Annotated in this window: 88 protein-coding genes (1 of these 88 running past the window's edge); 44 read left to right on the top strand and 44 right to left on the bottom strand. The window is 59.4% G+C overall.

Annotated elements, in window-relative coordinates; translation table 11 throughout:
* Nucleotides 1-1,130, top strand: partial view of an ethanolamine ammonia-lyase subunit EutB gene (locus BGIM_RS0141135; protein ID WP_020475437.1) — the 3' portion only. It extends 271 nt beyond the left edge of the window; 1,130 of the gene's 1,401 nt are visible here — the last part of the coding sequence; its start codon lies off the left edge, out of view; it ends in the stop codon at nt 1,128-1,130.
* Between the two features lie 175 nt (nt 1,131-1,305).
* A complete protein-coding gene (locus tag BGIM_RS0141130; protein WP_020475436.1) occupies nt 1,306-2,601 on the top strand; it encodes a DUF1501 domain-containing protein in 1,296 nt (431 codons plus the stop codon).
* Between the two features lie 79 nt (nt 2,602-2,680).
* On the opposite strand, the gene BGIM_RS0141125 is transcribed toward BGIM_RS0141130, so the two are convergent.
* A complete protein-coding gene (locus BGIM_RS0141125; RefSeq protein WP_020475435.1) occupies nt 2,681-4,003 on the bottom strand; it encodes a DUF1501 domain-containing protein in 1,323 nt (440 codons plus the stop codon).
* A 342-nt stretch (nt 4,004-4,345) separates the two neighbouring features.
* Between BGIM_RS0141125 and BGIM_RS0141115 the strand changes: the two genes are divergently transcribed.
* The 5 genes from BGIM_RS0141115 (at nt 4,346) to BGIM_RS67555 (ending at nt 13,707) form a co-directional block, all read left to right on the top strand.
* Nucleotides 4,346-6,757, top strand: a complete 2,412-nt coding sequence (locus BGIM_RS0141115; RefSeq protein ID WP_157369813.1) for a DUF1549 domain-containing protein — start codon at nt 4,346-4,348, stop codon at nt 6,755-6,757.
* A gap of 50 nt (nt 6,758-6,807) precedes the next feature.
* Complete coding sequence (locus BGIM_RS0141110) at nt 6,808-8,907, top strand: pre-peptidase C-terminal domain-containing protein (protein WP_020475432.1); 2,100 nt, start codon at nt 6,808-6,810, stop codon at nt 8,905-8,907.
* Between the two features lie 216 nt (nt 8,908-9,123).
* Entirely contained in the window at nt 9,124-9,771 is a 648-nt protein-coding gene (locus BGIM_RS0141105; protein ID WP_020475431.1) for a DUF47 domain-containing protein, read from the top strand.
* Nucleotides 9,764-10,798, top strand: a complete 1,035-nt coding sequence (locus BGIM_RS0141100) for an inorganic phosphate transporter (protein ID WP_020475430.1) — start codon at nt 9,764-9,766, stop codon at nt 10,796-10,798. Before BGIM_RS0141105 ends, BGIM_RS0141100 begins: the two co-directional genes overlap by 8 nt.
* 239 nt (nt 10,799-11,037) lie before the next feature.
* On the top strand, nt 11,038-13,707 hold the full coding sequence (locus BGIM_RS67555) for an MGH1-like glycoside hydrolase domain-containing protein (protein WP_020475429.1): 2,670 nt from the start codon (nt 11,038-11,040) through the stop codon (nt 13,705-13,707).
* A 102-nt stretch (nt 13,708-13,809) separates the two neighbouring features.
* On the opposite strand, the gene BGIM_RS0141085 is transcribed toward BGIM_RS67555, so the two are convergent.
* Genes BGIM_RS0141085 through BGIM_RS0141065 form a run of 5 tightly spaced genes read right to left on the bottom strand, consistent with a single transcriptional unit; the run spans nt 13,810 to nt 18,361 of the window.
* A complete protein-coding gene (locus BGIM_RS0141085) occupies nt 13,810-15,063 on the bottom strand; it encodes a flagellar hook protein FlgE (RefSeq protein ID WP_020475427.1) in 1,254 nt (417 codons plus the stop codon).
* Nucleotides 15,064-15,110: 47 nt separating this feature from the next.
* On the bottom strand, nt 15,111-15,476 hold the full coding sequence (locus BGIM_RS0141080; RefSeq protein ID WP_020475426.1) for a flagellar hook assembly protein FlgD: 366 nt from the start codon (nt 15,474-15,476) through the stop codon (nt 15,111-15,113).
* Nucleotides 15,477-15,493: 17 nt separating this feature from the next.
* Nucleotides 15,494-17,311: a flagellar hook-length control protein FliK gene (locus BGIM_RS0141075; RefSeq protein WP_020475425.1), complete on the bottom strand. Its 1,818-nt coding sequence runs from the start codon at nt 17,309-17,311 to the stop codon at nt 15,494-15,496.
* 34 nt (nt 17,312-17,345) lie between these two features.
* A complete protein-coding gene (locus tag BGIM_RS0141070) occupies nt 17,346-17,654 on the bottom strand; it encodes a hypothetical protein (protein WP_020475424.1) in 309 nt (102 codons plus the stop codon).
* Nucleotides 17,651-18,361: a tol-pal system YbgF family protein gene (locus BGIM_RS0141065; protein ID WP_020475423.1), complete on the bottom strand. Its 711-nt coding sequence runs from the start codon at nt 18,359-18,361 to the stop codon at nt 17,651-17,653. The genes BGIM_RS0141070 and BGIM_RS0141065 overlap by 4 nt, the downstream gene beginning before the upstream one ends.
* A gap of 413 nt (nt 18,362-18,774) precedes the next feature.
* Here BGIM_RS0141065 and BGIM_RS0141055 point away from each other — a divergent pair, with 413 nt between their 5' ends.
* The 3 genes from BGIM_RS0141055 (at nt 18,775) to BGIM_RS0141045 (ending at nt 20,808) form a co-directional block, all read left to right on the top strand.
* Entirely contained in the window at nt 18,775-19,176 is a 402-nt protein-coding gene (locus BGIM_RS0141055; RefSeq protein ID WP_020475421.1) for an acyl-CoA thioesterase, read from the top strand.
* A 115-nt stretch (nt 19,177-19,291) separates the two neighbouring features.
* Nucleotides 19,292-19,831, top strand: coding sequence for a MaoC/PaaZ C-terminal domain-containing protein (locus BGIM_RS0141050; protein WP_020475420.1), 540 nt, complete (start codon nt 19,292-19,294; stop codon nt 19,829-19,831).
* Nucleotides 19,832-20,163: 332 nt separating this feature from the next.
* Nucleotides 20,164-20,808, top strand: coding sequence for a hypothetical protein (locus BGIM_RS0141045; RefSeq protein WP_020475419.1), 645 nt, complete (start codon nt 20,164-20,166; stop codon nt 20,806-20,808).
* 147 nt (nt 20,809-20,955) lie between these two features.
* Here BGIM_RS0141045 and BGIM_RS0141040 read toward each other — a convergent pair whose 3' ends face one another.
* On the bottom strand, nt 20,956-22,149 hold the full coding sequence (locus BGIM_RS0141040) for a PP2C family protein-serine/threonine phosphatase (RefSeq protein ID WP_020475418.1): 1,194 nt from the start codon (nt 22,147-22,149) through the stop codon (nt 20,956-20,958).
* A gap of 90 nt (nt 22,150-22,239) precedes the next feature.
* Between BGIM_RS0141040 and BGIM_RS0141035 the strand changes: the two genes are divergently transcribed.
* Nucleotides 22,240-23,862 carry a HEAT repeat domain-containing protein gene (locus tag BGIM_RS0141035; protein WP_020475417.1) on the top strand — a complete coding sequence of 541 codons (1,623 nt, stop codon included), beginning with the start codon at nt 22,240-22,242 and terminating at the stop codon, nt 23,860-23,862.
* Nucleotides 23,863-23,897: 35 nt separating this feature from the next.
* On the opposite strand, the gene BGIM_RS61880 is transcribed toward BGIM_RS0141035, so the two are convergent.
* From BGIM_RS61880 to BGIM_RS0140980, 10 genes are all read right to left on the bottom strand, one after another.
* Nucleotides 23,898-24,482 (bottom strand): histidine phosphatase family protein, encoded by a 585-nt coding sequence (locus tag BGIM_RS61880; RefSeq protein WP_020475416.1) that lies wholly within the window; start codon nt 24,480-24,482, stop codon nt 23,898-23,900.
* Nucleotide 24,483: 1 nt separating this feature from the next.
* Nucleotides 24,484-25,587 carry a Nif3-like dinuclear metal center hexameric protein gene (locus tag BGIM_RS0141025; RefSeq protein ID WP_020475415.1) on the bottom strand — a complete coding sequence of 368 codons (1,104 nt, stop codon included), beginning with the start codon at nt 25,585-25,587 and terminating at the stop codon, nt 24,484-24,486.
* A gap of 10 nt (nt 25,588-25,597) precedes the next feature.
* Nucleotides 25,598-25,828 (bottom strand): hypothetical protein, encoded by a 231-nt coding sequence (locus BGIM_RS0141020; RefSeq protein ID WP_020475414.1) that lies wholly within the window; start codon nt 25,826-25,828, stop codon nt 25,598-25,600.
* Nucleotides 25,829-25,840: 12 nt separating this feature from the next.
* A complete protein-coding gene (locus BGIM_RS0141015) occupies nt 25,841-26,518 on the bottom strand; it encodes a hypothetical protein (RefSeq protein ID WP_020475413.1) in 678 nt (225 codons plus the stop codon).
* A 67-nt stretch (nt 26,519-26,585) separates the two neighbouring features.
* Nucleotides 26,586-27,860, bottom strand: coding sequence for a TIGR03067 domain-containing protein (locus tag BGIM_RS0141010; protein ID WP_020475412.1), 1,275 nt, complete (start codon nt 27,858-27,860; stop codon nt 26,586-26,588).
* A gap of 72 nt (nt 27,861-27,932) precedes the next feature.
* A complete protein-coding gene (locus BGIM_RS0141005) occupies nt 27,933-28,802 on the bottom strand; it encodes a ThuA domain-containing protein (protein WP_020475411.1) in 870 nt (289 codons plus the stop codon).
* An 81-nt stretch (nt 28,803-28,883) separates the two neighbouring features.
* Nucleotides 28,884-30,026, bottom strand: coding sequence for an FtsX-like permease family protein (locus BGIM_RS0141000; RefSeq protein ID WP_020475410.1), 1,143 nt, complete (start codon nt 30,024-30,026; stop codon nt 28,884-28,886).
* Nucleotides 30,023-30,697 (bottom strand): ABC transporter ATP-binding protein, encoded by a 675-nt coding sequence (locus BGIM_RS55170; RefSeq protein WP_020475409.1) that lies wholly within the window; start codon nt 30,695-30,697, stop codon nt 30,023-30,025. Before BGIM_RS55170 ends, BGIM_RS0141000 begins: the two co-directional genes overlap by 4 nt.
* On the bottom strand, nt 30,694-32,373 hold the full coding sequence (locus BGIM_RS0140990) for a hypothetical protein (RefSeq protein ID WP_020475408.1): 1,680 nt from the start codon (nt 32,371-32,373) through the stop codon (nt 30,694-30,696). Before BGIM_RS0140990 ends, BGIM_RS55170 begins: the two co-directional genes overlap by 4 nt.
* A gap of 281 nt (nt 32,374-32,654) precedes the next feature.
* A complete protein-coding gene (locus BGIM_RS0140980; RefSeq protein WP_157369812.1) occupies nt 32,655-35,075 on the bottom strand; it encodes a tetratricopeptide repeat protein in 2,421 nt (806 codons plus the stop codon).
* A gap of 1,198 nt (nt 35,076-36,273) precedes the next feature.
* Here BGIM_RS0140980 and BGIM_RS0140970 point away from each other — a divergent pair.
* From BGIM_RS0140970 to BGIM_RS0140960, 3 genes are all read left to right on the top strand, one after another.
* The gene (locus BGIM_RS0140970) at nt 36,274-37,458 is read left to right on the top strand and encodes a DUF4912 domain-containing protein (protein ID WP_020475405.1); all 1,185 of its coding nucleotides are present in this window, start codon (nt 36,274-36,276) and stop codon (nt 37,456-37,458) included.
* 79 nt (nt 37,459-37,537) lie between these two features.
* Nucleotides 37,538-38,149: a zeta toxin family protein gene (locus tag BGIM_RS0140965; protein ID WP_390568249.1), complete on the top strand. Its 612-nt coding sequence runs from the start codon at nt 37,538-37,540 to the stop codon at nt 38,147-38,149.
* Nucleotides 38,127-38,372: a hypothetical protein gene (locus BGIM_RS0140960; protein ID WP_020475403.1), complete on the top strand. Its 246-nt coding sequence runs from the start codon at nt 38,127-38,129 to the stop codon at nt 38,370-38,372. Before BGIM_RS0140965 ends, BGIM_RS0140960 begins: the two co-directional genes overlap by 23 nt.
* A 26-nt stretch (nt 38,373-38,398) precedes the next feature.
* Here BGIM_RS0140960 and BGIM_RS0140955 read toward each other — a convergent pair whose 3' ends face one another.
* The gene (locus BGIM_RS0140955) at nt 38,399-39,709 is read right to left on the bottom strand and encodes an alkaline phosphatase D family protein (protein WP_020475402.1); all 1,311 of its coding nucleotides are present in this window, start codon (nt 39,707-39,709) and stop codon (nt 38,399-38,401) included.
* Nucleotides 39,710-39,790: 81 nt separating this feature from the next.
* On the opposite strand from BGIM_RS0140955, the gene BGIM_RS0140950 reads away from it, so the two are divergent.
* Both BGIM_RS0140950 and BGIM_RS0140945 read left to right on the top strand, forming a co-directional pair.
* Nucleotides 39,791-40,576 carry an MBL fold metallo-hydrolase gene (locus BGIM_RS0140950; protein WP_020475401.1) on the top strand — a complete coding sequence of 262 codons (786 nt, stop codon included), beginning with the start codon at nt 39,791-39,793 and terminating at the stop codon, nt 40,574-40,576.
* 171 nt (nt 40,577-40,747) lie between these two features.
* On the top strand, nt 40,748-41,461 hold the full coding sequence (locus BGIM_RS0140945) for a hypothetical protein (RefSeq protein ID WP_020475400.1): 714 nt from the start codon (nt 40,748-40,750) through the stop codon (nt 41,459-41,461).
* 7 nt (nt 41,462-41,468) lie between these two features.
* Here the strand turns inward: BGIM_RS0140945 and BGIM_RS0140940 are convergent, their stop codons facing one another.
* The 3 genes from BGIM_RS0140940 to BGIM_RS0140930 all read right to left on the bottom strand — a co-directional run bounded on the left by BGIM_RS0140940 (nt 41,469) and on the right by BGIM_RS0140930 (nt 46,203).
* Nucleotides 41,469-43,604 (bottom strand): protein-disulfide reductase DsbD family protein, encoded by a 2,136-nt coding sequence (locus BGIM_RS0140940; RefSeq protein WP_020475399.1) that lies wholly within the window; start codon nt 43,602-43,604, stop codon nt 41,469-41,471.
* Nucleotides 43,605-43,785: 181 nt separating this feature from the next.
* The gene (locus BGIM_RS0140935; protein WP_157369810.1) at nt 43,786-44,328 is read right to left on the bottom strand and encodes a protein-disulfide reductase DsbD family protein; all 543 of its coding nucleotides are present in this window, start codon (nt 44,326-44,328) and stop codon (nt 43,786-43,788) included.
* A 189-nt stretch (nt 44,329-44,517) separates the two neighbouring features.
* Entirely contained in the window at nt 44,518-46,203 is a 1,686-nt protein-coding gene (locus BGIM_RS0140930) for a thioredoxin-like domain-containing protein (RefSeq protein WP_020475396.1), read from the bottom strand.
* 235 nt (nt 46,204-46,438) lie between these two features.
* Between BGIM_RS0140930 and BGIM_RS0140925 the strand changes: the two genes are divergently transcribed.
* The 10 genes from BGIM_RS0140925 to BGIM_RS0140880 all read left to right on the top strand — a co-directional run bounded on the left by BGIM_RS0140925 (nt 46,439) and on the right by BGIM_RS0140880 (nt 60,571).
* Nucleotides 46,439-47,788: a DUF1501 domain-containing protein gene (locus tag BGIM_RS0140925; protein WP_238537817.1), complete on the top strand. Its 1,350-nt coding sequence runs from the start codon at nt 46,439-46,441 to the stop codon at nt 47,786-47,788.
* A gap of 170 nt (nt 47,789-47,958) precedes the next feature.
* Nucleotides 47,959-52,680 (top strand): glutamate synthase-related protein, encoded by a 4,722-nt coding sequence (locus tag BGIM_RS0140920; RefSeq protein ID WP_020475394.1) that lies wholly within the window; start codon nt 47,959-47,961, stop codon nt 52,678-52,680.
* Nucleotides 52,681-52,860: 180 nt separating this feature from the next.
* Nucleotides 52,861-53,421, top strand: coding sequence for a Uma2 family endonuclease (locus tag BGIM_RS0140915; RefSeq protein WP_020475393.1), 561 nt, complete (start codon nt 52,861-52,863; stop codon nt 53,419-53,421).
* Nucleotides 53,422-53,512: 91 nt separating this feature from the next.
* On the top strand, nt 53,513-54,706 hold the full coding sequence (locus tag BGIM_RS0140910) for a deoxyguanosinetriphosphate triphosphohydrolase (protein WP_020475392.1): 1,194 nt from the start codon (nt 53,513-53,515) through the stop codon (nt 54,704-54,706).
* Nucleotides 54,707-54,782: 76 nt separating this feature from the next.
* Complete coding sequence (locus BGIM_RS0140905; protein WP_020475391.1) at nt 54,783-55,886, top strand: PIN/TRAM domain-containing protein; 1,104 nt, start codon at nt 54,783-54,785, stop codon at nt 55,884-55,886.
* A gap of 13 nt (nt 55,887-55,899) precedes the next feature.
* Nucleotides 55,900-56,655: a tetratricopeptide repeat protein gene (locus BGIM_RS0140900; protein ID WP_020475390.1), complete on the top strand. Its 756-nt coding sequence runs from the start codon at nt 55,900-55,902 to the stop codon at nt 56,653-56,655.
* Nucleotides 56,656-56,840: 185 nt separating this feature from the next.
* Complete coding sequence (locus BGIM_RS0140895; protein ID WP_020475389.1) at nt 56,841-57,272, top strand: hypothetical protein; 432 nt, start codon at nt 56,841-56,843, stop codon at nt 57,270-57,272.
* On the top strand, nt 57,272-57,871 hold the full coding sequence (locus BGIM_RS59200; protein WP_020475388.1) for a hypothetical protein: 600 nt from the start codon (nt 57,272-57,274) through the stop codon (nt 57,869-57,871). Before BGIM_RS0140895 ends, BGIM_RS59200 begins: the two co-directional genes overlap by 1 nt.
* Before the next feature lie 279 nt (nt 57,872-58,150).
* Nucleotides 58,151-59,431 (top strand): PQQ-binding-like beta-propeller repeat protein, encoded by a 1,281-nt coding sequence (locus BGIM_RS0140885; protein WP_020475387.1) that lies wholly within the window; start codon nt 58,151-58,153, stop codon nt 59,429-59,431.
* A 99-nt stretch (nt 59,432-59,530) separates the two neighbouring features.
* Entirely contained in the window at nt 59,531-60,571 is a 1,041-nt protein-coding gene (locus BGIM_RS0140880; RefSeq protein ID WP_157369809.1) for a S49 family peptidase, read from the top strand.
* Nucleotides 60,572-60,582: 11 nt separating this feature from the next.
* On the opposite strand, the gene BGIM_RS0140875 is transcribed toward BGIM_RS0140880, so the two are convergent.
* Together BGIM_RS0140875 and BGIM_RS0140870 are read right to left on the bottom strand one after the other, a co-directional pair.
* Nucleotides 60,583-61,983, bottom strand: coding sequence for a sigma-54-dependent transcriptional regulator (locus tag BGIM_RS0140875; RefSeq protein ID WP_020475385.1), 1,401 nt, complete (start codon nt 61,981-61,983; stop codon nt 60,583-60,585).
* On the bottom strand, nt 61,961-63,487 hold the full coding sequence (locus tag BGIM_RS0140870; protein ID WP_020475384.1) for a sensor histidine kinase: 1,527 nt from the start codon (nt 63,485-63,487) through the stop codon (nt 61,961-61,963). The genes BGIM_RS0140875 and BGIM_RS0140870 overlap by 23 nt, the downstream gene beginning before the upstream one ends.
* A 447-nt stretch (nt 63,488-63,934) precedes the next feature.
* Between BGIM_RS0140870 and BGIM_RS0140860 the strand changes: the two genes are divergently transcribed.
* From BGIM_RS0140860 to BGIM_RS0140825, 7 genes are all read left to right on the top strand, one after another.
* Complete coding sequence (locus tag BGIM_RS0140860; protein WP_020475382.1) at nt 63,935-65,521, top strand: alpha,alpha-trehalose-phosphate synthase (UDP-forming); 1,587 nt, start codon at nt 63,935-63,937, stop codon at nt 65,519-65,521.
* Nucleotides 65,521-66,771 carry a trehalose-phosphatase gene (otsB, locus tag BGIM_RS0140855; protein WP_020475381.1) on the top strand — a complete coding sequence of 417 codons (1,251 nt, stop codon included), beginning with the start codon at nt 65,521-65,523 and terminating at the stop codon, nt 66,769-66,771. Before BGIM_RS0140860 ends, otsB begins: the two co-directional genes overlap by 1 nt.
* A gap of 742 nt (nt 66,772-67,513) precedes the next feature.
* Nucleotides 67,514-69,625 (top strand): molybdopterin oxidoreductase family protein, encoded by a 2,112-nt coding sequence (locus tag BGIM_RS0140845; protein ID WP_020475380.1) that lies wholly within the window; start codon nt 67,514-67,516, stop codon nt 69,623-69,625.
* Nucleotides 69,622-71,061 (top strand): FAD-dependent oxidoreductase, encoded by a 1,440-nt coding sequence (locus BGIM_RS0140840; RefSeq protein WP_020475379.1) that lies wholly within the window; start codon nt 69,622-69,624, stop codon nt 71,059-71,061. The genes BGIM_RS0140845 and BGIM_RS0140840 overlap by 4 nt, the downstream gene beginning before the upstream one ends.
* 5 nt (nt 71,062-71,066) lie before the next feature.
* Nucleotides 71,067-72,377, top strand: a complete 1,311-nt coding sequence (locus BGIM_RS0140835) for an MFS transporter (protein ID WP_020475378.1) — start codon at nt 71,067-71,069, stop codon at nt 72,375-72,377.
* Between the two features lie 61 nt (nt 72,378-72,438).
* Nucleotides 72,439-74,247: a NirA family protein gene (locus BGIM_RS0140830; protein ID WP_020475377.1), complete on the top strand. Its 1,809-nt coding sequence runs from the start codon at nt 72,439-72,441 to the stop codon at nt 74,245-74,247.
* Nucleotides 74,248-74,261: 14 nt separating this feature from the next.
* Nucleotides 74,262-75,875 carry a sulfite reductase subunit alpha gene (locus tag BGIM_RS0140825; RefSeq protein ID WP_020475376.1) on the top strand — a complete coding sequence of 538 codons (1,614 nt, stop codon included), beginning with the start codon at nt 74,262-74,264 and terminating at the stop codon, nt 75,873-75,875.
* Nucleotides 75,876-75,892: 17 nt separating this feature from the next.
* On the opposite strand, the gene BGIM_RS0140820 is transcribed toward BGIM_RS0140825, so the two are convergent.
* Nucleotides 75,893-76,816, bottom strand: a complete 924-nt coding sequence (locus tag BGIM_RS0140820) for a hypothetical protein (protein WP_020475375.1) — start codon at nt 76,814-76,816, stop codon at nt 75,893-75,895.
* Between the two features lie 265 nt (nt 76,817-77,081).
* Here BGIM_RS0140820 and BGIM_RS0140810 point away from each other — a divergent pair, with 265 nt between their 5' ends.
* From BGIM_RS0140810 to BGIM_RS55145, 6 genes are all read left to right on the top strand, one after another.
* Complete coding sequence (locus tag BGIM_RS0140810; RefSeq protein ID WP_020475374.1) at nt 77,082-77,687, top strand: sigma-70 family RNA polymerase sigma factor; 606 nt, start codon at nt 77,082-77,084, stop codon at nt 77,685-77,687.
* Nucleotides 77,684-79,780 (top strand): serine/threonine-protein kinase, encoded by a 2,097-nt coding sequence (locus tag BGIM_RS55160; protein ID WP_020475373.1) that lies wholly within the window; start codon nt 77,684-77,686, stop codon nt 79,778-79,780. The genes BGIM_RS0140810 and BGIM_RS55160 overlap by 4 nt, the downstream gene beginning before the upstream one ends.
* Nucleotides 79,777-80,472, top strand: coding sequence for a dioxygenase family protein (locus BGIM_RS0140800; RefSeq protein WP_020475372.1), 696 nt, complete (start codon nt 79,777-79,779; stop codon nt 80,470-80,472). The genes BGIM_RS55160 and BGIM_RS0140800 overlap by 4 nt, the downstream gene beginning before the upstream one ends.
* A gap of 35 nt (nt 80,473-80,507) precedes the next feature.
* Nucleotides 80,508-80,993 (top strand): EF-hand domain-containing protein, encoded by a 486-nt coding sequence (locus tag BGIM_RS66205; protein WP_020475371.1) that lies wholly within the window; start codon nt 80,508-80,510, stop codon nt 80,991-80,993.
* A 317-nt stretch (nt 80,994-81,310) separates the two neighbouring features.
* Entirely contained in the window at nt 81,311-84,475 is a 3,165-nt protein-coding gene (locus BGIM_RS59190; protein ID WP_020475370.1) for a cellulase family glycosylhydrolase, read from the top strand.
* Nucleotides 84,476-84,687: 212 nt separating this feature from the next.
* A complete protein-coding gene (locus BGIM_RS55145) occupies nt 84,688-85,125 on the top strand; it encodes a hypothetical protein (protein WP_020475369.1) in 438 nt (145 codons plus the stop codon).
* A gap of 110 nt (nt 85,126-85,235) precedes the next feature.
* Here BGIM_RS55145 and BGIM_RS55140 read toward each other — a convergent pair whose 3' ends face one another.
* The 18 genes from BGIM_RS55140 to BGIM_RS0140680 form a co-directional block, all read right to left on the bottom strand.
* Complete coding sequence (locus tag BGIM_RS55140) at nt 85,236-86,153, bottom strand: protein-tyrosine phosphatase family protein (RefSeq protein WP_157369808.1); 918 nt, start codon at nt 86,151-86,153, stop codon at nt 85,236-85,238.
* Nucleotides 86,154-86,369: 216 nt separating this feature from the next.
* Nucleotides 86,370-86,981, bottom strand: a complete 612-nt coding sequence (locus tag BGIM_RS0140770) for a hypothetical protein (protein ID WP_020475367.1) — start codon at nt 86,979-86,981, stop codon at nt 86,370-86,372.
* A 195-nt stretch (nt 86,982-87,176) separates the two neighbouring features.
* Nucleotides 87,177-88,580, bottom strand: a complete 1,404-nt coding sequence (locus tag BGIM_RS0140765) for a sigma-54-dependent transcriptional regulator (RefSeq protein ID WP_020475366.1) — start codon at nt 88,578-88,580, stop codon at nt 87,177-87,179.
* A gap of 135 nt (nt 88,581-88,715) precedes the next feature.
* Nucleotides 88,716-89,330: a hypothetical protein gene (locus BGIM_RS0140760; RefSeq protein ID WP_020475365.1), complete on the bottom strand. Its 615-nt coding sequence runs from the start codon at nt 89,328-89,330 to the stop codon at nt 88,716-88,718.
* A gap of 166 nt (nt 89,331-89,496) precedes the next feature.
* Nucleotides 89,497-92,643 (bottom strand): protein kinase domain-containing protein, encoded by a 3,147-nt coding sequence (locus BGIM_RS59185; protein ID WP_202947387.1) that lies wholly within the window; start codon nt 92,641-92,643, stop codon nt 89,497-89,499.
* A gap of 70 nt (nt 92,644-92,713) precedes the next feature.
* Nucleotides 92,714-93,262, bottom strand: coding sequence for an ECF-type sigma factor (locus tag BGIM_RS0140750; RefSeq protein ID WP_020475363.1), 549 nt, complete (start codon nt 93,260-93,262; stop codon nt 92,714-92,716).
* Between the two features lie 51 nt (nt 93,263-93,313).
* Nucleotides 93,314-94,237 carry a hypothetical protein gene (locus tag BGIM_RS0140745; RefSeq protein ID WP_020475362.1) on the bottom strand — a complete coding sequence of 308 codons (924 nt, stop codon included), beginning with the start codon at nt 94,235-94,237 and terminating at the stop codon, nt 93,314-93,316.
* Nucleotides 94,238-94,243: 6 nt separating this feature from the next.
* Complete coding sequence (locus BGIM_RS0140740) at nt 94,244-95,254, bottom strand: hypothetical protein (protein ID WP_020475361.1); 1,011 nt, start codon at nt 95,252-95,254, stop codon at nt 94,244-94,246.
* Between the two features lie 28 nt (nt 95,255-95,282).
* The gene (locus tag BGIM_RS59180; RefSeq protein ID WP_020475360.1) at nt 95,283-95,735 is read right to left on the bottom strand and encodes a hypothetical protein; all 453 of its coding nucleotides are present in this window, start codon (nt 95,733-95,735) and stop codon (nt 95,283-95,285) included.
* A gap of 46 nt (nt 95,736-95,781) precedes the next feature.
* Nucleotides 95,782-96,837 (bottom strand): DUF1559 domain-containing protein, encoded by a 1,056-nt coding sequence (locus tag BGIM_RS0140730; RefSeq protein WP_029631666.1) that lies wholly within the window; start codon nt 96,835-96,837, stop codon nt 95,782-95,784.
* A gap of 273 nt (nt 96,838-97,110) precedes the next feature.
* On the bottom strand, nt 97,111-97,998 hold the full coding sequence (gene dapA / locus BGIM_RS0140725) for a 4-hydroxy-tetrahydrodipicolinate synthase (protein WP_020475358.1): 888 nt from the start codon (nt 97,996-97,998) through the stop codon (nt 97,111-97,113).
* Nucleotides 97,999-98,266: 268 nt separating this feature from the next.
* Nucleotides 98,267-98,821, bottom strand: coding sequence for an SMI1/KNR4 family protein (locus BGIM_RS59175; protein ID WP_020475356.1), 555 nt, complete (start codon nt 98,819-98,821; stop codon nt 98,267-98,269).
* Between the two features lie 201 nt (nt 98,822-99,022).
* Nucleotides 99,023-99,637 (bottom strand): UbiX family flavin prenyltransferase, encoded by a 615-nt coding sequence (locus BGIM_RS0140710; RefSeq protein ID WP_020475355.1) that lies wholly within the window; start codon nt 99,635-99,637, stop codon nt 99,023-99,025.
* A gap of 31 nt (nt 99,638-99,668) precedes the next feature.
* On the bottom strand, nt 99,669-100,433 hold the full coding sequence (locus BGIM_RS0140705) for a PIG-L deacetylase family protein (RefSeq protein WP_020475354.1): 765 nt from the start codon (nt 100,431-100,433) through the stop codon (nt 99,669-99,671).
* Between the two features lie 48 nt (nt 100,434-100,481).
* Entirely contained in the window at nt 100,482-102,605 is a 2,124-nt protein-coding gene (locus tag BGIM_RS0140700) for a hypothetical protein (protein ID WP_020475353.1), read from the bottom strand.
* Between the two features lie 74 nt (nt 102,606-102,679).
* Nucleotides 102,680-104,656 (bottom strand): ABC transporter permease, encoded by a 1,977-nt coding sequence (locus tag BGIM_RS0140695; RefSeq protein WP_020475352.1) that lies wholly within the window; start codon nt 104,654-104,656, stop codon nt 102,680-102,682.
* Nucleotides 104,657-104,683: 27 nt separating this feature from the next.
* A complete protein-coding gene (locus tag BGIM_RS0140690) occupies nt 104,684-105,667 on the bottom strand; it encodes an ABC transporter ATP-binding protein (protein WP_020475351.1) in 984 nt (327 codons plus the stop codon).
* Between the two features lie 206 nt (nt 105,668-105,873).
* Nucleotides 105,874-107,115, bottom strand: coding sequence for an argininosuccinate synthase (locus tag BGIM_RS0140680; protein WP_020475349.1), 1,242 nt, complete (start codon nt 107,113-107,115; stop codon nt 105,874-105,876).
* Nucleotides 107,116-107,187: 72 nt separating this feature from the next.
* On the opposite strand from BGIM_RS0140680, the gene BGIM_RS55120 reads away from it, so the two are divergent.
* Nucleotides 107,188-107,604, top strand: coding sequence for a M67 family metallopeptidase (locus tag BGIM_RS55120; RefSeq protein ID WP_157369807.1), 417 nt, complete (start codon nt 107,188-107,190; stop codon nt 107,602-107,604).
* 36 nt (nt 107,605-107,640) lie between these two features.
* Here the strand turns inward: BGIM_RS55120 and BGIM_RS55115 are convergent, their stop codons facing one another.
* Nucleotides 107,641-108,597 carry a WD40 repeat domain-containing protein gene (locus tag BGIM_RS55115; RefSeq protein ID WP_020475347.1) on the bottom strand — a complete coding sequence of 319 codons (957 nt, stop codon included), beginning with the start codon at nt 108,595-108,597 and terminating at the stop codon, nt 107,641-107,643.
* A 112-nt stretch (nt 108,598-108,709) separates the two neighbouring features.
* Nucleotides 108,710-109,126 carry a hypothetical protein gene (locus tag BGIM_RS0140665; RefSeq protein WP_157369806.1) on the bottom strand — a complete coding sequence of 139 codons (417 nt, stop codon included), beginning with the start codon at nt 109,124-109,126 and terminating at the stop codon, nt 108,710-108,712.
* A gap of 385 nt (nt 109,127-109,511) precedes the next feature.
* Here BGIM_RS0140665 and BGIM_RS0140655 point away from each other — a divergent pair, with 385 nt between their 5' ends.
* From BGIM_RS0140655 to BGIM_RS59170, 4 genes are all read left to right on the top strand, one after another.
* A complete protein-coding gene (locus BGIM_RS0140655; RefSeq protein ID WP_238537816.1) occupies nt 109,512-111,071 on the top strand; it encodes a TolC family protein in 1,560 nt (519 codons plus the stop codon).
* Between the two features lie 132 nt (nt 111,072-111,203).
* Nucleotides 111,204-112,331 (top strand): redoxin domain-containing protein, encoded by a 1,128-nt coding sequence (locus tag BGIM_RS0140650; RefSeq protein ID WP_020475343.1) that lies wholly within the window; start codon nt 111,204-111,206, stop codon nt 112,329-112,331.
* A gap of 119 nt (nt 112,332-112,450) precedes the next feature.
* The gene (locus BGIM_RS0140645) at nt 112,451-113,017 is read left to right on the top strand and encodes an RNA polymerase sigma factor (protein ID WP_020475342.1); all 567 of its coding nucleotides are present in this window, start codon (nt 112,451-112,453) and stop codon (nt 113,015-113,017) included.
* A gap of 91 nt (nt 113,018-113,108) precedes the next feature.
* Nucleotides 113,109-115,343, top strand: a 2,235-nt coding sequence (locus tag BGIM_RS59170) for a serine/threonine-protein kinase (protein WP_157369822.1), incomplete at its 3' end; no start/stop codon positions are given.

The raw sequence follows: 115,343 nt of genomic DNA, 5'->3' as shown, positions 1-115,343 counted from the left end.
TCACCGTCGGCGAACTCCGGGAGTTTCTGCTCTCGTCCGACGGCCCGACATTGACTTCCTTGTCGCGGGGTATCATCCCCGAGATGGCAGCGGCGGTCGCCAAGCTGATGTCCAACAAGGAACTGGTTTATGTCGCCCGGAAAATCCGGGTGGTGTCCCGTTGTCGCAACACTTTGGGGGAAGAAGGCGTCTTTGCCGTGCGGGTGCAGCCTAATCATCCGACCGATGACGTCACCGGAATTCTCCTCTCGGCCATCGACGGGCTGGCGATGGGATGCGGCGATGCGGTCATCGGCGTGAATCCGGCCACCGAATCCGTGGACCGGGTCGCCGATGTTTTGAGGGCGTTGGACCGGTTGATCGACACGCTCCAGATTCCCACGCAGGCGTGCTGCCTGTCACACATCACCACCCAATTGGCGGCGATGGATCGGGGAGCCCCTGTTGATCTGCTGTTTCAATCGATTGGCGGAACCCAACAGACCAACGAGAGTTTTGGCGTCTCCCTCCCCATGCTCCGCGAGGGGCGGGAACGGACCTTGGAATCCCACAACCAACGGCCGGTTCCGTGGGCGGGCAATCAAGTCATGTACTTTGAGACCGGGCAGGGGAGTTCTCTGTCGGCCGAAGCCCATCACGGTGTCGATCAACTCACGTTGGAAGCCCGCGCCTACGGTGTCGCCCGCACGCTTGATCCGTTCCTCGTCAACACGGTCGTCGGGTTCATCGGGCCGGAATATCTTTTCGATGAACGGCAAATCATCCGGGCCGGACTGGAAGACCACTTCATGGGCAAACTGCTTGGCCTGCCGATGGGGTGCGATGTGTGTTACACCAACCATGCGGAAGCCGACCAAAACTCGGCCGACAATCTCCTCCTGCTCCTCGCGGCCGCCGGTTGCAACTATGTCATGGGAGTGCCGTGCGCGGACGATGTGATGCTGAACTACCAATCCACCAGCTACCACGATGCCGTGCTGACACGCGAGTTGTTTGGCTTGTCCCCGGCGCCGGAATTTGCCCGGTGGTTGCATGAGCAGGGAATTTTCCGCGATGGCCAACTTGCTCCCGCACACGGAGAGCCATCGGCGTTGTTTGGCCGCATGGCCCGGATTCTCGACCAATCATGAGAAACTTGGCGACCGGAATCCCCCATCTTGCCATCCGGCCGATTCTGGAGGGGTTCGAGATGAAATTTTGAAGTTTTTCTGATTGCGTTCGTTCGGAAGTCAGATTAATATCTGAGAACCGCCTAATGTGTGAATACCCACCTGCCGGAACTCCCTACCTCTTCGGGGTCATGTCATGCTCTCCTTCCTTGGCAAACGCCAGACGTTTTGTGACGGTCTTCACCGCCGGAATTTCCTGAAACTCGGAGCCTTCGGCACCGGCCTCACCCTCGCGGACATGCTTCGGCTGCAAGCCACCGCCGCCCCGTCCAATTCGCTTTCCAGCAGCGGCCGGCCCAAATCGGCGATCATGGTCTACCTCCCCGGCGGCCCGTCGCACATGGATATGTACGACCTCAAGCCGGACGCCCCCTCCGAGTTCCGGGGCGAATTCAAACCGATCAACACCAACGTGTCCGGAATCCAGATTTCCGAACACTTCCCGATGCAGGCGAAGATGATGGACAAAATGTCCATTGTCCGCTCCCTCGTGGCCAACGACGAACACAGCGATTCCTATGTGATGACCGGCTTCACCGAGCAGGTCAACCGCGCGGCTGTCCAAGGTCAGCATCCCTCCTTCGGGTCAGTGATGTCGAGGGTGCGGGCCGGCCAGAGCGACATTCCTCCGTTCGTCAGCCTGCGGGGCATGAGCATTGGCTGCGAACCCGGTTTTCTCGGCGTCGCCCACCGGGCCTTCACCTCCGAAGGAACCGGCTTGGATAACCTCCGGCTCCGCAATGGTGCCGCCGCCAAGCTTGACGACCGCAAGAATCTGTTGACATCCTTTGACACGATTCGTCGGGATATCGACAAGGGAACGACGATGGGCGGGATGGACGCCTTCACCGGCCGGGCCTTCGACATGATCTCGACGGGCACGGTTCACAAGGCCCTCGACCTGAAGAACGAAGATCCCCGCGTGTTGGATCGCTACAAGAACGTGGAAATGTTCCTCAAGGCCCGCCGTCTGGTGGAAGCGGGCGTCGGGTGCGTGACCCTCAGCTACGGCGGTTGGGACACCCACTCCGCGAACTTCACGACCCTCAAGAAGCAACTGCCGGAACTCGACCGCGGGATTGCCAACCTGATCCAAGATTTGCATGATCGCGGGATGGAAGATGACGTGGTCACCATCGTTTGGGGCGAATTCGGCCGCACGCCGAAGATCAACTCGTCCGAGGCCGGGCGGGATCACTGGTCCCCGGCCATGTCGGCCTTGGTCGCTGGCGGCGGTCTCAAGATGGGGCAGGTCGTCGGCTCGACGAACGCCCGAGGGGAACACCCCAAGGACCGGCCGTACAAGGTTCCGCAAATGCTGGCGACCCTGTATCAAGCCATCGGCATCGATCCCTCGATGACCTTCCAGAACGGCACCGGCCGGCCGATGTACATCCTCGACAACCGCGATCCGGTGTCTGAACTGCTTTAATCGGCTCTTGATTCGCCAAACGAAAAGGGGCGGGCAATCAATTGATTGCCCGCCCCTTTTTTTCATTCACGGATCAGAATCACATCCACTCGCGGATCACCCGGCCTTCGTTGAGGCGAATCGGCCGACCGTCCGGCGTGTTCGTCATCAAATCCAGCGGGATGCCAAGTTTCGTGTAGATGGTCGCTGCGATGTCTTCGGTGACATATTCATCGTGTGTCGGCCGGCCACCTTCGCCATCGGTGCGGCCCAACACCGAACCGCCGGGGACGCCCGCCCCGGCCATGATTGCAAAGCCCGCCGAGGCCCAGTGGTCGCGGCCTCCGGCCGAATTGACCTTGGGCGTCCGGCCGAAGTCTGTCAGCCAAACCACCAATGTTGTTGAGAGTAGGCCACGATCTTCCAAGTCGCTCAGAAGGGTTGGCAGGCCCCGGTCGATCCGGGGAATGAGGTTGCTTTTCAGCGAGGCGAAGTTGTTCGCGTGGGTGTCCCAGCCGCCGTCGGAGACCGTCACTAATCGCACGCCCGACTCGATCAGACGACGGGCGAGCAAACAGGATTGGCCGAACGGGTTGCGGCCGTATTGGTCCCGGAGTTTGGGGTCTTCCGAACCAATGTCGAACGCCGATTTGGTTTCCGGGGCTGTGATGAGGTCAAGGGCGGCCCGCTGATGTTGATCCATCGCCGAGAACTCGCCGGGTTGGGAGTCGGCTTGATGTTGGAGGGCGTCGATCTTTTTCAACATGCCACGCCGACGTTCAAGCCGGGACGAATCCACCCCGGCCGGTGGTGTGATGTCCCGCACATGAAACTTTTCGATGTTCGGGTTGGCGTGGATTTCAAAGGGGTTGTGTTCCTGGCCCAAATAACCCGATGTCCCGCCACCATTGACCCGATCCACCTGATTGCCAAGTTGCACAAACGGGGGCATCCGGGTTTTGAAACCCTTTTGATGGCTGACCACCGAACCATAAGTCGGATAGATCAAGGCCGGATTGATCGGCCGGCCGGAAAGCACATACTGATCGGCCACGCCGTGCCCGGCGTTGTGCGGGTTCCAGCTACGCAACAGGGCATAACGGCCGAGTTCGCGGCCCATGTTCGGAAGAATCTCGGCGAACTTGACCCCCGGAACGGCCGTGTCGATGACGCCGAATTCGCCGCGAACGCTTTGCGGCGCCTCGGGCTTGGGGTCAAAGGTGTCGTGATGGCTCGTGCCCCCACGAGTCCAGATGACGATGCAATTCACATCGGTTTTGCGGGCTTTTTCTTTGGCTTGGGCCTTGGAGGCGAGCAACCCTGGGAGAGTGACGCCCAGACCGCCGAGCATGCCGACTTTGAGAAGATCACGGCGATGGAGACCGTCACAATCGCGGAACATGGAGGAAAAGTGGCTGAGCATGTGTGCTCTGGGGTAGGAGTGATTCGACCGTTGCCAAGGCGAACATCAGGCGGGAGGGAACTCTTCACGAGTTAGGGAAACTTTAACTGATTGTTTGAGCGAGGGCAATGTAAAAATCAGCGAAACGCGGCACCATGCTTATCGGCATGGCAAACCCCGCCACTTGATGGTTGACCTGCGGGAGAAAGATGCTGTATATTAACCAACTCTCCCGCCGATAGTTTGCCATCCCACCCCGCCGCCCGTTTTCATTCCCGCCCGCCGGAGGTGTTTCACTTGCACCTGCATTTTTGTCCCCGATTTGTATTCCTGACTGCCGTTGGGCTTTGCGCTCTGGTCACCGTGTCGGCACGCGGAGACCAGACTGATTTTTCTGTCTCTCCTGCCACGGTCACCCTCAGCGGGAATGATGCGCGAAGCCAGTTGATTGTGACGGCGGGCGCTGCGGCCAGCAACGACAAATCCCGCGATCTCACCGATCAGGCGGCGTATCAATCCTCGAACCCGGCGATCGTTTCCGTGCAACCCGGCGGCCGATTGTTGGCCGTCGGAAATGGCGCCGCCAGCCTCACGGTTTCCGTGGGGGGTTCCACGCGGTCGATTCCGGTGACGGTGAGCGGTGTTGATCCTGCGGCCAAGGTTGGTTTCAACGAAAGTGTGATGCCGGTGTTGTCCAAGTCCGGGTGCAACGCGGGGGCCTGTCATGCCAGCCAGTACGGCAAAGGGGGATTCAAACTGTCCGTGTTTGGCTTTGCCCCGGATGAGGACCACAAGGCCATCGTCCGGGATCGATTCGCCCGCCGGGCAAACTTGATTAATCCGGCCGAGAGTCTTCTGTTGCTGAAGCCCACGGCCGAGGTCATTCACGAAGGGGGCAAACGGCTGGAGAAGGGATCGGTCGATTATCGAATTCTGGAACGCTGGCTCGCGGGGGGCGCCCCCGGCCCATCCGGCGTGGCCAACCCGGTGACCGATTTGCAAGTTCAACCTCCCCGGCGTGTGGGGGCCAAAGGATACACCCAGCAACTCCGTGTGCTGGCCACTTTCGCGGATGGCAAGACGACGGATGTCACCCATTGGGCCAAATTCGACAGCATGGATGAATCCGTCTTGGCTGTGAATTCGGACGGGTTTGTTCGCACCGTTGGAAAAGGGCAGGGGACGGCGATGGTCCGCTTCGCCGGGCATTCGGCGATTTCCATGTTCATCGTCCCCTATGCCGACACCGTGGATCTCGCGGGGTGGAAAGATAATAACTTCATCGACAAATTAGCCTCGGCCAAGTTCCGGGAGATCGGCATCCCTCCTTCGGGCCTGTGCGACGATGCGACATTCCTTCGCCGGGCCTCGCTGGACGTGATCGGGACTTTGCCGTCGGTCGAGCAAGCCAAGGCGTTTCTGAGTTCGACCGATCCGGACAAGCGGAAGAAGTTGATTGATCTTCTGCTGGGCCTCACGGGTGATCCGAACCTGAATGTGCATGACAACGACTATGCCGCGTACTGGTCGTTGAAGTGGTCCGATCTAATTCGCTCCAATAGCGCTTCCATCGGCGAGCAGGGCATGTGGGCCTTGAACAACTGGCTCAAGGCTTCCTTTCGGGAGAACAAACCGTTTGACCGGATTGTCAAAGAACTGGTCACCGCGAAAGGCTCCACGTTTAGCAACGGCCCGGCGAACTATTTCCGCATCGCCAACAACCCGCAGGATCTGACCGAGTCCACCAGCCAACTGTTTTTGGGAGTGCGTTTGCAATGCGCCAAATGCCACAACCACCCGTATGAGCCGTTCAGCCAGGGCGATTATTACGGGTTCGCGGCCTTCTTTGCCCGCGTGGGGAACAAGCCCAGCCAGGAATTCGGCTTGTTCGGCCAGGAGACGGTCATCATGAACCGGGCGGCCGGTGAAGTTTCACATCCCCGCACTGGGAAGATTCTCCCGCCGACCCCGTTGCGGGGCAAACCCGTCACCGAGGCGACGGACCGCCGACAATCGCTGGCCGAGTGGATCATCGCCAAGGACAACGCCTATTTCGCCCGCAATATCGTCAACCGTATCTTCGCATATCTTCTCGGCCGCGGTTTGGTCGAGCCGATTGACGACATGCGCGGGACCAACCCCGCCAGCAACCCGGAGTTGCTTGACGCCCTTTCTCAAGAATTCATCCGGCTTGGCTACGACCAGAAACAATTGATCCGGCTGATTCTGAACTCCCGGCTGTATCAGCTTGATTCCCAACCGAACGCCGGCAATGCTTCGGATATGAAGTTTCACAGTCATTATCATGTGAAACGGATTCCCGCCGAATCCCTCTTGGATGCGATCGACTCGGCCACGGGCGTGCAGACGAAGTTTGAAAAGGTTCCTCTCGGAACCAAGGCCATCGAACTCCCGGACGCGAAGTACAACAATTACTTCCTCAGTACCTTTGGCAAACCCCGGCGGGAAGCCGTTTGCGAGTGCGAGCGGGTGTCGGAGCCGAATCTGGCCCAGGCGTTGCACACGCTCAACGGTGAAGTCATCGAAGCCAAGATCGCCGACGCCAACGGCCGAATTGCCACGATGCTGACGGCGAAGAAGTCGCCGGATGAAATCTTGTCGGCCCTCTATTTGACGACTCTTTCCCGGCAGCCCGCCAAGGAAGAGATTGCCGCCTGTCAGAAGTTGCTGGCCGAATCCAAAGACCCGAAGCTGTTTTATCAAGACCTGCTTTGGTCTCTGTTGAACTCAAAGCACTTTCAATTTGTTCATTGATTCACGGTTGCGGAATGCGTTGTCTCGGATTCGTTTTCAAGTGAGTCATCATGCGAACATCGTTGAAGACACTGGCCGCCATCGCATTATTGTTGCTTGCCCAAGCCGGGCGGGCTGACACCTTCTTTCCGATGCTGATGAGCATCAAGCCGGTGGCCGTGCAAACCGGCACGACGGCCGAGTGCGAAATTTCCGCCCGATATAACCTCGGCGGCGGCTACAAGGTCTTCATCACCGGCGACGGGGTGACTGGGGAAATCGACCCGCCGAAGATCGATCCCAAGCAACCGCCGGCCAAAGCCGTTGGCGCCTCCAAGTTGAAGGTCCGTTTCAAAGTCACCCCCGAGGCGTTGCCCGGTGTGCGGGAAGTGCGAATCGCCACCCCGCATGGAGTTTCCACGGTCGGCCAGTTGGTCATCGTCAGCGATCCGGTGATTCGGGAAGCCTTGAGCAACGACACCATGAAGACTGCCCAACCGGTGGAACTGCCCGCGACGCTCTGCGGGGCGTTCGAGAAATTGGAGGATGTGGATTTCTACAAGTTCAAAGTGAAGGCGGGGACGGCCCTCACTTTCCACGTTCGTTCCCAGCGATTGCAGGACAAGATTCACGACCTTCAAGAGCATTCTGACCCGATTCTGACGCTCCGAAACGAAGCAGGAACGGTTTTGGCTGTCAATGACAATTACTTCTTCGCCGACCCGTTGTTGCATCACAAGTTCGCCAGTGACGGGGAGTATTATCTCGATATCCGCGATGTCCGTTTCGGGGGGAATGCCGACTGGCAATACAGCATCGAAATCAATGACCGGCCTTTTGTGACCAACGTTCACCCGATGCGGGTGACGCCGGGTGTTCCGACCCGCGTGGAACTGGTCGGCCTCAACCTGCCGGCTGATCCGATGGCCACGGTCAGCTTGCCGAAAGAGACGCCCGAGGGATTGCAGTGGATCACGGTTCCCTTGGGCAAGGGACAACAATCGAACGCCATTCCGGTTGTTGTGAGCCATCTTCCCGCGATTGCGGAGGCCGCCGGTGACAATAACACGTTTGCGAAGGCTCAATCGATTGGGGTTCCGTCGGGAGTTGCCGGACGCATCGAAACCGAGGGGGATGTTGATTGCTACTCCTTCGAGGCAAAGGCCGGTGAAAAGTTCACGTTTCAAGTCATTGCTCGCGATCATCAATCGGCCATCGACCCCTACATGCGAATCTTGAACGACAAAGGGCAATTGCTGGCCGAGAACGACGACTTCCGTGATCGCTTCGTGCATGCCGATTCGTGTCTGGAGGCTTGGGCCGCCCCGGCGAATGGCCGATATGTCATCGAAATCAAGGATGCCCATTCTCGCGGCGGTCCGGCGTTTGTTTACTTCCTGAAAGTCACGAAGGCCGAGCCGTCGTTCCTTCTCGAACTGGACACGGACAAGACGCTGCTCGCCCCCGGAACCGCTTCGGTGATTTTTGTTCGCGTCACTCGGAAGAACGGTTTTGAGGGCGAAGTTCAATTGGCGATTGATGGCCTTCCGGCGGGCGTGACCGCCCAATGCGGCAAAATCCTCGCCGGTGGCCGTGACGGGTGCATCCATGTCAAAGCGGCACCCGACGCGAAAATCGGGGCCTCGAATGTGAGGATCACCGGGACTTCTTCTGTTGCCGAGAAGGACAAACCGGCGGTCAATCTCTCGGCCGTGGCCCGGCCGTTGCAAGAGATTTACATGCCCGGTGGCGGCCGATATCACTATCCGGTCGATACGCATACGCTCTCGGTGAGCGATCCGCTGGACCTGCTCTCCGTCAAACTCAGCGAGAGCAAGATCACCCTCAAGCCGGGGGAATCGAAAAAGATTGAAATCATCATCCAGCGGGCGCCGGGTTTCAAGTCAAACGTCAGCTTGGATGTGGTCTATCAACACTTGGGAGCCATCTATGGCGACAGTCTTCCCGCCGGGGTGACCGTGGACGACAAGGCCAGTCTGACCCTGCTCACCGGCGAGCAATCCAAGGGACACATCACCCTGAAGGCCGCCCCGGACGCCAAGCCGGTTGAGAATCAACAAATCAATGTGATGGCTTTTGTGTCCATCAATTTCGTGATGAAGTTCACCTATTGCGGCGACCCGGTGTTGGTGACTGTCACCAAGCCGTGAGAGTTTGGACTGAGGCATCAGCGGGCCAACGAGGTTGGCCCGCTCGCTTTTCTCTTCCGCTGTCGGCCGATGGCGCTGGCGATGCCGGTCTGTGAATTCCACTTTAATTCTTCATTGACTTGTCCGCATCCTTGCGAATCAGTCACTTGTCGGCCTGAGTCTGTTCTCTAAATTCCTCGGTAGTTCACCGGTTCCGCGTAACCGAGATCCCCTCCCATGATTGTTGACCGGCTCGTCCGTTTCTTGCTTCCCCGGCAGGGGCAGTTTTTCACGTTGTTGGAAGGAATCGGTGACCAGATTTTGGCCGCCGCCGATGTCCTCGCAGAACTCGGCAAGGCGGATGGGCATCCGCAAATCGAGACCATCGCCGTCCGGCTCAAGGAGGTCGAGAAAGCGGCGGATGAATTTGAACGCCGCTTGCACCAACAGCTCGACCGAACCTTCGTGACACCCATCGACCGCGAAGACCTGGCCGCCTTGGCCAAGGCCCTCGACGATGTCGTGGACGGAATGGAACACGCGGCCACATTTGCGGCTCTCTACCAATTCGACCGGCTGACAGAGGCGATGCGCGAGATGGTGCGAATCATCGCCACTTCCGCCAGGGAACTGGCGGGCGCCGTCCCCCTGCTCCGCAAGTTTGGCAATCCGGAAGTCGTCAACGACCGGGCTCACGCCGTTCACACGCTCGAAAGCGAGGCCGATGGCGTTTACCGCAAGGCGGTGGCCGCCCTGTTTACGGACGGGCTGTCACCCGTCGATTTGGTTCGCCAAAAGGACATGCTCACCGCCCTTGAAACCTGCGCGGACGAATGCGAGGACGCAATGGATGCCATCCGTTCGGTGATGGTGAAAAATGGGTAGCGAACTGGTGATCCTTGTGCTGGTGGTCGTCCTGGCCCTGGCCTTCGATTATGTCAACGGTTTTCACGACACCGCCAACGCGGTGGCCACGGTGGTTTCCACGGGCGTGATGCCGCCGAGGACGGCCGTGTTGCTGGCGGCCGTCTGCAATTTTATCGGGGCTTTTATCGGCGACGGTGTCGCCAAGACCATCGGCGGGAACATCGCCGAACCGGCGTCGATCACCCAAGTCGTGGTAATGTCCGCCCTGTTGGGGGCGATCATCTGGAATCTGCTCACGTGGTATTTCGGCATTCCCTCCAGTTCTTCCCACGCGCTGATCGGCGGACTGGTCGGGGCGGTCTGGTGCCATCGGGTGTTCAATAGTGTTCCGGCGGGGACGGCCCTGCGGGAATTAATGACCTCCGAGGGCGTGGTTCTTGCATTGAAGGGCCTCGTTCTTTCCCCTCTCCTTGGTTTGCTCGGCGGGTTCGTTCTGATGATCCTGCTCACATGGCTGGTGCTGCCCCTCAAGGCGATCACGGTGAACAGCGGGTTCCGGGTGTTGCAGCTTGGTTCGGCCGGGTTCATGGCTGTTGCCCACGGATCGAACGACGCCCAGAAGGCGATGGGGATTATCACGATGGCCTTGGTGTCTTACTCGGCCTCGAAGGGCGAAATAATGGAGATGCATGTGCCCTTTTGGGTGGTTGTCTGTTGCGCCACCTCGATGGCTTTGGGCACGGCTGCCGGGGGCGGCCGGATCATGAAGACGATGGGCCACAAGATCATCAAGCTCCGGCCGATCAATGGCTTTGCGGCCGAGACAGCGGCCGCCTGCGTGATTCTCGCCGCCACCAAACTGGACGCCCCGGTCAGCACCACGCACGTCATCTCATCCAGCATCATGGGCGTCGGGGCTTCCCGGCGAGTCTCGGCTGTGCGCTGGGGAGTCGCTCAAAACATGCTGATCGCCTGGGTGCTCACGATTCCGGTCTCGGCCATGTTGGCGGCTGTTATTTGCGCGATCCTGCGTCAAGTTCTCTGACGAGAAGAGAAGAATGTCTCTCGCAAAGACGCAAAGACATCAAGAAGAGAAAAATTGAACATTCGTTCTCTCATGATTTTGCTCGACTGCTTTTCCTTTGCGACTTTGCGAGAGATATTCTTCTCTTCCCCTCCGATCTGCCGTCGCAAATGGCTAAACGGTAAAGCATAACGTATAATCCCCAATCTGACTCATTCAGCACGTTTTCACATGCCAGGACGGCCCGCAACGGAGCCGATATGCCGTTCGACACGCCGGAACACCGCCGACTCGCCGACGATCAATCAGGCCGGGAACACTGGCGTCGCTGGGGGCCGTATCTTTCCGAGCGATCTTGGGGAACCGTTCGCGAAGATTATTCCCCCAACGGCGAGGCATGGGATTTCCTGACGCATGACATGGCCCGCTCCAAGGCGTACCGCTGGGGCGAGGACGGTCTCGCGGGCGTTTCCGACCGTTACCAGATCATCAATCTGGCGTTTGCCTTTTGGAACGGCCAAGACCCGATCCTGAAAGAACGTCTCTTCGGCCTCAGCGGCCGCGAGGGCAATCACGGCGAGGATGTGAAGGAATACTACTTCTACCTCGACGCGACCCCGACCTTTAGTTACGCGAAGTATCTCTACAAGTACCCCCACAAGGCCTATCCGTACCAGCAATTACTGGATGGAAATCGCGGCCGTGGCAAGCTGATCCCCGAGTGGGAGCTGCTCGACACCGGGGTACTGCATGAAGACCGCTATCACGACATCGTGATCGAATTCGCCCGGCTGACTCCGGAGGATATGTGTGTTCGCGTGGAGGTGTTCAACCGGGGGGCGGAGGATGCCCCCATCCATGTGCTGCCTCATTTGTGGTTCCGAAACACCTGGGCGTGGGATGGTGAACCTCACGCCGAACCCCGCATTGATGTTGGCTCCGGGGAATACCCATGTCTGCGGGCCGACGACCGGATGGCGGAACCCCCGGCGAATCTGTTGGGTGCGTATCATGTCGGCGAGCGGTTTTTCTACGGCGAAGCCGGAGGCGTTTCGCTGTTCACGGACAACGAGACCGACGCCCTCAAGTTGTACGGGCCAACGGCCGGCCGGATTCGTCCGTATGTGAAGAATGCTTTTCACCGCCAGATCATCAACAAAGAGAATTGCACGAACCCGGCGGGGTTCGGAACGAAAGCGTGCCTGCATTATGCCGGGGTGAATGTCCCGGCGGGCGGTTCGCGGGTCTTTCGATTTCGATTTTCTCACGGTGCCGTAGCTCATCCCTTTGCGGATTTCGATCAAAACATCGCCACGCGACGGCGCGAGGCCGACGAGTTTTACTCCACCGTTCATCCGCAGGCTGCTTCCGATGACGAAAAGAATGTCCAACGACAGGCCCTCGCCGGGATGATTTGGTCGAAGCAAATCTATCTCTTTGATGTGAGCCTGTGGTTCGGCGGTGATAATCCCGCCGCCCCGCCGCCTCCCGCCCGTCGGGAGATCAGGAACACGCACTGGCTGCATTTGAATTCCATGCGAATCCTGTCGATGCCGGACAAGTGGGAATACCCGTGGTTCGCGGCATGGGATCTTGCTTTCCATTGTGTGCCGCTGGCGTTGGTCGATCCCGAATTCGCCAAGGATCAACTCTGGCTGTTGCTCTTTGAGCAGTTCCAGCACCCGAACGGCCAGATCCCCGCCTACGAGTGGGAGTTTGGCGACTTGAATCCCCCGGTTCATGCGTGGGCGGTCTGGCGGGTGTACAACATGGACCGTCTTCGCTCGGGGAAGGCCGACCGCGTGTTCTTGGAGAAATGCTTCCATAAGTTGTTGATCAATTTCGCGTGGTGGGTCAACAAGGTGGACGTGGAGGGCAACAACGTCTTCGAGGGGGGATTCCTCGGACTGGACAACATCACCCTGATTGACCGCAGCCGCAAGCACACCAACGGAGCCAGGCTCGAACAATCGGACGCCACCGGCTGGATGGGGATGTTCTCCCTGAATCTGATGCGAATTGCCTTGGAACTGGCCAAGGAGAACCGGGCTTATGAGTCGATGGCGACGAAGTTCCTCGAACATTTCGTCACCATCGGGGCGGCCATGCACCATGCCGGCGGCCGGGACTATGAACTATGGAGTGAACGGGACGGCTTCTTTTACGATGTCCTCGTCCACCCGGACGGTTCGTATCAGAAGTTCCGCGTCCGTTCGATGGTGGGGCTGATTCCATTGTTTGCCGTCGAACGATTGGAGGCCGATTGGATCGCCCCGTTTCACGAGTTTCGCGGGAACCTTGAGTGGTATTTGAAGAACCGCGCCGATCTCATCAAGAACTGTCTGACGACGCTGGAAGTGAATGGAAAGACCGTCCATGTGCTGTCGCTGGCCACGCCTTCCCGGCTGAAGCGGATGTTGAAATACGTCTGGGACCCGGAGGAGTTTCGCAGCGAGCACGGCATCCGCAGCCTGTCCAAGTTTCACAAGGATCATCCGTTTGCCGCATGCGACAGCACGGTGGGATACGAACCGGCCGAGTCCCGGAACTATCTGAAGGGGGGAAACTCCAACTGGCGGGGGCCGGTGTGGTTCCCCACGAGTTTCTTGATGATCGAATCGTTGCGGAAGCTCAAAAAAGCTTTCGGCGACGAGTTCGCCATCGCCTGCCCGGACCATCCCGAGGGGCAGGTGACATTGGAAGACATGGCCTCCGGGATCGCCAACCGGATGATTTCGATCTTCACACGCGATGGAAACGGCCAGCGGGCTGTTTATGAGGGGAATCCGAAGTTTCAGAACGATCCGCACTGGCGGGATTTGATCCTGTTCTTCGAGTATTTCCACGGCGACACCGGCGCCGGGCTTGGCGCCAGCCATCAAACCGGCTGGACAGGCTTGGTGGCCTCGTTGATCGACGAATGGCGATGATGACTCTGCGAGCGGGCGGCGCCAAAAGAAAGCCCCGGCGGGAAGACGAAGAGAAACCGTTCTCTGTCTTCCCGCCGGGGCTTTCTTTTGGCCCTTGGGCGATTACCGAATGATGCTCGCCAGTTGATCGAGAACGTCGCTGGCGACGGTGATCGTCTTGGCGTTCACTTGAAAACCACGTTGGGCGATAATCAGCCGGGAAAATTCAACCGCGATGTCCACGTTGGAGTTTTCCAACGATCCGCCTTGAATGGTTCCTCGTCCGCCGGTGCTGGCCGTGCCGATCAACGCTTCGCCGGAGGAAGCCGAAGTGGTGAAGTAGTTCGTGCCGCTTCGGGTGAGGCCGCCGGTGTTGTTGAACGTGCCGATCGCCAGTTGGGCCAGCGGGATCACCCGGCCGTTGCTGAAGATGCCGTTGATTGTTCCGTCCGTGTCCACGGAGACGGTTGTCAGGGTGCCGGAGCTTTTCCCGTCTTGGGTGACGGCCGTGGCGCTGGAAGGATCACCGAATTCGGTGATTCCGGTGGATTGCCCCGGTGTGCCGAGATTCAAATTAACCGATTGTGTTCCGGGAAGACCGGTGAAGGAGGCCACAATCGTGCCGGGAGACTGCAACAATCCGGTGGTGCTGTCGAAGGTCACCGTGGCCGGCGAGAAAGCGACGGTGCCGCCGGTCACCGTGCCGCTGACGGTGTAAGTGTCCGGGGTGGCCGTCTTGGTGAATGTCACGTTTAAGGACCGGCCGGTGCTTTGGTTGTCGAATATCTGAATGGCCGTGCTGTAAGATTGCCCGGTCGTCAGGCCGGTGCTGATGTTTCCTTGGAAATTCACGTTGGCCGTCGGCACCCCCGGAGCGCCGGCCCCGAACGGGATCTTGATGTTGGGATCACCGGCTGTCTGGAATCCAGGCGCCGTTGCCGAGCCATCGCCAACGGTGCCGAATCGTTGAACACGGAAGCCGGTGTTTGGGTCCACCAGAAAACCATTGGCGTCCACGTCGAACGCCCCGGCCCGCGAATAGACCTGTTTGCTGCCGTCGCTGAGCACGAAGAATCCCGATCCTTGGATGCCAAAGTCGAGGGTTCGGCCGGTGGGATTTAAGTTCCCTTGTGAGAAACTGGTGCCAACGGCTCCGATGCTCACGCCGAAGCCAACCTGCGTAGGGTTGACCCCGCCCGTTGTTCCCGAGGGGCCGCTGCCAGCGCTCAGGGTTTGGTACAGCAGATCGCTGAATTGAACTCGTTGGCCCTTGAAGCCCGAGGTGTTCGCGTTCGCCAGATTATTGCCGATCACGTCCAAGGCGGACGAATTGGCCTGCAATCCGGCCGAGCCGGTGAAAAGTGCGTTAAGTGACATTGTGTTGTTCTCCCGTAGGTGTCGTTCTTGTGTTGGTTTGTCGCGTTTCAGGACACGCCGGTGATGCTGCCCAGCCCCACTTTGTCGGTCCCGATCTGGATTGAAATATTGGTGCCATCGGATAGCACGCGATTGACCACTCCGGTCTTCGCGGCCCCCGACGCATCCGTGTACGCCACTGTTTTGCCAATCAGGCTGGAACCCTGGCCGAGTTGCTGAAACTTCAGCATTTCGGAAAAGTTCGCATTCAGGGATTGCAGGCTGGACAATTGGTTGAACTGGGCCAGTTGGCCGATGAAATCCGCATCGCTGACCGGATTGAGCGGATCTTGGTTTTGCAATTGGGCCACGAGTAATTGCAGGAACTGATCCTGAAGACCCGAGGCTGTGGTTGAACTTGCGGCGGCGGCCATGACAGTGTTCCGTTGGGTTAGACCGTGACATCCAGAAGGGAGCCGCGGTTGGGGTTAACGACGGAGGACGATTGGGTGTTGACGGGGGCCGTTTTGGACATCGGCGTCCGGCGGCCCGTTCCTGCAAATTCTTGGGCGTCCGCAGCCTGATCGCCACGGTTTGAGCCCCCCCCGGAACTGAGATTGAACGATTGAAAGTCCAGTCCCGATTGTTGAAGGCGACCTTTCAAGTCGTTCAGTTGGGAGTCGATCATGGTTCGCACGGCAGGGTCGGCGGCCGTGATTTCAGCCCGAAGTTCCCCGTTTTGCGAGTGAACACGGATGTTGATCGTCCCAAGATCGGGCGGGTCGAGCCGCAACCGGATCTCGGTGTTTCCACCGTCCCGAACGACCTGAGCCCGTTCGGCGACGGCATCCGCAATTTGCTTCAGGACCGGCGGTTGTTGATCGGCGGGCGTCGATGATGTCGATGTCGATGAATCGATCAACTTGGTGAAATTACCCCCGGCCACGGCGGCCGAATTATCCGAAGGGGCTTTTGTCTCGTCCCCGCGAAACAGCGAATTCAGATCGGCGATGTCGGTCCGTTCACGGGTGAACTGAGCGGTGGCGCCACCGAGGGTCGTGCTGATTGGGCCAAGTGAATCCAATGTGGAGACGGCATCGGCTGGCCGGTCAATCCCGGTGATGGAGAAAAACGCCCCGGGGTTTGCGTCAGCCGTGCTTGGCTGGACTTGCGGCAACTGAGGCAAACCGGGAGCCAGTGTCGGCAAGCCGATGCTTCGACCGCCGTTAATCAGATCTTGGGTCGTCCCGGTGGTCGTTGATGTCAATTGGACCGTGTTCGGGTTTTGAACCGTGGTGGTCGTTGTCGTCAGGCTGGCCGTCGAAGCCACCGATATGGCGGGCGTCGTGACCGGTTGGGTGACCGTCGAAGTCGTCGTCGGTGTCGTCGCACTTGCCGAATTAGTTGCCGTCGGGAACAGGGTGTTTACCGTCGCGTTCGAGACGGTTGTGTTGACGGCTGGAAACAGCGTCGTGGTTGTTGCGTTGGCTGTCGTCGTGGCTGTTGCGTTGGTTGTGGCTGTTGCGTTGGTCGTGGCTGTCTGTTGGTTCGCCAAATTGGCGGATGTCGTGAGTTGCTGATCGAGGATCGCTGCTGTCTGGCCGGCGGCGATGGCCGACAGGGCGGTTGTGCCGGCGCTATTTGTTGACACAAACGGAGTCGTCACAGCGGGCAGCGGAATATTCAACAATGGTGAAATTAACGCCGAGATCGCCGGATTGGTGGCGGTGTTGTCCGTGAGCAACGACGTGTCGGTCTGGTCATCCGTCGGGAGCGGCACCCCGGTCAGGTCAAGTGTGGCCGTGCTGCTTTGGAGGGCCGACTGGGTGCTTGTCGCCGGGTTGGTCGTTGCGAGCAACAGAATTTGGGGATCTTGCGGGTTGGTTGCGACTGGCGGGGCGGCAACCGTCGGAACCTGCCCTTCCGGGGGAGATCCGGGGAATTGGAAATTCCCATTGAACACCAGTTGCCCGTCGGTGCCGGCGGTGAAGCCAACAATCAGAGATCCGTTGTTGCCAAAAGGGTCGCCAAACCCGGACGATGTTGACTGTTGTTGTTGTTGCTGGGCCACCGGAATCGAAGCGGTTCCGTTTGTGTCAATCGGAACCGTCTGAATCGGCTGGGCCGTTGATGCGACATTGGTGAACAACGACGCAAGCAACGCGGAAAAACCATTCGTGTCCCCGCCCGACGAGGAGGACGAGCCAACCTTGGTCGTCGTCTGGTTCAGACGGGTTTGAGTCGTTGATTGGGCGGGCTGAGAAGTCATGGTGTGTGTCTTGGGGTGTTTCGTCGCATCCTGCTTAGCTTGGGTATGCCTTTAGCATTCTCCTGCCTCGGGCCAAGTGTGCAAGCACTTCAGCCGCCTGACTCATCGACTTTTCACCGATGGCCACCGTCTCATTCAGTTTTTGCATCACGGCCGCCAGCCGGGCTTGCTCTTCCGGCGTCAAGGTCGTTCCAGCCGGCACATTATCCCAGACCGATTGTAATAATTCCAGCAAATCTGTTGCCGGTTTCCCTTCTTTGAACCGTTCAGCAATCTTTTCGAGCAGTTCGTCCGTCTCGGCGAACCTCGCTTCGACACTCAAGCTTGCGGGAGTGGGGTTCATTTGGGCGCCATCGCCTCCCGGCGTTGTTTCAATTGGGCGAGTTGTTTTTCCATGTCTTCCCGCCAGCGGAGGGTGCCCAGTTGCCAGAGGGCGCATTCAGTCACAAATTCGTCGTCCTTGGTGTCGGCAACATCCCGGAAAATCACGGCGGCTTCGGATAGTTTACCGGTTCGTCGCAGGCAACAACCGGTCATGTATTGAATGAAGGCCTTGTCTTCGCGGGCATACAAGGTGAGGTCGATCAATTTGAAGGCCCGCAACGAGGCGGGGTAATCCCCGGATTTGTAAAGATTTTGGGCGAGCAACAGGGCGTCCGTCGCCGCCGAAACCGAGGTTTCGGCGGGAAAGGGAGGCGATTTCGGGTCCGTCGGTGACATCCCCGGTCGCGGGGCGGGTTGGCTGTCTCGAAGCGAAGTCCTCGGCCGCGTATCGAGTCGCTTGATTAACTCTTCAAGTTTTTTCCGCATTTCCCGGCGTTCGGTATCCGCGCTCGTGTCTTCGGGTTCCAATGTTTTGGCAGTCGCTTCACGCTCGGTTTTCAACTCCGTGCGGGCGGTCTTCAATTTATCAAGGGTGTTTTTCTCATCAATAGGAATGGGAAGTACCGCCGGTCCCTTGGTGATGGTTGGGGCCGGAATTTCCGGTCCTTGGGCCAAAACGCAACAACCGACCATAAGAACCACAACACTGGCGAACGTCCGAATCATCCGTTCATCCTCCCGTGCGATATCCTGCCACTTCTGCATTCGTTCATTGAAGATACCGCACCCCGAGCGAATACGTCAACAAAAGGATGATCGCAAGATCAGTTCTTTCTGCCTCAGAGGGGAAGATTTTCGCCCGGAGTGAAAACCGGAGGTTCATTTTGAGGCGTATTTGAGAAAATTGAACAAGAACGAAAAGGAGCGGCAAATAAATCTTCTCCGGCGTGCAGAGAAGATGGCAAGTCCGGGTGGTTGTCCTTCGATCTTTACGGGCCATTGAACATGTGTTCCCCAAAAAGTTGAGAAGATATCTGATCATATTCCTGCCAAATTTCGCGCAGGACGCTCTTCCAACGGCGTTCCGTCCCGAGTATGAAGCGGTTGAAGTGTTGCGGAACCTTTCAACAAGGCGCGAGATGGCCGAACCCTATGTGGCTCTGCAATCGGTGATGATGCCGTCGGACACCAATCCGTACGGGACCATTTTCGGCGGCGTGATTCTCAGCAATCTCGACATGGCCGGAGCCATCGCGGCCGCCCGCGAGGTGCGATTGGCGGGCGGGGAACCGAACCTCAGTTATGTGACGGTTGCCCTCAACCGCGTCGAGTTCAAACAACCGGTCTTTGTGGGAGACGTGGTCCGTTACGAAACCACCGTGACCAAATGGGGCCGGACTTCCATCACCTTGCAAGTCAATGTGATCTCCGACCGGCTCGGGGAGCAAATTCGCGTCACCGAGGCCGAGATCGTCTACGTAGGCATTAACAAAGAACGACAACCGGTGCCGTTGCTTCCGACAAAGACGGCCAATTCGTGAGGGGAAGATCCCGGGCATCACCGGGAATCTTGCCGAAAACGTGGAAGTTCCGCTAAACTTTACATTGAGTTTTTCCCGCCTTCATATTATCCCTCCATCTAAAAATTGAGGCCATATGGCATTTTCCAGTACCCATCTTTATTTTGATGACGTTGAGATTGGCCAGGAATGGGAATCCTCCGGCCGAACAGTCACCGAGGCGGATGTGGTGAACTTTGCCGGTGTTTCCGGCGACTTCAACCCGATCCACATGGATCACGAATACGCCAAGACCACGCCATTCCGCCGGCCCATCGCCCACGGATTGCTTGTGTTTTCAATAGCCAGCGGCCTGGGGGTCACCTGCCCGCCGATGCGGACAATTGCTTTCATGCAAGTGCGCGAGTGGAACTTCCGCGAACCCACCTTCACCGGGGACACAATCAAGCTTCGCAGCCGGGTGTTGGAGAAGTCCATTCGAGGTCGTGGCCGTCGCGGTGAAATCACTTGGTATCGCGGCGTCGTCAATCAGGAAGGCAAGATCGTCCAAGAAGGCTTTCTCATCACGCTGGTCGAAGGCCGGGCCGGGCGACGGACGGCTGAATCAATTGCGGAAAACGGGACGACGGAAGCGAATGGCGTGACCGTGCCGGAAACGCCGGTGACCGTCCGCTGAATTTTTCGGGGAATTCCTCACGAGAACCGTGGCTTTGGCCGCGGTTCTTTCGTTTTCCGACTCATCCCAAACACGAAATTTGGGTGGTTTGGCGAAGGAACTTGAGCGAAAAATCACTCTTTTTGGGGTGGATGGGTTTCCCAAGTTGACATTTCACACAAACCCGCACGGCCCGAACACGGGAATTGGAAGCCGTGCTAGAATGGGGCAGGACCGGTGGATAAGAGCTTCGCGACTTGCTAAATTGACGTTGCCACGTCGATTGGCTCAACGCGACCACCGGACCGGACGATCCCCCGCGACTTCCGACCCAGAAAGGGTAGAGCCATACCGTGTCTACCGCTTCAACTAATCATCTGCGACAGAACAATTATGACGGCTTCCGTCTGACGGACGCCGTGCGGCCCGGCCCGGCCGTGCCGATCATGCCGGTCGAAGGGTTTCGCATCAGCCGCTATCGTGACGCCGAGACGGGCGAATGTTTTCCCGTCATTGGAGCATCGGTTTCTGCGGAGAAACTCTTTGATCTGTTTTTGGATTTGCTCGAACCGCTCGGCGAACGGGTGAATGTGGTGCTGGAAACCAGCCACGACACCACGGGTGATTTCCACGACGACATGCGTCGCGGGGAAATCGACCTGCCGGTGCTTCAGAGCCACTTTTGCGATTTTGAGGATTTGCTGACCAACGACGGTTGCACCGGCGTGGCTGTCATGTCCGCGGCTCGCAAGATTGAAGTACAGATGGACGAACACAAACTGCTGTTCGTCTTTGCCCGGAACTTGAAACCGTTCCGTCGGATTTTGCGAAAGCACGGCATCCCGAAGATCGACGATCTCCGGGTGCTGGCCGAGGCCGAGCATTATCACCACAGCCAACTCCGGCACTTGGACGAGTTCCAGCAACTCGCCACCCGCCTCGGTGCCGCCGACTACGACACGGTGCTGACCGACGAAAGTGATTTGCTTGGATTTTAAGAAGAGCAAGTAAGGCGCTAACCACAAAGGCACAAAGGTCACACAAAGTTTCACAGAGAAGACGAAGAGTTCAATTCTTTTTCGGTCTTCTCTGTGAAACTTTGTGTGACCTTTGTGCCTTTGTGGTTAGCGCCTTTCTTGCTCTTCTTATCTGATTTCCGACACAATCATTGTCGTGTCGTCGCTGTTGCCGTTTTTGGCGCAGAAGTGATTCAACTCGTCTTTAATCCAAGTCACGATGGTCGATGCGGGTTGTTCGGACGACTCCCCCAGACAACTTGACAGTCGTTCCGTTCCAAACGATTCACCCCGGTCGTCCCGCAGGTCCACGATGCCGTCCGTGTAGAACAGGAGGCGGTCGCCGGGGGCCAGAATGATCGATTTGTCCGCGTAGACTTCGTCCGGCATGATGCCAAGCATGAAGCCCCGCGAGGCCAGCGGGTGAATCTTTCCCGATTCCTTGACATGTCGAAGCGGAAACGGATGCCCCGCGTTGGAGTAAGTGAATTGCCGGGTCCGGCGGTTGAAAACGCCGTAGAAGGCTGTCACAAATCGTTCATCCGCGAGGCCGAGCAAGCGGTTGTTCATGGCCGTCAGCACTTCGCCGGGTTTGGAGGTGGTTTTCGCGGCTTCGGTGAAGGCCAGCCAGGTCATGATGGCGACCATCGCCGCCGGGACGCCGTGGCCGCTGGCGTCGGCGATCAGGATGCCCAAGTGTTCGTCGTCCGGGCGGGCAAAGTCGTAATAATCCCCGCCGAGCGGGTCGAGCGGACGGAAGAAGACACTGCACCCGATCTCCGGCCAGTCCGGCGGGGATTGCGGCAACATCAGCTTCTTTTGGAGCTTGGCGGCCGCCTTCATGTAATGGGTGATTTCACTGTCGCGGGCCATCAAACTGTCGTTGGCGTTTCGCAGTTCGGATGTGCGCTCGCCGATCAGTATGTTCAAATGGTTGGCCCGATGGGCGACCAGTTGCCGGGTGGTGAGAATGCCGGCCAGCGAACCGTTTTCCACCACCGGGAGATGCCGCACCCGCAACCGCTCCATGCTGGTGACGGCCTCTTCCCATCCGGCCGAGGGCTGGATGGTGTACGGATAGGGGGACATCCAATCGCGGATGCAGATGTTTTGCCAGTCTGACGGGTGCTGGGTGGATTGCCGGAGAAAATCCCGTTCCGTGAAGATGCCGAGAAGTTTCCCGGCGGTGTCCGCGATGAGGACGGCCCCGACGCGATGCTCCGTCATGAGGGTGATCGCCTCGCGCACCGTGCGATCCGGTTCCAACCGGACGGGCGAGGGATTCATGATCTGCCGGACGGTCAGGTGGGCGGATTCAGCCATCCCGCCGTTTTATCGCTTCCAAGGCGATTGGCCCACCCCGCTTGAACCCAGTAGCATGATCGCACGAACACCACTTGAACCGACGCCATAATGGAAATTCCCCTCTCCAAACTCGTCGCCCTCACTGACGCAAAGCGTTCGTTGGACATCCGCTGTGCGGCCGTCACGATCCTTGGGGAACTGAATGCCCGCGATCCGGAATCCCACACGGCCATCCTAAACGCCCTCGCCTCCGAGGAGGGATCGCTCCGAATCCGGGCCGTGAAAGCCGCCGGGCAACTCAAGGTGGAAAAGGCACTTCCGATCTTGCTGGAACGCATCAATCACGGCGGAACTGAGGCCGAACGCGCGGCCGAGGCGGCGGTCGCCCTCGGGGCAAAGGGGACGCACGCTCTCCAAGAAGTGATGCACAAGGTCGTGCCGGGCGTGCAAAAATACATCGCCGCCGCGCTGGCCGCCGCCGATGTGGACGGGTCGAAAGACGCCTCCGGCATTGACATGCTGATGGAGAAAAACCCTGCCGCCGTGGAGGCCGCCGTGCAAACGCTGGCCGGTCGCATCCCCAAACTGGACACCAAACGAAAGAAGGCCCTTGCGGACGATCTGTTCACGCTGGCAAAAGACAAGAAAGTGAAACTGACTCCTGCCGGGGAATCAGGGATGGTCCGGCTGGCAGCCCTGTTGGAAGACGAGCGGGTTGAGCCTCTGTTGTGGGATCGCACCCAACCGCCGACCCCGCCGGATGTGCGGGCGGCCGCGTTGCAAGCGCTCGGGAAGTTTCTGAAATCGCCGACCAAGGATGAACGAGCGAAGCTCTTTGCCTGCGCCCAAGACTCGCAGTTCCGGGTGGCCGCCCCGGCGATGATGTTGCTTGACAAGATTCCGATGACGGACAAACTCATCCCCGAATGGCTCCCTCTCTTGCAGGCGAACGATCTGGCTGTGCGACGACTGGCCCTCGGCAAACTCGGCGACCGTGACACGTCCGAAGTGACTGCCGCTCTGTTGGACCAAACCGCCCATCCTGACCGGAAATACCGGGATGACGTGTTCGCCAAACTGGCCGCCCTTTCGACGGGCCGCAAAGCATTGGCCAAGCCGTTGAAGGAAGCAGAGACAGCCGATGAGGCATGGACGCTGGCCCGTGTGGTCGCCCCGTTTGCCCGCGGAGACGCAAAGACATGGGGGGACGAACTCTTCAACACTCTCGGCAAGCACTTGGAGGCCAACGACCGCCGGGCCGACGCGTTGATGTTTGTATTGAAGGAGGCGGGAGCCGTTGAATTGCGGGATCGGCTGGAGACCAAGGCGGCCGGTCTCAAGAAGAAGGAAGACTTCGAGAAATCGCACCTTTATTACCGGGCGGCCGCCCGCGACCCCGCCGCCGGTTTCACCATCCGGCTCGGGTTGGCCACCGTCGGACTCAAACTATCCAACAAGGATCTCGATGCTGAAGTCCGCGCCCGCGACCATTGTCTGCACCAGTTCGCGGACCTGATCCGCCAAGACGAACCGGCCATCATTGAAGAGGTCGAGAAAACCAAATGGCTGGAGGCCGAGGAACTGTACTACCTCGGCTTCCACTTCGTCGATCATGCGGGACTGATGGGTGATTTCGGCGCCAAGGTGCTGAGGCATTTGGTGAAACGATATCCGAAGAACAAGCTTTCCGCGAATGCGAAGAACAAATTGAAGAGCAGCGGACAGAAGTGATCGTGGAGAAAACTCCTGATTTGCTTCCGAGGTTTTCACTTCTCCCCGTCGCCAGCCAACAATCCTTGCGGCCGGTCTTGGAAAACCACTTTGCCATCTTCAAAGTCGATTTGCCAGACGCGGTTGAACACTTCGTCCTTCCAGTGTTTGGGGACATCTTTCACACCCAGTTGTTGGGCCAGCTCCGGGATGGTGCCGTGGCCCCAGACGATCAGGATTGTTTTGCCCGCGTATTTGGAATTATGCAGGAGTTCTTTCGCCAATAGCGGGTAATCGTCTTTGTCGAAATGGACGTTCACCGGCATTTTGAATCGCTTGGCGAGCGGGGCGATGGTTTCCGTCGAGCGATGGCTCTTTTTGGTGTTCGAGGCGGCGAACAAAAAATCCGGCATCGGAAACGGGTCGGTTCGGGCGTCGGATTTTTCAAACAGTTTGTGAAGAGCCTCGGCCCGTTCCCGGCCTTTGTCGTTCAGGCCAAACTTCATCGCTTCCTCCGGCGGCTTCTCCGCATGACGGACAATCAGAATCCGTTTGGGGCCGGGGGAATCGGCCGCCGGGGCGCAGCCGCTGACAATGGCGGCGAACAGCAGGGCGAAGAATGGGATCAGTTGGTGTCGCATGTCATACCCACGAGACGGGATCATGTTCACGGGAACTGGCCGTGACGGTCACGTCCGGGAAGTCTTTGGCCAATCTTACGGCAAGGTTTTCAACCGCCGGGCGTTCGGAAGCGTAATGGCCGGGGAGCAACAAGCCAAGCCCTTCGCTCTCGGCGTGCAAATAATCGTGGAATCGCATCTCGCCGGTTAGGAACACGTCGGCTTTCGCCTTGATCGCGTCCTTTAGAAATTCCCCGGCCGCCCCGCAGGCGATGGCCACGCGGCTCACGGTTTTCGTCGGTTCGCCGACCAATTGCACGGCGCCGGTGCGGAGATCGGTTTTGATTTTTCCAGCCAGCAATTCCAAGGACATTTCGGCGGGCAGTTCCCCCAACCGGCCTTCGCCGTTGCTTCCCGGCAACGGCTTCAGCGGGTACACATCGAAAGCGGGTTCCTCGTAGCGGTGGGCTTTACGCATCGCGGCAATCACGGCGTTGACCGCCCGCTCCGGGCAGATCACTTCCAGCCGTTCCTCGGGAACTTCCATTCGCCGGCCTTTTTCGCCGACGGCCGGATTGGTTCCTTCCGTGCCGAAGAACGTCCCCGTGCCGGGCAGGCGAAAACTGCATTCCCGATATTCGCCGATCACCCCGGCCCCGGCTTGGAACATCGCCGCCGAGACGGCCGCCACATCTTCCGTCGGAGTGAAGACGACGATCTTGCACCGGCGTTCCGCGTCGTGGCGGCGAAGCGGTCGCACATTGGTCAGGCCGAGCGTCGCGGCCAGTTGATCGTTGATGCCGCCGGTTGCGTTGTCGAAGGCGGTGTGCGGCGAATACACCGCGATTCCAGCCTTCAGAAGCGGGAGCAACAACCGCCCTTCGGATGAGTCTCCGGAGAGTTTTTTCGTGCCGCGAAACAGGATGGGGTGATGGCTGACAATCAGGTTGGCCAGCCCGTCCACGGCCTCGGCCACCACTTCCGGGGTGACAGTCAGACAAGTGATCGCCCGGTGAACATCGGTTGTTCGTTCGCCGAGCAACAGGCCGACGTTGTCCCAATCGGCCGCCAGCGAGGACGGGGTAAACGCCTCGAAATACCGGCAAAAATCCGCGACGGTGCTCATGAGGGGAAGACTACTTTTTGCGGCCGGGTGAACAGATGATGAACAACACCCCGGCCGAACCGACGAGGGCGAGAAAATACGCGAGGACCGGCGTTTCCTTGCCCGCCTCGGGTTTCGGGTCGTTCGGGTCGATCTTGGTCCCGCGGGTGACTGCATCATCGGCGGGGGGTTGTTGGGCAAGCGCCACTGTCGGGAGGGCGAGGGCCATCCAGAGCATTAGCAATTGAAGAAGGCGGTTCATGGCAGGAGTCCGTTATTTGGCCGGTTTGGAAAAGGCATCCTTCAACGCCTGCACATCCTTCGGCAGTTTCTCTTTCTCTTTTTTCTTCTCGTCCTTCGGCTTTTCTTCCGGGTCGGGCTTGGCCCAGCGAACTTGCGCCCCCTGGATGGCCAGCCCCATCGCGCTGACAAGGCCGATGCCGATGTTCAAGCCGGTCGGATGTTCGCGGGCGAAGGCCACGCTGTCGAACTTCGTGATCTCGCCGAGAAGAATCAGTATCGCATGAGTGGCGACAATCGTCCCCAAAAAACTGGTGAGGGTCATTGTCCAGAGGCGGTAGAACAGGATGCCAACCAACCCTCCGGCGAGGAAAACCAGCCACAACTCCTTCCCTTGCGGGAACAAAGCGCCAACCGCCAGCCAGACAACTGTTCCCGCCGCGAGGAAGGCAAACACACGGGCGAGTTCGAGGGCCAGCAACCCGGCGCTGAGGGCCAGCATGATGCCCATGGCGATCATATTCACGCCGGTGGCTTGCCCCGCCGAGAGGCCGTACAACCCGCCGGTGACGGTGACGCCGACGACAATCCAAAAACGATGGCCGCGCCAGCCAAACAGCCAGAGCGCCAGCCCCACGGCAATGGCCGTGCCGATCACGGCCATTGACAGGCCGCGACCTTCGGTCAGGATTTCAGGAACGATCAGGTTCATCGACGTGACGATAGCGTGATGACAACCGTCCCGCAAGGGAAGACCGGGGGCTTTCCGGGCCCGTCGTTTACTTCCCGGCCGACAGTTGCTCTTTTTCGATTTGGGCGGCCAGACGGGTGGCCTTCATCAAGGCGTTGTCCTGCATCGGAGCCTTTCCGGCCTCGACCAGCGCCTCCAAGTGCTTCTCGTGCAATTTGAGTCGCCGAATGCGGGCGTCGAGCAATTCGATGCGATCTTCGGCCGCCGTCTTCAATTCCCGTTCGGCCAGATAAACAGACTCTTCCAACGCGATCATTTCGGTCAGACGAAGTTGGCCGCTTTCGTAACGATTCATCGCCAGATCGGCAGCCGCCCGCAGAGCCTTCACTCGTTCCAACCGCAGACCTCGCAATTTGGACGCGGGGCCGGGCAGGCCGACGGATTTGCCAATCGCGTGTCGGGTGCCGGGGGGAAGGTCAACATCCTGCCCCTCCAGGTTGAAGAACATCACGAGGCCGCTTTCGCCAGGTTTGTCCGTCTCGTAGTTCGTCGGCCGGGGGTCGTCGGCCCGGTTCGGCAGGCAAAGTCTCCATAGGCCGCGTTCGATGGAATAGAGGCCGTGAAGTGTGTCGCTTACGCGATGGTCGCCGGCCGATTCCGTGATGGTCAGGTCCGCGTGCCGGGGGGAGGTGGTGATGTTTAGTTTCATGTCAGCCTTCCACACGGGCTTGTCGCCGTTCGTCAGTGTCAGGTGATTGCGTTGCACCTTGAGGCGAAATTCCTCTGTGACGGTGGTACGCTGGCCATTGGTTTCCGTGGCGACCAGCACCCAGTTTCCCTCCAGACGGCGATATTCCTCCCCGATGACCCCGTCCGTGTCGGCTAGATCGGGTCGGCGAAGTTTCACGAAGATAAAGGGAGGGCCGGTGTCGGTTGGCTCAAAAGTGGCGGGCCGATCTTCCTCGTTGGTGACGCCGAGGGTCATGCGGAGGCGGTCGCCGTCAAATTTGTAAATGGCCCGGACGAAGCCGGGGGATTTGCCGTCCTCTGATTTGATCTTGGGAAGTTGGAAATTAATTTGTTTCGGCGTGGTGTCGGCCTTCAACTGGAATGTGCCGCCCCGGCCGGGGAAAAGCTGAAATCGGAAGTTGTTGTCCTCAAATGTAAACGACAAATCCACCCAACTGTGGTTCTCCGCGATTTCGTCCCGGCCGTTCACTCGGACGGACTCGATGATCCATGTTCCCCGCAACCGCTCGGCATCCGTCGGCGGGACGGGGACATTGGATTCCTTTTTGCCCTCTTGGGCCAGCGAAACAGTGGCGAGCAAGCCGAGGCCGAAAAGAGAGGCCAGCAATCTCATCGGAAGTCTCCTGAACTCGGAAGATGTGTCATCCGATGAGACGCATGAGACTGTCCGACGGTTCCCGGTGTGTTATTTCTTGGCCGGAGCCGGTGTCAGGTATTTCGGTAGTTCGGCCGGTTCCAGTTTCACCGGCGCCCCCTCTTTCGGAATGGCCACACCGGCGCTCCACAGGATGCCGTTGACGAGAAAGCGGCGATACCCCTCCTCGGCGAAACTCGCATGCAGGTGGGCGCCGGTGAAGGAAAATGTTTTCCCGCCCGTCGGCCGCTCGAAGGCCCAGCCCACAATAGCGTCGTCTCCGAGTTCACCCTTCGCCGGCGTTTTCGGGGAGACGGTTTTCAGCAGCGGTGTCAGGTTCTTGCGTTCCGCCCCAAACGTCAGTTTGTACAGCCAGCCATCGTCGATCTTGAAGGGGGTGACTCCTTGGGTGATCGGATGATTGGTGAACGTGTCGAATGTCGTCACCCAATGCGCCCGCTGAGAGATCCCCTTTTCCCACACGCCACCGGTGAGGGTTCTGCCGCGATCAAGGAAATCCTTCGGGAAGTCCAGCGTCTGATGCAGGAACACCAAGCCAGTGCCCGATTCGGCAAGTTTGGTGATCTCGGCCAGCCGGTTATCCTTCAACAAGGCATGTTTCTCGGCTCCGTCCGAGAGGAAGAGGATGGCTTTCGCCCCCGCCAATGTTTCCGGCTTTTTCGGCCAGTCGAGGGCGATTACCGGGGCCACGCCCGATTGCTTCAACAAATCAGCCAGCACGCGGACAGCGGCGATGTAATCATGCTCGCCCGTCTTGTAAAAGTTCGTCCCCGCGATCAGCACGACCTTGACGGCCTTCGCATCCTTGGGAAGTTCCTCCACGGGAAACGCCGGTTCGGCGGCTTGACCGAGGAGGGGGAACAGCAGCAGTGTTGTGGCGAAAAACAATTGTCGGAACATAGAGAGACCTCGGGAGAAGGTGACGGGTTTAGGATATGGGTGGCGGGCCGATGAAAAGACAGCGAATGACTCGAAGAGTTTTCATCGGCTCATCAATCCCCGAATCGTCGCCGGACCAAATCCGGATGCCAGGAGTGTCAATCCTGCGGCCAGCAACGCGCCGAGAAAAAACACCCCCGCCGCATCGGAGGCGAGGAGCATCCTCACCCGCCAGCGCGAGGCGCCGAGTTGATGGAGGATTTCGATTTCCCGGCGGCGAATCCGAAACGACAAAGCTTGCAACACGCCGAGCAATAGCACGGTCGCCAGCCCGACCAAGGCGAGGGCGGCTAGGGCGAAGGCCCGGATGGTCACCACGGTGTCGAGCAGGCCGGACATCACGCGATCCGGTTCGACGATTTGCAGCGGGTTTTCCGGGGATTGGTATCGACCGATCAGCCGGGTCGCCGATTTTTCGTCGCCCGGCATGACAATCAACGCGGAAACCGGGAAATCATCGCGGTTTCCGTGGAAGTGGAATGTGTTCACGTTCGCGTCCGTCACTTCCATGTATGTCGGCGTTGCCCCCGGCACGGCATGTTCCATGTCCGGGTTCTCGTGGCCGTGACCGATTCCCGCGATCACCCATGTGGTGCGCAGGCTGGTGAAAATCGCGTCATCATCCGGCGTCCCGGATTCGGCCAGCACGCCGGTGACGCGCATTCGCAAGGGCATGACCCCCGCCACGTCGAAGGCTTGTTCCGGGCTGGAAACGACAAAATCGCCCGTCTTGATGCCCCGTCTCGCGGCCACCCGCGAACCGGCCACGCAATCTCCGAGCCGACCCAAACCGTCGCCTTCTTTGAGACGGAGACCGCGAAAAGGGAAATATTCCGGGGCCGTGCCGACGACGGGATCTCGCTGGCTCTTGAAGCGGACATAGAGCGGGATCGGATCACCCAATCCCGATTCTTCGATTCGTTTCACTTCGCCAAACTTCATCGGCGGCAGGGGATCAGAACGGAAGTACAGCGAGTTCAGCGTGAGTTCCAGCGGGCTTCCCCGCGAGCCGATCAAAAGCGGGGTTTTCGCGGCCCGCTCCGTCAGGTGATGTTCCCCCTGCCGGGCGAGCGTCCAAAGGATGCCGGGAACCGCCAGCACGAGCATCACGGCCGTCACTTGCAAGCCGGTTTTCCACGGGTGAAACCGCAAATAAAACCACGCCAGACGAAGAATGGAAATCATGTCCGGACCTCCGCGGGCTTCACGAAGTCCATGAAATCCACGACCTGGTCGAACCGGCCAAGCAAGCCGTGATCGTGCGTGACCGTCACCACCGTTGAGCCAGCCTCTTTCGCCGCTTCCAGCATCGCATCCAAAACGAAGGTTTTGGTGGCCGGGTCGAGATTTCCGGTCGGTTCGTCCGCGAGCAACAACGGCGGCCGGGTGATTAACGCCCGGCAGACGGCCACCCGTTGTTTCTCTCCTTGGGAAAGCGCCGTCACCGGGCGGCGAAGATGTTCCGCAATGCCCATTTTTGCGGCCAGTGAGGCGGCCCGTTCCCGCACCGTTTGGTCAAGCGTCATGCCGGTTCCGACGCGGTAGGGCAGAAGGATGTTTTCCGTTGCGTTCAGGTAATCGAACAAGCCGAAATCTTGAAACACCATGCCGATCTTGTGAAGACGGTTGGCCCTCGATGCGGCATCCGAAAGTTTGCTGGGTTCGATCCCGTTGACCCGCAATGTTCCCGTTTGCGGCCGAAGGATGCCGGCGATGAGCAGGAGCAGGGTGGTCTTCCCCGAACCGCTGGGGCCGATGATCGCCAGCCGTTCCCCGGCGGCGACTTGAAGGTCGTCAATGCTCAGGGAAAAGCCCCCGTGCGGATAGCGGAAACGCAAGCCATTGACGGCAATCACTTGGCTGGCTCCGTGGCCGGGCGTTGGTCGAGGACAGTCAGCGAGGCAATCGTCCAACGGCCTTGGCGGGGGCGTATGCTCATTTCTCCATCCAATTGGGTCAGCCGATTGTGGGTGTGTCCGAGATGGGTGATGGCCACTTCGATGATCCAAGTGACACGGGCCGAATAACCGGGACCGTCCGGCAGCGGGGCCAAGATCGCGGATCGCACATCTACGTTCCGCACACGGGCCTTTCCCAGTTCGCCGGGCGATTCGAGCATCCGACGGATGCCCAGATATGTTTCCCGCAACAACGGCCCGGAGATTGTCTCGGCCAGCGTGTCGTACACATCCTCTTCGTCCCGGCAATCAAAGGCGAGGTACGAGTCGGCCAGCAGTCGATGAACGAGTTGCCGGCCTCCTTGATCGTCCGGCACAGGAGAAATGGTTGGCTTGGGAAACCATCTTCCTCCGAGCACCCATATGGCCATGATTGTGACAACCGCCGCCAATGCCAGCCGGGCGAACAGACGCCGTTGCTTGGATCGAAACGGCGGGCGGCCAGGGCCGATCCACAAATGACTAATAGCCAAAATGGCAAGAAGACTTGGAAACAGCCACGCTCGATCCGGCTTCGGCGGGGACGGCGGAGGCGTGGCCGTCAGAATCAACGCATCAAGTTTCCCCGATGGATTGCCCCACTCCAGCACATTCTCGGCCGACGTCAGCAATTGCGGATTGTCCCCGGCATTCACCCACACGGGAACCTCTTTCAACTTCCCGTTGATAAAGGGGGCTTTCAAGGTCACCGCTGCCGGGCGTGAGGCGACAGGGACGACAAAACCATACCGGCGAAAGGCGGTCTCCGGCGGGATTCCGGCCGGGTTCGCCGTCTCCTCAATGCGGCCAAGTTTTTGTTGCAGCGTCTTCATGGGTTCGGCGGTTGGAGTGACCGCCTTGCCGTCGATTGTCAGTGAGAATTGCGACATGAGCGTTTCGGGCTTGGCGGCGGCCCACGGGGCAACGCCGGGCCGGGCGGACACCTCCATCCGCACGGCTCTTGGCTCCACGGTGAAGTTCATCCACACCGGAAAGTTCCAATAGCGTTGGAACCGCAAACCGCGAAAGCGGGATTTCCACGGGTCTTCCCAATCGAGCCGAAAGCCCGTCGGGAGTTTGAGGTAATCGAAATCGCACACCGGAATGGCCCGATGCCAGACAACCAGGCCGATGGTTGCCGTCGCCCCGTCGTCGGCCTTCGGTGGCTTCATGAAAATGTTGGCGGGCTTTCGTGAAAGCGGGTAGCGAACCTCCACAAAAATAACCGGCTCCCCCGTCCCGTCCGGCGGCAACGGTTCCCCAGTGACAGGTTCCCGCTTCACTCGGTGTCGCGATTCAACGATCACCACCTTGCCGCGAAGTGTTTCCTCGTCGGCTTCGATTGCCCAACCCCGGCTGAAGAAGCGAAGTTGGGCAACGGTTGGATTTTCTTTGACGCCGTCGGTCGTCAGATCCGCGAACACCGGCAGGTCGGCTTTGCCGATCTCCAATTGCAACCTTACTTCACTGTCTGTCACGAAAAGCTGGGCGATGGTCGGCGCGCTGATGGCCTGATTCGGCATGGAAGGATGACCATGCAGATTGTTGACAAGGCAACCGAAGGCGAGGAAGGCCAGACAAGCGATCCGGTTCATCGGCGGCCGACTCCCTCATGTGCGGTCTCAGTTGGACGCCAGCCAACCCCGCGAAATTTTCCGGAATCTGGCGAATCACCTCCCGGCCATGCCCATTTTATTCGCCACATTGCGGATCAGGCTTGGGGAGATTGAATTGTATTTCCCATGACATGGCGACATCGTCAAAGAGTGGGTGAAAATGAAAGCCGATGTGAACTTGGTGAATGACTCGAGGCAAACAGCCCTGCTGTTTGCCTCGATGGCCGGCCGCATGACGACGGTGACACCGTCTCTGCTTCTCAATCGTTCTTCCTGGCCGCGTTTTGTTCCAGCCACTTTTCCCAATAACTGCGTTTGCGGGCGTCCGTTGATCCGTTCAACTCGCTTTCGGGAATTTGGGCAAGCGATTTGGCGAGGTTCTCATACGCCAGTTTGGTGCGGATGATCCATCGTTTTGCCCCGGCGGCGTCTTTTTTCTCGCGGGCGGCATCCGTGCCAAAACAGCAGCAGCGGTGCAAATCCCGCAGGGCTTCCAGTTGCTCGGCCCGGTTCTTGTAACGTTCCGCCATCCGCTCATAGCGGCCGGCGGCATCCTCGAAATCGCCCAGCCATGTCGCACAATCGGCCGCGTAAAACGAGGCTCGCCTGAGCAATTCCGGTTCGGCCATCGGAGCTTTTAGCAGTTTTTCCTCGGCCTGGCAGACGGAATCGGACGCCAGCCTCAACCGTTCATAAAAGCGTTGCGTGGTGGCCTGAATGCGGTCTTCCAGCTTCAGCTGCTCATCCACCTGATACGATGGTTGGCGCCGCGAAATTCTTTCGGCTTTGATCTTCTCCAAGGCGGCTTGGTCGGCGGCCACTTTGCGGCCTTCCGCATGGGCTTGGGCCCGGAAGCATTGGCCAAACTGCAGTCGGCCGCTAATCGCACGGGGACTGTCGGGATAAAGCTCCAGCGCGGCGCGGAGCCGGGCTTCGGCCTTGGCCCAGTCTTGCCGGATCAGCAGACATTCCCCGAGGGCGTACAAGGCTTCTTCGTGGGCGTCTTTGTGTTTCGACGGCAAATCGGGTTGCTCAAGCGCCTCCTCCAGCAGCGGGATAACCGTGTCCCCTTCCTTGTTCGGCGATGTTTCCCATGACAGCACGGCATGCCGCACCCGTGAGAGCGGCCTCGCCGGCCCGGCCCGGCCGGAGGCGTTTTGATACGCGAGCTTGGCCTGTTCCTTGTCCCCGGCCTTCAGATAGATTTCGCCCATCTCAGCCCATGCCTGCCCCGTGCGGTCTTCGGGGTAATCAGAGATGCGGGAAACCAGGTCGCTCAACACGGCCAGGGCCTTGGTGCGGTCCTCCCCCTTCACATGGAACGTGGCGGCTTTGCGGAGCCAGTCGCCACGTTCCGGGGCGTTTTTTTCGAGTTTCGCCAATTCGGCGCAGGCCTCGGCGGCCTGCCGGAAATGCTGGCGGGATTCCTCCAGCCGGGCGGGGTCTTTGGCGGCCTCTTCGCCCCATGTTTCGTTCAGTTCGGCAGCGATCCGATGATGTTTGCCGTTCTCGGCGATGCGGGCGTATGCCTTGTTGGCCCGGTCCGCTAGGGCGAATTCGTTGGCGGCCCGAGTCTTGCGAATCACCTCTTCGCAAGTTCGCCGGGCCTCGGCGATGGGAACCATGTCGCTCGGATAATCAGCCACATTGGTGACGACGCTCATGGATTTTTCGAGGCTGGCGACGACCTGTTCCCGCGGGATGGTCTCATCGTTGATCTGTACTTCGGCTTGTTTCAGGCCGACGAGCTTTCCATATCCGCCGCTGAATTTTTCAGACTCTTTCGCGCGGTCATTGGCTTTGTCCGACTGGTTCAGGCGGGTATAGGCCTCGACCAACTGCGAGAGGGCCTGGCCCCGTTGAGGGTCGGTTGCCCCCTTCATGTCCCGGACTTGTTCCAAATAAACCGCCGCCTGCGCCCAGTTCTCCTCGGCGATAAAATACTTGGCCAGCATGAGCCGGGAGGAGGCGTACACCTCCGGCGGGGCTTCGGGGCCGACCCGTTCCAGCACCTTTCGGGCCTCTTCGCCTTCCCCCAACTTTTCATGGAGTTCGGCCAGTCGCACCCTCGCCTGATTCAGAAGGCGGGCATCGGCCCGCGTCGGGGCGTGCTTGAGATAGTCCCGCCAACTGTTGCGTTCGCTGGCATCATCCGGCGGGGTGATCTTGCGGTAGAGTTCGGCCAGCAGCCGATATCCCTCGGCCGTGTCGTCCCCGGAGCCGACGGTGTTCTTGAGGGCTTCAAGGGTCTTGGCGGCGGGAATGTCCGGTGTGTTCGCCCAAACACGGGCGAGCCGATAGCGGAGTTTCTTGACATCCGGGTCTTGGAGTTTGGTGGTTGCGGGAATGGCTTCCAAGTGATCCTTGGCCAGCCGCCACCACTCGGCCGCTTCGGCGCTGGAGGTGGTGGATTCCGCGAGGGCCACGTAGGCGCTGCCTGTGAAAAAATGCGCGCGGTCGGCGAACTCAGGCGGGACCTCTTGCTTGGGAAGCCGCCGAAGAGCGGCCTGAAGTTGATCGACATCCGGCGGCCAGCGTTCCAATGAGGCCCGCAGGATTTCCAACGCCCGCTGGTAGCGTTCCGTGACGGAGGGCCGGAGTTTGTCTCCGTGATTCCACAGGCCGAACAAGGCGGCCAGCCCGAGCAGAAACGCCGGGAGTTGCCAGAGCGATCTGGGCATGACAGGCGTTGCGAAGGGGGCCGATTCCGTGGCCATTGCGCGGGGCATCCAAAGGTGACGAAAGCCGCCGTTCCGTGCGTCCTGCGCGGAACCATATGGTTGGGTACTCTACGCGGAATCTGCAAAATGTGTCAAGGGCAACCCGGTTCGCGGATGTGCGAATTGAGAGAGGCGGGGAAGCCGCCAGCCGCCGCCGGAAGGGATTAAAACTGAACACATTGGACACACTAAAAAGAAAAGAAAATCGAAAAAGTTATTAACCGCTGTTCGAATTCCATATTCGATTGTTGGATGTCGAAGCTGAAAACGCTCATTTTTGAACCCAGGCAGATGAATTTGGGATTTCATTCCGAATCTTGAGAATAAAGATCTCATTCATAAGTCTGTATTGGTGTCAACAAAATTCCGAAAATGTGAATTGTGAAGAGGCCGCCAAACCGACAAAGAAGCCGGTTTCATTCAAAATTGGTTGCTTGTCGTTGTGCGGAAAACTTGGGAATTGTTGCTGTAAGATTATTTCCAGAAAACAGTTGCGCTCCAGAGCTTGGGGTGGGTTGATCGCCGTCGGATAATAAATCCAGACGGGAAACGATCTGCCTCAAGACGCCGGAGGGAGTGATTTTTTCATTGACAACGGATCAACGAATCTTTATGATTCAATTATTAAAGCGTGCGAAGTCCGTAGTGGCTTGACAGTTACGACGCCACTTTTCACTCGTTTAATCCCGATGTCCGGCCCGCTGCTGGAGTACGGTCGCCAAGGTTGTTCCGTTCGATTTGATTCTCTCCTTTGGGATTGGTTCGGATCGGAAAGAGGGAAAGCCAAGGTTGGATCGCTCGCGGGGACGAAAGACCCGAATTGTTCGGGATCGGGTTGTTGATTACCCTCCGGCAAAATTCGGCCCGCTGGCGACGATTCGCCGTCGGCCTCGAATCCAATTAAGTTGGTTGGAATGCGCGTCGATGATTGCCTCCCCATACCCGCCACTGATTGCCTCGCCGACAACGTGAATTCTGGTTTTCCGGTTCGACTGACATGGCGACTGGCGACAACGAATGCGATGATTGAAAAATTGCCTGGCGTTTGAAAAGTAGACCGTCGGGCGGGAAGTCCGGCGGAATGGTGAAGGGGCAATGGATGCCTTGAATCGGTTCCCCCGACGAGCCAAACCTCGCGGCGGGAACGGAGTGCCGTGCCATGAATATTGACAGTTTGAACAGTGCTTCCCGCAAGGAACTGGCCGACGAGGCCAAAACCCTCGGCATCGAAGGTTTCCATTCGATGAAGAAGGACGATCTCGTGAAAGCCATCCAACGCGCGATGAAAAAGCGGGACAAAGACCGCGAAAAAGCCAAAACCGCCGCCACACCCAAGGCCAAGCCTGTTCCCTCCGTCAACGGCAAACATCCCCCGGTTGCCAAAACTCCGGTGAAGGCCGCCACCCCGCCGGTGCCGCCGAAAGCTCCCGCCGCCAAAGCCAAGCCCGCCGCGCACGAAACCAATGGCGTCCACAAACCCGCCGAGGCGGTCAACCATGCCGTCGGGGTCAACGGCAAGGCTCATCGCAACCTTCAGGGCAACAGCCAAAAAGACCGCATCGTTGTGATTGTCCGCGATCCGTTCTGGCTGCATGTTTATTGGGAACTCACCCATCATTCCGTTCAACGGGCCGAGGCTGCTCTTGGTCAGGACTGGCACGGTTCCAAGCCCATCCTGCGGGTTTATGATGTCACCTCCCAGGACACGACCAGCACGGCCGAGGCCATTGTCCGCGACATCGACATCCACGGCGGTTGCACCAACTGGTACATCGAAGTGAGCCAGCCGCCGAAATCCTATCGCGTGGATATTGGCTACCTGTCCAAGCGCAACCAGTTTTACGTGCTGGGCCGCTCAAACATTGTCACCCCCCCGAAGGCCGGGGTGAGCGACAATATCGACGAAAATTGGGCCGACATCGACGCCAAGCAAGCCGACCGCTTGTACGCGATGTCCAATGGCTTTGAGACACCAGCCTCGGACAAGGAAGCCCTCAAGGAGTTCTTTGAAGAACGCCTTCGCCGCCCGATGAACGCCCCGGCCCTCTCGCCGACGACCACCACCGTCGGCGGCAAAGAACGAAAGTTCTTTTTCTCCATCGACGCCGAGATGATCGTCTTCGGCCGCACAATGCCGGGAACCCGGGTCACCCTCCAAGGCGAACCCGTGAAACTCCGCCCGGACGGCAGTTTCACCATGCGATACAGTTTCCCGGACGGCCGACAGATTCTTCCCTGCGTGGCCGAATCGGCCGACGGCGTTGAGGAACGCAAGATCGTGCTGGCCGTGGAACGGAACACGAAGGAACTCGAACCGCTCATCAACGATGGCGACAATAACTGATCGACCGGATAATTAAGACAAGCAGGAGGGTGGGAAAGTCGTTCGACTTTTCCACCCTCCTGTCGTTTCTGATGATAAAATCTTTTCCATGCCTCCCGAAGAACCTCTCGTCGTGATCCTTGGCGGCATCAACGGAGCCGGAAAAACCACGGCTTCGGAGATGCTTCTCGGCAATAAACGGTCAATGCCATTCGTAAACACGGACGCCATCGCACGCGGGTTGAATGCCTTCGCCCCAGAGCGATCAGCAATTCAAGCGGGGCAGATAATGCTCGCTCGTCTGAATGATCTGGCCGACAAGAAAGCCAGCTTTGCGTTTGAATCCACCCTTTCCGGCCGAACTTATATCTCTTTTTTGCGGAGACTTCAAACAGAGGGGTATCGTGTCGAACTGTGTTATTTCTGGCTGCCCTCGCCAGAGATGTCAATCGAGCGAGTTCGCCTCCGGGTGAAAAGTGGCGGTCATCACATTCCCGCCGAAACGATCCGGCGACGCCATCCCAAAACCATGTCCAATTTCTGGGACGATTATCGGGGTTTGGCCGACCATTGGATGATGTTCGGAAATGCGGGCCGTTGGCCGGAATTGACTGCGTTTGGTTCCCGACAGGAGAAACCAACGGTCATTCAACCTGCGGACTTCCAGCTTTTTCAGGAGTTGATCGCATATGATTCCAAACCTGACAATTGAAGACCGGACCAAGGCCGTTCAGAAGGCGATTCGTCGGGCGGTTCGTGAACATGCCTTGCTCGGGCGATCTGTGCCGACTTGGCGTGACGGCAAAGTCGTTTACATTTCTCCTCGCGAAACCATTGCCAACTTGAAGGAGTTTGAAGTCGAGGATGGACAGATCATCCCCGAATATGCTCCGTTCATTCACGGAGAACAACCGGCGACTCCAAACCTTTCTTGATTTGTCCCGACTGTTGGGGAATGGAATCAGCCTTTCACGATAAACTCGTGTCCCATTCCTTTGGCCATTTTGTCGTCCAAAGTCATCCCCTTCCATTGAACGCGGATTTCCTTCCCATTGTCCCGCACTTGCATCAGACCGAATTGGCCCGCTCCGGGGATCTGCGGGTGGCTGTAAGGCCCCCCCTTGGCTGACGGGCGTTGGTCGAGGGAGGCCGCCTGAAACACCGGGATTGGCATGCCGCCGCCGGTGGCGTAATCGCTGTGCGACCCGTCATCGATGGCCAGCATGTGGGAGTCGCCGCTGAGGATGCACAATCGCCCGGCGAGACCTTCAGCCTTGAAGAAATCGGCCAATTCCCGGCGTTCGGCATCGTAGCCCGCCCAAAAGTCCACGAGGGAGTTCGGCACGCCGATCCACGGGACCGTGTTCACCCACACAATTAGCGGGTGTTTGGTCTTCGCCGCCCGAATTTCGTCCTTGAACCATTTTTTCTGGGCGACCCCGAGCATTGTGTCGCCGGGGATCTTTTCGGATCGGTTGTCTGTGAGAATGAACCGTGCCCGGCCGAGGGTGAACGCCTGACCGATGGGAAAATCCCCGTCGCCAAATGCCAGCGGATAGTGCGGGACGCATTGCTGGTAGGTCAACCGGGCGTCTGTTTTGGCTCTCTTCTGCGCGGGGGTGACGGCCACGCCGTCCGTGTTGTTGCCGAGATAATCGTGATCGTCCCAGATGTAGCCAATCGGGAAATGCCTGTAGAGGTAAGACTGTGTCTCGGAGGCATGGACAAGGGCGTAGGCGTCGCGTCGCAGCGCCGGGGCCTCCAAGGCGATGTTCTCGTAGTGGAAATCTCCCATGTGGATGAACAAATCGGGGTTGTTCCGGGCGATGGTGTCAAACACCGGGGAAGTCGACCCCGTGCGGGCGCAGGAGGCGAACGCCACCTGAAAATCGGCCGCCCCCTCGGGGAAGGTCTGGAAACGACCGACGTTTGCCCATTCTGTCTTGCCGTCCGCCGTGACCTCAAACCCGTAAAAATAAACCGTCTTCGGGGAGAGTTTCGTCACTTCAAAGGTGAGATGGCAGCCGGTGGGTTCGGCGGAGGCTTGTGCAATGCTTTTGGTGGAATCCTTGAAATCTTCTTCTTGGGAAATGATGAGTCTGACCGTTGGCGACGGAAATTTCGTGCGAACCACCACCCGGCACGAAACGGGGGTCATGGCCCCGCACCAAGCGTACATCACCGGGCCAAGGTCGCCGGCCGGGTGGCTGCGGCGAACGGTCAGAGCGAGTGTTCCGGCCGCGGCGGCGGCGATAAACACGCGACGATTCATGAGAACTGTTCCCCGCGGGCAAGTCCCGCTTATCATATCAGGGTGTGCGATGGCCGTCGGTTACTCTTCGGGAATGGAATCATGCTGCGTCGGAAGTACATTTTTCCGAATGTGATCGAGTTCAATTACCAGGCCGGCCGGCGGTTGGGCGTGAACATCTATCTTGTTGAGGACGCCGGGGAATACGTCCTCGTGGATATCGGCTTCGAGGATTCGGTCGATGACATCATCGAACTGATCCGACAGATGGATTTTAGTCTGACGAAGTGCAAAGGCATCATCGCCACGCATGCGGACGCGGACCATATTCAGGGACTGAAACGCGCCCGCGAACGCCTGAAAACCAAGGTGCTGGCCCACCCGTTGAGCGTCTCCCCCATCGAACGGGGCGACGCCGTGATGACTTACGCCTCCATCCCGGCCCAAGGGATCGACATTCCGATGCCGCCGTGCAAGATCGACGAGACGATCAACGAAGGCGACACCATCACCGTTGGCAAACTCAAACTGTCCGTCTGGCACACGCCGGGGCACACGCCGGGGCAGATCGCCCTCAAAATGGGGACCCTGCTGTTCAGCGGGGACAACATTTATCGGGATAGCTGCGTCGGCGTGATCGACGCGCACCACGGATCGAGCCTGCCGGACTTCGTGCGGTCGCTCAAGCGAATCCTCGCCGATGATTCGGAATACCTGCTCCCGAGCCACGGCCCGGTGTTTCGCCGGGACGCCCGCATCATCCAAAAGGCCATCGACCGCCTGAGCGAATACCAGTATATGGCCGACTTCGGCACCTGCGCCGTCGACTGGCCCCTTCTGCACGAATGGGAAGCCGACGTGATCGCCGGCCGAATGCCGAAGTTTTAACGCGAAGAGAAGAATGAAGGAAAGGCGCTAACCACAAAGACGCAAAGGTCACACAAAGTTTCACAAAGAAGACGGAAGAATAATATCTTCACTGGTTTTCTCTGTGAAACTTTGTGTGACCTTTGCGTCTTTGTGGTTAGCGCCTTTTCATTCTTCCTCGCATCAACCCGTATGAATCTCCCTTTTCAAGCCGCCCGTGTCCCACTTGCCGGGTTGTCGGCCCTTGCCGGGTTGCGATCGGTCGGCCATATCACCGTTGTTTCAACGAATCAACATGCGTGGATTCGTTGGGGGCGTCACGGCGAGACGGTGGTTGCCGCATTGCTGGCCGTGCCGGGGGTGGAGTGGTTTGCCACGCGGGACGGGCAATGGTTCCGGTCCGGAGAATTTCTGCCTGCCGGGGATGTGCCGCCGCCGGGGGAGAGTGTCCCGTTCGATCAGGTGTTGCTGCCTGCGAAGTTCACGCCGTTGCCGCCGGGTGTTTCGAGCGGAGAACGGGTTTTGTGTCGGCTGGTCCCCTCGGACATTCCACGGCCGACTTCTGCCTTGCGTTGTCCATTGCCGGCCTTGCGGGATTGGGTGGAAAACGCGACCACGGCCGAACTTCAATCTGTCCGGGCCTGCCTGTGCGATGATCGGGTGTTGTTGATTGGCGAGAAATTGCCGTGGGCCGAACCGGCCGAACGATTCTGGGGCCGGGAAGTGTTGGTTCCGTTGGGATATCGCCCGGAACCGGACTGGAGCGAAGCCGCTTTGCGGGAAACCGCCGGGGTGACCCGCGACGAATTGCTGATTTTAACCGCAGATCACACGGAAATGATTCCCCGACAAGTCTTGGAACCCCTGCGGCGCGCCGCTTGGAGAGCCGTGACCGCCGGGGGATGATCTGTTTTCATTTCTCGGCGAAAGGCTTCTTCAAGAAGTTCCGAAACGCATCAACTTTGCTGATCTTCCCTTCGTCATAGACACCAAACACAGATGTCTTCCCTCCCTGTTCCGGTTTGAGGATCACATAAAGGGGAAGCTGTTCGCCGCCGAACGCCGCCATCTGGAACTTGTTGTTTGCGCTGCCATCCGCATTTTGCCGGGCGAGGTCCACCGGGCCGTCATAAAATCTGGACGGCACCGTGTCCGTGTAAATCTGCACCAATGTGAATTTCTTCAACAGATCCTTGAATTCCTGCTGGCTGAAAATGTTCTCTTCGTTGAGCCGACAGTTGGCGCATGTCTTGCCCGTAAAGTCAATGAACACGAAGCCTCCCTTGCTTCTTGCGTCGTCGAGTGAACGCCTTAAATCACCAGACCACGCGAGTTGTTTGCCATCCCCGGAATCCGTCAGAGATCCAATGCTGGGTTCCGGCAGCAAGAAGGCATCCACCCATGCAAAAACGGTCCCGCCGGGACGATTCTTTTCATTGCCTTTGGAGAACAAACCCGGAAGCAGATAAATACCCAATGCCATCACCCCGATGGCTGTTAACAGACGGAACGGGCCAATATGGTGTTCCCCGGCATCGTGGTCGTGCGGCAGTTTAAACAGCCCGAGCAAATACAACCCTGTGACGATCATCAACACCACCCAGAGGCTAAGCACCAAGTCGTAAGTGAACAGGCTCGGCACATCTGTCAGCCGCAGTTCGGCGGTGCGGTAGAACTTTAACGCGGCCGCCAGTTCCAAGAAACCCATCACGACCTTAATCGTGTTCATCCAACCGCCGCTCTTCGGGAGTTTTTTCAGCAAACTTGGGAACAGGGCCAGCACAAAAAACGGCGAGGCAAACGCGGCAGCGAAAGCCAGCCCGCCGCACATCAGCTGAAATGTTCCGAAGTTTCCGGAGGCCACCATGCCGCTGAAACCGCCGAGGAACGGAGCCACGCAAGTGAAACTCACAAGGGTGAAAGACAGGGCCATGAACACTGTGCCAAGATAGCCCCCCTTGCCTTCACGGTTGGCCGTCAGATTGACGATCCAACTTGGTAGCGTCAGATCGAACAAACCAAACAGACTCAGCGAGAGAACGACGAACAATGTCCCGAGGGCCACGTTCATGTATGGGTCTACGGCCAACCGGCTGAAGAATGACAACAAGGTCATGGCGGCCAGTCCGAGGACGACCACGATTGTCCCCGCGTAAATCAGGGCCTGCGCCAACGGGTTGGTTCCCTGTCGCTCAGATTGTTTGATGAACACGCTGACGGTGATGGGAACCATCGGGAACACGCACGGTGTCAGCAGTGTGACGAATCCCCAACCGGCGGCGGTGAGCAGAAAGACGATAAACCCTGCGTTGTCGAAGGTCGGCGCCGGCAATTGGGCGAGAACTTCTTTCATGTCTTCTGAATAGTTCCGACTGACCGGAACCTTGAGGGAGACGGCTTTGGGTTCTTCGTTTTGTTCAACCTTGGCTGGTTCTTTTTTCGGTTCTGGGGCGATGACGGGACTTGGATTGGCATTGCGGGCCGGGGCGACGACTTTGACGACTGCCTCGCGGTATTTGGGATCGACTTCCACGGCCGGGCCGTCAGCCACTTTGAATGAGGCAACGACCGGCACCACTTTCGGCGGTAAACATTGGTCGGTGTCAGAATTGCAGATCGGAATCCTGAAAAGTTTGAGACGCTGTTCTCGCGTGCCCGGCGCCGCGTTCGGAGACACCACAGCCGTGAAGCTCCAAGTGGCTCCCTCCGGGTAGTACGATAGTGTGCCAGCGGGACCAGGTTTTGTCTTGGCCCCGGCGGGATCATGGACGGGTTCGACAAACAGCAAGTCACCGGGTTCCGGAAGTTGGATAGTGGTCTGGCTGTCTTTTTCTTTCTGATCCGGCTGCATCGACGGGTAGGTGTAATAACCCGGATTGAGTTTCACGGAGAGGATGTATTGGACGGTTTGCCCCGGCTTGGCCTCGGCGGGTTCGATCCGTCCGTCGATGCTCTTCACCGCCTTGGCAAAGGAGATGCCTTGTGCTTGGGCAGAGCCAGAGAACAGTGAGGCGGCCAAACCCACGAGAGCCAACAACATCCGGTTCATCAGGAGGATTCCAGTGGGATTAGCGGCGAGCGATGAAAGGTAATTACGGACTGGCGGCCAAAGTCTTTCAGGCATGAATTGATGCTTGGGGAGCCGGTTCGCGTCAGCGCCCGGAGTTTGGGTTGGAATCAAGCACGGCCCAAACTCCTGGCGCTGACGCGAACCGGTTCCCCAAACAAGGTCACTTCTTCAACGCCTTTTCAATTTCCTTCGCATAAGCCTTGTCAACGGCGACGGCCGGGCCGTCGAGGATTTTCAGCGGGGCTTCCAAGTCAACCATCTTCGGCTGGAAGCAGGTGTCCTTGTCACAAATCAGCACGCGGATTTTCACCTTGCCGCTGGTGGCTCCGGCGGTCGCGGCCGGGGAGACGACCACCTTTTTCAACCAAGTGCCGCCGCCGGGGTAGTACAGCAATTCGCCGTCTTCGTCTTTCTTGGATTTCGCCCCGACCGGGTCCACCAGTTCGCCGACGGCGATGAGGTTCCCTTCGTTGACGAAGGTGAACTTGTTCACGTTAAACCGGTGGGCGGGCGAAGGCTGGACAGCCGGGTAGGAGTGGTAACCATCCCCGAGGGCGATGGTGATTTTGAGCGACACCGTCTGGCCGGGTTTGGCCTCGGCCGGTTCAAAAACAGCCTCGATTTTCTTGATGGCGTCCTTGGGCTGGGCGACGGCCACTGTGGAAACAACCAAGGCCACGGCGAGAGAGAGCAGGGCTTTCATGGGACGGAAACCTTCCATGTTGAAATTCAATTGATTTTGGCCAGCAACGCTTTGTCATGCGGTTGTTTGGCCAAGAGCCCCACTGCGTCAGCGGTGGGGGTGGTTTTTAGACAGTGGCAGCCACCCCCACCGCTGACGCAGTGGGGTTCTTGCTGGCTGTTCAACAAGAGCATGTCGGACTGCCTTTGTTTACTTCTTCGGATCAGCCATCACCATCGGCGTCACGGAATCGACTCCCTTGAGCGGCAACGTGGTGATTTCTTTGCTCTTCAAATCAATCACGCGGATTCGGTGGGCGTTCGTGTCGGCCACGTAGAGTTTGCCCCCGGCGATGGAGAGGCCGCACGGTTCGTTGAGCGGGGCGGCTTCCTTGTCACCTTTGGCCGCTCCGATGAACGTGCTGACGGCCTCCGTTTTCAGGTCAATCGACTTGATCTTCGAGTTGTAGGTGTCGGCCACGAACACCTTGCCATCGTGGTACAACACGCCGATGGCGTGTTGCAGTTTCGCTTCCTTGCCGGTGCCGTCTTCGTCGCCGAAGTCGAACAACCCGGTGCCGACGAGGGTGGTCACGCGGCCCTTGCCGTCCATCGGAACCCTCCGCACGGCGCTGACTTCACAATCCGCGACGTACAGGTTTTTGCCGTCGCTGGTGATGCCGCTCGGTTGGGCGAAGTTGGCGATTTCGTGCGGACCGTCCTTGATGTTTTCCCGGCCATTGCCGGCAAAAGGAGCCAATTTCCCTTCTTTGAGGTCGAGCGTCCAGATTTGGTGATGCCCGGCCATCGCAATGAAGAGGCGGCCGCCGTCGAGGTACAAGTCCCACGGACTGTTCAAGCCGCGTTCGAGGGCCGCGCCGCCTTCACCACGGTCGCGGTCCTGTTCGCCGGTTCCGGCGATGGTTCGCACCTTGCTGGTTTTGAGATTCAATTCACGGATCAGGTGATTTCTGCGGTCAGCCACGTAAAGCACATCCCCGTTCAGGGCCATGCCTTGAGGGTCGTCGAATTGAGCGACGGCGAAATCGCCGTCCTTTCGGCCGGGATTGCCCATGCCGGCCACCGCAATCTTGTTGCCCTTCAGATCGGTGATCACAATCCGGTGATTGGTGCTGTCGGCGATGAACAAACGATCAGTCTTTTCATCGGCCAGCACTTTGCCGGGGAAATACAGGGGGGAGTCGATTTTGTCCCGGAACTTGGCCGTGTCGAACCGCATGGGCTTTTCGTCGAGGGTCTTCTTCTTCTTATGTTCTTCGATGACCTTGCCGATCACCTTGTCGAGGATTTCATATTTCCCCTCGCCGGAGGTTTGGCCCAGGTAGTTCCCTTCGGGGTCGATCAGCACCAGCGTCGGCCACGAATGCACGTCGTAGGTGTTCCAGATCTTCATGTCGGCATCGTTCACCACGGGGTGCTTGAGGTCGTAACGAAGGATGGCCTTGCGGATGGATTCGCTGTTCTTTTCATTGTCGAACTTCGCGGAATGCACGCCGATCACGACGAGTTCCTTTTCGTACTTCTTTTCCAGTTTGGCGAGGTCCGGCATGACGTGGATGCAGTTGATGCAGCACAGTGTCCAGAAGTCCAGCAGGACGACTTTGCCCTTGAGGTCCTTCATGGTGATCGGCTTGCCGGTGTTCAGCCAGGCGACGCCACCATCGAGTTCCGGGGCTTTGGCGAGTTTCTTGGGCGGGGCGTCATCTTCGTCTTTGGGCGGCGGGGCTTTGATCTTGGGGTCACCCTGGGCGATGGCGTCGCCGGGGAACCAACCAGAGAAAGCGAGAATGCCGCCAAAAGCGACGGCCAGCAACAAGGCTCCAAACGCAACGTACCGTCCGGCATGGTGGGAAACCGGATCCGCGGAATTCGACATGATGGAAGGGACTCCGTACCGCAGGGAAGGATTGAACCGTCCAAATATCTTACCCGAGAGCGATGGGGAAAGAAAGTGAAAGCTGAGCGGGGGAGGGCCGAAGAAATTTGGCCCGAGCCATCGCCCGGCCAATTGTGCATGGATTGGCGGGACAATTTGATGTATAAAGGATGAAGTTGGTCCTCCCGCCATGTGGTTCGCTTCGTCACCCGCCGGATTCAACCAAATGACACTCATGTCATCACTTGCCCGTCGTGACTTCTTGACCATCGGGGCCGGGGCCGCCATCCATATGGGGCTGCCGATGTCGTCCGGTGGCCAGACACGGGCGGCCGAGAGTCTTTCGGCGCCAGCCAAATCGCGGTCCGTCATTCTGGTGAACCTGACCGGCGGGATGAGCCACATCGACACGCTGGACATGAAGCCGGACGCCCCGTCCGAGATTCGCGGCGAGTTCAAGCAAGCCCCGACCGCCGTCACCGGCATTCAAATTTGCGAACACCTTCCCCAACTCGCGGCCCGGATGCGGCATTGGGCGCTGGTTCGCTCGCTTTCACACCGTGAGAACAGCCACCTGCCCGGCACCCACCGATTGCTGACCGGCTCGACCATGCCGAACCAGCGTGGAACGGATCTGGACAACGTCCTCTCTCGCCGGGATTGGCCGTGTTATGCCGCCGGGCTCAACCAACTGCGCCCCCGGCACGATGGCATTCCGAACGGCGTCACCCTGCCTCACTCGTTGATCGAGGGACCGCTGACCTGGCCGGGCCAGCACGGGGGCTTCCTCGGGCCGGCCAACGATCCGATGCTGGTCACCCAAGATCCGAATTCACCGAAGTTTCGGATGGAGGCGTTCACCCTCCCGGCCGACACGGACCCCGCCCGCGTGGATCAGCGCAAGACCTTGCTAGAGCAGATACAATCGTCTCGGAAAGGAGATGCCTCCTTCCAAGACCATCAACGCCACGCTTTTGAACTGCTTTCCTCCGGCCGGGTGGCCGGAGCATTCCGGCTTGACCGCGAACCGGAGAAAGTCCGCGACCGTTACGGCCGCAATCAATTCGGGCAATCGCTGTTGCTGGCCCGGCGGTTAGTGCAATCCGGCGTGCCGATCATTCAGGCCAACATGGGGATCGTTCAATCGTGGGACACGCACGGAGATAACTGGGGCAAACTGAAAACCCGCCTGCTGCCTTGGCTGGACCAAGCCCTCGGGGCACTGGTGGATGAACTGGAGGCCGAGGGACTGTTACAAAACACCTTCCTGGCCGTGCTGGGTGAATTTGGCCGGACCCCGAAGGTATCCACTCTGCCCGGCGACCCGAAACCGGGCCGCGATCACTGGGCGGGCGTCTACTCCGGGTTGTTTGCCGGGGCGGGCGTCGTCGGCGGCCGGGTGATCGGCAAGTCAGACCGGATTGGCGCTCATCCGTTGTCGGTGTCCTATACCCCGTTCGATGTGGGGGCGACCATCTATCAAATGCTCGGCGTGGACCCGGCCAGCGAGATCCGCGACCTTCAGAACCGGCCGTCGAGTGTCTGCTCCGGGAAACCGATGAATATCCTGTTTCAGAACGGGTGAGGCCGCCGGTTTGCCTCCATCCCCGGTCACTTCCTGATCCGCCCAGAATCCCCCGCCATCCGCTTGTGGAAGCTTGGGTGAATTGCTAAAACTAGTAATGTTTGCGATCCTCCAGCGTTGGCTGGCGGGTCGATGGGATCTTTTTCAACTCTCCGGAAGGATGTAGGGCGATGAATGAGGGACTGGCGCTGGTTCGCTCCGGGCAACTCCTCTATACGGACGACGTGGGCAAAGATGCCTGCGGAATTGGCGCGGTGGCTTCCAAAGACGGGAAACCCACCTCCGAAGTCGTCAGGAAAGCCGTCATTGCCCTGAAAGCCCTCGAACACCGTGGCGGCGTCTGCGCCGACACCGGGGACGGCGCCGGCCTCACCTGCCAGATTCCGCAGGACTTCTTCAAGGAAGAGGCCAAGCGGCTCAAGTTCGACCAGGCGAAATACCTCAAGCCGGAAGACCGGCTCGTCGTCGGCGTGTTCTTCTTCAACGATCACGAACCCGCCAAGTATGACCTCGCCAAGCAATTAATCCGCGAAGCGTTCTCGGAAGGGCCGGTCCATTGGTTCGGTTGGCGGGAAATCCCCGTCAACGATGCCGCCCTGCCGCCCCGCGCGCTGGAAGTGCGGCCCAAGTCCTTTGAGCAATTGTTGCTGCGCTGCAACGACACAACTGAGGTGGTCGAACTCTTCCTCTACCGCAAGCGGTTGGAACTCCGGCACAAGTTCATCACGGCGGGCCTGAGCGTTTACATGTCGTCGCTCTCCCCGAAGTTGCTGAGCTACAAGGGGCTTCTCACCTCCTTCCAATTCTCGGACTTCTATCCGGACTTGGCGAGAGATGATTTCGAGTCCGGCATCGCCATCTTCCACCGGCGCTACTCGACCAACACTTACCCCAACTGGGCGCTTGGCCAGCCGTTCCGTTACAGTTGTCACAACGGGGAAATCAACACCATCCGGACGAACCGGAACGCCGTCCACGCTTATTCGCGCGGTTTGAACCCGGCGATTCCCGGCGGCGATTTGCTCAGCCCCAAGATGAGCGATTCCGCGAGCCTCGACGAGTGGATCGAGCATGTGATGCTCGAACGGAACTGGAGTCTGTTGCGTTCGATCCGCGTGGCCGTGCCGCCGGTGTGGGACACCGAGGCCGAATTCTGGGGCCGCGACGCGGTTGACCTGTTCAGCTACTGTCGCCGGACTTTCGGCAGCTTGTGCGCGTGGGACGGCCCGGCCGGCCTGATCGCCACCGATGGCCGCGTGGTTGTCGGGGCTGTGGATCGCATGGGGCTTCGCCCGGTTCGCTGGTCGGCTGACAAGCGGGGCTGGCTGTACATCGGCAGCGAATCCGGCGTCTTCGGCGTGGATTCATCCACCATCGTCGCCAGCGGGCAGCTTCAACCCGGCCAGATGATCGCCCTCGACACGCTGACCGGCGAACGCCTCGACCATCACCAGACGATGAAGCGAGTCGTCGACGAAGTGCGGGCCGAACTCGGCAATCTTCATGAAGTGAATCGAAACGAAATCATCGTTCCCGAAGGGTTCGACTTCACGACCCAAATCGATGATCAAGTGGGGGGAATGCTCACCGCCCGCAACTGGTCGCTCGATCACTTGTTGCAGGCCGCCGGTTGGGACTTCGAGCGGGCGGTGTTCGTCAAGGACATGGCGAAGCTCAAGAAGGAACCGCTCGGCTCGATGGGTTACGACCGGGTGCTGACCATCTTCAGCAACCATCACCCCACGCTGTTCAAGTACCTGCAACAAACCTTCGCGGAAGTGACCAATCCCCCCATCGACCCGTACCGCGAAGGGGGAGCGATGTCCATCGCCACCTATCTCGGCCGGCCGGGCGGATTCCGCAACTCGGCCCGCACCGGCACGATTGTCGAAAAGACCGGCCTCCCCGTGCGGCAAATGGAACTGGCCGCCCCGGTGATCTCGGACGCCGTTGTCGAAGAGATTCGCCGCAATGAGGTGTTGGGGTACACCGTCATCGACGCGACGTTCCCGCTGCTGGGGGGCGAGCAAGCTTTGGGCGAAGCACTGCACCGCATCCGCAGCGAGGCCGAGAAGGCCGTTCACGCCGGGTACGCGGTTCTGTGCGTCTCGGACAAAGAAGCCGTCAACCGGGGGATCGTGCCGATCCCGTCGCTGCTCGCGCTCGGGGCGATTCACACCTATCTGTGTTTGCAGGGCTTGCGGGACAAATGCACCCTGATCGTCCAGGCGATGGACGTGCAGGAAGGGCACGACATTTGTTGTCTCGTCGGCTTCGGGGCCGATGCCGTGCATCCTTACCTGATGCTCCGGCTCATCAAGAACGGGCTGACCTTCAAGGATGCCGAGACGAAGCAGGAAATTACCATCTCCCCGCATGAATGCTTGGAGAACCTGTTCGCGGCCTTGGAAGACTCGATCAAGAAGATCATCGCCAAGATGGGCATCACGACCATCGAAGGCTATCGCGGCGCGCAACTCTTCGAGGCGGTCGGTTTCGGCAAGGAAATCATGGCCTTCCTCGGTGAATTCCCCTCCCGTATCGGCGGCTTGAATCTCAAGCAACTCGTCGAAGACGCCGCTTGGCGGGTGGAACAGGCCGAGAAGATGACCGTTCTCGGCCGGAACAAGGACTACATGGCGTTCAACGCCAAGGTCCGCATGGCCCTGCGGGACTCGGTGCGGGAAGCCCACCCCGAACCGGAATCGGGCGGCGGCGAAATCGCCTACACGGCCCCGCCGCAAGAGATTGACACGGAGGCCCCGCAACGGGTCGCCGACAAATGGGGCAAGTTCACGGACATGGTGAACACGCGCCCGCCGACGGTGTTGCGCGACTTGTTCCTCATCAAGAAGACGAACAGCGTCACCCCGATGGAGCAAGTGCAGGACACGCTCGACCTGATCGTGAATCACTTCCGCGGCGCGGCCATGAGCCACGGGGCCCTGACCGGCGCCTCCCACCAAACGCTTGCGGCTGCGTTCAACGAACTCGGCGGCTACAGCAACTCCGGCGAAGGGGGCGAGGCTCGCTTCCGCAACGATGCCCCCGAACGCCCGTGGGGACCGTTCTGGGAAAAGACGCTCGCCGAGCGGGAGGCCCAACCGGAGGTGTACGCCCTCAACGGCGACCTGCGCAAGAGCCGCTTCCGCAGCCGGATTCGACAAGTGGCTTCCGGCCGGTTCGGGGTGGATGCCGAGTATTTGACGAATTCAGATGAAATCCAGATCAAGATGGCCCAAGGCGCCAAGCCCGGCGAAGGCGGGCAATTGATGGGCAAGAAGGTCACCAAGGAGATTGCCGAAATTCGCTTCGGCAAGCCGGGGAACGATCTCATCAGCCCCCCGCCGCACCACGATATTTATTCCATCGAAGATCTGGCTCAACTCATCTATGACTTGAAGGCCGTCAAACCCGGCATGCCTGTAAGCGTTAAACTGGTGGCGGTCGAAAACATCGGCACCATCGCCGTCGGCGTCGCCAAGGCCGGGGCCGACATTATTGAAATCGACGGCATCGACGGCGGCACCGGGGCGGCCATGCTTTCCAGCAAAGAACACGCCGGTCTGCCGAGCGAGATGGGGTTGGCCGAGGCCCATCAAGCGCTGGTCACGAACGGGTTGCGTTCGAGCGTGGTCCTCCGCGTCGGCGGGGGCATCAAGAACGGTGGCGACGTCATCAAGTACGCTTGTTTCGGGGCCGAGCAATTCAGCTTCGGGCAGGCCCTAATGGTCTCTGTCGGGTGCATCGTTTGCAAGAGCTGCCACATCCCGAACTGCCCGACGGGCATCACCGGGACGCAAGGCGAATACAAGGGCCACCCGGAACACACCAAGGCTTATCTGCATCAGGTGGCCGGGGAAGTCCGAGTGTTGCTGTCGCAGATGGGCTTCAAGCACATCCGCGAACTGGCCGGGCGAAGCGACCTGCTCATCAAGAACCCGAAACTGCCGGGCCGGGCGGCACTGGTGGATGTCAGCAAGTTCATCCGGCCGGACATGTCGCTTGATGCGTTGGAAAAGAACTTCCCGCAGACGACAGGCGGCTTGGGCGTGTGCGGCCCGCTGGGCGACAAGACGATGAACGAACGCATCGTCGAGGCGGCGAAGGATGCCGTCGATTCCTGCAAGAACGCGGATTTGGTGTTCCGCATCCGCAACAGCGACCGCTCCGTCGGGGCGACCATCTCCGGGCTGATCGCCCGGACTTACGGCCGGGAGGGGATGCCGAACAACCGCCGGATCAAAGCGAGCTTCGAGGGCGAGGCCGGCCAGAGCTTCGGAGCATGGAACGTCAATTCGCTGGACTTGGAACTCAAGGGCTTCGCCCAGGACGGTGTCGCCAAGGGCATCTCCGGTGGAACCGTCGTCGTGACGCTCGACTACAAGACGAACGATTACGGCGGGGTGATCCAGAGCGTCGCCGGGAACAACGTGGGTTACGGGGCCACCGGCGGGACGATCTTCCTCGGCGGTCAGGCCGGTCACCGACTGGGCATCCGCAACTCCGGGGCGACCATCGTGGCCGAGTCGGTCGGCAAGTACGCCTGCGAATACATGACCCGCGGCCGGGTGGTGATTCTCGGGCCGATTGAAAACGAAGTCGGCTCCGGGATGACCGGCGGCGAAATGATCGTGCTGGACGAAAAGGGGGATCTGGCCCTCAAACTCCACAGCAAGAGCGTGGCGGTGATCGATTGCAACTACGTCGATTACGAATGGATTCACCCGCTGATCATCGCCTATCACGCCCGGACGGAAAGCCGTCAAGCGGCGGCAATCCTTAAGGACTGGACGGAAGTTCGACGCATGCGGAAGCTCCGCAAGGTGCTGCCGCTGGCCGTTGCCCGCAAGATGGAAGACTTCGCGGCCAGCGGGACGAATGCGGGATAATTCGGAATACGGAATCAAAGGCAGCTTTCCGGCCTCAATGATTCCGTATTCACACCGATGGTTCAGACCGCATCCGTCTGGAACTTCAAGCACATCTGACGCTATTGGGCAAGTGTGCTTGATTGTCGGCCCGGCCGTTGTGGTATGATGCCATCGGATCGGTCAGTTTCGAGATTTTCCATGATTATCACGCTTGATGTTCCCAGGGCGACGTTGGCCGATTTGGCGAAAGTCGTCGGCAAAGCCGAACTGGTCAACGGAAGGGTGGTGCGCGCCGTGCCGACCGGATACCGTCCGGGGATTATCGCCACCCGCCTTCTCCGTCGGCTGGCGGATCATGTGGACCGCTTGGGGCGAGGCGAGGCGTTTGGGGACAACGTCGGATTTGCCGTGCCCGAGTTGTCCACAGGCCGGGAGTCGTTTTCCCCGGATGCCGCCTATTATTCGGGACCGCCTCCTGCCAATGAGATGCGATTTGTTCCCGGTCCCCCTGACTTTGCCGCCGAAGTGCGAAGCGAGGGAGACTATGGCCCGTCGGCCGAGGCTGCCCTCGCCGCCAAACGGGTGGAATACTTCGAGGCGGGGACGCTTGTTGTCTGGGATGTCGATCCCGTGGCCGGGGTGGTGCGAAGCTATCATTCCGGCGAGGAAAATCCGACAATATTTGTCGCGGGCGGAGAGGCCGACGCCGAACCAGCAGTGCCCGGTTGGCGGTTGTCCGTGGACTGGCTGATGGCGTAGAAGAATTCGGAATGTGGAATACGGAATCGAAGGCAAGAACCGTAGAATGTGACGCGTCTTTGTTTTTGATTCCGCATTCCGAATTGAGCCGATGAACGACTGGTCACACTTTGAAGAAACCTGGCTTGCCCCCCACGCCATGCGGGGGAGTCAAAGCCGGGGGCGTCAGCACCTTGAGGAGCCACATCCGTTTCGCACCGTTTATCAACGGGATCGGGAGCGGATCGTTCATTGCACGGCCTTTCGCCGGATGTTGGGCAAAACGCAGGTCCATGTCGGGCAGATTAACGACCACCACCGTACCCGGCTGACGCATACGCTGGAAGTCGCCCAGATCAGCCGGACCATCGCCCGGCGGCTCCGTCTCAATGAAGACCTGACGGAAGCCATCGCCCTGTCGCACGACATGGGCCATCCTCCCTTCGGCCACGCCGGGGAGCAGGCGTTAAACGAATGCCTGCGTGATCACGGGGGCTTCGACCACAACCTTTACGGGCTTCGCCGGGTTGATTTGCTGGAAGCCCGCTACCCCGAGTTTCCGGGGTTGAATCTCTCTTGGGAACTGCGGGAAGCCTTCGTCCAGCATTCCAAACGCCACGATGATCTTTCGCTCCGGGAGTTTTGGGAGGTCGGTTCGCCGCTGCTGGAAGCCCAGTTGGTCGATGCGGCCGACAGTTTGGCTTACGACACCCACGACACCGACGATGCCCTCGGCATCGGGCTGATTTCCCTTGCCGATTTGGACGGTGTACGTCTCTGGCGGGAGGTGGCCAAACCGGTGCGGGAGGCGCATCCGGGGCTGAACGCCGACGGAATGCGGACGGCCGTGCTGCGCGATTTGATCGCCCGGCAGGTGCTGGACTTGATCGTCGAAACGGAACGTCGACTGGCCGCCAACCGGATCACGAGTGTGGCCGATGTGCGGGCCTTTCCGGCTCCATTGGTCGGCTTCAGCCCGGAATTGATAGAACGGAAGGTGGAACTGGAACGCTTCCTGCGGGAGCGGGTTTATCGCCATCATCGCGTCGTGCGGATGGCCGAGAAAGGGAAAAGTTTCCTGCGGAGGTTGTTTGAGGAGTTCGTCTTGAAGCCGGACTTGTTGCCGGAGCGGCATTTGAGAAGGTGGACCGGCGCCCCGGAGCGGTCCCGGCGAACTTTCCCGCCGGGGGATGTGTCCGGTGAGGAATCGCTCGAACGGGTGGTGGCCGATTATCTGGCCGGGATGACTGATCGCTTTGCCGGGGAAGAATATGCCCGGCTGTTCCATCCGGCGACAGAATCGTAACATATCCGGACATTATTCCCGCCGCCGACCGTCTGAGATTTCAAGTCCGGTCGCTAGTCCCACACAAAGGTTTGCCATGTTACTCTGGCTGCTTCGCGGTCTTTTTGCCGCCTTTCTTCTCGGACTCGGCATCGCCGCGTTTGACACCTTCGCCGAAAAAGGGAACGACGGCCGCAGCCTTTGGCTCGGTTTCCGGGCGATGCTCGTCGTCTTGGCCGTCGGCGGCGTGGTGTTGTTCACGGACTTGTGGGAGCGCAACAAGCAGATTTCCACCCTGTCGGCCCTCTACTTTGGCCTGCTGCTCGGCCTGCTGCTCGGCTGGCTGTTTTCGATGGCCCTCGAACGTTTTCTCAGTTCGTGGTTCGGCGGGGAGGGGAACGACCCGATCATGGTGATCGCCCGGATGTTTATCACGGTGGTTTGTTGTTACATAACGATTTCAACGCTTTTGCAGACAAAGGACGAATTTCGGTTCATTATCCCTTATGTCGAATTTGCCAAGCAAACCAAGGGAAACAAGCCGCTCATTCTGGACACCAGCGTGATTATCGATGGCCGGATCGCGGATTTGTGCGATACTCGATTGGTTGATTCCAAGTTGATCGTCACGCGGTTCGTGCTGCAGGAACTTCAGTCGATTGCGGACAGCTCCGACAAGCTCAAACGGAACCGGGGCCGTCGCGGGTTGGATATCCTGAAGAAATTGCAGGGCAACTCGAAGATCGAACTGATCATGCACGACGGCAACGTCGCCGAACTGCGAGAACTCAGTGAGAAAGTCCGCGTGGACGAGCGGTTGGTGTTGTTCGCCAAGGCCATCGACGGCCGAGTGGTGACCAACGATTTTAACCTGAACAAGATCGCCCAGCTTCAGGGCGTGGATGTCATCAACCTCAACGAGGTGGCGAACTCCCTGAAGACGGTGGCGCTGCCGGGGGAAATCCTGACCATCAAGCTGGTGAAGCCGGGGGACCAACCCGGCCAGGGCATCGGCTACTTGGAAGACGGCACAATGGTCGTGGTCGAACAGGGACGGGTGAGCATTGGACAGGAGGTCGGCATCACCGTGACCAGCGTGCTGCAAACCCCCGCGGGCCGAATGATCTTCGGGCGCATTGATCCTCAACGTCCTCCGGGGACCGTCCCTCCGACTGCGGAGGCCCGTGCCTTGGACAAATGACAGGAGCCCGGCCGTGTCCCTTCGATGGTTGTTGATCCCGACGCTGCTGGCCGGCGGCGGGACGGCTGTTTATGTGACGGCAGACAACAACGTCACCCCGCCCCCCAAACCGGCGAAGGAAACCACCGACCCGGCCAAGATGTCCGAGGTCGAACTCGTCGAAAACCTGTTGAAAGTACGCAAGGAATACTGGGCCTCTCTCGACAAACTCCGCCAGCACTACGACGGCAACAACGAAATTGAAAAAGAACGCTGGGTGCAGGACGAGATCCGCTCGTTCCACCGGATGATGAAGTATTCCTATCGCCTCGACATCAAGGACGTTCCCCCACCCACCCTTCAGGCCAGCAAAAACATCCCTGAGGCCAACGCCCTGTTCCGCCGGGCGATGGACTTCAAGGGGCGCGGCACCGGCGAAGAATACATCGACAACCAGCGCCGGGCCGAAATCCTGCTGCAAGGCCTCCTCGACCGCCACCCCGAATCGGACAAGATCGCCGAAGCCGCCTACCATCTCGGCGACATCTACGAGGACTACCGCCCGAAGCCGCAATACCTGCGGGCCGCCGCCTACTACGAACGCTCGGTCCAATGGAACAAAGCCGGCGTGACCGACGCCCGCCTCCGCGCCGCCCGCCTCTATGACCGCCAACTCAAGATGTACGACAAAGCCAAGGAATGGTACAAAGCCGTCCTCAGCAACGACACCGACGCCAACCGCGTGGCCGAGGCTGAAAAGCGACTGACGGAGATCAGCACCCGGCGGTGAGGATTATTTTTCGCAAGAGATAGTTTGACCGCTGCTTGGGTCTGGCCCCTTGTCATAGGCAGTCTTCATAACCGCATACGGACGGGCATTTCCGATTCATTTCTTTTGGCCACCCTTGTGCGAAAGCATACCGTTATTTTTCTGATGGTAAGATAACGAGAGATCACGGCGTAAGGAACGGCTTCATGAACCAAGCCGATTTGCGACGACTGACCGATGAGCGGATCAAAGACGCTCACGCACTGTTGGCCGGTGGCCGTTGGGAATTTGCCTATTATTGTGCCGGTTATGCCATCGAGTGCGCCTTAAAATCGAGTCTTCTGGCCCGTATGATTCACACAGGTTGGGTGTTCGAGGAAAAGTGGCGTGCCGAAGAGTGCATGACGCATGAACCGTTTCGGCTAGTGAAACTGGCAGGGCTTGAGGACGAATTCAACGACCGATTGAAGGCGAGCTCGCTATCGGGTGATCAGTTCATTGCCCATTGGTCGGTGGTCAAGGAATGGAAAGTAACCAGTCGATACGAGGCGAAGACTGAAGCCGAGGCCAGGTCTCTTTTGGAAGCCATCACGAACAGCCCGGACGGAGTGTTGCCGTGGATACAGAAATATTGGTGATGGATCGGATAAACATCGGCCGTAGCTTCCTCACGCAACTTGTCCGCGACGGATTTAATGTGAGGGTGGCGTTTTGGGCGAAAACGAAAGAAGAAGGATCATGGTTTTTGTACATCGGGACGGATGTGCCTGATCCGGGCCGGATTGGCGAAGCCTATCGCCGTGTGTACGACAGTCTGACCCGATTCGCGGTTACGTTGGGGTTTAAGCCGGACATTGGATTGTCGGATATCAAACTGGTCAACAGTTCCAATCCGATCGCTCAAATGGCCGTGACTATCCGTGATCGAGCCGCCGGTCGAGTGCCTATTGTTTACTTGAATCTCTCCATCGCTGGTTTGGCCGTTGAAGAAGCGTATTTTTACCCACCGTCGGATCGCATGAAGCCGGATGAGGTTCTTTTGACGGTTGCCAATCTGATGAACCATCGAGACGCGGGAACTGCTTCGCAGGTGAAACTCGCTGATGGCTCAAGTTTGACGGCCATTCCCGTGGGATTAAACGTCCAATCATCCGGCGAGGTTCGCGTGACGCTTATCGACTTCTCGACGCAGAACAAAAGAGAAGTCAGCCTTGCCGACATCACATCTATTGGCTGATCCACGCTCGCACTTTTCCAATCTGCCATCCACTTCATTTCCGGCGCTTGCTGCGGCAAACCTTGCGGGAACGTCATCAGAATCGAATTGCTGTTGCCTCTACAATGCGAGATGGTGAAGTCGATCACGGATGGCCTGCCCAGAATCTTCAAAGCCGCGGCAACGCACCAAGTTAAGTCGGTTTGACATTGGCTTGGAATGAATTCGTTGGCGACGAGGTATGGCTAGGTGTCGGCCTTCGTGGAAGGGCGACGTCTCACTCTCTCGGAGATCCGATTCATGTCATTGATCTGTCCTTGCTTCTCGTTCAGGCTTGGCATCCGGGCTTTGCTGGGGGGCTTCATCGGACTGGCATTATCCGGGTCGGTCTCGCGGGGGGCCGAACCAGCGACTTGGCCGCAGTGGCGGGGGCCGAACCGGGATTGTGCGTCCAGCGGGGCGGCGTTTCCGGACAAACTGGATGGCCTCAAGCAAGCGTGGCGGGTTGAATTGGGGCCGGGCTATTCCGGGCCGGTTGTGCTGGCGGACCGGGTGATCGTCACCGAGACGGTGGATGAGAAGTTTGAAGTCGTCCGGGCGCTGGACCGGGCCACGGGCAAGGAGCTTTGGACCGCCCGTTGGGAGGGGGGCCAGAGCGTCATTGATCTCGGCAAACCCCGCGGCGAATGGATTCGGGCGACACCGGCCTCGGATGGTAAATCGGTTTATGTCGCCGGAATGCGCGACCTGTTGGTTTGCCTTGATGCGAGCGATGGCAAGGAACGCTGGCGGGTCGATTTTGTGAAGGAATTCAACTCCGCGCTTCCCATGTTTGGCATGGTCAGCTCGCCCCAGATTGATGGCGATGCCGTGTACACGCTGGCCGCCACGGGGGTGGTCCGCGTCAACGCCAAGACCGGCAAAGTGGAGTGGCGCACACTGACCGACGGCCCCAAGGAAGAGGGCGGGGCCACGTCGTCCGTGCTGGTCACCAACGTGGCCGGGCGCAAGATGGTGGTGGCGTTGAATCGCAAAACCCTCGCCCTGCTCGATCCCGAAACGGGCAAGATTCTCTGGAAACAGGCGACGCCCGCCTATCGCAACACGACGACTCTGACGCCCGTGATTCTCGGCGAATCGGCCCTCTTCATCAGCATGATCGCTGGCCGGTCGATGCGTTTTGATGTGAGCATCGACGGCGACAAAGTGGCCGCCAAAAGAACGTGGGACGTGTCCCAAGTCTCTTATATGTCCACTCCCGTTCGTGTCGGCGATTATCTCTACGCCCATTTGGAAACCCGCCGTTTCGCCTGCCTCGATCTCAAGACGGGCCGGGCGAAGTGGACCAGCGACCAGTCGTTCGGCGAATACTGGAGCATGGTGGTCCGGGGGGATCGTATTCTGGCGTTGGATCAAAAGGGAACGCTCTATCTGGTGCGAGCGACCCCCGAGAAGTTCGACTTGATCGACCAGCGAAAGATCAGCGACGCGGATACTTGGGCACACTTGGCCGTCTGCGGTGACGAGGTATTTGTGCGCGACTTGAAAGGCATCGTTGTTTATCACTGGAATGGAAAATGAGCGAACCTTGCGTGATCGTAAGCGGAAAATATCGATCTTTCGGCAAGTGACGGCCGATGGTTGCGGGAGGGAGAGGAATCCCACCCGCCGGGAGCCGTCGTGCGATATTTTCAGTTGCTCATGCTGATGCCGTTCGTAGCCGGTTGCGGCCAGGTGTTTCAGGCTCGCGTCGGGCTGGATGTGCCGCCGCTTCGCGTCGGGGTGGACCTGCCGCCCAACAGCAATCAAAGCCCGGTCACCGAGATGCCTCTGGAGGGGTTTGCCGGCGTCGAGAAGGGGCCGAAGGTGGCCGTGATTGATGTCGAAGGCATCTTGCTGAACACAAACTATACCGGACCGTATGCCACGGGCGACAACCCGATTGACGTGTTCAAGGAAAAGCTGGATGCCGCCCGTTCGCCCTCTATTGCGGCGGTGGTTTTACGAATCAACAGTCCGGGCGGATCGGTGACGGCCTCGGAAGTCATGTGGTCGGAATTGTCCCGCTTCAAGCGTGAAACCGGCAAGCCGGTGGTGGCTTGCCTGATGGATCAAGGCTGCGGCGGCGCATATTACATCGCCACGGCGTGCGACAAGATTCTGGCCCATCCGACGACGGTGGTGGGTGGAATTGGCGTCATCCTGAACCTGTACAACTTCCAAGGCACGCTCAATCTTGCCAAGGTGGAAAACCTCTCGATCAAGGCGAAGGACTCCCCCAAGATCGACCTCGATTATCGCCTCGGTGTGTTGAACGAGGACGACAAGGAAATGCTGATCGGCATGGCCGATGATTTGCACTCGCAGTTCAAAAAAGTGGTCAAGTCGAGTCGGCCGGGATTGAAGTCTGAAGCCACTCTTTTTGACGGCCGGGTGTTCCTCGCCGGTCAGGCCAAGGAACGCGGCTTGGTCGATGAAGTCGGCCACCTCCCGGATGCCGTGAACCTCGCCCGGAGCTTGGGCAACTGCCCCGGCACCGGCGTCGTGATGCTGCATCGCACCAACGACCAAGCCCGCACTGCCTACGCGACGACGCCCAACACTCCTCTGCAAGTGGGCCTCTTGGGGGTAAGTGTTCCGTCCGGCGACCGCAACAAATTGCCGACGTTCTTGTATCTGTGGCAACCCGATCCGAGCATGGAACGGCTGGCGGGCAAATAGTCGGATTGCCCTCACCCCGTGTTGCGGCCCAGTTTGTTTCGCAGGGTGGTGCGGGAGAGGCCGAGCAGTTCGCTGGCGTGAACTTGGTTGCCGCCGACGTGCCGCAGGATTTCCTCCAGCACCGCCCGGTCCACCTCGGCCAGTACCTTGCGGTAGATGTCCCCTTCGCCCGCCTCCAACAATCGCCGCGTGAGCGTTCGGACATCGGGTCCGGTCGCCGAATCGGCGTGAATGACGGGAACGCGATCCCCCCGGAAGGCGGCGGGGAGGCATTCGGCCGTCAGCGCCTCGCCGGGCGCCTGGATCACGCCGTATCGAATGACGTTTTGAAGTTCGCGCACGTTGCCCGGCCAGGGATGCGACCGCAGCAATCTCAAGGCCTCCGGGGCCAGCGCCCGAACGGGTTTTTCCAGCTTGCGGGAAGTCAGCCGGACGAAATGCTCGGCCAGCATCGGGATATCCGCCTCGCGTTCCCGCAGCGGCGGCAGGAAAACCGTGACCCCGTTGAGCCGATACAGCAGGTCCTGCCGGAATTTGCCCTCGGCCGCCATCTTTTCAAGGTTCTGGTTCGTGGCCGCGATAATGCGCACGTCGGCCGAAATCGTCTCCCGGCCGCCGACTCGCTCGAAGCGCTGTTCTTGAAGCAGCCGCAGCACCTTGGCTTGCGTCGCGGGGGTCATGTCACCAATTTCATCAAGGAATAACGTGCCGCCGTTCACTTGCTCAAACTTGCCCACCCGCTGCCGGTCGGCGCCGGTGAAGGCGCCTTTCTCATGCCCGAACAGTTCGCTTTCGAGAAGCGCCTCGGGGATGGCCGCGCAGTTGATCGCCAGAAACGCCCGGTCGGCCCGGCGGCTGTGCTGGTAGAGGGCACGGGCAATGAGTTCCTTGCCCGTGCCGCTTTCGCCGAGAATCAGAACCGTCACATCCTGCGGGGCGATCCGGCCGATGGCTTTGTAAACCTCTTGCATCGCCGGGCACTGGCCGACGATGCGGTCGCCGCCGGTGTCCTCGGCGGCCCCCTCAAACACAGCCGGAACGCTTTGGATGCGCCGCAACTCCGCCGCCCGGTCCACCACGTCTCGGATCTGATAGAGATCCACCGGTTTCAGCAGATACTCGAACGCCCCCCGTTTCATCGCCTCGATGGCCGTTTCTGTGGCGGCAAACGCCGTCACGACGATCACCGGCATTTTTTGATCGTGGCGTTTGATCTCGGCCAGCAGTTCCAGCCCCGACTGATCCGGCAATTGAACATCAACAATCACCACATCCGGCGATTGGGTCTTCAACAAGGCCAAGCCCTGTTTGCCTGTGCGGGCCGTCACCACCGACAATTCCTCGGATTCCAGCCCGGCCTGTAGCGAGTAAAGTACATTCGGCTCGTCGTCAATGATGAGCAATTTCGCCATGCGATCCCTCCCCGTTACGATCCGCCCGGACGGCCAGCGACGCGGTCGGTGCCGGCAGCCGGATGGTAAAGACCGCCCCGCCCCCCGGCCGGTTTTCGGCCAGAAGCCGGCCGCCGTGACTTTCAATGATGCGACGGCAGATGGACAATCCCAACCCCAATCCCGATTCTTTGGTGCTGACGAACGGCTCGAAAATCCGTTCGCCGAGTTCCGGTGGTAATCCGGGGCCGGAGTCTCCCACGGCGATCAACACCCCGCCGTCAGCCTCTTGTTCACAGGTGACGATCACTTCGCCTCCGGCGGGCATCGCATCCATCGCATTGATCGCCAGATTGTAAACCACCTGGCGAAGCTGGTTCGGGTCTGCGTCCAGCGAATACCCCGAATGATTCGAGTCCAGTCGAAACCGAACGGCCTGCAATTCGGCCCGGCCGCGCAGGGCGTCCAGAGTCTGTTGAAGCAGGGCAGACGGATCGACCGGGCGTTTGTCCAGTCGCGGCGGACGGGCGAAGTCCAAAAAATCAGCGACGATCTGTTCCAGCCGTACGATCTCGTCCTCCAACACCTCGAAGTCGCGCGGCCGCAGCGCCGGTCCCCCACGCCGGTCGGCGGCGGCCTGCACCAGCAACTTGATCGACATGAGCGGGTTGCGAATTTCGTGGGCGATGCCCGCCGCCATCTGGCCGACCCACGCCAGTTGCTCGGCCCGCAGGGCCTCCCGCTCCGTGCGCCGCAACCGTTGAAGAACGGCCGACACGGATTCGGACACTTGACGAAACGCATCGCCGGGAACGCCCGTCGTCGTCGGGAACTCTTCGCCGTGGGCCGCGAGCGATAACTGCCGTGCGGTGTCCCTCAGATGATCTTCGGTGCGCTGCATGGATCGCCGCAGCGTCACCGCCATCACCCAACCAGCCAGCACGCCGCCAAACGCCCCGCACACGCCAAGCCCGATCATCGCCACGGTGATGCGGTTGGCCAGTTCTTGGTTCTCCGTGCTGGTGCGGGCCAGCACTCCTTCGTTGAGGCGAAGATATTCGTGGGCGGGCTCAAGGATTTCACGCGACAGCACGGTGTCGCTCAGTTCGATGAGCTTGGGATAAAACCCTTCCGGCGGCGGTTTGTTCAACAGTTGTTCGTACTCGGCAAAGAAGTGATCCAGTCCGGCGCGAATCCGTTTGATGAGCGCCTGTTCCGGCAACGTGGTCGCCAGGTCGCTGGCGTCCCCAAGGGCGTCCCGGACCCTTTCGCGCAACCGGGCGATGGGTTCCAGATGTTTTTTATCGCCGGTGATCAGATAGCGGTCGAATTGGGTGCGCGACTCGCGGATGCTGATTTCCAAATCTTGGGCCGCGCGAACGCTCGCCACGTTGATCGACAACAGATTGGACATCGACGATTGCAGATTGCGAACGTACCACGCCGCCCCGAAGGCAAACACCAACAACAAGACGCTCAACGCGGCCAACGGAGCGGTGAGTTTGGCGATCAGCCGGGAATTCATCGGCCCGACCTTTCACTGTCCATTATCTGAACAGCCGTGCGAAATCTGGACACTTGAACCGCCGATTGCCGACAGAAGAGTTTCCCCAACGCCGCCATTTTACACTTCCTCGATTGAAATGCGCCTTCCCCGGATGGCGGCGTTTTTTGCCTGATTTCTCGAGCCAACAAGATGCCGGAATTTTCTGGAGGCGTTGTTTTTCGCAAGTGATTGCATGAGCGGTTCTTGCATGTTCACCGGGAAAAGGGGGGGCGGGTTGGTCCGGCGGGGGCGTGCGAGGATCATGTCCCGGCCCGCTGATCGAGGAAGCAAATGGCATTCCAGTTGCTTAATCAACAAACGTGATGCCTCTGGCATGGATATGCAAATCTTGCGAATGGAATTGCCCTTCGGAATCGACGCGCAGGGGCGATCCGATGTTTCCGACACACGGGAAAGAGTTCACACATGGCTTGGACCAAAGAGCGGCTGGAGTCGATCGCCCGGACACGACTGGGCGCTGCCAAACTGATTGTGGTCTCCAATCGAGAGCCGTACATTCACCGCAAAACGCCCGGCGGGGGGGTGGAATGCATTCGCCCGGCGGGGGGGCTGACCACCGCCCTTGATCCGGTGATGCAGGCCTGCGGCGGCGTTTGGGTGGCCCACGGCTCCGGAAACGCCGACCGGCAAACGGCCGACCAATACGGCCAGATCGGCGTGCCGCCCGGCGACCCAAGTTATTTGCTGCGGCGGGTTTGGTTGACTCCGGAGGACGAGGCCGGCTATTACTATGGCTTCTCCAACGGCAGCCTGTGGCCCTTGTGTCATCAGGTGTATTGTCGGCCGTCGTTTTCCCCGGAGCATTGGGAAGCCTACCAGCGAGTGAACGAGCAATTCGCCTCGGTCGTCTTGGAGGAAGCCGGATCCGGCCCGGCGGTGGTGTTTGTGCAGGATTACCACTTCGCCCTGCTGCCGAGTTTGTTGAAGGCGGCGCGGCCGGATTTGGTGGTGGCGCAATTTTGGCACATCCCGTGGCCCAACCCGGAGACTTTCCGGGTGTGCCCGTGGGCCTCGGAAATCCTTCGCGGCATGTTGGGCAATGATTTGCTCTCTTTCCATACCCAGCATCATTGCAACAATTTCTTGGAGACAGTTGATAGAACGTTGGAGTGCCGGCTTGACCGAGAGCATTTCGGCGTCACCAGTGGCGGCCGACACTGTCAGGTTCGCCCCCATCCGATCAGCGTGGATCCGGAGTTGTCGACGACTTATCTCGGCGACGACTGGGAACAGCGGGCGACTGCCCTCCGGGAGCGGCACGGCCTCGGAGACCGACCGGTGCTGGTCGGCGTGGACCGGGTGGACTACACGAAAGGCATTCCGGAACGGCTGGCGGCGGTCAACCGCCTGCTGGTCCGGCATCCGGAATGGAAGGGGCGGTTTCACTTTGTCCAAGTCGGGGCGCCGAGCCGCACCGACCTGTCCGAGTACCGCGATCTGAACACGCGCATCGCCGAGTTGACGGACACCATCAACCAAGAACACGGGACGCCGGACTGGAAGCCGATTGTCTTCCTCAACGAACATCATGGCCCGGAACAAGTCACTCTCCTATACCGGATGGCGGCGGGATGCGTTGTGAGTTGTCTGCATGACGGCATGAACTTGGTGGCCAAGGAGTTCGTGGCCTCGCGTTCGGACGAAGCCGGGGTGCTGGTGCTTTCTCAATTCACCGGAGCGTCCCGCGAACTGACGGACGCCGTCCTCGTCAATCCGTTTGACGTGAACGAACTGGCTGATGGCATGCTCTCCGCGCTGACCATGCCCGCCGAGGAACAACGCCGGCGAATGAGAAAAATGCGGAAGCAAGTGGAGGATAACAACATCTATCGTTGGGCCGGGATGCTGTTGTCCGACGTGGCCAAACTCGTGGACGAACCAGATCCGGAATCCGAGCCGGAACTGGAGGAAATGTCGAGTTTCAACGAGATGAGCGGAATGATCGCCAGCGCGACCGCCATGAGCCTGCTCCAGTTGATGGGAGCCTCCTGATGGCGGATGTGTGTCTTCTCGGCCGGGGCTGGGCCGGAACAGTCGCCGCCGTCCGCCGCTCCGGCCGTCCGGTGGTGTTGTTGTTTGATTACGATGGCACGCTGACGCCCATCGTCCGGCACCCGAGCCTTGCCCGCCTTCTCCCGGAGGACCGCGAACGGCTGGCCCGTCTCGCGGCGATTCCCGGCCTTCGGCTGGCAATGGTCAGCGGCCGGGCCTTGGAGGAACTGCGCAACCTGATCGGGCTCAATGAGATCTGGTATGCCGGGTCCGGCGGGGCCGAGCTTGATCTGGATGGAATTCGGGCGCAAGATCCCCGCGCGGACGAGTTTTCCCATGTGCTGGATTTGCTGCACGATCATCTGGTCACCATTCTCGCGCGTTATCCCGGCACTTGGGCCGAACGGAAGCCCGTCGGCATGTCATTGCACTATCGGGGTCTGCTTCCCCTGATGGCGGTCACCTTCCGGCTGGAGATTGCCCGGCTGACGGCCGAATTGCCGTGGGTTCGCCAACGGGTGGTGTCCGAAGCCATCGAAATCACCCCGGCAGGAGGGTGGGACAAGGGGACGGCCGTGGAAATGATCCTCGACCGGCTACCCCCCGGCACCTACCCGGTCTTCATTGGCGATGCGGCCAACGACGCCGAGGCGATGGAAGTGGTGAATGATCGTGGCGGTCTGTCCGTGGGAATCGGCGAGGATGCCCCGACCGAGGCTTGCGTGCGTGTTCACGGTCCACACGAATTGGCCGTTGATTTGGAAGACTTGATCGCCGAATTGTTGGACGAATCCCGGCGGGTCCCGTTGCAAAACCAGAGTTCGATTCCTGTTGTCATGCCCCGGCCGGGCGAGCCGGGAATCCTGATCGTGGATGCGGACCCCAATTCCCGAAGAAGGCTTTCGGCCCAGTTGGGGGAGAAGGGGTGGCGGGTTCGCGACACGGGAGACCCGGACGAGGCCGTGTCGTCCGTCCGCAAGCACGAGGAAGAAATCCAGGTGGCGTTGGTGGATTTGCAGCTTCCCGGTTTCCGGGGAGCGAAGACGCTTGCGGAACTTGGCTTCCTCCATCCCGGTCTGATTCGTTGCGGCATGTCCGCTGATGTGACGCCCTATGCCGCCGCCGCGATTCGCCGACTGAGCGACACCCCGCTGTTCACCAAGCCCTTTGCCCCGGATACTCTCGACCGTGAGCTTCGCCGCATGATCGCCGAACGAAATGTGTCGGCGACTCAACAATCCCGCCCTTGATGCCAATGATGTTTTCCGCTTCCCGTGGGAAGGTCATTGGACTTGGATGGCATTTGCATTGGTGCCACTCGCCTCTGGGCAAGACCAACCACAACGTGAGCAGGTCGGCATCGCATTCAAAGGCCAGGGTGATGGCTTCGTCGTTGGGGCCTGGCGTCTCTCGAATGGCTTCCGGTCTTCTGCGGCCAGTTTGATTCCCTCTTCCTTCTTGAGGAAAGGGGTTGTTCGGAGTGCCCCGCCTCACTTCCCCGCCATCCGGTGAAATCGGACTTCAGTGATTCCATCCGCTGATACGAATCATCCAATCTGCGAATATCGCCCCTCCTTGCGCCGCCGCACCATCTCCCGCGAAATGTCCGTGGCGGTGATGCTGACCGTCCATCCGGATAATCAATACGGGAATTTGCCGGCCCGCAGCCGATTGAGCAGGCTCTCCCCCCGTCTTGGTCCGGAGAGGCAGGACAATCATTGGGAATGAAGGGAAGTGAACTCGAAGGGTCGGACAAGCAAGTTTTGTCTGGTTTGATTGCATCGAATGCCTGAGTGTCAGGCATCAGGGCAAGTTTCTTCAACTGCCGTCAAATGATTTTCTTCTGTCATTTCTTTCGTTATTCACGTTGATTCCACTCTGAATGCTTCCATATCCCGTTCTGGCACGTCTCGTGCTTAAAAATCCGGCACGCCTGGAGAGAAATTACCTGTGCAACAATCGGGATTTCCACTCTCTTTGACAACACTTGGAATGGAGTCTGTCGCCAGTCCGACCAAGACTCATTGCCCCTATTGCGCGTTTCAATGTGGCATTGAGGTGTCCGAGAGTTCGACGACCGTGGGTTGGGTGGCGACCGGTGACGCGGACTTCCCCGTGAACAACGGGCAGTTGTGCATCAAAGGCTGGACCTCCGCCAATTTGCTCACCCACCCCGAACGTCTCACCAAACCGTTGCTCCGAACGAAATCGGGCCGTCTCGCCCCCGTTGGTTGGGATGAGGCGTTGGACTTTGTCGCCGCCGGGATTCAGACGCTTCGCCAGCGCCACGGGGTGGAGGCCATGGGCCTCTTTGGCTCCGGGGTGCTGACCAACGAGAAAGCCTACTTGCTGGGAAAATTCGCCCGAGTGGCCGTCGGCACGCCGAACATCGATTACAACGGCCGGTTTTGCATGTCCAGCGCGGCCGCCGCCGGGAACAAGGCGTTTGGCATTGATCGCGGCCTTCCCTTCCCGGTTTCCGACATCGAAAAGGCCGAGGTGATTCTGCTCGTCGGGGCCAACTCCGCCGACACGCTTCCCCCGATCATGCAATGGTTCGACCGGCAAAAAGCGGCCGGCGGCCGGTTGATTGTCGCCGATCCCCGCCGCACATCAACCGCCCGGAGGGCCGACTTGCATTTGCCGGTCACCCCCGGAACCGATCTGGCGCTGGCGAACGGGCTGATGTTCATCGCCATCGAGGAAAAGCTGATCGACCCGGCTTACATCGAGGCCCGCACCAACGGGTTCGAGGCCATGCGCCGGGCCGTGCTGGCTTATGAGCCCGCTTATGTGGAACGCCTCACCGGGGTCCGCGAGTCGGCCCTCCGGCAAACGGTCCGGTGGCTGGCCGGGGCGACATCGGCGATGATCCTCACCGGTCGCGGTCCGGAACAACAGAGCAAGGGGGTCGATTCCGTTTTGGGCTTCGTCAACCTCATGCTGGCCCTCGGCAAAATCGGCCGGCCCGCCAGCGGATTCGGGACATTGACCGGGCAGGGAAACGGCCAGGGGGGCCGCGAACACGGCCAAAAGGCGGACCAGCTTCCCGGTTATCGGCTGATCGAAGTGGACGCCCACCGGGAGATCATCGCCAAGGTTTGGGGGGTGGACCCGAAGACGCTGCCCCGCAAAGGCAAGAGCGCTTATGAACTGCTCGATTCACTCGGGCCGGTCGGCGGCATTCGCGGTTTGTTGGTGATGGGGTCGAACGTCGCCGTCGCGTCGCCGCATTCCGGCCGGATCATTGATCGGCTCAAATCTCTTGAAATGCTCGTGGTTTGCGATGCCTTCCCCAACGAGACGAGCGAACACGCCCATGTCGTGCTTCCGGTTTATCAGTGGGCCGAGGAAGAAGGCACCCTGACGAACCTGGAGGGCCGGGTCATCCGGCGCCGGATCGCCGCGCCCGCGCCGGAAGGGGTTCGCGGGGACATCGACATTCTTCGCGGATTGGCCGAACGGCTTGGCTGCGGGGACAAGTTCGCTTTTGATTCGCCTCGCGACGTGTTCGAGGAGTTTCGCCGGGCGACCGCCGGGGGAACCGCCGACTATGCCGGCATCACCTATGAGCGAATTGACACCGAAGATGGCGTGTTTTGGCCGTGCCCGGCCGAGGATCATCCCGGCACGCCGCGATTGTTTGCCGAGCGGTTCGCCCACCCCGACGGCCGGGCGAAATTCCACGCGGTCGAACACCGGCCGGCCGGCGAGGAACCGGATGGCGAATACCCGCTGTACTACACCACCGGCCGTTACAAGGAGCATTACAACTCCGGCGCCCAAACCCGGTTGGTTGGCGAACTGACGGCCGCCAAGCCCCGGCCGCTGGCCCAGATTCACCCCCGGCTGGCCTCCCGGTTCGGGGCGACGGCGGGAAGCGTGTTGGTCCTTGAAAGCCGCCGGGGGAGGGCCGAGTTCGCCGCCGAGGTGACCACCGACATCCGGCCGGACACCGTGTTCGTGCCGTTCCATTGGGGCGGTTCGGGAGCGGCCAATCTGCTCACCAACCCGTCCCTCGATCCGACCAGTCGAATGCCCGAATACAAGGTGGCGGCGGTGCGAATCAGCGAGGTTCGCCCCGCCGGGGAGGTTTCCGCGTGACCCGGCGAAAACTCGCGATCATCGGCAATGGCATGGCCACATCCCGGCTGCTCGACGAACTGTCGCGCCGGGGGGGCCTGCAAATGTTCGAGGTGACGGTCTTCGGCGAGGAACCGCACGGGGCTTACAACCGCATCCTTCTGAATCGCATTCTCGAAGGGGGAGCGATTGACGACATCACCCTGAAACCGGCGGCTTGGTACGCCGAACAGGGCGTCCGGTTTTATCCGGGCCGCGTTGTCAGCCGGTTGTCTCATGCCGCCCGCCGGTTATGGACGGACGACGGGTCGGAGCATTTCTTCCATGCCGCCGTGTTCGCCACGGGAAGCGTGTCACGGGTGCCGACGGTGGAGGGCTACTTTCGGGAGGATGGTCGGCCCAAGGGGGGCGTGTTTGCCTATCGCACGGCGGCCGACGTGGAGCGGATGCGGGTTTGGGCCAGACCGGGCCAACGGGCGGTCGTGGTTGGCGGCGGCCTGCTCGGGCTGGAGGCTGCGAAGGGGCTTGTCGACCTCGGCTTGGAGGTGACGGTCGCCCATCTCTTCGAGACGCTGATGAACCGGCAGGTTGACCAAACGGGCGGCCAGTTCCTCCGGCGGGCGATTGAACGACTGGGCATCACGGTCCGCACGTCGGTGAACACCAAGGCCGTTCTCGGATCGGACCGGGTGGAGGGGTTGCAATTTGGCGCCGGGGAACGCCTCCCGGCGGACATGGTCGTGTTCGCCAGCGGCATCAAGCCCCGCGTCGATCTGGCCAAAGATTCGGATGTGCCGACCAACGCCGGCATTCTGGCGGATGACCGGCTGGAGACGCAATTGCCGGGCCTGTATGCCGTCGGCGAGTGCGCCGAACATGCCGGGACGGTTTATGGAACCGTGCAGCCGATTTACGAGCAATGTGCCGTGCTGGCCGACACCCTGACCGGGGCCAATCCCGCCGCCCGCTATCGCGGCTCCAAGGTCTACACGAAGTTGAAAGTGGCCGGGGTCGAGGTCGCCAGCATGGGGGCCGTCGAAGCTGGCTCGCCCGACGACGAGGTTGTTCAAGTCGTCGAAGAAAAACGGAGCGTGTACCGGAAGCTCATCATCCGGGGCGACCGGCTCGCCGGGGCGGTGCTGGTCGGCGATTCGTCGGCGGCCGCCGGTCTCGTGCGGGTGTTCGACAACCGAAGCCCGTTGCCGGAGAACCGGCTTGACTTGCTGGCCTCCGGGGAGGCGATCCCCGGCTCATCGGCGGGCAACGACCCCGAAGTGTGTAACTGCCATCATGTGTCCACATCAACCTTGGTCGCCGAAATCCGGGGCGGTTGCGACACCCTGGCCCGACTGTCGAACAAGACGAAGGCTGGCACCGGCTGCGGCTCCTGTCGCGGTCAACTGGCGGATCTGATCCTCAAGAACGCCCCGGTGACGGCCGGGCGTGCGAAAGGCTGAGACTGATGAAATCCGAAGCCTCGAAGCGATCACGAATTCTGATCCTGTCCACGGTCGCGTTCACCCTGATGTTCGCGGTCTGGCTGATGTTCGGCGTGCTTGGCGTTCCGATCCAGCGGGAACTCGGGCTGACCGACGTGCAGCTTGGCTGGCTCGGCGCCGCCGCGATTCTGGCGGGATCTTTGCCCCGGTTGCTCTTTGGTGTCCTGGCAGATGTGTACGGCGGCCGACGGATGATGACGCTGCTTCTCCTGATTGCCGCCGTGCCGACGTTTTTGGTCAGCCGGGCGACGAGCTACGAAGAGTTGATCGTCCTCGCCCTGTTTTTCGGAATGTCGGGCAATTCGTTCACCGTCGGCATCGCCTGGAATGCCGCGTGGTTCCCCAAGCAACAACAAGGCCTGGCCCTCGGGGTGTTCGGGGCCGGGAATGTCGGGGCCTCGGTCACCAAGCTGATCTTCGGCTTGTTCGGGGCGATGTTGCTGGCGGCCATCCCGGCGACCGGGTTGTTCGGCGGGTTGCTTCCCGGCGGCTGGCGGTTCTATCCGGCCCTTTACTCGGTCCTGCTCGTCAGCATGGCGATGGCGGTCTGGTTCCTGTCGCCCAAGCCGGACCACACTCCCGCGAAAGGCCGGACCTATCGGTCGATCATGGCCCCGCTGAAGTTTGCCCGCGTCTGGGAATACAGCCTGCAATATGTGGTCGTGTTTGGGGCGTATGTGGCCCTGTCGCTGACGTTGCCGAAGTTTTATGTCGCCGTGTACGGCAATGAACTGCGGGAGGCTTTTGGTTTGGCCGAGGGCGCCGAGGGGGCGACGTCGGTGCTGCGGGCGGCCAGTTTGCTGACCACGCTGTTCATCTTCCCGGCCAGCCTCCTCCGGCCGCTGGGGGGCTGGATGTCTGACAAATGGGGGGCGGGCCTCGTGCTGTGCGGGGTGTTCGCCACCATGCTCGTCTCGGGCGTGATGCTGTCATTCCCGTTTGGCCTGGGTGTGTGGATGTTCACCTTGTTGGTTTTCACCCTCGGTTGCGGCATGGGCATTGGCAAAGCGGCCACCTTCAAACTGATCCCCGAACACTTTCCCCGCGATGTGGGGGCGGTCGGCGGATTGGTCGGAATGCTCGGGGCGCTGGGCGGGTTCGTGCTGCCGCCGACATGGGCTTATCTGAACCAGTGGACCGGAACCCCGCAGACCACGTTCGCGGTTCTCACCGGGCTGACGGCCATCAGCGCCGGCTGGCTGTTCGTGAGTTGGAGAATGGCCGCCGCCCCCGTGTCGCCGGTCGCCGAACCGGTGGCTGAGATGGCGAGTTGAAGGGATTCCGGGCAGGTTTCAAGAGACGGGATTTCACGGTGACCAAACGACGGGGGACATCATGAGCGGAGACGAGTTTAACGACGAACAAAAGCAGTACTTGCAGGGGTTCGTCAGCGGGGCCGAACTCACGCGGGCGGCCCGCGGTCTCCCCACGTTTGCCGCCACGCTGGGACTAGCCGATGCCAACGGCAAACCCGCCCCGGCCGAAGCTGTGCCCGCCGGTCCGGATGCGGTTCACTTTCTCGCCCAAAACCGGACCATCGCCGAGGGGAAGAAACTCAATCCGCAGGAGGAGGCCAAGCGCAAGCGTCACCCGCTGGATATGTGGGACGACGTGGTGCGGCACTCGGCCGAGGACAAGTTTCCCAAAGGGGATGATGTTCTTTCGTTCAAATACCACGGGCTGTTTTTCGTCGCCCCGGCCCAAGACTCTTATATGTGTCGGCTGCGCATGCCCGGCGGCCTCCTGACGACCCACCAGTTTCGCGGCATCGCGAAAATCGCCGAAGAATGTGGCGGCGGATATGCCGACGCCACCACGCGATCCAACCTGCAAATCCGCGAGATCCCCGCCAATCGGGGCGAAGAGGTGATTACTTCCCTGCAAGACCTCGGCATCCAAGCTCGCGGCTCGGGGGCGGACAATATTCGCAACGTGACCGGCAGCCCGACGGCCGGGATTGATCCGCATGAACTGATCGACACTCGGCCGTATGCCCGCGCGATGCACTACCACATTTTGCACCATCGCGAGATGTACGGATTGCCCCGAAAGTTCAACATCGCCTTCGACGGCGGCGGGGCGGTCAGCGCCCTGGAGGACACCAACGACATCGGTTTCACCGCCGTCCGGGTGGCCGAAGGCAAATCGGTCCCGGCCGGGGTTTACTTCCGGCTGCAACTGGGGGGTATCAGCGGGCACAAGGATTTTGCCAAGGACGAAGGGGTGTTGCTCACCCCGGATCAATGTGTCCCGGTGGCGGCCGCCATCGTCCGGGTGTTCAACGAGAACGGTGATCGAACAGACCGCAAGAAGGCCCGGCTCAAGTATGTTCTTGATCGCTGGGGGCATGAAAAATACGTCACCGAGACGGAAAAACACCTGCCGTTCAAGTTCGTTCGTTTCCCGCTCGCCGAGTGCGAGGCCCGGCCGGCGGTGGACAAACACGGCCATTTGGGCGTGCATCCGCAAAAACAGCCGGGCCTCTTTTATGTCGGCGTGCTGCTTCCGGTCGGGCGAATGAACGTCGAACAGATGCGCGGGCTGGCCGATCTGGCCGACAAGTTCGGCAGCGGCACGATTCGCATGACAGTCTGGCAAAACTTGCTCATCTCGGATGTGAAGGGCGAAGACATCACGGCCCTGCAACAAGGCATCGAAGAACTGGGGCTGCATTGGAAAGCCACCGGCGCGAGGGGGGGACTGGTGGCCTGCACCGGCAATGCCGGCTGCAAATTCGCCGCGTCGAACACCAAACGACACGCGCTGGCCGTCGCCGACCATTTGGACGGATGTGTCGAACTGGACCAACCGGTCAACATCCACTTGACCGGCTGCCCGAACTCGTGCGCCCAACATTACCTCGGTGACATTGGCATGTTGGGCGCCAAGGTGGCCGTCGGCGACGACATGGTCGAAGGGTACCACGTCTATGTCGGCGGCGGCTACGGCGACGATCAACACATCGGCCGGGAGTTGTACCGGAGTGTCCTCGCCGACGAACTCCCGTTTGTCATCGAGGGCATGTTGCGGGGATACATGGCCCGGCGCCTCGGTTCTGCGGAAACGTTCAACGAGTTTGTCCGCCGTCAGTCCGCCGAGCAGTTGAAATTGGTGTTTGAACAGAGCCAGCTCGTCACGGCATAAAGGGTCTTTGCATCATGGCGATTCCTCTCCTTCCCGAGTCCGCTCCGTTCTCCGCGTCCCAACGATCGTGGCTGAACGGATTCTTTGCCGGCCTGCTGGGGCTTGATCGCGGCGGTTCGCCTGCTGTCGTCAATGGCGAGGCTACCGCTCCCGTGGCCGCCCCGGTCGCGGAGGAGGATTTTCCGTGGCATGACCCGACCTTGCCGCTGGATGAACGGTTGAAGCTCGCCGACGGCCGCCCCCAGGAACGGCAACTGATGGCCGCGATGGCCCAACTCGATTGCGGCGCCTGCGGCTACCTCTGCCAGACCTATTCCGAGGCGATTGCCTGTGGCGAGGAAACCGACCTGACCAAATGTTCCCCCGGCGGGAAAGACACGGCCAAAAAACTCAAGGAACTCGTCGCGGGCCGAAAAGCCCTCCCGAGGGCGGAGACCAACGGACACCACGGATCATCAAACGGCGCCGTCGCGAAGCCCTCGACGAACGGCCACGCGGCCGCGTTGCATGACCGGAAGAATCCGTTTCATGCCCCGCTGTTGCAATGCAAACCGCTGAACCAGCCGGGTTCGGAGAAAGATGTCCGTCTCGTGGCATTCAGCCTGAAAGGGAGCGGACTGACCTACGAAGTCGGCGATGCCTTGGGATTGTTGCCGGAGAACGACCCCGAACTGGTCGAGGCCGTTTTGAGGGCGATGGGCGCCCGTGGGGATGAACTCGTCCCCGCCGCCGGAGGGCTGATGGTTCATGCCTATGACGCGTTGGCCAAGCACTTCGTCATCACCAAGGTAAGCGACCAACTGGCGGCCCTGCTCGCCAGCCATGCGTCCGACTCCTCCGAGGCGGGCACGCTCAAAACATTGGTCAACGATGATGTCGAGGGCATCCCGGCCGAATGGGACGTTCTCGACTTGTTGGGGCAATTCCCCTCGGCCCGCGCTCCCATTGCGGAAATGATCGCGGCCTTGTCCCCGTTACAACCCCGGTTGTATTCCATCTCCTCTTCGCTGAAGGCCCATCCGGACGAGGTTCATCTCACCGTCGGCGTCGTGCGTTACACCCAAGGGGGCCGGTTGCGCAAAGGCGTGGCCTCCAACTTCCTCACTGAGACGCTGCGAACCCGGCAAAAGGCTGGCGTGTTCGTCCACGTCTCGCCCGGCTTCCGGCTCCCCGCCGATGGCAAGACTCCGGTGATCATGGTCGGCCCCGGAACCGGCATCGCCCCGTTCCGGGCATTCCTTGAAGAACGGTCCGCGACCGGAGCCACCGGCAAAAACTGGCTGTTCTTCGGCGATCAACGCCGGGAATTCGACTTTCTCTATCAGGAGGAGATGGCCCAATATCAGAAATCCGGAGTCCTGACCCGGCTGGACACCGCCTTCTCCAGAGACCAGAAAGAAAAGGTGTATGTCCAACACCGGATGACGGAAAACGCCGCCGAAATCTGGTCGTGGCTGCAAGAGGGCGCCCACTTTTATGTGTGCGGCGACGCTCGCCGAATGGCCCTTGATGTCGATCATGCCCTGCACGCGATCGTGGCCGAACAGGGGAAGATGTCCCCCGAAGTCGCTTCGGAATTCATCAAGTCATTGAGCAAATCCAAGCGATACCAGCGGGATGTTTACTGAGGATGAGCGGTGGTCTGTCAGGACGGCGAAGATGGGCGAAGCATCTCGGCAACGTCGGTGTCGGAGAATGGCGGCTTGATATCAAACAAACTGCCGCCGTGGCCCAAGCCGGGGTTTTTGGCCCATTCGATCCGCGGGGCCTCGGCGTCGATCACCGCCGCCCGCAGGTGAATATTGCTCCAGCGCCAGATACTCCAGCCTTGTCGCAAAATCGAATCGGCGTCTTTCCGAAACCTGTCGGAACGGGTGTGAACGATCAGCGGATAAACCGCCATCCCGATGTGCTGGCCGTGCGTCCTCAACCCGAGTTTGGCGACTGGCTTGGCGGCCGCCATCAGCTTCTCAAACCGCGGCGTGATCTCCTCCGGCCGCGTATCATCGCCGAGAATCACGGCAACGATGCGGTTGGCCTTGCTCGTTGAAAAAAGACTGCAAAACTGAACCGCGACGAAGTCGGTCAGTTCAATGAGCGGTTCCATCGCCGCGATGACCTTTTTTTCACTGGCCCCGCCGCTGATGGATATTCCCAAGCCGGGGACGGAATGGCCGATCATGGCAATGGCCAGCCTTTTGGCGGCAAACGCGGCCGCCTTGCCGACCAACACCTCTTTCATGCTGTTCGGGTTTCGCCATTGCCCCTCGATTTGGAACTCTTTCCGCTCAAACCAAACGGCCATCGCATCAAGAATCGCCGGCCCTCGCACGCGCTGGCCGGCATCGCCCAAAGGCGGGGGAGACTGGCCGGGCAGGGGGGGCGGGGATTTGACAGGCAAAGGCGGCGGCGATTTTCCCGGCAGAGGTGGCGGACCTTTGCCGGCCGACCCGATGAGGAACTCGGCACCGCAATCCCAACAGACGCCGATGTCCCTGGCAAGTCCTTCCTCAAACTGACACTCCTTGCCGCATTCGGGACACGCACGCCGGATATGATCGCTCATCATTGGCATCTCCGCCCAAGAAAACTTCGGCTGTCTGGCAGGCCGACGGCTGCGCACCCAATCATCTCATCGCGCTCCCTCAATCTTCTTTGCTGATTCTACATCAGAGCAGAATCAACACGACCCATCCATGCTTGACGGCCGCTGGAAGCCGATCAGCCCGTCTTCAAATCACGAAGACTTTTTCACCAGAATACAATTTCTCAAAATCGCGCGGCGGTAATCCGCCTCCGCCCGTTACCAACCTCATAGCAGAAGCGGGGCCGTCATGAGCCGGGACGTGAGAGAGATCCTCGCGGCGGCGAAGGCCGGGGATAGCGAAGTGTTGGGCCGGTTGCTGGAGGGGTATCGCCAATACTTGAGCGTGCTGGCCGGCATTGAGATCGGCCGGCGGTTGCAAGGAAAGGTGGACCAGTCCGACTTGGTGCAGGAGGTGTTTCTGCATGCCCACCAATACTTTCCGGCGTTCCGGGGGACGGAAGAGGCCCAGTTGATTGTCTGGCTCCGGGAGATCCTGGCGGGAACGCTGGCCAACCAGGTGCGGCGATATGTCGGCACCCAAGCCCGCGACATCCGATTGGAGGAAGGGCTGGCCGCCGATTTGGGGCAGTCGTCCGCAATGCTGGCGGCCGTGCCGGTCTCCCCGGAGGGGACGCCAAGTGAACAGTTAATGCACGGCGAGGTGTCGCTCGCCGTGGCCGGGGCCATCGCCGGATTGCCGGAGCATTATCGAACCGTGATTGTGTTGCGTCATTTGGAGGGATTGAGCTTTCCGGAGGTCGCGTCCCGCATGGGCAAGACCGTGGACAGCGTGGAAAAGATCTGGGTGCGGGCCTTGGGCTCGCTGCGGGCCGCCTTGCGGGAGAAGTCTTGAAACCAACCGAGGACGAGACCGAAGACCCCCGGTTGATCGGGATTGCCCGCGAATACCTCGCGGAACTGGAAGCCGGCCGGAGGCCCGACCGCCGGGCTTATGAACAGCGCCACTTGGAATTGCAGACGGCCGTGGCCGAGTGTCTGGACGGCATGGAACTGGCCCACGCGGCCGGTCTGGCGATGCGGCCGGCCAGTCGCCCGGCGGCAGTGGAGTTGCTCGGGGATTTTCGGATTGTCCGTGAGATTGCCCGTGGCGGCATGGGCATCGTGTACGAGGCCGTGCAGGTGTCCCTCGGCCGGCGAGTGGCCTTGAAGATTCTGCCGTTCGCCGCCGGGCTGGATGCCAAGGCCCGGCAGCGGTTCCAGACAGAATCGCACGCGGCGGCCCAGTTGAATCACAATCACATCGTGCCGGTGCATGCCGTCGGCTGTGAGAACGGCACGCATTTTTATGCGATGCAAATGATCGACGGCCGGTCGCTCGACGCGGTGATCCGGGAGGCCCGAGGGGAAAAACCGGTCGCCATCGGCGAGATCAGCACCATCTGCTTAAGCGGCCGCCGGACGGGAGAACAGAAAAAATCGACCGGCTCGACGCGGACAGATCGCGGCCGGGAGGCCTATCGCACCGCCGCCCACTTGATGGCCCAGGTGGCCGACGCGCTGGAATACGCCCATCAGGCGGGCGTCGTTCATCGGGACATCAAACCGGCGAATTTGTTGTTGGAATCGAAAGGGCATGTGTGGGTGGCCGATTTCGGGCTGGCCCAAGTGGCGAGCGACGGAGCCATGACGCAGACGGGGGATATTTTCGGCACCCCCCGATACATGAGCCCCGAACAGGCGGCCGGGAAACGGCTGGAGGTGGATCATCGCAGTGATGTGTATTCCCTCGGGGCGACGCTCTTTGAACTCCTGACGCTGCAACCGATGTATCCACAAGAAGACCGAAACGCCTTGTTGCGGAGCATCCTGAACGAAGAGCCGCGACGACCGAGAAGCGTGGACAAGGGCGTTCCGGTCGAGTTGGAAACCATCGTCCTGAAGGCGGTGGCGAAGGCTCCGGAGGATCGTTACCAATCGGCCGGGGAACTGGCCGCCGATCTTCGCCGGTTTCTGGACGAGCGACCCATCCTCGCCCGGCCGCCGTCGCTGTTCGACCAGACGAAAAAGTGGCTTCGCCGTCATCCGGGAACCGTGGCGGCGACGGGGTTGTTCCTCGTGTTCGGGGTGATCGGGCTGACCATCAGCATCGCCCTGATCGCCCGCGAACAACAACGGACCAGCGGGGCTTACGACCGCGAACGCCAGCGGGCCGGGGAGGCTCAAGAGCGATTTGCCCTCGCGAGACGGTCGGCGGACGAGATGATCCGCATCGCCAACGAGGAATTGCGAGACGACCAATCAAGCAATGAGGTCCGTCGCCGGTTGTTGGAAACGGCCCTCGATTACTACCGGGAACTGATCAACCTGCGCCAGAATGACCCGGACGCGCAGGCTGATCTGGAGACCACCCGCCAGCAAGTGCGGGCGATTCTCGACGACCTGACGCTGGCCCGCAACGCCGGGCGGCACATGATGCTCAGCGAGGCGGCCGTGCGGCGGGACTTGGAGATAACGCCCGAACAGGCCGCCCGGATTGACGAGATGGTTCAGGAGATCCGCGCCCGAGGCCCGGTGCGGGGGACGGAAGCGTTGTCGGACATGAGGGCACACGAGGCGGTCGTCGCCGAAATCCTGACGCCGGCCCAATTCCGGCGGCTCGGTCAGATTGCCCTGCAACGGCATGCCCTGCGGGCTTTTTCTGATGCCGAGGTGATTGTTGAGCTGGGCCTCACCCGCGAACAGCGGGATTTGATTCGGCGGCTGGATCTAAACCGCCGCCCGGCTGAGGAGGCGTTGGCGGTCCTCACGCCGGCCCAGCGGGAAAAATGGGCCGCCCTGATCGGCGTGGCGTTCACCGATCCGTTCCCCAAGCGGGGGCCGAAGGATCACGGCGGCTCAAAAGACGATGGCAGACACGGCGGCCCGAAGGATTTCGGAGGGCCGTCATCCAAGAAAGATTTTAACACCAAGGAGCCTTTGCGATGAACATGGTCCCGGCCAATCGCCGTCTCTTCATGAAAAACTGTTTCGCCTTCGGCGGCACGGTTCTCCTCAGCCCCGCCGCATTTGCGGACGAGCTTTTCCGCACCCCGCGTCAGACGGAGGGGCCGTTCTACCCCGACAAACTGCCGCTCGACACGGACAACGACCTGATTATCATCAACAAGAACCTCACGCCGGCGATTGGCGAAATCACGCACCTGACCGGCCGGGTGCTGGACACCGCTGGCAAGCCGATCAAAGACGCCACCGTCGAAATCTGGCAGTGCGATGCGAACCAAGTGTATCTGCACACTTCCGACAGCGGGCCAAAATCCAAGCAACAGGACAAAAACTTTCAGGGCTTCGGCACATTCACCACGGCCTCGGCGGGGGAATATCGTTTCCGCACCATCAAACCCGTGCCGTACCCCGGCCGGCCCGCCCCGCACATTCACGTGAAAGTGAAGAAGGGGGGCCGCGATATCCTCACCACGCAATTCATGGTGGCGGGCCACGCCGGCAACGCCCGCGACCATGTGTTCAACGAACTGCGCGACCCCATCAACCGCGAACTGGTGCTGGTGGACTTCAAGCCATTGAAAGACTCCAAAATCGGCGAACTGACGGCCAAGTTTGACATCGTCATCGGCCGGACGCCGGACGACCGCGATTTGCCGTCCAAGAAGAATTCCTAACTTCACCCATCCCCTCTCAATTCGGAGACATGATTATGAAAGCGTTGTTGATGCTGGTTCTGACCGCGGGCGTGCTATGCCTTGCGGGCGTTACGGAAGCTCAGCCGGGCGGCGGCAAAAAAGGCGGCCCCGGCGGTCCGGGTGGCGGCGGTCCGGGCGGCGGTGGCGGCCCCGCTCCCACGGTGGATGAATCCGTGGCCAAGATGATGACGTTCGACAAGAACGGCGACGGCAAGCTGACGAAAGACGAAATCACGGATGAGCGCCTGATGCGCCTGTTCGAGCGGGCCGACGCCAACAAGGATGGTGTGGTGACCAAGGAAGAACTCCAGACGCTCTTCAAGCAAATGGCCACCGAGAACAGCAGCAGCCAAGGAAAAGGCGGCCCCGGCGGTCAAGGGAAAGGCGGTCAAGGAAAAGGTGGCCCCGGTGGCCCCGGCGGCCAAGGGAAGGGGCCGGGTGGCCCGGGTGGTCCGGGTGGCCCCGGCGGCCAAGGGAAAGGTCCGGGCGGTCCTTCGTGATGTCGGCGGTGTTTCGTCAGGCCGAGAGACCACGGGAGTCACCGACTTTTCGGCCTGATGATTGATCAATAGCCAATCTTGTCTTCATGTGTTCCTCTCGCGAGTAGTCACGCAGGCATGCCGATTGCACTTTTCGATGGCGAGAACAACGTTGATCCTGTGCCAAAACTTGTTTAAACAGCGATGAATCGCATCCGGCGGGCGAAAAGAACATTTGACACCCAGGCAAGCCTTCACGCCAAATCTTCTCTTGTTCCGATGTTGTCCTTCCGGCTGATCCCTGCGAGAATTCTCTCATCATCATGAGAGAATTTCGCATGCCTCACGTTCGCCTGCGGTTGGAGGAATTGGCCGACCGTGTTCTGCCCGCCGCCTTGCCCGCCAGTCTGCTTGTTTATTACGGCTATCCGTCACTCATTGACGATGGCGATGCGAACACCTCTCCCGCCCAAACGTTTGGCCGGTATGACATGGTTGTGTTGGGGGCGGGGTTGGAAAGTCCCGCCCACCCGGATCACGCCAACACGACGGCGATCATGGAGAGTCCCTTCACCGCGAAGACCTCTTTCTTTGGTTATGTCGATCTCGGCGTCAGCGCCTCGAATTTCTCGCTCGCGCAGATTGACACCAAGCTGGATGAGTGGGCCGACATGGGCGTGAAGGGCGTGCTGCTTGACGACTTCGGTTACGACTACCTCACCACGCGGGCGCGTCAGAATGCCGCCATTGATTACGCCCATCAATTGGGACTAAAAGTCATCGCCAATGGCTTCCACCCGGACGATGTCTTCGGCTCGGAGTCGGATGTCATCCATAACCCGGCCGGACTGTCAACGCATTTGGGAGCCTCCGATTATTACTTGTATGAGAGCTACCAAGTTAGCAATGGACAATACACGGAACCGGGCACGGACGCCGATGCCGATTCGGGCGACGACAGCATTTGGGGGGTGAAGTCCGCGAAGATCCGCGAATATCAACGTCAGTTTGGTTTCGGGACGCTCGGTCTCTCGACCGACGACGGCGCGGCGACGCCCGACGACCCGAACCAGATTGCTTACGCCTATCTTTCGGCTGTCACGGAGAACTTCGCCGGTTACGGTTGGGGAGAACTCTCCTTTTCATCGGCGGACAATATCGCCCCATTCCACATCCGGCCGACCGTGGTGACGAAGCCCGTGGTCATCACCGGGACGGCGGGGAACGACACCGTCCTGATCGGGCCGCCGGATCTCGCGGAGGCCGGCGTTGATGTGCAAGTTCATGTCAATGGCGTGTTAAAGGGAACCTATTCCGCGTCCACGCCGTTCACGATCAACCTGCTCGGGGGGAACGACACGCTGACCGTCGGCCAGCAAGTCGGTGCCGACTTCATTGAGGGCCGGGGCGTCTTCGGCAAGATCACCGCCAACGGCGGTGCCGGCAATAATTCACTGACCGGCGGATACGGTTCCGATCTTCTGACGGGCGGCGGCGGGAACGACACGATCCACGGTTCCTTCGGGGACGACACACTGATCGCCGGAGCCGGAACAGAACAGTTCCTCGGCGGCTTCGGGAACGATGTCACTTCAGGGGGACGGAGCAACGTCACCTTCGATGGCGGCGGCGGCCGGGATATTGGCAGCATTGTCACCGGGACTCGTCACTTTACCAATGTGGAAGTCATCGCCGGTCAGCCCCCGTTGCTGACGATCAATAACCCGTTTGCCACCGAAACGGACACCACCGCCAAGGGAACCGGTTACCTGAAGACAGCCGGGAACCAGATCCTCGACCAGAACAACAAGCCGGTGAAACTGACCTCCGAGAACTGGTACGGGGCCGAACTGAACGGCGTCCCCGAGGGACTCGGCGTGCGGAGTTACCAAGACATCCTCGACACGATCAAGAATTTCGGGTTCAACTCGATCCGGTTGCCGTTCGCCTTGCAAACATTCGCCCCAAGCACGACGGCCGCCTCGGTGGCGGGGTTGATCGACGGTTCCAAGAACCCCGATCTGGTCGGGCTCACGCCGTTGCGGATCTTCGACAAGATCATCGACTACGCCGGAAGCATCGGCCTGCGGGTGGTTCTCGATTGCCATCGGTCGTCGTTCCCCACATTCACCGGAAGCGACACCGGCGGACCAAACCCCAATGGCCTGTGGTACGACGGCACGTTTTCCGAAGATGACTGGGTCGCCGCCTGGCAAATGCTGGCGACCCGCTACGCCGGGAATACCACCGTGATCGGCATGGACCTGAGCAACGAACCCCACGCCGTCGGCTCTGCCGGAGCGGTATGGGATGACGGCCCCGGCAACCGCCCCGACTGGCGGTTGGCGGCCGAGCGGGCGGGCAACGCGATCCTGGCCATCAACCCGAACTTGCTGATCGTCGTCGAAGGCGTGGGCAGCGACGACAAAACCACCGCGTTCTATGGCGCCAACCTGACGGAAGCATTGAAGAAGCCCGTCGTGCTGAATGTGAAAAACCGACTGGTGTACTCTCCACACGATTACGGGATTTCGGTGTCCGATCAACCGTGGTTCCACGCGACGAACTACCCGATGAACCTGTATCAAGTTTGGAATGATCGCTGGGGCTATCTGTATTGGAATAACATCGCCCCGATCTGGCTCGGCGAGTTTGGCTCCACGTTGGACAATACCACAGACCAACAATGGTATCCCGCCCTGATTAACTACCTCTCGGGGGACAAAAACGGCGATGGCCGAAGCGACTTGAAGGGAACGAACCTCGGCATGTCGTGGGCGCACTTCGCCATCAATCCCAGCGCCAATCCCGGCAGCACTCTCTCCGGGGCTAATTGGGACACGCCAGTGTACAAGATCCTGATTCCGCTCCAGGAAATCCAAGCGACGCTTCCCCCGGCGGTTGTGCCCGTGCCAGAACTGACGTTCACCGTGACGCTCTCCGGTCCGTCCCCGACGCCGGTGACGGTGAGGTATCGCACGGCCAACGGCACTGCCACCGCCGGGAAGGATTATCTGGCGACCAGCGGCACGTTGACCTTCGCCCCCGGTGAGACCAGCGCAACGGTCACCGTGAAATTGATCGGCGACACGATCCGCGAGACCAACGAGACGGTGAAACTGATCCTGTCGGCGCCGACGGGGGCAAAAATCAGCTCATCAACCGGCACGGGAACGATCATCGACGACGACAACCCGACCGTGCCGGTTCAAGTGGCCAATGTCGTCAGCACGGCGGGAAGCGTGAGCTTCGACATCGTGCTAATCAATCCTCGTTCAACGGATGTGAACGACTGGCAACTGGCCTTCGACGCTCCGATCACCATCACGTCCGTTGCCGGGGCGTTCGTCTCCCGGCGGGACGGAGACCATTACAATCTCCAATCCTTTCCGGCCGCCAACACCGTGCCGGCCTATGGTTCGGTGACCATCCATGTGGTGGCCGAACCGGGTCATTTTAACGGTTTGCTAAACAATCTACTGTGGACCGGACTGGCGACGTGAGCCGGTGGGCATGGTCGTTCACACCCCTCGGAACCCCCTCGCACAACTTCCCACCGAAAGCGGCAAATCCAGAGAGATTTGGCCGCTTTCCGTTTTTGGCACGCCTCGTGCATCTGTTTCCCTTCAATCATCCGGCCAACGCCAAGCCGGGGTATTCAACGAAGCAACAACGCGACACTTTCCCGGTTGCGTTTTATTGAAGGAGTGTTGAGATGAACGACCTCAAGGATCGCGTGAAGAACGGCATCGACGCCACCGCCGACAAAGCCAAACAAGCCACGGACGCGGCCGCCAACGCCGCCGACCGGAGCAAGTCCGGCTTTGGAAGCGTCATCGACACCGTGAAGGATGGTGCCCAACACGCCGCGGACGCCGTCACTGGCAACGCGGAACAAGCCTTTGACAAGGCCAAAGACTTTGTCCATGACGCCCGCGACAAGGCCAGCCATCTCGTCCACGATGCCCGCGACGTGGCCGTGAAGGCCGGGGACAAAGTCCAGAAGTATGCCGAGGATGCCTATGAGGCGACCTCCGAAAAAGTGTCCGACTTTGGCCGCGAACTCACGAACGTGGTGAAGAAACACCCGGTTCCCGCCCTGCTCGTGGGCTTCGGCCTCGGGTTGCTGATCGGGCGTTCCCTGAAGGCCTAAATCAGTTTCCTGAATCACTCCCGGGGTTTTTTTAACAGAGATTAGCACCCCCGTTTGCCCCGAGGTTGTGGCCCCGGTGTCCCTTAGAAGACACCGGGGTTTTTTCGTGGCTACTTCCGGTCACGGAATTCCCGATGACAGGCCGTGCAATTTTCGCCGATGAGCCGAAACAATGTTTCTCGGTCGCTTTTCTCTTTGCCTCCCCGCAAATCATCCTCCAGTTTCCCGGCCAGTTCTTCGCCGACGGACATCAGCCGTTGAAACTCACCCGGTCTCTTCGCCGTCTCCGGCAGGCGAGCCGCTTCCCGGAAATGTTCCCGCAGTTGCAACACCTCATGGGCCGGGTCCAAGTCTGCGTGTCCCTTCGAGGTTGTCCACCCGGCCGCCCGGATGAGTTTCACATGGTCCCACCGTTCATCGACGCTCACCATTTGCTTCACCAAGTTGTTCACTGTCGCCACTGACGGCGGGAATTCTCCCGCCACTCCCGCCAGTTCGTTCGCGGTCATCGCCTCCACATCCCGGTACAGCCCGGCGTATTTCGGATCGGTCCCCGCCATCTTCATGAAGTCGACCGCCTGTTTTGCGGAACAACGTCCGTCCCGACAACGAAGCCCGGCGACCGCCGCCGCCGGACCGCGATGAGTCCCGTGGTGGCAATGAACATAAACCGGCCCCTCTCGTTCGGCCATTGCAAACAATTTCGCGAGCTTCAAGGCGGTGTCCGCCGGGATGCCATCATACCCGACCGGCAGGTGGGCATACCGCATCCCGAACTTCGCGGCCATCGCAACCTCCGGCGCCGCCCCGTCCACGGAGACAATGAATTTGACCCCCAAGTCTTGAAGAGAACGAAACCCCGCCTCGCCCTCCGGCGAACTCCCGGACAGCAAATGATCGTTGAGCCGGATGACGTTGTGCAAGCCGGGACGATTGCCAACCATGACCGGCTCAAGCGGCGCCGTGGTTTGCTCGGGGATTGGAACAGGTTTTGTGCAACTGGCGAGCAACAAAGATAAGAGAATCATGCAGTTGCGGCTGTTGGATTTTAGCATGTTGATAACCATGTGAAAAACTTAACAACAAACAGTCATAGGCCAGATGTAATCCGGCAAGACTATTTCCAGGCCGACAAAACGGTCATTTGCCGGGGATAAACATGAAAAAGCCAATGCCACTAATCAATTTTGGAGTAGGGAATCGTGTCACCTGCCGGGTAACGGCTTATCGCCTGCTGGTGCCTTTCACTTGGCGACGGCCTCTTCCCTCTCCATTTTCACGACGAGGTCATTCGCCAGAGTTTGAAAACTTTTGGCATAGCGCGTGGACACGGTTTTCCAATAACCCCGGACATAGGACTTGCGAAAGAAGTGGATGAGATTCTGTTCCCATTCATCCCAATCCTCTGACTCTTCCAGTTTCAACCGCATGTGATGTTTGAAGATTTCCTCGAAGAACGTGTAGCCGAGTTCGCACATGCGATGGAGTTTTGATCGTTGGTCTGATGACACTTGCTGGGGAAAGGGGATGTCGAGCAGATCGTATTCTTGGAAATGCTCGAAGACAAACCGGTTGAACGAATCAAGCCTCGCGTAAAGTTGAGACTCCATTGAGGTGACAATATTTTTCTGGACGAGTTCAGACTGATTCCGCAACAGCCGGAATTGCCTCACCACGATGATGAGCGTCACGAATGTCCCCAAGCCGCCAATCGCGGTACAAACTCGATGAGCGATCTCCAGCCAAGGGGCCGCCTGAAGATGGCCCTCGCTTTTGACCAGCGGGTTCAGCAAAAGCCCGATGGCCGTGCCCAACACGACGCCAAACGCCAAAATGATCAAGGAAGAACGCTTCATCCAAGTCTCCGGGAACCACCGAGCCAACTGTTTCAGTCCCATTGGCGGCACCTGCCCAAACTTACGGCCGCCGACTTGGCGGGTAAAGGCTGCCGGAATCGGATGATGGAAACGATTGGGAGAAGGTTCGCCAGATGTCGTGGCGAACCAAAAGTTGATTGACAAGATTAAGATAAAATAGAATTAATCAGTATTTTATTCATCGTCCGCCGCCTCGGCTGGGCGATATTTGGTCAGCAGTTTCCGCAGCGTCGCCCGCGCCAGCCCCAACCTCCGGGCGGCGGCGACGCGGTTGTTGCCGGTTTGCTGAAGGGCCTCGTCCAACAGGGCCGGTTCGGTTAATTGCAGCATCTTGTCATAAAGTTCGGTCGGTTCTTCGGTGTGCTGCGCCTGATCCCGCACCCAATCCCGCACGAGGCCGCCGATGCGCTGGCTGAGCGTTTCGGCTCCCATGACGCTCACCGGCGGCGGGAAATGCTCCGGCATCAGCGGCGTGCCTCGGGAGATGATCGCCCCATGTTCGATGGCGTTTCGCAATTCACGAACATTCCCCGGCCAGGTGCGCGACCGCAGATATGCGGCGGTCGTCTCGGAGATGGTTGGATTGGCGCCGTACTTTCGCGCAAAGTAAGCCACCAATTGATCGATGTCTTCCGAGCGGTCCCGGAGCGATGGCAGCCGGATCTCAAAGACGTTCAGGCGAAAATACAAGTCGTGTCGAAACTGGCCGGCGTTCACCTGTTTCAACAAGTCGGCGTTGGTGGCCGCCAGAATGCGGACGTTGATTTTCTCCGGCACGCTTCCGCCGACCGGCAACACTTCCTGATGTTCCAGCACGCGAAGCAATTTCGCCTGCACCGGCAGGGGAATATCCCCCAGTTCGTCGAGGAACACCGTGCCGCCGTTGGCTAGCGCCAGCAGGCCCGGCTTGCTCTGGCCCGCCCCGGTGAAAGCCCCCTTCACATGGCCGAACAGTTCGCTTTCCACCAAGTTGGCATTCAGCGAAGCCACATGCACCGGCAGAAACGGTGAGGCCCGCCGGTGGGAATGCCGGTGGACGGCCCTCGCCACCAATTCCTTGCCCGTGCCGGATTCCCCGGTGATGAGGACGCTGGCGTCCGTCGGGGCCACCAACGCGATCCGCTTGAAGACGGCCTGCATGGCGAGACCATGCCCGACCATCTCCTCCTCGCCGACGGGCGCCATGTCCGGGGGAATGGCGTGAGTCTCGGCCATCCGTCCGGCCAACGCCCGGTTCACGACTGCTTGAATCTGGGCCAAGTCGAACGGCTTTGCCAGATAGTCGAACGCCCCTCCCTCGACCGCCCGCACGGCTGTGGAGAGATTGCCGTGGGCGGTGATGACGATGATGGGGGCGTTGTTCGACAACTCACGCAACTTGGCCAGCACGCTCAGCCCGTCGAGACCGGGAAGCCGCACATCAAGGATCACCACATCCGGCTTGAGGCCGGGAGTCTGTTCCAAAGCCGATTCAGCGGATGCCGCCACGCCGACGCGATGCCCCTGCCGCTCGAACGCCTTGCGCAGCGACCAAGAGATCGCTTGTTCGTCATCGACGATCAGAATACCGGCGGGCATGATGGCTCCGATTTGAAAATCCCGGACGTGGCAAGATGGCCAAATTCATTCCGTTGATGGTTTGGATTCATTTGAATCACACCAAACGGACGAATTTGGCCATCTTGCCATCTTCCGAATTTTATCACCTTTTCTTCACGAGCTCGCGGGATTGGGCGCCTCTTCGGGAGGCGGGGTGACGACCGCCGGTTTCGGGGCGCCCTTGTGGGCTTCGGCTTCTTCCTTCGAGAACAGCACCAGAAACGTTCCCAAAGCCACAAAGAGAATGCCCACCGGCAGTTTCCAGCCGGGCACCTCGAAGCCAAAGTTCCACGGGTCGTTTGGCTTGGGATGCCAGATGAGACTCATGAGCGTGTTGATCGCCGGGGCGAGGCTGAAGATCAACGGGGCAATGTAAATCCGATAGGTTGCCGGATTGACACCTTCCAGTTTGGCGGTGTCCACGGCGGCTTTGCTGGCGAAGATCACACAGATGGCGCCGACGGCCCCGGCGATGCCGGCCAGGCTGCTGAAAATCAGCCCGTTCGTCTTCCATTCCGGCTTGGCGTCGTCCCGGATGCTCATCAGCACGAGCGGAATCACAACCGCCATCACAAAGTAGGCGATGCCGACGCACAGGATGGAGGCCAGTCGCCCTCCGACCGTCCCCGGCCGGGTGGTCAGTTCCGTTCCCCCGTAAAAAATGATCGGCACATAAGTGCCCCAAGCCAGCCCCGCCAGAATCACATAGCCCCACCACGGGATGTTCATGAGAGTCCTTGCTCCATCGGAAACGTCGTCAACACTTCACCCCCCGAATTGTAGGCGGGCCGGGGCTGTTCGACCGGACGCATTCGCCTCCTGTAAAAGATTTAACCGTCGGGGCCGACCAGCCTTAATCGTGGAATGCGTGTCCGAAAATTCGAGGGATGAAAGCCTATGGGGCAGCCGACGGCTTCACGCCCTCCCTGGCAAGCCGGGCTTTGACATCGGCGATCTGAGCATTGATGGGATTTAAGGCATCCTCGGACAAGACGCCCGCCTCCACCCGGATCTCCATGATCTTTCGCCTTCTCTGAAGATTGCCAGCCAGCACATGGAGTAATCGCTTGACCTCGCCGGAGTCGCGTTTTACCTCCGCCAGTTCGATTCCAGCCTTGATCACCCCGGCTTCCGAGGCCAAGAGGTCCAGTTCCGTGCCGATTCCGGCATCGACTCGGATCTTCGTGGACTCCAATTCCTTTTCGAATGCCGAGACTTTTTCCCGCAAATGTTGAACACTTGGATCATCGGCCGGCGATGCGGGCGTCATTTCCCGGATCTCGACGTTTCGATAGATTGTTCCCTGTTGGACATGGCCGAATCCCAAATATCCAGCGACCGGTTGATAATTTTTGAAAATCCGGCCTTCCCCGTTGATTCGGATCTCTAGCTCATTTGCCCGACTGATTACTTCCACCCGATTCCATTCCACCCGATTCCTATGATCATCCAAGTTTCCACCTCCTCGAATATTCTCGGGTGGGATTTCCATCATCCCCGGCCGGAACGTATAAACCTTGCCAAGCGGATTGGCATTCGGCTCTTGTACCAGTTCCAATTTCGCGGCCATAGGCGGTTTCTGGAAATCATCCGGTTCTTGCAATCCCCAAAGCGCCGTGCCAACAATCATTGACCTCGGCGAGGATATCCTCGACTCGCACTCGAAACGAAGATGGAATTCGCGATATTTTTTTTCGGTTCGGAGATAGCCCCCGTTTGGTTCTCCCTGGGTAATCAACCGCTCGAAATCAAATCTCCAAAAATCGGCAATGTTCTTCTTGGGGTTATGCACCGAAACCCATTCTTTTAGATCTTTGCCATTGAAGAGACTGGCCCATTTTTCATCCTTCCTCTGGGGAATGCCCTTGAGGTAACCAAAAGCCCATGGAGTGACCTCCCGGACTTTTCCGTCTCGCGTGAGGACTAGCCCGCCTGTGGTTGGAGTTTGCGAGTCGTAAGCCAATGCTAGACGAGAAGGATCCACGTTTATCATTTCGGATGTGCGCCCGTAGAGAAACACCATGGTGTCACTGTTCAATATCTCCCAAGCTTTGGGATTATCCGTGAGATATGGTCGCAAATCTCCGGCGTTGGAAGGATTTTGCTTATGTTTTCCGGCGTACAGCTGATAAGCCACATTGATTGCTCGAAAACTGTTGATGCGTTCTTGAAGAGCCGTTTCCCTGGCCTCGATTGAACGGACCCACATCTTGCTGCTGGCGTTATCGACTCGCAGGGCGATGCTGCCACCGGCGCCGGAACTTCCCGTAATCACGGGGACGGACATGGCGATCACTGGCGTGCCGTCGATCTTCGTCTCGAACTTCGCGCCATCCGCAATGATTTCCAGATCGAACCATTCGCCCGGCTTGAGGCGTATCGTCGTTTCACTCGAAGCCGCATCCGCATCTGCTTTCAGTGGACCGGGCCGCCAGACGACAAGTTCGCCGGGGTTGCGATGTTCAAGTTTGAGGGTCACCCACCCTGATCGACTCGCGCGAGAACGACGAACGGAAATGGCGCCGCTCGCGCCTTGGTTTAGTCGGGCAGTCATTCGCAGATGGAAGTTCTCCCAGTCTTCTCGCCGGGTGGTCAGCAAAAAAGGCATTGCCGACTTCCCCGTTCCTTTTAGCAAGCCGTCTTCAACAGTCCAAAGGCCCCCCTTCGTGGTGGTGTCGACATCCCAACCCGTCAAATCTTTGCCGTTGAAGAGTGATTCCCAGCCGTCGTTGTTCGGAATGGGCTTGTTGATTTCCGGACCATCAACCAGTTCGGGCCTCCTTGGCGGGGATATTTGGGAGAAGAAATAAGACGCGGTCACGATGGCGAAAAACAACAAAGGGGCCATCAAGATGGCGGTGATCAATACCCATTTCCGGAGCCTCCCCGGCTTCCCGCCGGACGTGCGGGCCGGATGGCCAAATACCTTACGTGGCTTGATGTTGGCCCCGCCATCGGCAAGCATGTCGGCCACTTCGCGGGCGGTCTGGAAGCGGTCGGCCGGGTTTTTGGCGTGCAGCTTTTCGATGAGCAGGCACAGCCATTCCGGTGTTTCGGGGACAATCTCCCGGATCGGCCGGGGGATGTCTTCGGTCACTCGCCTCAGCACGGCGGGCGTCGAATTGGCCCGGAACGGCGGGCGGCCCGTGCACATCACATACAACACGCTTCCGAGGCTGAACAAATCGGCACGGTGGTCGAGTTGTTCTCCCTTCGCTTGTTCCGGGGCCATGTACATCGGCGTGCCGGCCACCACCCCGCTGCGGGTCAGGCTGGCGTCGTCCACCGCGCGGGCCAAACCGAAATCGGTGATTTTCACCACCGGAGTTGGCCCGGAATTGACGAGAATGTTGCTCGGCTTGATATCACGATGAATCAGCCCGGTGGCGTGGGCAGCGGCCAGCCCTTCGGCGATTTGCCGGCCGATTTGCAAGACTTCGGCGGTCTCCAACGGCCCGGTGCGGTCGATCCGCTGTTGAAGGGTTTCACCGGGGATAAACTCCATCACCAAAAACGGCAGCGGCTGTTCCTCGACAGCATGAACCTGAACGACGTTCTCATGCCGGACGGCCGCCGCCGACCGGGCTTCCCGCAAGAATCGCTTGCGAGCGGGCGAGGTGACCGCCATTGCCGGGGAAAGGGCCTTCAGGGCGACCACTCGTTGCAACACCTCGTCGAACACCCGAAAGACAATGCTGAAGCCCCCCTTGCCAATTACTTGAAGGACTTCGTAATTCCCGATCCTCCCCATTGAATCCGGGCGTTCGGAAGGCGTCAGAAAGCCAAGTTCCTCGTCCCCGGAGTCCCTGTTGAAAGCGGGACCATCATGTGTCCGGGTGATAACTGGTTCAGCTGATTGAACAATCGGCTGATCGAGCAGGCTGTCCGGCTGATGGTGGGCGCGCAACAGGGCCGCGAGATGCTCTTTGAGGGGGGCGTCCCCGGCACAAGCCTCATCCAGAAACTTCGTCCGTTGGGCGGCATCGGCAATCTCAATCGCGCCCAGGAAAAGGGCCTCGACTCGGGCAAACTCGGCGGACATGACATCGCTCCGGTGTTGTTTGACCATCAATGCGACGTTTCGAGTGTTCGCTGTCGAAAAAACCAAAAAATTATTCCGTCATCGCCTTCCGCAGCCAGGCGCGGGCGAAAGTCCACTTCTGGCGGGCGGCATAGACCGTCAGCCCGAGCATGGCGGCAATTTCCTCATGCCCCAGCCCGGCAAACTGCCTCAATTCGACCACTCTTGCCGCCAGCGAGTCCGTCAAGGCAAGTTGTTCAAGGGCATCGTCCAAGGCAATCAGTCGTTCGTCGGGATCGCGCGTGCGGACATCCAACAGTTCGACTTTTGCCATCCCACCGCCGCGTTTTTCACGATGCTTGCGCCGGGCCGCGTCCACGAGAATGCGGCGCATCGCCTCGGCGGCCGCCGCGAAAAAATGGCCGCGATTTTCCCAGCGAGCGTCGTCCGTCGGCCCGACAAGCCGGACATAAGCCTCATGCACAAGGGCGGTGGGCTGGAGGGTGTGATCGGCCGCCTCGGCCGCCATCCGCGCGGCGGCGAGCCTCCGCAACTCGTCGTAAACAAGCGGCAGCAACTCGGCGGCCGCCTGCCGATTCCCGGCCGTGGCGGCTTCAAGCAATCGGGTGACATCGGACATAACAATTCAATTTACAGACACGGCGAGCTTGATGTTCGTCAATTTGACCGGTTATTTCCATCCCGGCCGCGCCGCCGGTCGGTCGTCATCGACGCGAAAACAACCAAAGTGAGAGGTCGCCAGTTTGTTGATGAGTTCGCGGCCCTGCTGGTTGTAGCGTTTAGGATCCAACCGCATCGCTTCGCGGGCGTGCGTTTGGGATTCCTCCACACGCTGGATGTCCTCAAAGAACCGGGCCGCCAGAAAATGGTGCTCCGCGGTCGGAGACATTGACAAGAGTTGTTCCAATTCAGTTTCAGCCTCGGCGACCCGGCCCAGTTGTCGCAGGGAATAGTGAATCCCCGTTTGCGCCCGGATCAGGCCGCCGGGCCGGCCGGGGAATTCGGGATGTTCCCTCCATGCGGAGCGGGCCGATTCATAGGCCGTCAACGCTTCGGTGAGCTGATTTTCGTTCTCTCGAATGACGCCCCGCAAGAGAAGGCCCTCGGGCCAAAAAGGCGTTCCTTCGAGGCTTTCCAAAGTCTCCAAAGCTTCCTCGCGACGATCCAGTATCGCCAGTTCTCGCGCTCGCTCCAATCGGGCGACCGGGGAAGCCGTTGAGAGAAGAGGCGTCATCACATGGGATTCCAGCCGGGCAATCAGGCGATCCAGATCATCAGCCAGACGTTCGACCGGTTGATTCCGAATCCGTTGATCGGGGTTCAATTCCTGTAGCTGTCTGGCGAGAACGCGAGCCTCTGCGATTCGAGATTGTTCCAGCAATTCATCAAGCTTCGCTGCCTCATGCCGACTGCGGGCTTTCACATAAACGCTTCCCGCCCCCAGCGACAATAAAACGCCGACGATGATCGTCAGCCCGATGTCGGCCGTGCGGGGCGGCTTTCCCCTCAGCCAGCCGATCATCATCAACAACGGCGGGATGGCCCCCAAGCCATAGGCAAGCGCGACATCGGGAAAGACAAGCGGACTGGCCATGAGGTTTTATCCGGGGGATGTCTTGAGGGCGGGTCGGCGCCAGATCAGCCCGTCGTAGGCGTAATGCACAAACGCGACGATCACATTCACCGTCAGCCACACCTCGGCCATCTGTTGATTCGCGTGCCAGCCGATCACCCCCAGAATGCCGATGAATCCCGCCAGCGTGATCGCCCAGCGCACGGCGAACCAGCCGAGCAAGCCCGTTGAGGACGGGCGCTTTGTCTGGTTTTGTCGCACCGACCACGACACAAGGGCGAGATACTCGACCGCATGGGCAATGGCCGAAGCCGTCGCCAGTGCCAGCACCAGAGCCGGCCGGTGAACGTGAACCGCCCATAGCATGGCGATGAACAGTCCCAAGATGCTCAAGAGGTAGGCAAGCCGGCCGGGGGAACCGCCGGGAGACCGCCACAGATTGGCGAACAACAACAATGCGGGAATCGCCAGCGAACCCAGATCGAATTGACCGAGGAGAACTTCCCACGACGGATCGACCAGACCGACCGTCGCCACGCGGAAGGTGACATACAGCAAGAATCCCCGCATGGCCCACTTTTCAATGGTTACCCGCGAGGATGGCGCGGGATCATCCATGCGGTCATAAATTCGGTAGATGCCGTGATGCTGGGCGGCGAAGTGCCATGCGTTCCAAATGTAATCAATCACCAGCAAACAAGTGAGCGCGCCGGCGGAGAATCGGACTCCCAGCACGGCAACGCCAAGCAAGAGCGGGATTGCCAGGTAAGCCGCCCGGCGTTCTTGAAACCGCCCCGGATCTGTCCAGAGGATCAACATGGTGATCCAACGGTGCGGAGTGGTGATGAAATACAACCGCCAGAAAGTGATGCCGGACTGTCCCAAAAAATCGGACGACATTGGCACAAGAAGCAATAACGGCCAGCCAATGTTGGCAATGAACACCAGATCGATCAACGGACTGAACAGCCATCGGGATGGGCGTGCGGCGGCGACAGGGATTGAGGACAACTCCGCCGACGCCTCGGGCTGGTTCATATGTTCGCCGGAAGAACCAACAAGCCGTTCATTGACGCTTCAACTCAAGATCAATCTGATTGGGCGACTTCTTTTCCACCGTGATCGTCAGCGGGGATCTTTGCGGGTCTTGGTAAATCGGCGGAATGCGATCCTCTGGCGGAACGGTCATTCGTGATTTGTGCGAAACCTTCTCGCCATCGCGGCTGGCTTCCGGTTCCTGTTCGACCACTTGATGAATGACCACCCGAAACTCGCCCGCCATCGAGCCGTCGCCGGGTTTGTTGGTCATCATCTCAAAGGTTCCGTCCGGGGCGATCTCTCCCCCGGCCGTTTTGCCGGGTTGATCGCCGACCGGCATAAAGGAGATGGAACCCCCGCCGGCCATCGGCTTGCCTTGAAACATGACCCGCCCCTTCACGGGATACAGGGCCGGTTCGCCACACCCGGCGAACATCAGAAAGGCCAACGGGAAAAGCACGAACACACGGGAAAATCGCATGGCGGGTTCCGGATGAGAATGTAAGGGAAGGCGGCTCGACGGCAGGTCACTCGCTGATCGTCTCGCCGCCGCCACGGGAACCCATCGCCTGCCATGTCGTCAGGGTGATGCTGTCGCGGACAAAGCGAACGCTTCCGTCGGCCATTGACACGTTCACGCCGCCCGTGTGGTAACTGCGGGACGCCGCATACATTCCGGAATAAGGGCTGCCGACCTGGACGCAGGGCATGCCTTCCTGCGGAAAGTTGCGGCATCCCCAAACACCGTCCGGAGTGGCCGAATTCGGGCCGGTTTGGGCGCTAAAGATATTTCCGCCCATCGTTCCATATCCCCATGTTCCACGGGTGTCTTGGTAGGAAGGGCCGTTGGCGCTCGGCTGGCGATATTTCAATTCGCTCAGCATCAATGTTGTTGACGAACCATCGGTGATGTGTTCGATGTGAGTCGTCGAATTGTTTCCGAAAACTCCGCCCGTGGTGGCGTCTTGATAGTAACTGGAGCCGTAGCCGCTTTTCCCGTATGACGCGCAATAATTTCCTCTCGCCAGGTCTTCCATGCCGGTGCCGTTGGCCAATTGCTCGTCAGTGTACGGATGGGAGGGGCAATCCATGGCTTTCAAATGCTGGTTGCCAATCGGCGTGGCGGCATAGGTGCCATTGCCAAACCAATCCACCACTTCGGGCCGTTCGGCCTGGATCTTCTCGAAGTTGCGATTGAGAGCGTCTTGTTCCATGTGGGGCAGGATGAAGCAGATCCAAGGACCGCCAATGCCGATCGCCCCGCCGCCATTTCGGCCGTTGGGATCATCCCCGGCGGCGATTGATCCCGAAGCCGGGCTTTTGTTCACTGTGCCGGGGGGGAACTGGCCCATGGCTGAGTGATAATTGTGCAGCCCCAACGAAAGTTGTTTCAAATTGTTGGAGCATTTCATCCGGTTGGCAGCTTCGCGGATCTTCTGCACGGCCGGCAACAACAGGCCGATCAAGATGGCGATAATGGCGATGACAACCAGCAGTTCAATCAACGTAAAACCAAATCGAGCCTGTGATGCGCGCCCAAGTGTTCCGAAACGAACACGTCGCGTCGATAAACGATTAAACATTGATGTCCTGCAAAAATGAGGCGGGGTGGCGGGTGGGTGAGAGTAATATGCCAGTCTCGCTTGAAGGAAGACAGCACAATAACATGAATTTAAGGTGAAGAAATTTGTGGGATTGAAAACGGATTTGAAATTGAATGAGCGTCACATGGGTGCGGAGACCCCTCATGGAAGATGAGGGGTCTGAACTATTGCAAAATGTGCTTGATCGCCGGAAGGGTGTAAAAATATGACCCAGGGTGATCGTGTTGAATCCCTGCGGCACTCAATCTCTCATCACGCCAGCAATCCGGCCTCGCCGAGGATCTTGGCCAGTTGCTGACGCTTCTCCGGGGGAAGCGGGGCGATGGGCGAACGGCTCGGGCCGACATCACGGCCGCACAGGGCCATCGCCTGTTTCACCACGCCGGGGGCCGTGCCGATCATCAGAGCCAGTCGCACCGGGCTGAGGCGGGCTTGGGCCGACTGGCACTTTTCGATGTCTCCGGCCACGAAGCTCTCATAAATTTCGACCAGCAACTTCGGGGCGATGTTGCACGACGCCGGGACTGCGCCACGGGCGCCGAACATCAGGGCCGGGGCGATCAGCGTGTCGCGCCCCTGAAGCACGGCGAACGTGTCAGGAACCAGTCGCACGGTTTCGATCAGGTTGGTGAGATCGCCGGACGAATCCTTGACCGCCACGATATTCGGAACTTGAGCTAGCTTCGCAATCGTGTCCGGGTCGATTTTCAGCCCGCCGCAAGTCGCCGGGTTGGAGTACAGGATCACCGGCAGCGATGTGGCCGCCGCGACCCGGCGATAGTGGTCGGCGATCTCGCTTTGATTCGGCATCACAAAATACGGCGTGATGACCGACACCCCGTTGACGCCCTCCCGCTCGGCCATCTTGGTGTGCCGAATCGCCTCGCGCGTCGTCTCGGCCCCCGTTCCCGCATACACCGGAACCCGTTTGTTCACATGCTCCACCGCCGTGGCAACAATCCGCTGCTTCTCCTCGTCTGAGAGCGCATAGCACTCGCCGGTGGTGCCCATGACGAAGATGCCGTTGACGCCGCACTCGATCTGCCAGTCGATGATTTCTTTGAGTTTCTTGTGATCCACCTCTTCATCAGGTGTCATCGGCGTGACGATGGGCGGGATGATTCCTTGGACTTGAAGCATGTGTTTTCCCTTGTTTGAGTGACTCGACTAGGTATCTGTTCTACGTCCGATTTCGCGAGTTTGTCATCGCAACAACTTCCTAATCGGCATGATCGAAGACCTCGAATCTCAGCATGATCTCGTCGAACCGGATCGAGTTCTCCAACTTGATCCGGCATACGCGGGTCAGGGAAATGTCCTTTAAGAACTTGAGCCCGATCACCATTGCGGCCCTGGCTGAGTACAAGAATTTCCGCATCCCGAAGTGGAGAGAGTGGGTATTAGTCCGTCAGTCAATGTAACTGACCGGGCGAAAGGATGAGTGTTTTGCGTACTTTAAGGTTGGGTAATCGGAAGCCCAAAACTTGCAGGTAATTTTTCGTTTCAAGGCTTTGGCCAAAAATGTGGTCATAGGAATATCGAACCGTTGAAAATCAACGTCTCTTGAGTTGCCTGCAATCACCGGCCATTCGTCGGGTGATCCTTCTGTCAGCCAAAAATACCAGTTGCCATTTTCGTCAGTGGCCCAAGGAAGCATCCCCCCAATTTCGGGGAATATCGCATATGGCATTCGTTCGGGCATGATTATTTTCAATGTTCGGGCAATATCCAAAATTCGCTTTGTTGATTGCAACAAATTGCGGTATTCGCCTCGTGAGAACGGATTGAAGACATTGATGAGGTTTGCCAGAAGACCAGTACCATACGTGGAAACGAAATCCCGGTAATCCGACGGGAGCGGCGAGCCCAACTCAGCTTCGATGCTTGACCATGTGGACTGATCGCCAACTTCTAATGGAGAAGTTGGGGGCGGGATGAATGAAACAAGTTCCTTGACAGCCATGAATGATTCCTTTCACATTAAAGCTCGTCTAAAATAAGAGCCATCAGAAACAATGACGAACATCCGTAAAAACCAAGGGTTTTGCTTCATTGTTTCCGAACGCTCTAAAGGTGCCCAGAGCTTGAAGCATCCAACTCTCTCAATTTTGAATTTGGATCAATGTACGGCACAATCGACAAGCATGAAGCCGTGAATCGGAAATCAGATTTCTGTTTCAACACCCCAGCGTTTGAGCAGGTTGTGTTCCACGCCGAGTTGGTCGCAGACGCGGCCGACGATGAAGTTGACCATGTCGTCCACGGTCTTTGGTAGCGTGTAAAATGCGGGCATCGCCGGCAGCACAACGGCCCCGGCTTCGGCGACCGTCGTGAGGTTTCGCAACTGGATGATGCCGAGCGGCGTTTCGCGGGGGACCAGCACCAGTTTGCGGCGTTCCTTCAAATGCACGTCGGCGGCCCGGTGGATCAGGTTCTCCGAGACGCCGTGAGCGATGGCGGCCACGGTGCCCATGCTGCACGGGCAGACCACCATCCCGGCGGTCAGGAACGATCCGCTGGCAATGCCCGCCTGGAAGTTTCGATGGTGGTGATAATGCAACCGGGAGAGATCAAGGCCCGGCGAAGTGAAGAGACTGGCGGGGTTAAAATTCGACAGGTCGAGGGTGAGGGAGAGTTCTTGTTTGAAAACCTCGGCGGCCGCCGGGCTGATGATGACATGAACGGTGCGACCGGTTTTCAGAAGGGTTTCCACCAACCGGATGCCGTAGGCCGAACCGCTGGCTCCGGTGATGGCGACGACAAGATCGGTGGCGGCCATCGGAGTTGTCCGTTTGAGTTGTCCGGGGCCGTCACGTCGCGTTCACGCACCCCAACAACTGACCGAGGATGTTGTCTTGCGGATAACTGTGCCCGAGATGTTGCCGGAAGCCCTCGGCGGAAGCCACTCCGGCGGCGGCGCCTTGTTTGGCGGCCCATGACCTCATGGCGATCAGGTAGTCGTCGACGCCGTGATGCTTCAGCAGCCAGTTGCGCTGGCTGGCGTGGCAGGCGAGCATCGTTTCCTTGTCCGGCAGTTGTTTGGTGATGTCGATCCAGAAATTCGGCCGAATCGCCCGGCCGAAGAGATCCTTCCCTTCCAGCGGATCGCAGTAGTACAGATGCGGGATATGGTCGAGCGGCTTGAGGCCCTCCCATCGGCCGTGCAGATAATTCGGGATCGGGGCGGCGAAGCTGGCGGCCCGGACGACCTTGCTGGTCATCTCGTGATCCATGTGGTAATCGTCGGGGCTGTGAGTGAGGACAATCGAGGGTTGCGTCTTCGCCATGAGCCGGACGACTCGCTCGATCAATTCGTCCGTGAAATGGACCCGCAGGTCGCGGGCTTCCACACAGTGGTAGGTCGCCCCGATGAAATCGGCCCCGGCTTTTGCCTCGGCACGGCGGATGGCGGCGATTTCATCCGGGGGATTGACCGCCGACCCGCAGTCGCCGGGGGTCATGGTCGCCGCGTGGACGGTCCAGCCTTGTTCACGGATCAGCCGGATTAACGTGCCGGCACAGAGGAATTCCACATCATCGGGGTGGGCGAGAATCGCCAGCGCCACCTTGTTCATCGTTCAGATCCGTCCTTCGAGGGTCGGGGTAAAAAACAACGTTCTTCTTCAAGGACCCGGAGGGGGAGAGCCTTCGCCAACTGGTGCGGTTTTGGCCGGTTCCGGCGCCCGCTTGATCAACCCGAGTTTTTCCCGCACGCGGGTTTTGATGTCGTCGTTGATCCAAGGCTTGCCGTCACTCTCGGCATCGCCATCCAGCGGGCCGGGCACGGGCAGCGGAGTCACCCTCTTGAGGACAGGCGCCTGGTCGTACAGCACCGTCAAATCACCGGCGAACTGGAAGGGATTGCCGGCCGTTCCGAAGGCGGCATGCCGCAAGAGGTCGTGGAGCCACAGGGTCGTCAACCGGCGGTCGATGAGGTGAAGCGTCTGGGCCACTCCCTGATACTTCACGTTCTTTTCATACATGGTTTCCTGATACGTCGTGTTGTCCCGAAAATCCTTGCATTGCACGGGGGATGAGATTGCGTTGTCCGATCCGCGGGTCCGGCATTCTTGCCGGCTCAGGAGACGCTTCCAAGCCGCGAACCCCTGCTCATACAGGGCTGCCGCCTTGTCAAATCGAGCGATCTCCCGCCCGGCTTTGTCGAATAGTTTCAGGGCCAGCATGGCGTCGTCCGTGGACATGGCTTCGGATTCAATGTCAAAGGTTTCGTAATTCGTCACGCTGCGGTAAGAGAAATATCCGTTCATCACCAGCATGGCCTCGTGACGGGCCTTCAGCACCGGATCGGTTGATTCTTCGGCCGTGAGTGGTTCGGGCATCCGGCCGACCGACAAGCCGGGGTGCGAACGGCAATAATCCTCGGCCATCGTGTTGTACCGGGCAACTTGGGCGGGTTCCAGGTAGAGGCCGTTTGCCCGGCCGTGTTCACGCCAGCGAACGGAGGCCTCCTTCCAGGCATCCTGGGCGACGGTCGGAGTGGTGAGCTTCACGCTCACCGGCTTGCCCGTGTCGTCCGTTTTTTTGATCCACACGTTCGAGTCGAGTTCCTCGTCCAGCTCATAAGGATCATGATCAAACCATCCTTCTTTGGTGAGGCGTTCGGCATGGTAGCTTTGCGCCCGCACCGGCCCCTGTCGGAAGACCATCAGCGTCGGCCGTTTGGGCATCCGATACTTGTACGGGTCAAATTCGCCCACTTCCCCGGTCGGCAGGGGGTTCGGCGGGGGGATGGCCACGTTGGCCATCGCGTACCACTCGCGGGAGACGAGGAACGCATCCGACTCGTGGTCCCCCAAATCGTTGTGATAATCGAGTTCCTTGGTGACGATCGGCTGGTCCTTCAATTCCGGCAACACGGGGAATTGCCTGAGCCGGTCGTTGAGTTCCTTCGTGGCTGTCTTGTAGCGGGACGGTAGTTTCTTGTTCGCGCGGAGGAAGTCGATGACATCCTTGGGAGTGGCCACCAGCGGCTTGGCATGGGCTTCGACACCGTCCGAGGCGGCGACGCGGACGTTCTTCAGCCGACGGATCAGTTGCGGGTTGGTCCGGCAGAATGTCTCGAATTTATCCGAGTTAATCGAACGCTCACGGTCGGGGTTCAGCAGACGTTCCGGATCGCGGTCTTCGTCCGGAATGCACGAAAGCTGATATAAGCATCGAAGCGTGGTCACCTTGTCGCTCACGCCGAACTTGTTCTGGTAGTAAAACCCAAGGTTATATCGCAAATCCGGGTTGTTCCGGTTCATCGCCTCGCCCTCGGCAATGATCGAGATGCCGCGGGCAATGTAGTAATACATGTCGTTCAGCCGGTCCATTTCCACGGACACGTTGTACGTGATATTCCAGCTTTGAAACAGCCACGGAGAGGTGAAGTGCGGCTGCAATTTGGTGATGGACTTCACCGCGATGTCCAGTTCGCTCCATTCCTGCCGGCGCTGCTTCTCAATGGCGCTGTTCCACAGGGCGCACACCGCCAGCCCGCGGGAACCGGTGAGCAGCAACCGGACGGCCGACCCGCCCAGTTCGGCATCGCCCTGGCTCAGTTCGCTCAGTTCGTGACGGCGCGCGCGTCCTTCGATGGAGTTGTCGTAAGCCACGTCACGCACGCCGGGGACCGGGATTTTGATGGTCCCGCGGACAACCAGCGTGGACAGCAAAAGCACGGCGATGGTCGAGAGGTAAATCACCTTTCGGCGTTTCGCGGCTTGTTGATAAATATTGGCCATGAGACATCATCTCGGGAATTCGGAATTCAAGCAACGCAGACCAGGCGGGAAAGCCCGGCCCGCATCACCACAAGTCACGCCGCGATTTCGCGGGCCTTCATCAAGTAATAGGCGGCCACCAGCCAGGGCAGGATGTAGCCGAGCAACAACACAAAATTCACCAGCAGAAATTCCGGCCCGATGTTGAAGCCTTGGGCCACGTATTCCGACAGGCCGTAACTATCCACGTTCGGGATCACGTTCATCACCCGGCGAAGCACCCAGCGGTAGCCCCCGTCGAGCATTTTCACGGCGCGGATGGTCGGCGTCGGGTCCAGTTCGGCGGCGGCCACGCTCTTGTTAATCAGCCGGGTCAGCGATTCAAACGGCCCGCCGCCCACGTTCAAGTTCAAAGCGAGTTCCTGAATGAACTCCAGGAAGAACCCGCCGATGAACAGGAACAACGCGCACAGGAAGCTCAACACACCGGCCAGGTACGTGCTGCACGCCACGGCGATGGCGATGGCCACGATGAGCCGGAACCACAAGCCGATCGATCCCTTGAAGTAGTTGAAGCTGAAATTCCCCTCGGATTCCAAAATGTAGAGGTCATACTTGGCGACGCCGACAAACTGGGTGGGCGTGTCGCACCTCACCGTCACCTGGAGGCGGCGGAGAGGCCGCCCGCCGACTTGGATCGCCTCGTCCTTCGAGGGGTCGCCGGAGGCCGCGTTTCGGAACAACCCGGCGGGGACGGGAATCGATGATGTGTGATAGTCGTAAATCTGCAAGCTCTTGAAGAGGTATCGCCCGAATTCCTCGGCAACCTTGTCGACCTTTTCCCACTTGGCCGGATCCTCGGGCTTCACGTTGACCAGCCCCTGCATGGCCGTGTTGAATTCGGCCTCGCGGGAAGGATCCCACTTGTGGGTCATCAAATCGAAGCTCACGAACACGCCCCGGCCTTCCTCGCCCTTCGTCGTGCGGTACACGTCGAAGGCAAACTCCAACGGCATGGGGTCGGTCTGGCCCGAAACGTCGGGGACGTTTTTGAAACTCCAAACGGCGGTGTGCGAACTGGCTCCGGCGATATATTTGCGATACACATCTTCGCGGCCCACGTCGATTCCGACGAAATCGGCCGTCTTCTTGGAGCTGAATTCCATGTCGCCGTACAGGGCGACGCGGGATTTGAAACTCTCCTCGGCCGCCTCTTCCGCCAGGTTGCCGGTGTTGATGAGCAACAACCCCAGCCCGGTCATCAGGGCCAGGGCCATCGTGATGATGCCGAGGTAGCCGAAAAAACGCCCCAGGACGAGTTCAAATCGTTCCACCGGCTTGGTGACAATCGTGTGGATCGTCAGGCTCTTGATGTCGTTGGGAATACTGAAGGAGGCCAGCAACAGCCCGACGCTGATGAGCAGCACGTTCATGCCGCGGGTGGTCACGTCGATGATGCTCTTGAGTTCGTCCTCGGGCTTTTCGCGGAAGAACCATCTCGCCGGGAACAAATACAGGACCAGGATGCTGAGGAACACCCAGACAATCCGGCGCCGGAAAGCTTCCTTGAAACTCAGTTTGGCGATGGCATAGATGCGGCCGATCCGAAACCGGGGGATGTCCATGAAGACCGGGCCGGCGAACGCCAGAATGGCAAAAAAGCCGCCGAGGGCGAACGAATACTCGTAGGCCCATTCCATCAGGGAGAGAATGCGCCCCTTGCGAGAAAGGAATATCTCCGCGTCGGTCATTCCGGAAAGCCACCACATCAGGCCAAAAGTCACCAGGTAAAACACGATGGCCAGCGCCGAGAGTATGAGCATCCACGGGGTGACCAGCCGGTTTCTTTTCTGGCCGTTGACAATGTCGTACACCGGGTTCATCAATCCGTTGAGGAGCCAGAACACGAGGCCGAGCATCGCGAACCCGCCGACATCCTGCATCCAGTTCACGATAATTTCCAGCATCCGGCCGCCCGGAAACGGGTAATACCGGATGCCGTACTGGGTGAAGGTGACGGGCGGGACTTCAAATTTCATGACCCCCAACAGGGGGGCGAACGACAGATTCACGGGATCGCCTCTCAGTTCGGTTGGTGGTCAGGATTTGATCGTGCCGTCGGCGGCCGGCAGATACCGGCGGCCGGGGCGGGCTTTGGACTCTTCGACGATTCGCCGGAACAAATCTTCGAGCGTCGTCGTCGGGTGGCCGAACGATTCGAGCTTGCCGCCGTGCTTCTCGACGACGGATCGCAGGTCGCTTTGCAGATCGTCGGTCAGTCGAAGATTGGTGGCCCGGATTTCCACTCGGGCCGCATCCTCGACGAGTTTGCTCACTTCGCCGAGTTCCTGAAGGTCGCCGTTGAACAAAATCGCGATCCGGTCGCACACATCCTGCACGTCGTCCAACCGGTGGCTGCACATGAGGACGGTCTTGCCCTGGTCGCGGAGTTGCTTGATGAGATCCTTCATCCAGATGGTCCCGATGGGGTCCAGCCCGGAAGTCGGTTCGTCGAGAATCACCAGTTCGGGATCATTAATGAGGGCTTGGGCCAAGCCGATCCGCTGCCGCATCCCCTTGGAGTATTCGCGAAGGGTTCGCTTGCGGTCATGCTCCAGGCCGACAAGCCGGATGAGATCAGCCGACCGCTTTTTGCGGACATCCGAGGGCATGTCGAACAAGCGGCCGTAAAAGTCGAGTGTTTCCTCGGCGTTGAGGAAGCGATAAAGGTACGATTCTTCGGGCAGGTAGCCAATTCGCTCGTTCTTGCGAACGTCGGCGGCCGGCCGACCGAACACCGTGGCGTCCCCCGTGGTGGGGAACAACAACCCGAGCAGTAGTTTGATGGTTGTGGTTTTGCCGGACCCGTTCGGCCCGAGCAAGCCGAAAATTTCACCCTTTTTGATGCTCAGGTCGAGCGCGTTGAGGGCGACTTTCTTCTTGCGGCCCCAGAAGTCCCGGTAAACCTTGGTGAGGTTGCGGGTTTCGACGAGGGTGTCGCCAACCTTGAGGATGTCCCCGGTCGACGAGCGGTGAGACTGGTGATGCCCGGCGGGCGAATGAGAAACAGCGGTCTCGGCCATGCCACGAAACTCCGGCGGCCCGTCGCGGGCCGATTGGTCATTCGGTTAATACGCCACTTCGGTCACAGTCGTTCGCGCGAGGGAAACTCGTTCCAAGTTCCAAGTTTCAAGTTTCAACTTCCAACTTCTCATGTTGAAAACCATGAAGCCATCGGGCTTCGATATTTTAACTTGGAAGTTGGAAGTTGAAACTTGGAACAGGTTTCTCACTCCTTCGGCCCGGCCAACCCCGGCAAATCGAAGCCCCGGCCTCCTTTGAGGAGTTGCAACTTTGCCTGTGTCTGCTGTCCATATCCCCAAAGTTTGATGAACCCTTGGGCGGCGGCTTGATCGTAGTCGCTGCCTTCGTCGTAGGTGGCGAGTTTCTTGGAGTACAAACTATTCTCGCTCTTGCGGCCGACGACAAATGCCTTGCCCTTGTACAGTTTCACGCGGGCGACGCCCGAGACGAACCGCTGGTTGCTGGCCACGAAGGCGAACAGGTCTTGGTGGAACGCGCCGAACCAGAGGCCGTTGTAAATCAGGTCCGCGTATTCCTGCGAAACCATCGTTTTGAACCGCGCCGCCGGTTTGCTGAGGCAGAGCGTTTCCATTTCCCGGTGGGCTTCGTGAAGCACGACGGCGCCGGGGGCCTCGTAAATTTCACGGGATTTGATGCCGACCAACCGGTTTTCGACGTGGTCGATCCGGCCGATGCCATGCGCCCCGGCGATCTTGTTCAACTTTTCGATGAGCGGCACGCCGTCCATCTTCACGCCGTTCAGCCCGATTGGCACGCCATGATCGAATTCGATTTCAATGTATTCCGGTTCGTTCGGGGCCTTGCGAGGGTCGGTTGTCCACGCGAAGGCTTCTTCCGGGGCTTCATCCCACGGGTCTTCCAACAGACCGGCCTCAACGGAACGTCCAAACAAATTTTGGTCGATGCTGTACGGACTTTCCGGTTTGGCTTCGACCGGGATGCCGCGAGCTTTGCAGAACTCGATGGACTGCGGCCGGGTCATGCTCCATTCCCGCACCGGGGCCACGATCTTGAGATCGGGCGCCAGCGTTTGGAAAGTCACATCAAAGCGAACTTGGTCATTGCCTTTGCCGGTGCAACCGTGGGCGACGGCCTTGGCTTCGTATTTGCGGGCCACATCCACCATCAACTTGGCGATCAGAGGCCGACCCAACGCCGTGGCAAGGGGATACTTCCCCTCATACAACGCTCCGGCCATCAGGGCGGGGAAGACGAAGTGATCGACGAACAAATTCCGGGCATCTTCGGCGACGGCATCCACGGCCCCGGTTTTGAGGGCTTTTTGGCGGATGGCCTCGATGTTGTCCCCCTGGCCGAGGTCGCAGGTGTAGGTCACCACGTCGTAGCCGTACTTTTCCTTGATCCACGGGACCATGACGGAGGTGTCCAACCCGCCGGAGTACGCCAGAATGATCTTTTCAGCCATGAGGAAGATTCCCGAACTTGTCGTGTTGAGTCGCCTGATGGTTCGGTATAGTTCCCGGTCATGAAAGTGAACATGCCGACGCGGCCCCGAATCCGAATTCCCGATCTCTTGTTGGCCGAACTAATCGCCCATGCGGCGCAAGAACACCCGTTGGAATGTTGCGGTCTCCTTGCGGGAATTGTCACACCGGGAGCCTGTGAGGTCACTGTTCGGATACCGTTGACCAATCATTTGAAGCGGGAAGATGAGTTTGAATCCGACCCGGCCGAAATGCTGGCGGCCCACCGCCGGATGCGCCGGGAAGGATTGGAAATGTTGGCCGTCTACCACTCCCACCCGGCCAGCGAACCGGTTCCCAGCCGGAAGGACCGTTTGCGAAGCATTGACGAACGGGTGGCCTGCGTCATCGTCGGCCCGACAGGCGACGTGCGAATGTGGTGGCTGTTATCCGCCCATGAACAGACGGAGGCGAATTGGGAAACCAAATGAGAAATTTGGTTTCCGTTCAGGCGGGGCAGGGCATGTTCACTTCTTCGGTTTCGCGGGCGTCATCCAAATCCGGGCGGTGTCGTCGTCGCTCACGGTGGCCAGCGTTTTGCCATCGGCCGAGATGGCCACTTCGTTGATCCAGTCCGTGTGGCCGGTAAAGTTGGCGATTTCCTTCCAATTGTCGGTGTCCCACAAAATGGCGGTGTCATCCGCCCCGGCAGAAGCAAGACAGTTCGAGTCTTTGGCAAAGGCCACGCCGTTCACGCCGCCTTTGTGAGCCGGGAAGGATGTTTTTTCTTTCTTGGACGCCACATCCCAAATGATGATTTTGCCGTCGCCGTCACCGCTGGCGATCAGCTTGTCATTCGGGGAAAACCGCACGCAATTGACGGATTCCGTATGGCCTTTGAGCGTTTCCACGGACTTGAACGTCTTCATGTCCCAGAGGATGATCGTGTCATCGGAACTGCCGGTCGCCAGCAACGCCCCGTCTGAAGAGAATGACACGCTATTCACCGAATCGGTGTGCCCTTTCAGCGTCGCCTTGCTTTTGCCGGTTTTCACATCCCAGATGATGATGGTGTCGTCGTCGCTGGCCGAGGCCAGCCGTGTTCCGTCCGGGCTGAAGGCCACGGCATTGACTGAGTCTTGATGATCCTTCAGCACCTGAATGGCTTTGTTATTTGCCAAGTCCCAAATCCGCACGGTGTCATCGGCGGCGGCGCTCGCCAACAACTTGCCATCTGCGGAAAACGACACCCCGAGGACGGAATCTTCGTGCCCCTTCAAAGTGGCGAGATTCTTCCCGGTGGCGACATCCCAGATGATGATCGTGTCATCGGAGGCGCCGGTGGCGAGACGTTTCCCGTCGGGACTGAAGGCGACCGCATTGATCGAGTCTGTGTGACCCTTCAGGGTAATGGGTTCCTTGTCGGCCGCCGACACGGGGACGACGGCTGAACATGCCAGGATGGCTACGAAAAGTTGTTTCATGGGAATTTCAATCGACGGGGAAAGGATTTGGAATGCGTCCGTGGCATGCTACGCGAGCGGGGCAGGCAGGCCACGTTACGATTTCGTCAGCCGACTGTTTGGCTCGCCGTCGTTATCTTTTCCCATGATGCAAAATGGCCACGGCCTCGGCATGCCCGCCTTTCGCGGAGATCATCACATGCTCCCCCCGGTGAACAGCCGCGAAACTGGCCGGAGTCTTGAGTTTGCCTTTGTGGCTCGAAAATTTCGTGTTGGAACCGACCGACAACTTGTGGATGTGGCCGGAGACTTTCGCCCCTTTGGCCGCCGACCCGGACTTCTTTTTGCGGTGATGCGTTTTGACGGTGATTTCACCAATATGTCCGGCGGAGGTCGCTTTCGGATGATGGTGAACCTGGACCACGACACCGCGGATGTGGTGGATGCCGTTTTGCGGTTTCTTTTTGACGCCCTTGGCGGCGAACGCCGGTGTGGCGCTGACGCAGAGAAGACCGACGATCAACATGGCTGATGTGAGAAGAGTTCGCACAAAAATCTCCCGAGAGAGGTGATGGAGTTTGACTGGGCGACACTCACATAAACACATGGATCAGCACGAAGTTTCCCGTATTTTTTCATCTTTCCAACAAAGGACTTACGCCGGTTTGCAGATGATTTGTTTTCGACCAACTGCTTGAATTTTGACATCTCGAATGGTTTGTTTTCGACCACGATTTGGTTGGTCGGCATTCCTGATTTTGAACTGGCGTGAATCGGTTGCCACCAGCCTTGATCAACAAGGCCGCCAGCGAATTTGGGTTGGTCTGACAGTCTGGCCAATTCTCGACGACGGCAGAACCGGCATATTCCATTCAAGCGGCGCAATCGGAACAGTCGATTAAATGGATGATCTGTCGCCCCGGAGTGATCGTCCGATGTCATCACGTGGTTGGTCTGTTCCGAAACTTCGTCGAATGGCCTTTCTGGGCTGTGTCTCCCTTGGCGGGTGCGCCGGCCCCGGCACGTTCCACATGGATTCGGAAGCCCCTCCGCGAATAACGATTCCGGACGCGGAAGAACTTGAGGTTCAAACAGCCTCGGCCGAAGAGGCGCCGAAACCCAAGCCACCGACCCCGTTTGAATTGCCCCCCGGTCTGCCGGGGGCGCAAACGCCGCCGATCATCCCGCCGAAATTCACGCCAGACACCCCCGCCGCCGAACGCCAGCGAATGGTGCGGGAGTTGTACCCGGCCCGGCCCGAGAAGGGGGACGGTTCTTCAAACTTCGCCACCGGGGATCAGGTGAGTTTGCAGGTCTTGCTTGACATGGCCTACCAAAGCAGCCCGGCGATTCGCAAGGCCCAAGCCAATGCGGAGGCGGCCAGCGGATCAGTGATTCAAGCGGGCCTCGCCCCCAACCCGACGGCCGGGTATCAGGCCGATCAGTGGGTTTCCCGAGTCGGCAAGGCCGATGGCGCCAACCCGAATAGCGGCCAGCAGGGCGCTTACTACAATCAGACGTTCAAATTCCCCGGCAAATTGTCTTTGGCCCAAGCGGTTGCCGGCTTCGATTTCATGAACGCCCAAGTGGCGGTGCGCCGGTCGAAAGTCGATCTGGCCGGCCAGGTGCGGACGGCCTATTTCTCGGCGATTGTCGCCCAGCAATCGGTGGAAACCAATGCCACGCTCTTGCAATTGTTGAACGAAACCTACGAACTCCAGTTGAAGCAGGTCGCCGGGGGCGAGGCCGCCGGGTATGAACCGTTACAGCTTTACGCCCAATCGGTTCAGGCGAAGAACAATCTCACTCAGGCCGAGAACGCCGCGAAAAATGCCTGGCGTCAACTGACGTCTGCCATCGGCGTGCCAGACTTGAAACCGATGGCGCTGTCCGGGAAAGCCGACGCGGTGGCTCCGGTGTTCGATCAGGATGCCTTGTTGAAACGGACTCTTGACTGGCACACGGATGTCGTGACGGCGAAGAATAGCTTTGACCAGGCGCAGGTCAATGTGAGACTGCAACGAATCACGCCCTATCCCGACCTCATTGCGAACACGGTGGTTCAGCACGACAACGCGCTGGGCAACAATCAGTTCAACTTGCAATTCGGCATCACGCTGCCGTTGTTCGACCGCAACCAAGGGAACATCAAACAGGCCTTGGGACAATTGCGGGCGTCCCAAGAAAACATCCTCCAAACGCAAAACACCCTGCGGGGCCAGTTCGCGGAGGCGTATTTCCGTTACGAGACAAACCGGGTGATTGCCGTCAGCTATCGGGACAAAATTCTTCCCAACCTGATGCGGGCCTATCGGGCAATCATCCGGCGTTATCAGGTCGAACCGGACAAAGTCTCCTTCAACGACATTGTGACCGCCCAGCAAAACCTCGTCACCGCCCTGCAAGCCCACCTGGCCGCCCTTGATGCCCAATGGAAAGCACTCACCGACTTGGCGAACACTGCTCAGTTGGACGAGCTTGAGTTTGGGAAATGACGTAAAGAAACAAGGGCGATCTGTTTGCAACGAGCAAATGGCACATCTGGCATGAATTTTGCATTTGCAGATAGCAAGATTCATGCCAGATGACTTGCCCGACAGGGTCTTCTCAACAGTCTAAACTTACTCATGTCCGCAAAAAACTTTCTTACTCCCGGCGTTCCGGCTCCTTGGTTCACGGTCGAAAGCACCGCGAACCCGAGGTTCCATTTTGACACCGTCGCGGGGCGGTATGTCGTGCTGTTCTTCTTCGGAACCGCTTCCCATCCAACCTGTCGGGAGGCGTTGGATGGTTTCATCCGGCAACGGGCCGTCTTTGACGATGCCAACGCCTGTTTTTTCGGAGTCAGCAACGATCCCGAAGACCGGGTATTGGCTCGGGTATGGGAAATGCTTCCGGGCGTGCGCTATTTTTGGGATTTCGACCGGGCAATCAGTCGGCAGTACGGGGCCGTGGCCAAGGACTCCGATCATCTCCTCCCGCACACGGTGATTCTCGATCCCCGCCTTCGGGTTGTGAAAGTGATTCCGCTGGATGGAACTCCCGGCCATGCCGAACAAGTGGTGGCGTGTCTCGAACAATTGCCCCCGTTTTCTCCGGAAGCGTTCGCCACCGTTCAGGCTCCGGTGTTGGTGGTGCCGCGAATCTTTGAACCGGAACTCTGTCAGAAGCTGATGTCCTATTACAACCAGCACGGCGGTGCGGAATCCGGTTTCATGCGGGAAATCGAGGGAAAGACGGTGCCCGTCTCCGATCACGGATTCAAGCGACGACGAGATCAGGAGATCGAGGACGAGGGCCTGCGAAAAGCGTGCATGTTCCGCATTCACGACCGGCTGATGCCAGAGATTTTCAAAGCCTTCCAATTCAAGGTCACCCGCATCGAGCGGTATATCGTTGCCTGTTACGAGGCGAATAGCGGCGGCTTCTTCCGCGCCCATCGGGACAACACCACCAAGGGAACGGCCCACCGCAAGTTCGCCGTGTCGCTCAACCTGAACACCGGCGACTACGCGGGCGGATGTTTGCGGTTCCCTGAGTTCGGGCCACAGTGGTATGTTCCCCCGGCGGGGGGGGCCGTTGTCTTCTCCTGTTCGCTGCTGCATGAGGCCACGCCGGTCACCGCCGGGAAACGATATGCGTTTCTGCCCTTCCTCTACGACGAGGAAGGCGCCCGCGTTCGCGAGCAGAATCTGAGTCACGTGGCGGTGAAGCCGCCGCAACAGACGAACCCGCCTTCGGCCGACGAGGGATAAGTTATTGCCACCGGCAACCCGCCGTGAAGAACAGACATGCCCGGTTACGATGATTGGAAACCGGCCATTGCCGGAATAGATTGACATCTGTGCGACCAAATCACTCTTTGTCACCAGAAATGTTCTCGACCCCTCTCAGCCTCTTGGAGCGGTTGCGCCGGAAAGATGATCCGGACGCTTGGAGGCGGTTCGTCGAGCTATATTCCCCGCTGTTATCCGAATGGTCGCGACGGAACCGGGTTCCCGAAGCCGAAGCCGAGGATCTCGTCCAAAATGTCCTCGTTCGCCTCATTCAACAAATGCCGGCCTTTGAACGCCGGCCCGGCGGCAGTTTTCGCGGCTGGCTGTTTACCATCTTGAGAAATTCCTGGCTTGATCGGTGCCGGGCCGAAAAGCGACAACCCGTCACGGCCGGGGGAGTTTCACCGGACGGGCAAGCCGGCGCCGATCCCATCGCGGAACTGACCGAGGCGGAATATCGTGGCTACCTGTTGCGGCGTAGCTTGCGGGTGGTTCAGACCGATTTTCCCGAAACGACTTGGCGGGCTTTCTGGCTGCATGTCGTCGATGGCCTGCCCGCTGCCGAGGTGGCCAAAATCGCCGGGATCACGCCCAATGCCGTTTATCTGGCCCGTGGCCGAGTTCTGAAGCGACTCCGGGAAGAACTCGCCGGTATTTTGGACTGATTTCTTTTTTTCGCGACAGATTCCCCGCTGACCGAACGTCGTACCCTCTGAACGGAGTGTTCGGACCTTCGACAAGTGGCGGGATTCTTTCATGACAGATGATCGCGAACAGCAATCCCAACTCATTCTCGCCTATCTCGACGGCTCGCTCTCGCCAGAACAAATGTCCGAGGCCGAGAAAATCATCGAGGCCGATCCGGACGTCCGCACCATCCCGGCCGAAACCGACAAGCTCGAAACTTTTATCAACCGACTCCAAAAGGCGATTGCCATGCCGCCATTCCCCGCCGAGCGCGATGACCAGGCCAACGAGCGAATTCAACAGAGGGTGGCCGAGGAAATCCAGCTTTCCGCAAAGTCCGACAAAACCATCTACGCCGACATCGAGAATCCGCTGATCTCAATGGCATTCAAGAATATACCCGCCGCAGATGGTCATCGCCCTGATCTTGGTTCGTCTTTCGGATTCCTGTCACCACCTCAGGCAGAGGGAGAACTAGGCAGGCTTAACGGGTACCGTGTGCTTAGAAAACTTGGTGAAGGAGGTATGGGGATAGTCTTCGAGGCAGAAGACATCCGCCTGAAACGCTTGGTCGCCCTCAAGGTGATGAAGCCGAAAATCGCCGCTGAAGAACACTACCGGGAGCGATTTCTCCGCGAAGCCCAAGCGGCCGCCGCTGTCGTGCACGATCACATTTGCCCAATTTACCAAATAGGCGAAGAAAGCGGTGTTCTGTTTATCGCCATGCCGTTCCTCAAAGGCGAGGCTCTCGATGCCTACCTAAAGCGACTAAAGCGACTAAAGCGACAAAGACCTCTGCCTATCCCAATAGCGTTACGGATCGGTCGCGAAATCGCCGAGGGGTTGGCGGCGGCCAACGACGCCGGATTGGTCCACCGGGACATCAAACCGGGCAACATCTGGCTTGAAAGCGATCCCGGCAACGCGGCGAGAAAAATCGCCGGGCAGCGCTTGGTCCCGGATCGGGTCAAGATTTTGGATTTCGGCCTGGCTCGCTTCACCGCCGAGGATGTCTGCCTGACCCAGAGCGGAGCGATCCTCGGCACCCCGGCCTACATGGCGCCGGAACAGGCGCGCGGCAAGCAGGTCGATCACCGCGCCGACTTGTTCAGCCTGGGCGTCATGCTCTACGAAATGACCACAGGGCGGTTACCCTTCACCGGCAAAGACGCCCTGTCGATCCTCACCAGTCTGGCCTTGGATGAGCCGACCGCACCCGTCCTCTTCAACATGGATGTCCCGCCGGAGTTGTCCGACCTCATCATGCAGCTTCTCTCGAAGTCGCCCGACCAGCGCCCCGCCAACGGGTGGGTGATCGCCGAATCGCTTTTGACCATCCTCACGGAGACGGTCCGGCTTGGCGTCGAAGCCGATCCGCCAATGGTCGGCTCGCCGACGCCATCTTCCGACGAGTCCACGAAAACAAACCCGTGGCAATCGATCAACAAATCGGCTTCCCCGCCGATTCCCGGCAAGACTCGGAAGAAGGTGGCATCGAAACCGAAGCGAAAATCCTCCGGTGGGAAAACTTGGATCGCCCTGGCACTGGGCCTCCTGCTCCTAGTCGGCGGCGGTGGCGCGGCCGCATACAAGTTGTTCTTCGAGACCAAGAACGGCACGCTCGTCGTCGAAGTCGATGGCGATGCCAACGTGCGCTTCAAAAACGGCGAATTGCTCATTTTCGACTCTGTCGGCAACCAGAAATATATCCTCAAACCCGGCCAACGAACCGAAACGATGCCGCCGGGACAATACAGAGTCCAAGTCGCCAGTGCGGATGGCGTGAAACTGGAAACCCCCGAATTCACCATGACCAAGAGAGGCGCGAAAATCAAAGTCACGGTCGATCCGATGAGCGTAGCGAAGAAGGAGCATGAGGCAACGAATCCCGACCGCGAGGCTGCCGAGTGGGCACTCTCCACTGGCGGCACGGTCGAGATCAAGATCGGTGATCAGCGATTGGTGATCAAGGATCGTTCAAAGTTGCCCGAGGAAAACTTCCAAGTTACCAATTTGTTGCTGAACAAAAACAAGAACGTGACAGACGAGGGCCTGCGGCATGTTCGTGACCTTAAGAAAATTTGGGGACTCCATTTCTCCCAAACGGCGATCAGCGACGCCGGCTTGGAACACTTGCGTGACCTGCCCGAACTGAGCATGCTGACCTATGATGACATGTCAATGACCGGCAAGGGAATCGCACCGATTGGAACACTTCGCATGTTGTCGGTTTTGTCGATCAACAACGCGGCCATCATTGATGCCGACCTGATCCACCTCAAGAATTGCACTCATTTAATGGCC

Source organism: Zavarzinella formosa DSM 19928 (assembly GCF_000255705.1).
GTDB lineage: Bacteria > Planctomycetota > Planctomycetia > Gemmatales > Gemmataceae > Zavarzinella > Zavarzinella formosa.
This window is presented reverse-complemented; position numbering and strand designations above follow the sequence as displayed.

What these genes read in the sequence shown, in the direction of transcription:
- BGIM_RS0141130 (WP_020475436.1), top strand. Translation starts at nt 1,306, where the DNA reads ATGCTCTCCTTCCTTGGCAAACGCCAGACGTTTTGTGACGGTCTTCAC.
- BGIM_RS0141125 (WP_020475435.1), bottom strand. Translation starts at nt 4,003, where the DNA reads ATGCTCAGCCACTTTTCCTCCATGTTCCGCGATTGTGACGGTCTCCAT.
- BGIM_RS0141110 (WP_020475432.1), top strand. Translation starts at nt 6,808, where the DNA reads ATGCGAACATCGTTGAAGACACTGGCCGCCATCGCATTATTGTTGCTT.
- BGIM_RS0141105 (WP_020475431.1), top strand. Translation starts at nt 9,124, where the DNA reads ATGATTGTTGACCGGCTCGTCCGTTTCTTGCTTCCCCGGCAGGGGCAG.
- BGIM_RS0141100 (WP_020475430.1), top strand. Translation starts at nt 9,764, where the DNA reads ATGGGTAGCGAACTGGTGATCCTTGTGCTGGTGGTCGTCCTGGCCCTG.
- BGIM_RS67555 (WP_020475429.1), top strand. Translation starts at nt 11,038, where the DNA reads ATGCCGTTCGACACGCCGGAACACCGCCGACTCGCCGACGATCAATCA.
- BGIM_RS0141085 (WP_020475427.1), bottom strand. Translation starts at nt 15,063, where the DNA reads ATGTCACTTAACGCACTTTTCACCGGCTCGGCCGGATTGCAGGCCAAT.
- BGIM_RS0141080 (WP_020475426.1), bottom strand. Translation starts at nt 15,476, where the DNA reads ATGGCCGCCGCCGCAAGTTCAACCACAGCCTCGGGTCTTCAGGATCAG.
- BGIM_RS0141075 (WP_020475425.1), bottom strand. Translation starts at nt 17,311, where the DNA reads ATGACTTCTCAGCCCGCCCAATCAACGACTCAAACCCGTCTGAACCAG.
- BGIM_RS0141070 (WP_020475424.1), bottom strand. Translation starts at nt 17,654, where the DNA reads ATGAACCCCACTCCCGCAAGCTTGAGTGTCGAAGCGAGGTTCGCCGAG.
- BGIM_RS0141065 (WP_020475423.1), bottom strand. Translation starts at nt 18,361, where the DNA reads ATGATTCGGACGTTCGCCAGTGTTGTGGTTCTTATGGTCGGTTGTTGC.
- BGIM_RS0141055 (WP_020475421.1), top strand. Translation starts at nt 18,775, where the DNA reads ATGGCCGAACCCTATGTGGCTCTGCAATCGGTGATGATGCCGTCGGAC.
- BGIM_RS0141050 (WP_020475420.1), top strand. Translation starts at nt 19,292, where the DNA reads ATGGCATTTTCCAGTACCCATCTTTATTTTGATGACGTTGAGATTGGC.
- BGIM_RS0141040 (WP_020475418.1), bottom strand. Translation starts at nt 22,149, where the DNA reads ATGGCTGAATCCGCCCACCTGACCGTCCGGCAGATCATGAATCCCTCG.
- BGIM_RS0141035 (WP_020475417.1), top strand. Translation starts at nt 22,240, where the DNA reads ATGGAAATTCCCCTCTCCAAACTCGTCGCCCTCACTGACGCAAAGCGT.
- BGIM_RS61880 (WP_020475416.1), bottom strand. Translation starts at nt 24,482, where the DNA reads ATGCGACACCAACTGATCCCATTCTTCGCCCTGCTGTTCGCCGCCATT.
- BGIM_RS0141025 (WP_020475415.1), bottom strand. Translation starts at nt 25,587, where the DNA reads ATGAGCACCGTCGCGGATTTTTGCCGGTATTTCGAGGCGTTTACCCCG.
- BGIM_RS0141020 (WP_020475414.1), bottom strand. Translation starts at nt 25,828, where the DNA reads ATGAACCGCCTTCTTCAATTGCTAATGCTCTGGATGGCCCTCGCCCTC.
- BGIM_RS0141015 (WP_020475413.1), bottom strand. Translation starts at nt 26,518, where the DNA reads ATGAACCTGATCGTTCCTGAAATCCTGACCGAAGGTCGCGGCCTGTCA.
- BGIM_RS0141010 (WP_020475412.1), bottom strand. Translation starts at nt 27,860, where the DNA reads ATGAGATTGCTGGCCTCTCTTTTCGGCCTCGGCTTGCTCGCCACTGTT.
- BGIM_RS0141005 (WP_020475411.1), bottom strand. Translation starts at nt 28,802, where the DNA reads ATGTTCCGACAATTGTTTTTCGCCACAACACTGCTGCTGTTCCCCCTC.
- BGIM_RS0141000 (WP_020475410.1), bottom strand. Translation starts at nt 30,026, where the DNA reads ATGATTTCCATTCTTCGTCTGGCGTGGTTTTATTTGCGGTTTCACCCG.
- BGIM_RS0140990 (WP_020475408.1), bottom strand. Translation starts at nt 32,373, where the DNA reads ATGAACCGGATCGCTTGTCTGGCCTTCCTCGCCTTCGGTTGCCTTGTC.
- BGIM_RS0140980 (WP_157369812.1), bottom strand. Translation starts at nt 35,075, where the DNA reads ATGCCCAGATCGCTCTGGCAACTCCCGGCGTTTCTGCTCGGGCTGGCC.
- BGIM_RS0140970 (WP_020475405.1), top strand. Translation starts at nt 36,274, where the DNA reads ATGAATATTGACAGTTTGAACAGTGCTTCCCGCAAGGAACTGGCCGAC.
- BGIM_RS0140960 (WP_020475403.1), top strand. Translation starts at nt 38,127, where the DNA reads ATGATTCCAAACCTGACAATTGAAGACCGGACCAAGGCCGTTCAGAAG.
- BGIM_RS0140955 (WP_020475402.1), bottom strand. Translation starts at nt 39,709, where the DNA reads ATGAATCGTCGCGTGTTTATCGCCGCCGCCGCGGCCGGAACACTCGCT.
- BGIM_RS0140950 (WP_020475401.1), top strand. Translation starts at nt 39,791, where the DNA reads ATGCTGCGTCGGAAGTACATTTTTCCGAATGTGATCGAGTTCAATTAC.
- BGIM_RS0140945 (WP_020475400.1), top strand. Translation starts at nt 40,748, where the DNA reads ATGAATCTCCCTTTTCAAGCCGCCCGTGTCCCACTTGCCGGGTTGTCG.
- BGIM_RS0140940 (WP_020475399.1), bottom strand. Translation starts at nt 43,604, where the DNA reads ATGAACCGGATGTTGTTGGCTCTCGTGGGTTTGGCCGCCTCACTGTTC.
- BGIM_RS0140935 (WP_157369810.1), bottom strand. Translation starts at nt 44,328, where the DNA reads ATGAAAGCCCTGCTCTCTCTCGCCGTGGCCTTGGTTGTTTCCACAGTG.
- BGIM_RS0140930 (WP_020475396.1), bottom strand. Translation starts at nt 46,203, where the DNA reads ATGTCGAATTCCGCGGATCCGGTTTCCCACCATGCCGGACGGTACGTT.
- BGIM_RS0140925 (WP_238537817.1), top strand. Translation starts at nt 46,439, where the DNA reads ATGTCATCACTTGCCCGTCGTGACTTCTTGACCATCGGGGCCGGGGCC.
- BGIM_RS0140920 (WP_020475394.1), top strand. Translation starts at nt 47,959, where the DNA reads ATGAATGAGGGACTGGCGCTGGTTCGCTCCGGGCAACTCCTCTATACG.
- BGIM_RS0140915 (WP_020475393.1), top strand. Translation starts at nt 52,861, where the DNA reads ATGATTATCACGCTTGATGTTCCCAGGGCGACGTTGGCCGATTTGGCG.
- BGIM_RS0140910 (WP_020475392.1), top strand. Translation starts at nt 53,513, where the DNA reads ATGAACGACTGGTCACACTTTGAAGAAACCTGGCTTGCCCCCCACGCC.
- BGIM_RS0140905 (WP_020475391.1), top strand. Translation starts at nt 54,783, where the DNA reads ATGTTACTCTGGCTGCTTCGCGGTCTTTTTGCCGCCTTTCTTCTCGGA.
- BGIM_RS0140895 (WP_020475389.1), top strand. Translation starts at nt 56,841, where the DNA reads ATGAACCAAGCCGATTTGCGACGACTGACCGATGAGCGGATCAAAGAC.
- BGIM_RS59200 (WP_020475388.1), top strand. Translation starts at nt 57,272, where the DNA reads ATGGATCGGATAAACATCGGCCGTAGCTTCCTCACGCAACTTGTCCGC.
- BGIM_RS0140885 (WP_020475387.1), top strand. Translation starts at nt 58,151, where the DNA reads ATGTCATTGATCTGTCCTTGCTTCTCGTTCAGGCTTGGCATCCGGGCT.
- BGIM_RS0140875 (WP_020475385.1), bottom strand. Translation starts at nt 61,983, where the DNA reads ATGGCGAAATTGCTCATCATTGACGACGAGCCGAATGTACTTTACTCG.
- BGIM_RS0140870 (WP_020475384.1), bottom strand. Translation starts at nt 63,487, where the DNA reads ATGAATTCCCGGCTGATCGCCAAACTCACCGCTCCGTTGGCCGCGTTG.
- BGIM_RS0140860 (WP_020475382.1), top strand. Translation starts at nt 63,935, where the DNA reads ATGGCTTGGACCAAAGAGCGGCTGGAGTCGATCGCCCGGACACGACTG.
- otsB (WP_020475381.1), top strand. Translation starts at nt 65,521, where the DNA reads ATGGCGGATGTGTGTCTTCTCGGCCGGGGCTGGGCCGGAACAGTCGCC.
- BGIM_RS0140845 (WP_020475380.1), top strand. Translation starts at nt 67,514, where the DNA reads ATGGAGTCTGTCGCCAGTCCGACCAAGACTCATTGCCCCTATTGCGCG.
- BGIM_RS0140835 (WP_020475378.1), top strand. Translation starts at nt 71,067, where the DNA reads ATGAAATCCGAAGCCTCGAAGCGATCACGAATTCTGATCCTGTCCACG.
- BGIM_RS0140830 (WP_020475377.1), top strand. Translation starts at nt 72,439, where the DNA reads ATGAGCGGAGACGAGTTTAACGACGAACAAAAGCAGTACTTGCAGGGG.
- BGIM_RS0140825 (WP_020475376.1), top strand. Translation starts at nt 74,262, where the DNA reads ATGGCGATTCCTCTCCTTCCCGAGTCCGCTCCGTTCTCCGCGTCCCAA.
- BGIM_RS0140820 (WP_020475375.1), bottom strand. Translation starts at nt 76,816, where the DNA reads ATGATGAGCGATCATATCCGGCGTGCGTGTCCCGAATGCGGCAAGGAG.
- BGIM_RS0140810 (WP_020475374.1), top strand. Translation starts at nt 77,082, where the DNA reads ATGAGCCGGGACGTGAGAGAGATCCTCGCGGCGGCGAAGGCCGGGGAT.
- BGIM_RS0140800 (WP_020475372.1), top strand. Translation starts at nt 79,777, where the DNA reads ATGAACATGGTCCCGGCCAATCGCCGTCTCTTCATGAAAAACTGTTTC.
- BGIM_RS66205 (WP_020475371.1), top strand. Translation starts at nt 80,508, where the DNA reads ATGAAAGCGTTGTTGATGCTGGTTCTGACCGCGGGCGTGCTATGCCTT.
- BGIM_RS59190 (WP_020475370.1), top strand. Translation starts at nt 81,311, where the DNA reads ATGCCTCACGTTCGCCTGCGGTTGGAGGAATTGGCCGACCGTGTTCTG.
- BGIM_RS55145 (WP_020475369.1), top strand. Translation starts at nt 84,688, where the DNA reads ATGAACGACCTCAAGGATCGCGTGAAGAACGGCATCGACGCCACCGCC.
- BGIM_RS55140 (WP_157369808.1), bottom strand. Translation starts at nt 86,153, where the DNA reads ATGATTCTCTTATCTTTGTTGCTCGCCAGTTGCACAAAACCTGTTCCA.
- BGIM_RS0140770 (WP_020475367.1), bottom strand. Translation starts at nt 86,981, where the DNA reads ATGAAGCGTTCTTCCTTGATCATTTTGGCGTTTGGCGTCGTGTTGGGC.
- BGIM_RS0140765 (WP_020475366.1), bottom strand. Translation starts at nt 88,580, where the DNA reads ATGCCCGCCGGTATTCTGATCGTCGATGACGAACAAGCGATCTCTTGG.
- BGIM_RS0140760 (WP_020475365.1), bottom strand. Translation starts at nt 89,330, where the DNA reads ATGAACATCCCGTGGTGGGGCTATGTGATTCTGGCGGGGCTGGCTTGG.
- BGIM_RS59185 (WP_202947387.1), bottom strand. Translation starts at nt 92,643, where the DNA reads ATGTCCGCCGAGTTTGCCCGAGTCGAGGCCCTTTTCCTGGGCGCGATT.
- BGIM_RS0140750 (WP_020475363.1), bottom strand. Translation starts at nt 93,262, where the DNA reads ATGTCCGATGTCACCCGATTGCTTGAAGCCGCCACGGCCGGGAATCGG.
- BGIM_RS0140745 (WP_020475362.1), bottom strand. Translation starts at nt 94,237, where the DNA reads ATGGCCAGTCCGCTTGTCTTTCCCGATGTCGCGCTTGCCTATGGCTTG.
- BGIM_RS0140740 (WP_020475361.1), bottom strand. Translation starts at nt 95,254, where the DNA reads ATGAACCAGCCCGAGGCGTCGGCGGAGTTGTCCTCAATCCCTGTCGCC.
- BGIM_RS59180 (WP_020475360.1), bottom strand. Translation starts at nt 95,735, where the DNA reads ATGCGATTTTCCCGTGTGTTCGTGCTTTTCCCGTTGGCCTTTCTGATG.
- BGIM_RS0140730 (WP_029631666.1), bottom strand. Translation starts at nt 96,837, where the DNA reads ATGTTTAATCGTTTATCGACGCGACGTGTTCGTTTCGGAACACTTGGG.
- dapA (WP_020475358.1), bottom strand. Translation starts at nt 97,998, where the DNA reads ATGCTTCAAGTCCAAGGAATCATCCCGCCCATCGTCACGCCGATGACA.
- BGIM_RS59175 (WP_020475356.1), bottom strand. Translation starts at nt 98,821, where the DNA reads ATGGCTGTCAAGGAACTTGTTTCATTCATCCCGCCCCCAACTTCTCCA.
- BGIM_RS0140710 (WP_020475355.1), bottom strand. Translation starts at nt 99,637, where the DNA reads ATGGCCGCCACCGATCTTGTCGTCGCCATCACCGGAGCCAGCGGTTCG.
- BGIM_RS0140705 (WP_020475354.1), bottom strand. Translation starts at nt 100,433, where the DNA reads ATGAACAAGGTGGCGCTGGCGATTCTCGCCCACCCCGATGATGTGGAA.
- BGIM_RS0140700 (WP_020475353.1), bottom strand. Translation starts at nt 102,605, where the DNA reads ATGGCCAATATTTATCAACAAGCCGCGAAACGCCGAAAGGTGATTTAC.
- BGIM_RS0140690 (WP_020475351.1), bottom strand. Translation starts at nt 105,667, where the DNA reads ATGGCCGAGACCGCTGTTTCTCATTCGCCCGCCGGGCATCACCAGTCT.
- BGIM_RS0140680 (WP_020475349.1), bottom strand. Translation starts at nt 107,115, where the DNA reads ATGGCTGAAAAGATCATTCTGGCGTACTCCGGCGGGTTGGACACCTCC.
- BGIM_RS55120 (WP_157369807.1), top strand. Translation starts at nt 107,188, where the DNA reads ATGCCGACGCGGCCCCGAATCCGAATTCCCGATCTCTTGTTGGCCGAA.
- BGIM_RS55115 (WP_020475347.1), bottom strand. Translation starts at nt 108,597, where the DNA reads ATGAAACAACTTTTCGTAGCCATCCTGGCATGTTCAGCCGTCGTCCCC.
- BGIM_RS0140655 (WP_238537816.1), top strand. Translation starts at nt 109,512, where the DNA reads ATGTCATCACGTGGTTGGTCTGTTCCGAAACTTCGTCGAATGGCCTTT.
- BGIM_RS0140650 (WP_020475343.1), top strand. Translation starts at nt 111,204, where the DNA reads ATGTCCGCAAAAAACTTTCTTACTCCCGGCGTTCCGGCTCCTTGGTTC.
- BGIM_RS0140645 (WP_020475342.1), top strand. Translation starts at nt 112,451, where the DNA reads ATGTTCTCGACCCCTCTCAGCCTCTTGGAGCGGTTGCGCCGGAAAGAT.